Origin of the sequence: Neobacillus jeddahensis, assembly GCF_000612625.1 — a bacterium.
Classification (GTDB): domain Bacteria; phylum Bacillota; class Bacilli; order Bacillales; family Cytobacillaceae; genus Neobacillus; species Neobacillus jeddahensis.
In genome coordinates this window covers 1-113472 of record NZ_CCAS010000010.1, presented here as the reverse complement: position 1 = coordinate 113472, position 113472 = coordinate 1, and the positions used below count along the sequence as shown (strand labels likewise).

General features: G+C 39.1%; 103 protein-coding genes, 8 tRNA genes, 1 riboswitch and 2 other annotated features. Of the genes, 81 read left to right on the top strand and 30 right to left on the bottom strand.

Annotation, left to right across the window (positions count from 1 at the left end; genetic code table 11):
• The first annotated feature begins 1 nt into the window (after position 1).
• The 13 genes from TY15_RS07180 to TY15_RS07120 all read left to right on the top strand — a co-directional run bounded on the left by TY15_RS07180 (position 2) and on the right by TY15_RS07120 (position 9362).
• A tRNA-Asp gene (locus TY15_RS07180) sits at positions 2 to 78 on the top strand.
• A 164-nt stretch (positions 79 to 242) separates the two neighbouring features.
• Positions 243 to 318, top strand: a tRNA-Phe gene (locus TY15_RS07175).
• A 28-nt stretch (positions 319 to 346) separates the two neighbouring features.
• Positions 347 to 422, top strand: a tRNA-His gene (locus TY15_RS07170).
• A gap of 13 nt (positions 423 to 435) precedes the next feature.
• Positions 436 to 509 (top strand) — tRNA-Gly (locus TY15_RS07165).
• A 6-nt stretch (positions 510 to 515) separates the two neighbouring features.
• Positions 516 to 592: transfer RNA gene (locus tag TY15_RS07160), tRNA-Ile, on the top strand.
• 10 nt (positions 593 to 602) lie between these two features.
• Positions 603 to 677: transfer RNA gene (locus tag TY15_RS07155), tRNA-Asn, on the top strand.
• 5 nt (positions 678 to 682) lie between these two features.
• Positions 683 to 773 (top strand) — tRNA-Ser (locus tag TY15_RS07150).
• A 9-nt stretch (positions 774 to 782) separates the two neighbouring features.
• Positions 783 to 854, top strand: a tRNA-Glu gene (locus TY15_RS07145).
• 532 nt (positions 855 to 1386) lie between these two features.
• Complete coding sequence (gene glgB / locus TY15_RS07140; protein WP_040207525.1) at positions 1387 to 3330, top strand: 1,4-alpha-glucan branching protein GlgB; 1944 nt, start codon at positions 1387 to 1389, stop codon at positions 3328 to 3330.
• Entirely contained in the window at positions 3278 to 4435 is a 1158-nt protein-coding gene (locus TY15_RS07135; RefSeq protein WP_040207526.1) for a glucose-1-phosphate adenylyltransferase, read from the top strand. The genes glgB and TY15_RS07135 overlap by 53 nt, the downstream gene beginning before the upstream one ends.
• Before the next feature lie 61 nt (positions 4436 to 4496).
• Entirely contained in the window at positions 4497 to 5528 is a 1032-nt protein-coding gene (locus tag TY15_RS07130; protein ID WP_040207527.1) for a GlgC family sugar phosphate nucleotidyltransferase, read from the top strand.
• Positions 5525 to 6976: a glycogen synthase GlgA gene (glgA, locus tag TY15_RS07125; RefSeq protein ID WP_040207528.1), complete on the top strand. Its 1452-nt coding sequence runs from the start codon at positions 5525 to 5527 to the stop codon at positions 6974 to 6976. The genes TY15_RS07130 and glgA overlap by 4 nt, the downstream gene beginning before the upstream one ends.
• On the top strand, positions 6966 to 9362 hold the full coding sequence (locus TY15_RS07120) for a glycogen/starch/alpha-glucan phosphorylase (RefSeq protein ID WP_040207529.1): 2397 nt from the start codon (positions 6966 to 6968) through the stop codon (positions 9360 to 9362). The genes glgA and TY15_RS07120 overlap by 11 nt, the downstream gene beginning before the upstream one ends.
• 59 nt (positions 9363 to 9421) lie before the next feature.
• Here TY15_RS07120 and TY15_RS07115 read toward each other — a convergent pair whose 3' ends face one another.
• On the bottom strand, positions 9422 to 10357 hold the full coding sequence (locus TY15_RS07115; RefSeq protein WP_040207530.1) for a 1,4-dihydroxy-2-naphthoate polyprenyltransferase: 936 nt from the start codon (positions 10355 to 10357) through the stop codon (positions 9422 to 9424).
• A gap of 346 nt (positions 10358 to 10703) precedes the next feature.
• On the opposite strand from TY15_RS07115, the gene TY15_RS07110 reads away from it, so the two are divergent.
• From TY15_RS07110 to menC, 6 genes are all read left to right on the top strand, one after another.
• On the top strand, positions 10704 to 12104 hold the full coding sequence (locus TY15_RS07110; RefSeq protein ID WP_040207531.1) for an isochorismate synthase: 1401 nt from the start codon (positions 10704 to 10706) through the stop codon (positions 12102 to 12104).
• Position 12105: 1 nt separating this feature from the next.
• The gene (menD, locus tag TY15_RS07105; RefSeq protein ID WP_040207532.1) at positions 12106 to 13857 is read left to right on the top strand and encodes a 2-succinyl-5-enolpyruvyl-6-hydroxy-3-cyclohexene-1-carboxylic-acid synthase; all 1752 of its coding nucleotides are present in this window, start codon (positions 12106 to 12108) and stop codon (positions 13855 to 13857) included.
• Entirely contained in the window at positions 13857 to 14666 is an 810-nt protein-coding gene (gene menH, locus TY15_RS07100) for a 2-succinyl-6-hydroxy-2,4-cyclohexadiene-1-carboxylate synthase (protein ID WP_040207533.1), read from the top strand. Before menD ends, menH begins: the two co-directional genes overlap by 1 nt.
• Positions 14667 to 14681: 15 nt before the next feature.
• Complete coding sequence (gene menB, locus TY15_RS07095; RefSeq protein WP_040207534.1) at positions 14682 to 15500, top strand: 1,4-dihydroxy-2-naphthoyl-CoA synthase; 819 nt, start codon at positions 14682 to 14684, stop codon at positions 15498 to 15500.
• A 135-nt stretch (positions 15501 to 15635) separates the two neighbouring features.
• On the top strand, positions 15636 to 17138 hold the full coding sequence (locus tag TY15_RS07090) for an o-succinylbenzoate--CoA ligase (RefSeq protein ID WP_040207535.1): 1503 nt from the start codon (positions 15636 to 15638) through the stop codon (positions 17136 to 17138).
• Positions 17119 to 18228 carry an o-succinylbenzoate synthase gene (gene menC / locus TY15_RS07085; protein WP_040207536.1) on the top strand — a complete coding sequence of 370 codons (1110 nt, stop codon included), beginning with the start codon at positions 17119 to 17121 and terminating at the stop codon, positions 18226 to 18228. Before TY15_RS07090 ends, menC begins: the two co-directional genes overlap by 20 nt.
• Before the next feature lie 46 nt (positions 18229 to 18274).
• Here the strand turns inward: menC and TY15_RS23505 are convergent, their stop codons facing one another.
• Positions 18275 to 18436, bottom strand: coding sequence for a DUF1540 domain-containing protein (locus TY15_RS23505; protein WP_074432783.1), 162 nt, complete (start codon positions 18434 to 18436; stop codon positions 18275 to 18277).
• Positions 18437 to 18779: 343 nt separating this feature from the next.
• Between TY15_RS23505 and TY15_RS07080 the strand changes: the two genes are divergently transcribed.
• On the top strand, positions 18780 to 19352 hold the full coding sequence (locus TY15_RS07080; protein WP_040207537.1) for a beta-class carbonic anhydrase: 573 nt from the start codon (positions 18780 to 18782) through the stop codon (positions 19350 to 19352).
• On the opposite strand, the gene yidD is transcribed toward TY15_RS07080, so the two are convergent.
• The gene (gene yidD / locus TY15_RS07075; protein WP_040207538.1) at positions 19349 to 19576 is read right to left on the bottom strand and encodes a membrane protein insertion efficiency factor YidD; all 228 of its coding nucleotides are present in this window, start codon (positions 19574 to 19576) and stop codon (positions 19349 to 19351) included. The two genes, TY15_RS07080 and yidD, sit on opposite strands and share 4 nt — an antisense overlap.
• 128 nt (positions 19577 to 19704) lie before the next feature.
• On the opposite strand from yidD, the gene TY15_RS07070 reads away from it, so the two are divergent.
• Complete coding sequence (locus TY15_RS07070; protein WP_040207539.1) at positions 19705 to 20178, top strand: S-ribosylhomocysteine lyase; 474 nt, start codon at positions 19705 to 19707, stop codon at positions 20176 to 20178.
• Positions 20179 to 20217: 39 nt separating this feature from the next.
• On the opposite strand, the gene ytzI is transcribed toward TY15_RS07070, so the two are convergent.
• Both ytzI and TY15_RS07065 read right to left on the bottom strand, forming a co-directional pair.
• Complete coding sequence (ytzI, locus tag TY15_RS23500) at positions 20218 to 20394, bottom strand: YtzI protein (protein WP_074432782.1); 177 nt, start codon at positions 20392 to 20394, stop codon at positions 20218 to 20220.
• A 171-nt stretch (positions 20395 to 20565) separates the two neighbouring features.
• Positions 20566 to 20823: a DUF6154 family protein gene (locus tag TY15_RS07065; RefSeq protein WP_040207541.1), complete on the bottom strand. Its 258-nt coding sequence runs from the start codon at positions 20821 to 20823 to the stop codon at positions 20566 to 20568.
• Positions 20824 to 21079: 256 nt separating this feature from the next.
• Here TY15_RS07065 and TY15_RS07060 point away from each other — a divergent pair, with 256 nt between their 5' ends.
• Positions 21080 to 21403, top strand: a complete 324-nt coding sequence (locus TY15_RS07060) for a hypothetical protein (RefSeq protein ID WP_040207542.1) — start codon at positions 21080 to 21082, stop codon at positions 21401 to 21403.
• 86 nt (positions 21404 to 21489) lie between these two features.
• Positions 21490 to 21963 (top strand): RNA deprotection pyrophosphohydrolase, encoded by a 474-nt coding sequence (gene ytkD / locus TY15_RS07055; protein ID WP_040207543.1) that lies wholly within the window; start codon positions 21490 to 21492, stop codon positions 21961 to 21963.
• Between the two features lie 20 nt (positions 21964 to 21983).
• Here ytkD and TY15_RS07050 read toward each other — a convergent pair whose 3' ends face one another.
• Genes TY15_RS07050 through TY15_RS07040 form a run of 3 tightly spaced genes read right to left on the bottom strand, consistent with a single transcriptional unit; the run spans position 21984 to position 24585 of the window.
• Positions 21984 to 22790 (bottom strand): ABC transporter permease, encoded by an 807-nt coding sequence (locus TY15_RS07050; protein ID WP_040207544.1) that lies wholly within the window; start codon positions 22788 to 22790, stop codon positions 21984 to 21986.
• Complete coding sequence (locus TY15_RS07045; RefSeq protein ID WP_040207545.1) at positions 22771 to 23547, bottom strand: ABC transporter ATP-binding protein; 777 nt, start codon at positions 23545 to 23547, stop codon at positions 22771 to 22773. The genes TY15_RS07050 and TY15_RS07045 overlap by 20 nt, the downstream gene beginning before the upstream one ends.
• A 21-nt stretch (positions 23548 to 23568) precedes the next feature.
• Positions 23569 to 24585 (bottom strand): ABC transporter substrate-binding protein, encoded by a 1017-nt coding sequence (locus TY15_RS07040; RefSeq protein ID WP_040207547.1) that lies wholly within the window; start codon positions 24583 to 24585, stop codon positions 23569 to 23571.
• Positions 24586 to 24705: 120 nt separating this feature from the next.
• On the opposite strand from TY15_RS07040, the gene TY15_RS07035 reads away from it, so the two are divergent.
• Positions 24706 to 25494, top strand: a complete 789-nt coding sequence (locus tag TY15_RS07035; protein WP_040207548.1) for an alpha/beta hydrolase family protein — start codon at positions 24706 to 24708, stop codon at positions 25492 to 25494.
• 40 nt (positions 25495 to 25534) lie between these two features.
• A complete protein-coding gene (locus TY15_RS07030; protein ID WP_040207549.1) occupies positions 25535 to 25777 on the top strand; it encodes a DUF2584 domain-containing protein in 243 nt (80 codons plus the stop codon).
• Between the two features lie 76 nt (positions 25778 to 25853).
• Here the strand turns inward: TY15_RS07030 and pckA are convergent, their stop codons facing one another.
• A complete protein-coding gene (pckA, locus tag TY15_RS07025; protein WP_040207550.1) occupies positions 25854 to 27440 on the bottom strand; it encodes a phosphoenolpyruvate carboxykinase (ATP) in 1587 nt (528 codons plus the stop codon).
• Positions 27441 to 27670: 230 nt separating this feature from the next.
• Positions 27671 to 27821, top strand: a riboswitch (SAM riboswitch).
• A gap of 315 nt (positions 27822 to 28136) precedes the next feature.
• Between pckA and metK the strand changes: the two genes are divergently transcribed.
• Together metK and asnB are read left to right on the top strand one after the other, a co-directional pair.
• Entirely contained in the window at positions 28137 to 29336 is a 1200-nt protein-coding gene (gene metK / locus TY15_RS07020) for a methionine adenosyltransferase (protein WP_040207551.1), read from the top strand.
• A gap of 254 nt (positions 29337 to 29590) precedes the next feature.
• Complete coding sequence (gene asnB, locus TY15_RS07015) at positions 29591 to 31495, top strand: asparagine synthase (glutamine-hydrolyzing) (RefSeq protein ID WP_040207552.1); 1905 nt, start codon at positions 29591 to 29593, stop codon at positions 31493 to 31495.
• A 46-nt stretch (positions 31496 to 31541) separates the two neighbouring features.
• Here asnB and TY15_RS07010 read toward each other — a convergent pair whose 3' ends face one another.
• Positions 31542 to 32054 (bottom strand): gamma carbonic anhydrase, encoded by a 513-nt coding sequence (locus TY15_RS07010; RefSeq protein ID WP_040207554.1) that lies wholly within the window; start codon positions 32052 to 32054, stop codon positions 31542 to 31544.
• A 159-nt stretch (positions 32055 to 32213) separates the two neighbouring features.
• On the opposite strand from TY15_RS07010, the gene TY15_RS07005 reads away from it, so the two are divergent.
• Both TY15_RS07005 and TY15_RS07000 read left to right on the top strand, forming a co-directional pair.
• The gene (locus TY15_RS07005; protein WP_040207556.1) at positions 32214 to 33017 is read left to right on the top strand and encodes an alpha/beta hydrolase; all 804 of its coding nucleotides are present in this window, start codon (positions 32214 to 32216) and stop codon (positions 33015 to 33017) included.
• A 16-nt stretch (positions 33018 to 33033) separates the two neighbouring features.
• Positions 33034 to 34116 (top strand): tetraprenyl-beta-curcumene synthase family protein, encoded by a 1083-nt coding sequence (locus TY15_RS07000; protein WP_040207557.1) that lies wholly within the window; start codon positions 33034 to 33036, stop codon positions 34114 to 34116.
• Positions 34117 to 34144: 28 nt separating this feature from the next.
• Here the strand turns inward: TY15_RS07000 and mnmM are convergent, their stop codons facing one another.
• Together mnmM and mnmL are read right to left on the bottom strand one after the other, a co-directional pair.
• Positions 34145 to 34717 (bottom strand): tRNA 5-(aminomethyl)-2-thiouridylate-methyltransferase MnmM, encoded by a 573-nt coding sequence (gene mnmM / locus TY15_RS06995; protein ID WP_040207558.1) that lies wholly within the window; start codon positions 34715 to 34717, stop codon positions 34145 to 34147.
• Positions 34718 to 34721: 4 nt separating this feature from the next.
• On the bottom strand, positions 34722 to 35681 hold the full coding sequence (gene mnmL / locus TY15_RS06990; RefSeq protein ID WP_040207559.1) for a tRNA modification radical SAM protein MnmL/YtqA: 960 nt from the start codon (positions 35679 to 35681) through the stop codon (positions 34722 to 34724).
• Between the two features lie 211 nt (positions 35682 to 35892).
• On the opposite strand from mnmL, the gene TY15_RS06985 reads away from it, so the two are divergent.
• The 9 genes from TY15_RS06985 to cstA all read left to right on the top strand — a co-directional run bounded on the left by TY15_RS06985 (position 35893) and on the right by cstA (position 45740).
• A complete protein-coding gene (locus TY15_RS06985; RefSeq protein ID WP_040207561.1) occupies positions 35893 to 36156 on the top strand; it encodes a YtzC family protein in 264 nt (87 codons plus the stop codon).
• Between the two features lie 15 nt (positions 36157 to 36171).
• Positions 36172 to 36351 carry a hypothetical protein gene (locus TY15_RS06980; RefSeq protein WP_040207562.1) on the top strand — a complete coding sequence of 60 codons (180 nt, stop codon included), beginning with the start codon at positions 36172 to 36174 and terminating at the stop codon, positions 36349 to 36351.
• A gap of 375 nt (positions 36352 to 36726) precedes the next feature.
• Entirely contained in the window at positions 36727 to 37533 is an 807-nt protein-coding gene (locus TY15_RS06975; protein WP_040207563.1) for a hypothetical protein, read from the top strand.
• Positions 37534 to 37625: 92 nt separating this feature from the next.
• On the top strand, positions 37626 to 38138 hold the full coding sequence (locus TY15_RS06970) for a NapC/NirT family cytochrome c (RefSeq protein ID WP_040207564.1): 513 nt from the start codon (positions 37626 to 37628) through the stop codon (positions 38136 to 38138).
• A 2-nt stretch (positions 38139 to 38140) separates the two neighbouring features.
• Positions 38141 to 39592 carry an ammonia-forming cytochrome c nitrite reductase subunit c552 gene (locus tag TY15_RS06965; RefSeq protein ID WP_040207566.1) on the top strand — a complete coding sequence of 484 codons (1452 nt, stop codon included), beginning with the start codon at positions 38141 to 38143 and terminating at the stop codon, positions 39590 to 39592.
• Positions 39593 to 39912: 320 nt separating this feature from the next.
• Positions 39913 to 41100 (top strand): MDR family MFS transporter, encoded by a 1188-nt coding sequence (locus TY15_RS06960; protein ID WP_040207567.1) that lies wholly within the window; start codon positions 39913 to 39915, stop codon positions 41098 to 41100.
• A gap of 207 nt (positions 41101 to 41307) precedes the next feature.
• The gene (locus TY15_RS06955) at positions 41308 to 43086 is read left to right on the top strand and encodes a sensor histidine kinase (protein ID WP_040207568.1); all 1779 of its coding nucleotides are present in this window, start codon (positions 41308 to 41310) and stop codon (positions 43084 to 43086) included.
• Positions 43061 to 43807, top strand: a complete 747-nt coding sequence (locus TY15_RS06950; RefSeq protein WP_040207569.1) for a LytR/AlgR family response regulator transcription factor — start codon at positions 43061 to 43063, stop codon at positions 43805 to 43807. Before TY15_RS06955 ends, TY15_RS06950 begins: the two co-directional genes overlap by 26 nt.
• 139 nt (positions 43808 to 43946) lie before the next feature.
• Complete coding sequence (cstA, locus tag TY15_RS06945; RefSeq protein ID WP_040207570.1) at positions 43947 to 45740, top strand: carbon starvation protein CstA; 1794 nt, start codon at positions 43947 to 43949, stop codon at positions 45738 to 45740.
• A gap of 61 nt (positions 45741 to 45801) precedes the next feature.
• Here cstA and TY15_RS06940 read toward each other — a convergent pair whose 3' ends face one another.
• Positions 45802 to 46929, bottom strand: coding sequence for a sensor domain-containing diguanylate cyclase (locus TY15_RS06940; protein ID WP_052353722.1), 1128 nt, complete (start codon positions 46927 to 46929; stop codon positions 45802 to 45804).
• Positions 46930 to 47238: 309 nt separating this feature from the next.
• Positions 47239 to 47462 (top strand) — a binding site (T-box leader).
• A 40-nt stretch (positions 47463 to 47502) separates the two neighbouring features.
• On the opposite strand from TY15_RS06940, the gene leuS reads away from it, so the two are divergent.
• From leuS to TY15_RS06925, 3 genes are all read left to right on the top strand, one after another.
• The gene (gene leuS, locus TY15_RS06935; protein WP_040207571.1) at positions 47503 to 49920 is read left to right on the top strand and encodes a leucine--tRNA ligase; all 2418 of its coding nucleotides are present in this window, start codon (positions 47503 to 47505) and stop codon (positions 49918 to 49920) included.
• 58 nt (positions 49921 to 49978) lie between these two features.
• Positions 49979 to 50293 (top strand): rhodanese-like domain-containing protein, encoded by a 315-nt coding sequence (locus TY15_RS06930; protein WP_040207573.1) that lies wholly within the window; start codon positions 49979 to 49981, stop codon positions 50291 to 50293.
• Positions 50294 to 50419: 126 nt separating this feature from the next.
• The gene (locus tag TY15_RS06925; protein WP_040207574.1) at positions 50420 to 50605 is read left to right on the top strand and encodes a sporulation protein Cse60; all 186 of its coding nucleotides are present in this window, start codon (positions 50420 to 50422) and stop codon (positions 50603 to 50605) included.
• An 8-nt stretch (positions 50606 to 50613) separates the two neighbouring features.
• Here TY15_RS06925 and TY15_RS06920 read toward each other — a convergent pair whose 3' ends face one another.
• On the bottom strand, positions 50614 to 51888 hold the full coding sequence (locus TY15_RS06920; RefSeq protein ID WP_040207642.1) for a BaiN/RdsA family NAD(P)/FAD-dependent oxidoreductase: 1275 nt from the start codon (positions 51886 to 51888) through the stop codon (positions 50614 to 50616).
• 236 nt (positions 51889 to 52124) lie between these two features.
• Between TY15_RS06920 and TY15_RS06915 the strand changes: the two genes are divergently transcribed.
• Positions 52125 to 53750, top strand: a complete 1626-nt coding sequence (locus TY15_RS06915; RefSeq protein WP_040207575.1) for a putative polysaccharide biosynthesis protein — start codon at positions 52125 to 52127, stop codon at positions 53748 to 53750.
• On the top strand, positions 53740 to 54459 hold the full coding sequence (locus tag TY15_RS06910; protein WP_040207577.1) for a pseudouridine synthase: 720 nt from the start codon (positions 53740 to 53742) through the stop codon (positions 54457 to 54459). The genes TY15_RS06915 and TY15_RS06910 overlap by 11 nt, the downstream gene beginning before the upstream one ends.
• A gap of 58 nt (positions 54460 to 54517) precedes the next feature.
• Here the strand turns inward: TY15_RS06910 and TY15_RS23125 are convergent, their stop codons facing one another.
• Positions 54518 to 55795, bottom strand: a complete 1278-nt coding sequence (locus TY15_RS23125) for a polysaccharide deacetylase family protein (RefSeq protein ID WP_052353721.1) — start codon at positions 55793 to 55795, stop codon at positions 54518 to 54520.
• Positions 55796 to 55921: 126 nt separating this feature from the next.
• A complete protein-coding gene (locus tag TY15_RS06900; protein ID WP_040207578.1) occupies positions 55922 to 56356 on the bottom strand; it encodes a Dps family protein in 435 nt (144 codons plus the stop codon).
• A gap of 206 nt (positions 56357 to 56562) precedes the next feature.
• Here TY15_RS06900 and speD point away from each other — a divergent pair, with 206 nt between their 5' ends.
• The 3 genes from speD (at position 56563) to TY15_RS06885 (ending at position 58334) form a co-directional block, all read left to right on the top strand.
• Complete coding sequence (speD, locus tag TY15_RS06895; RefSeq protein WP_040207579.1) at positions 56563 to 57372, top strand: adenosylmethionine decarboxylase; 810 nt, start codon at positions 56563 to 56565, stop codon at positions 57370 to 57372.
• A gap of 162 nt (positions 57373 to 57534) precedes the next feature.
• On the top strand, positions 57535 to 57960 hold the full coding sequence (locus TY15_RS06890) for an SRPBCC family protein (protein WP_040207580.1): 426 nt from the start codon (positions 57535 to 57537) through the stop codon (positions 57958 to 57960).
• Positions 57960 to 58334: an ArsR/SmtB family transcription factor gene (locus tag TY15_RS06885; protein WP_040207581.1), complete on the top strand. Its 375-nt coding sequence runs from the start codon at positions 57960 to 57962 to the stop codon at positions 58332 to 58334. Before TY15_RS06890 ends, TY15_RS06885 begins: the two co-directional genes overlap by 1 nt.
• A 35-nt stretch (positions 58335 to 58369) precedes the next feature.
• On the opposite strand, the gene TY15_RS06880 is transcribed toward TY15_RS06885, so the two are convergent.
• Complete coding sequence (locus TY15_RS06880; RefSeq protein ID WP_040207582.1) at positions 58370 to 60364, bottom strand: YhgE/Pip domain-containing protein; 1995 nt, start codon at positions 60362 to 60364, stop codon at positions 58370 to 58372.
• Between the two features lie 129 nt (positions 60365 to 60493).
• Between TY15_RS06880 and TY15_RS06875 the strand changes: the two genes are divergently transcribed.
• Positions 60494 to 61381: a LysR family transcriptional regulator gene (locus TY15_RS06875; RefSeq protein WP_040207583.1), complete on the top strand. Its 888-nt coding sequence runs from the start codon at positions 60494 to 60496 to the stop codon at positions 61379 to 61381.
• Positions 61382 to 61478: 97 nt separating this feature from the next.
• Here the strand turns inward: TY15_RS06875 and TY15_RS06870 are convergent, their stop codons facing one another.
• Together TY15_RS06870 and TY15_RS23495 are read right to left on the bottom strand one after the other, a co-directional pair.
• Positions 61479 to 62822: an amino acid permease gene (locus TY15_RS06870; RefSeq protein WP_040207585.1), complete on the bottom strand. Its 1344-nt coding sequence runs from the start codon at positions 62820 to 62822 to the stop codon at positions 61479 to 61481.
• Positions 62823 to 63046: 224 nt separating this feature from the next.
• Positions 63047 to 63268 (bottom strand): DeoR family transcriptional regulator, encoded by a 222-nt coding sequence (locus TY15_RS23495; RefSeq protein WP_007086548.1) that lies wholly within the window; start codon positions 63266 to 63268, stop codon positions 63047 to 63049.
• A gap of 487 nt (positions 63269 to 63755) precedes the next feature.
• Here TY15_RS23495 and dat point away from each other — a divergent pair, with 487 nt between their 5' ends.
• Positions 63756 to 64628 carry a D-amino-acid transaminase gene (gene dat / locus TY15_RS06865; RefSeq protein ID WP_040207586.1) on the top strand — a complete coding sequence of 291 codons (873 nt, stop codon included), beginning with the start codon at positions 63756 to 63758 and terminating at the stop codon, positions 64626 to 64628.
• A gap of 70 nt (positions 64629 to 64698) precedes the next feature.
• On the opposite strand, the gene cysK is transcribed toward dat, so the two are convergent.
• Positions 64699 to 65625: a cysteine synthase A gene (cysK, locus tag TY15_RS06860; RefSeq protein ID WP_040207587.1), complete on the bottom strand. Its 927-nt coding sequence runs from the start codon at positions 65623 to 65625 to the stop codon at positions 64699 to 64701.
• Between the two features lie 154 nt (positions 65626 to 65779).
• Between cysK and thpR the strand changes: the two genes are divergently transcribed.
• The 4 genes from thpR (at position 65780) to TY15_RS06840 (ending at position 70461) form a co-directional block, all read left to right on the top strand.
• Positions 65780 to 66349, top strand: a complete 570-nt coding sequence (thpR, locus tag TY15_RS06855; protein WP_040207588.1) for an RNA 2',3'-cyclic phosphodiesterase — start codon at positions 65780 to 65782, stop codon at positions 66347 to 66349.
• The gene (locus TY15_RS06850; RefSeq protein ID WP_316244799.1) at positions 66315 to 67358 is read left to right on the top strand and encodes a diacylglycerol/lipid kinase family protein; all 1044 of its coding nucleotides are present in this window, start codon (positions 66315 to 66317) and stop codon (positions 67356 to 67358) included. The genes thpR and TY15_RS06850 overlap by 35 nt, the downstream gene beginning before the upstream one ends.
• Positions 67345 to 69480 (top strand): type I pullulanase, encoded by a 2136-nt coding sequence (gene pulA / locus TY15_RS06845; RefSeq protein WP_040207590.1) that lies wholly within the window; start codon positions 67345 to 67347, stop codon positions 69478 to 69480. The genes TY15_RS06850 and pulA overlap by 14 nt, the downstream gene beginning before the upstream one ends.
• Before the next feature lie 207 nt (positions 69481 to 69687).
• A complete protein-coding gene (locus tag TY15_RS06840) occupies positions 69688 to 70461 on the top strand; it encodes a phosphotransferase family protein (RefSeq protein WP_040207591.1) in 774 nt (257 codons plus the stop codon).
• Here the strand turns inward: TY15_RS06840 and TY15_RS06835 are convergent, their stop codons facing one another.
• Positions 70462 to 70740, bottom strand: coding sequence for a YtzH-like family protein (locus TY15_RS06835; protein ID WP_040207592.1), 279 nt, complete (start codon positions 70738 to 70740; stop codon positions 70462 to 70464).
• 176 nt (positions 70741 to 70916) lie between these two features.
• Between TY15_RS06835 and trmB the strand changes: the two genes are divergently transcribed.
• Together trmB and TY15_RS06825 are read left to right on the top strand one after the other, a co-directional pair.
• Positions 70917 to 71558, top strand: a complete 642-nt coding sequence (gene trmB / locus TY15_RS06830; protein WP_040207593.1) for a tRNA (guanosine(46)-N7)-methyltransferase TrmB — start codon at positions 70917 to 70919, stop codon at positions 71556 to 71558.
• Between the two features lie 775 nt (positions 71559 to 72333).
• Positions 72334 to 73176: a YtnP family quorum-quenching lactonase gene (locus TY15_RS06825; RefSeq protein ID WP_040207595.1), complete on the top strand. Its 843-nt coding sequence runs from the start codon at positions 72334 to 72336 to the stop codon at positions 73174 to 73176.
• A 44-nt stretch (positions 73177 to 73220) separates the two neighbouring features.
• Here TY15_RS06825 and TY15_RS06820 read toward each other — a convergent pair whose 3' ends face one another.
• Complete coding sequence (locus tag TY15_RS06820) at positions 73221 to 73544, bottom strand: PepSY domain-containing protein (protein WP_040207596.1); 324 nt, start codon at positions 73542 to 73544, stop codon at positions 73221 to 73223.
• Between the two features lie 177 nt (positions 73545 to 73721).
• On the opposite strand from TY15_RS06820, the gene TY15_RS06815 reads away from it, so the two are divergent.
• The 7 genes from TY15_RS06815 (at position 73722) to murC (ending at position 81523) form a co-directional block, all read left to right on the top strand.
• Positions 73722 to 74795: a M42 family metallopeptidase gene (locus tag TY15_RS06815; protein WP_040207597.1), complete on the top strand. Its 1074-nt coding sequence runs from the start codon at positions 73722 to 73724 to the stop codon at positions 74793 to 74795.
• Between the two features lie 59 nt (positions 74796 to 74854).
• On the top strand, positions 74855 to 75364 hold the full coding sequence (locus TY15_RS06810; RefSeq protein WP_040207598.1) for a DUF84 family protein: 510 nt from the start codon (positions 74855 to 74857) through the stop codon (positions 75362 to 75364).
• A 210-nt stretch (positions 75365 to 75574) separates the two neighbouring features.
• Complete coding sequence (locus tag TY15_RS06805) at positions 75575 to 75991, top strand: hypothetical protein (RefSeq protein WP_142305390.1); 417 nt, start codon at positions 75575 to 75577, stop codon at positions 75989 to 75991.
• Positions 75992 to 76140: 149 nt separating this feature from the next.
• Complete coding sequence (locus TY15_RS06800; protein WP_040207644.1) at positions 76141 to 76455, top strand: thioredoxin family protein; 315 nt, start codon at positions 76141 to 76143, stop codon at positions 76453 to 76455.
• A gap of 94 nt (positions 76456 to 76549) precedes the next feature.
• Positions 76550 to 77338, top strand: a complete 789-nt coding sequence (locus tag TY15_RS06795; protein WP_040207645.1) for a DUF1444 domain-containing protein — start codon at positions 76550 to 76552, stop codon at positions 77336 to 77338.
• A gap of 161 nt (positions 77339 to 77499) precedes the next feature.
• A complete protein-coding gene (locus TY15_RS06790) occupies positions 77500 to 79947 on the top strand; it encodes a DNA translocase FtsK (RefSeq protein WP_040207600.1) in 2448 nt (815 codons plus the stop codon).
• A gap of 277 nt (positions 79948 to 80224) precedes the next feature.
• Positions 80225 to 81523: a UDP-N-acetylmuramate--L-alanine ligase gene (gene murC, locus TY15_RS06785; RefSeq protein ID WP_040207601.1), complete on the top strand. Its 1299-nt coding sequence runs from the start codon at positions 80225 to 80227 to the stop codon at positions 81521 to 81523.
• A gap of 97 nt (positions 81524 to 81620) precedes the next feature.
• On the opposite strand, the gene TY15_RS06780 is transcribed toward murC, so the two are convergent.
• Positions 81621 to 82736 carry an aminopeptidase gene (locus tag TY15_RS06780; protein WP_040207603.1) on the bottom strand — a complete coding sequence of 372 codons (1116 nt, stop codon included), beginning with the start codon at positions 82734 to 82736 and terminating at the stop codon, positions 81621 to 81623.
• Between the two features lie 214 nt (positions 82737 to 82950).
• On the opposite strand from TY15_RS06780, the gene TY15_RS06775 reads away from it, so the two are divergent.
• The 5 genes from TY15_RS06775 (at position 82951) to ccpA (ending at position 87022) form a co-directional block, all read left to right on the top strand.
• The gene (locus TY15_RS06775) at positions 82951 to 83412 is read left to right on the top strand and encodes a DUF948 domain-containing protein (protein WP_040207605.1); all 462 of its coding nucleotides are present in this window, start codon (positions 82951 to 82953) and stop codon (positions 83410 to 83412) included.
• Positions 83413 to 83430: 18 nt separating this feature from the next.
• Positions 83431 to 83907, top strand: a complete 477-nt coding sequence (locus tag TY15_RS06770) for a YtxH domain-containing protein (RefSeq protein ID WP_042374229.1) — start codon at positions 83431 to 83433, stop codon at positions 83905 to 83907.
• Positions 83908 to 84033: 126 nt separating this feature from the next.
• Positions 84034 to 84366 carry a bacillithiol system redox-active protein YtxJ gene (ytxJ, locus tag TY15_RS06765; RefSeq protein ID WP_040207606.1) on the top strand — a complete coding sequence of 111 codons (333 nt, stop codon included), beginning with the start codon at positions 84034 to 84036 and terminating at the stop codon, positions 84364 to 84366.
• 316 nt (positions 84367 to 84682) lie between these two features.
• Positions 84683 to 85759, top strand: a complete 1077-nt coding sequence (locus TY15_RS06760; protein WP_040207607.1) for a bifunctional 3-deoxy-7-phosphoheptulonate synthase/chorismate mutase — start codon at positions 84683 to 84685, stop codon at positions 85757 to 85759.
• A gap of 264 nt (positions 85760 to 86023) precedes the next feature.
• Entirely contained in the window at positions 86024 to 87022 is a 999-nt protein-coding gene (ccpA, locus tag TY15_RS06755; RefSeq protein ID WP_040207609.1) for a catabolite control protein A, read from the top strand.
• 36 nt (positions 87023 to 87058) lie between these two features.
• Here ccpA and TY15_RS06750 read toward each other — a convergent pair whose 3' ends face one another.
• Genes TY15_RS06750 through TY15_RS06740 form a run of 3 tightly spaced genes read right to left on the bottom strand, consistent with a single transcriptional unit; the run spans position 87059 to position 89550 of the window.
• Positions 87059 to 88231: an acetoin utilization protein AcuC gene (locus TY15_RS06750; RefSeq protein WP_040207611.1), complete on the bottom strand. Its 1173-nt coding sequence runs from the start codon at positions 88229 to 88231 to the stop codon at positions 87059 to 87061.
• A complete protein-coding gene (locus TY15_RS06745) occupies positions 88228 to 88875 on the bottom strand; it encodes an acetoin utilization AcuB family protein (RefSeq protein WP_040207612.1) in 648 nt (215 codons plus the stop codon). The genes TY15_RS06750 and TY15_RS06745 overlap by 4 nt, the downstream gene beginning before the upstream one ends.
• 42 nt (positions 88876 to 88917) lie before the next feature.
• Positions 88918 to 89550: a GNAT family N-acetyltransferase gene (locus tag TY15_RS06740; RefSeq protein WP_040207613.1), complete on the bottom strand. Its 633-nt coding sequence runs from the start codon at positions 89548 to 89550 to the stop codon at positions 88918 to 88920.
• A 207-nt stretch (positions 89551 to 89757) separates the two neighbouring features.
• Between TY15_RS06740 and acsA the strand changes: the two genes are divergently transcribed.
• Positions 89758 to 91476 (top strand): acetate--CoA ligase, encoded by a 1719-nt coding sequence (acsA, locus tag TY15_RS06735; protein ID WP_040207614.1) that lies wholly within the window; start codon positions 89758 to 89760, stop codon positions 91474 to 91476.
• A 46-nt stretch (positions 91477 to 91522) separates the two neighbouring features.
• Here acsA and TY15_RS06730 read toward each other — a convergent pair whose 3' ends face one another.
• Positions 91523 to 94276: a transglycosylase domain-containing protein gene (locus TY15_RS06730; RefSeq protein WP_040207615.1), complete on the bottom strand. Its 2754-nt coding sequence runs from the start codon at positions 94274 to 94276 to the stop codon at positions 91523 to 91525.
• Positions 94277 to 94424: 148 nt separating this feature from the next.
• Positions 94425 to 94647, top strand: a binding site (T-box leader).
• A gap of 42 nt (positions 94648 to 94689) precedes the next feature.
• Here TY15_RS06730 and tyrS point away from each other — a divergent pair.
• A complete protein-coding gene (gene tyrS / locus TY15_RS06725; RefSeq protein WP_040207616.1) occupies positions 94690 to 95946 on the top strand; it encodes a tyrosine--tRNA ligase in 1257 nt (418 codons plus the stop codon).
• A 142-nt stretch (positions 95947 to 96088) separates the two neighbouring features.
• On the opposite strand, the gene rpsD is transcribed toward tyrS, so the two are convergent.
• Positions 96089 to 96691: a 30S ribosomal protein S4 gene (gene rpsD, locus TY15_RS06720; protein WP_040207618.1), complete on the bottom strand. Its 603-nt coding sequence runs from the start codon at positions 96689 to 96691 to the stop codon at positions 96089 to 96091.
• A gap of 377 nt (positions 96692 to 97068) precedes the next feature.
• Between rpsD and TY15_RS06715 the strand changes: the two genes are divergently transcribed.
• On the top strand, positions 97069 to 98505 hold the full coding sequence (locus tag TY15_RS06715) for a sensor domain-containing diguanylate cyclase (protein WP_040207619.1): 1437 nt from the start codon (positions 97069 to 97071) through the stop codon (positions 98503 to 98505).
• Between the two features lie 101 nt (positions 98506 to 98606).
• Here the strand turns inward: TY15_RS06715 and TY15_RS06710 are convergent, their stop codons facing one another.
• Positions 98607 to 99089, bottom strand: coding sequence for a GAF domain-containing protein (locus TY15_RS06710; RefSeq protein ID WP_040207620.1), 483 nt, complete (start codon positions 99087 to 99089; stop codon positions 98607 to 98609).
• A 146-nt stretch (positions 99090 to 99235) separates the two neighbouring features.
• Between TY15_RS06710 and refZ the strand changes: the two genes are divergently transcribed.
• The 7 genes from refZ to rarD all read left to right on the top strand — a co-directional run bounded on the left by refZ (position 99236) and on the right by rarD (position 107737).
• The gene (refZ, locus tag TY15_RS06705) at positions 99236 to 99868 is read left to right on the top strand and encodes a forespore capture DNA-binding protein RefZ (RefSeq protein WP_040207621.1); all 633 of its coding nucleotides are present in this window, start codon (positions 99236 to 99238) and stop codon (positions 99866 to 99868) included.
• 280 nt (positions 99869 to 100148) lie between these two features.
• The gene (gene ezrA / locus TY15_RS06700) at positions 100149 to 101837 is read left to right on the top strand and encodes a septation ring formation regulator EzrA (protein WP_040207622.1); all 1689 of its coding nucleotides are present in this window, start codon (positions 100149 to 100151) and stop codon (positions 101835 to 101837) included.
• 116 nt (positions 101838 to 101953) lie between these two features.
• Positions 101954 to 103096: a cysteine desulfurase family protein gene (locus tag TY15_RS06695; protein WP_040207624.1), complete on the top strand. Its 1143-nt coding sequence runs from the start codon at positions 101954 to 101956 to the stop codon at positions 103094 to 103096.
• The gene (gene thiI, locus TY15_RS06690; RefSeq protein ID WP_040207626.1) at positions 103097 to 104302 is read left to right on the top strand and encodes a tRNA uracil 4-sulfurtransferase ThiI; all 1206 of its coding nucleotides are present in this window, start codon (positions 103097 to 103099) and stop codon (positions 104300 to 104302) included.
• A gap of 98 nt (positions 104303 to 104400) precedes the next feature.
• Complete coding sequence (locus TY15_RS06685; RefSeq protein WP_040207627.1) at positions 104401 to 104604, top strand: alpha/beta-type small acid-soluble spore protein; 204 nt, start codon at positions 104401 to 104403, stop codon at positions 104602 to 104604.
• Positions 104605 to 104757: 153 nt separating this feature from the next.
• Entirely contained in the window at positions 104758 to 106341 is a 1584-nt protein-coding gene (gene mbcS, locus TY15_RS06680; RefSeq protein WP_040207628.1) for an acyl-CoA synthetase MbcS, read from the top strand.
• A gap of 463 nt (positions 106342 to 106804) precedes the next feature.
• Complete coding sequence (gene rarD, locus TY15_RS06670; RefSeq protein WP_040207631.1) at positions 106805 to 107737, top strand: EamA family transporter RarD; 933 nt, start codon at positions 106805 to 106807, stop codon at positions 107735 to 107737.
• A gap of 80 nt (positions 107738 to 107817) precedes the next feature.
• On the opposite strand, the gene TY15_RS06665 is transcribed toward rarD, so the two are convergent.
• A complete protein-coding gene (locus tag TY15_RS06665) occupies positions 107818 to 108621 on the bottom strand; it encodes an NAD kinase (protein WP_040207634.1) in 804 nt (267 codons plus the stop codon).
• Positions 108622 to 108886: 265 nt separating this feature from the next.
• Here TY15_RS06665 and TY15_RS06660 point away from each other — a divergent pair, with 265 nt between their 5' ends.
• The 5 genes from TY15_RS06660 to TY15_RS06640 all read left to right on the top strand — a co-directional run bounded on the left by TY15_RS06660 (position 108887) and on the right by TY15_RS06640 (position 113289).
• Positions 108887 to 109546, top strand: a complete 660-nt coding sequence (locus TY15_RS06660; protein ID WP_244440893.1) for a DUF2953 domain-containing protein — start codon at positions 108887 to 108889, stop codon at positions 109544 to 109546.
• Positions 109547 to 109563: 17 nt separating this feature from the next.
• Complete coding sequence (ytfJ, locus tag TY15_RS06655) at positions 109564 to 110040, top strand: GerW family sporulation protein (RefSeq protein ID WP_040207636.1); 477 nt, start codon at positions 109564 to 109566, stop codon at positions 110038 to 110040.
• Positions 110041 to 110260: 220 nt separating this feature from the next.
• Positions 110261 to 110761: a thiol peroxidase gene (tpx, locus tag TY15_RS06650; protein WP_040207637.1), complete on the top strand. Its 501-nt coding sequence runs from the start codon at positions 110261 to 110263 to the stop codon at positions 110759 to 110761.
• 114 nt (positions 110762 to 110875) lie between these two features.
• Complete coding sequence (locus TY15_RS06645; RefSeq protein ID WP_040207638.1) at positions 110876 to 111859, top strand: class I SAM-dependent methyltransferase; 984 nt, start codon at positions 110876 to 110878, stop codon at positions 111857 to 111859.
• A gap of 239 nt (positions 111860 to 112098) precedes the next feature.
• On the top strand, positions 112099 to 113289 hold the full coding sequence (locus TY15_RS06640) for an acetate kinase (RefSeq protein ID WP_040207639.1): 1191 nt from the start codon (positions 112099 to 112101) through the stop codon (positions 113287 to 113289).
• Positions 113290 to 113472 lie beyond the last annotated feature (183 nt).

The window sequence follows — 113472 nt, the reverse complement described above, 5'->3', positions numbered from 1 at the left end:
CGGTCTGGTAGTTCAGTTGGTTAGAATGCCTGCCTGTCACGCAGGAGGTCGCGGGTTCGAGTCCCGTCCAGACCGCCATTTTAATTTGGCGCAACAGTATTATTTGGCTCAGTAGCTCAGTCGGTAGAGCAGATTGCTCACATCACTGAATAAGCTACTAAGGCAATCTGCGAGAAAGAACGAAAGTTGTTTTGAGCAAAGGACTTACTACAATTAATTTGTAGGGTGCAATTTTATTATTTGGCTCAGTAGCTCAGTCGGTAGAGCAAAGGACTGAAAATCCTTGTGTCGGCGGTTCGATTCCGTCCTGAGCCACCATTTTAATTAAATAGAATTTTTTATTGTGGCGATTGTGGCGAAGTGGTTAACGCACCTGATTGTGGTTCAGGCATTCGTGGGTTCGATTCCCATCAGTCGCCCCATAATTAATTATATGCGGGTGTAGTTTAGTGGTAAAACCTCAGCCTTCCAAGCTGATGATGAGAGTTCGATTCTCTTCACCCGCTCCAATTTATGGGCCTATAGCTCAGCTGGTTAGAGCGCACGCCTGATAAGCGTGAGGTCGATGGTTCGAGTCCATTTAGGCCCACCATATAGATTATTCCGCAGTAGCTCAGTGGTAGAGCTATCGGCTGTTAACCGATCGGTCGTAGGTTCGAGTCCTACCTGCGGAGCCAACTATGGGGAAGTACTCAAGTGGCTGAAGAGGCGCCCCTGCTAAGGGTGTAGGTCGGGTGACCGGCGCGAGGGTTCAAATCCCTCCTTCTCCGCCATAGATATTTGGCCCCTTGGTCAAGCGGTTAAGACACCTCCCTTTCACGGAGGTAACACGGGTTCGAGTCCCGTAGGGGTCATACAAAAAACTGATAACAAATTGTTATCAGTTTTTTTGTTGTCATTTAATAACTATGATCAAAGAAATTACCTCATCTTATCTTCACTCCCAAAAGAAATTGTATATATCCTAAATAATCCCACATTGAAGATTGGAAACTAGCTCCATAGATACAGCTGCAATTACTATCCACAAAGGTAAATAACATTATATTGAAAAAATATTATTTCAATAGTTCAATTCTCTGAAAATGTTGTTACCGCTTACATTCATGGGGTTTTATTCGAAAACTATCCCACCCTTTTTATTAGTGATTAAATAATTTTTTTAACTGAAAAAAATAATATTTTTCAAAAAAACTTTATAAGTTTCTGTCTTTTGCTGGCGGATATCTTGACGAATGATGATGAATATTGCCGAATAAAGTCTTTTTATGACATAGTGTATCGCTTGTTGTCAGAAAAGATAAAAAAGTTTTTCGGGGATTATGATTCATTTGCAATTATAATTGGTCAAAGAAATACATATTTTCATTGAGGATGAGGAGAGCCATGACAGTGAATACGTTGTTCCCCACTGAATATCAGCTGCATTTATTTCATGAAGGCAGCTTTTTCCAAAGTCATCAGCTTTTTGGCGCTCATATCTTTAAGAATTCCGATAAAGTTTATACACGATTTTGCGTATGGGCCCCTAATGCCTCTCTGGTTAGGCTCACGGGTGATTTTAATAACTGGAATGGTGAAGGATATGATCTACAGAAGGTCAACGACGAGGGAGTATGGGTTATTGTTGTAAATCAAAACTTAGAAGGCTGCATTTATAAGTATGAGATATTCTCAAATTTAGGTGAAAAGCTCCTTAAGGCAGACCCGTTTGCCTTTCATTCGGAATTGAGGCCCCACACTGCTTCGATTGTCTACTCCCTAAACAACTATGAATGGCAGGATAAACACTGGATGAACCGTAGAGAAAAAAAGAATATTTTATCAGAGCCAGCCATCATTTATGAGGTCCACCTTGGTTCATGGAGGAAAAAAGCGAATGGCAGCCAATTAACCTATAAGGAATTGGCTACCGAACTTATTCCTTACGTATTGGATCATGGCTTTACCCATATTGAATTATTGCCTGTTGTCGAGCATCCGCTCGACGCCTCATGGGGATATCAAGGTACCGGTTATTTTTCTGTAACCTCTAGATTTGGGACCCCTGATGATTTTAGATACTTTGTAGATCAATGTCATCAGCAGGGTATTGGCGTCATTCTTGACTGGGTTCCAGGACACTTTTGTAAGGATGCTCATGGACTATATCGGTTTGATGGGACCCATATCTATTCATATGCCAATGCTAGTGACAGAGAGAATGCAGTATGGGGCACTGCCAACTTTGATTTAGGTAAAGGTGAGGTCCAAAGCTTTCTCATTTCAAACGCATTCTATTGGATCGACCAATTTCATATTGACGGCTTTCGGATGGATGCCGTTGCCAACATCATTTATTGGCCTAATGCAACCCAAGGTAAACGCGAAAATCCTTTTGGAATTAACTTTTTGAAAAATTTAAATAAAGAAGTTCATGAATATGATCCCTATTTTTTAATGATTGGGGAGGATTCTACCGAATTTCCACATGTGACCACACCTGTTCGCTACGGTGGCTTAGGCTTTGATTATAAGTGGAATATGGGTTGGATGAATGACATGCTTGAATATATGGAAACCCCGCCTTATTCACGCACACAGGCCCATTCTAAAGTCACTTTCTCACTTTTATATGCTTTTTCAGAAAATTTTATGTTGCCATTTTCCCACGATGAAGTTGTCCATGGCAAAAAGTCGCTCCTAGATAAAATGCCAGGGGATTATTGGGAAAAGTTTGCCCAATTAAGGCTATTACTGGGCTATATGTTTGCCCATCCTGGAAAAAAACTATTATTTATGGGTTTTGAAATTGGCCAGTTTGCTGAGTGGAAGGATAAGGAACAATTAGACTGGCATTTATTGGAATATGATATGCATCATAAATTGAACTCTTTTGTAAAAGTATTATCAAAACTGTACAAACGGACAAAGGCACTATATGAATTGGATCATATGCAGGATGGATTCGAATGGATTGATGCCAATAACAACAGTCAATCAATATTTTCCTTTATCAGAAGAGGGAAAAAAGAAGAGGATCAGGTAATCATAATCTGCAACTTTACGGGCTTAAGCTATCCAGTCTATAAAATTGGGGTCCCTAAGAATGGTGAGTACCGAGAAATTTTTACTAGTGATCATCAAGAATACGGTGGCGCTGGTTTGACGAATAAAAAGGTAATAACAGCGTTAGAGGAGCCTTTCCATGGTCAACCATTTTCAATTGAGGTGACAATTCCCGCGTTCGGTTTTCAAATGATAAGAGCAGTTAAAAAGCGAAAGGAGAGAAAAGGAAATGGGAAAGAAAAAGTGCGTGGCCATGCTATTAGCAGGAGGAAAAGGGAGTAGACTTAATTCGCTGACAAAGGATTTGGCGAAACCAGCTGTACCCTTCGGAGGGAAATATAGAATTATAGATTTTACCTTGAGCAATTGTGCAAATTCGGGTATCGATACAGTTGGAGTTTTAACACAGTATCAGCCACTATTGTTAAATTCTTATATTGGAATAGGAAGTGCGTGGGACCTTGATCGTAAGGATGGTGGAGTAACCGTTCTTCCCCCATATAGTGAGTCTTCAGAAGTTAAATGGTACACGGGCACTGCGAGTGCAATCTATCAAAACTTAAACTATCTAAAGCAATATCAACCGGAATATGTCTTAATTCTCTCAGGCGACCATGTTTATAAAATGAATTATGAGAGCATGCTTGAATATCATATTGAAAAAAGGGCCGATGTCACGATTTCATTGATCGAGGTTCCGTGGGTTGAAGCCAATCGCTTTGGCATCATGAATACGAACGAAGATATGAGAATAGTGGAGTTTGAAGAAAAACCTAGTCAACCGAAAAATAATCTAGCATCCATGGGCATTTATATTTTCAGTTGGAATATACTGAAAGAATATTTAGAAATGGATGATCGAGATCCTAATTCTAGCCATGACTTTGGTAAAGATGTTATCCCCATGCTTTTAGAGGAGAATAAGAAATTATTTGCGTATCCGTTCAAAGGATATTGGAAGGATGTTGGAACGGTACAAAGCCTTTGGGAGGCCAACATGGATTTGTTAGGTGAAGAATGTGAGCTTGATTTATTTGATTATGACTGGAGAATTTATTCGGTAAATCCAAATCAGCCTCCACAATATATTTCTTCTGAAGCAGTGGTTAGAGAGTCACTGATAAATGAGGGTTGCACGATTGAAGGAGAAATTGATAAATCAGTTCTATTTCAAGGTGTAACGGTTGGGAAAGGTACTATTATTAAGGAGTCTGTCATCATGACAGATGCCAACATCGGGCATAATTGTTTGATTGAAAAAGCGATAATCCCTTGTGATGTCAAGGTCCCAGATGGTACCGTCATTCGTTCATTTGACGATGAAATCATTTTGGTAACGGAAGAAGTATTAGCTGGTTTAAATCCAACTTATGAATCTAATTGTTAAGAAATTATAACTGTAACAGCAAATCAAGCTATCTGAGTAGAAAATCAGGAGGGATTTTGGAGTGAAAAGAAAGCTATTAGGAGTAATAGATGCCACAACCTATCATGAAGACTTAGAAGATTTATTAACACATCGTGCACTAGCAGCTTTGCCGTTTGCTGGAAGATACCGCATCATTGATTTTGTATTATCAAACATGGTGAATTCAGGTATTCGAAGTGTGGCGATTTTTCCAAAAATGCAGTATCGCTCGCTAATGGATCACCTTGGTTCAGGGAAAAACTGGGATTTAAATCGAAAGCGAGACGGTCTTTTCTTCTTTCCTTCTCCAATAGTTGATAATGATGGTAATAAAATTGGTTCATTTGAACATTTTGCTGCAAATATAGATTACTTTTATCGTAGTACGCAAGAATATGCTATTATTGCCAATTGTTATACGATTTTTAATATGGAGTTTGGACCGATATTAAAATGGCACAGACAGTCTAATTGCGATATTACGGAGCTCATGCGTCAAGATGGAAGCCCGATGGAAATGTATTTAGTTAAAACCTCCCTCCTAATTAAGCTAATTGAAACGAGACATGAAACAGGATACACATGTATGAAGGATGTCGTAACAGATATTCAGAGCATGTATTCCATCTGTCACTATCATTATAATGGCTATGCCGTGATGATCGATTCAATAGAAAACTATTTTTCTACAAGTATGAAGTTGCTTGAAATGGATGTATGGAAACAATTATTTGTAAAAGAACAACCCATTATTACAAAAGTAAAGGATGAGCCGCCGACCAAGTATGTGCAAGACTCTGTTGTGAAGAATGCCATGATTGCTAATGGTTGTATAATCAGCGGAAGTGTTGAAAATAGTATTATCTCACGCGGAGTTAAAATAGGTAAAGGAACAGTCATTAAGAACTGTATCATCATGCAAAAGTGTCAAATAGAAGAAAATTGCTATTTAGACTCAGTGATATTAGATAAGGATGTAAAAGTCGAAGCTGGAGCCCGATTATTAGGGACAGCTTGTGACCCGTACGTCATCCGCAAAGGGACGAAACAAGGAGAGTTGATGAACTCGTGAAAATATTATTTGCTGTTTCAGAATGTGTCCCCTTTGCAAAATCGGGGGGACTTGCTGATGTTGCTGGGTCTTTGCCAAAAGAACTGAAGAGCCAGGGCACAGATATTAGAGTGATTCTTCCTAAATATGGGACGATATCAGAGGAATACAAACAAAAGATGGTAAAAGTGAAAGAATTTACGGTCCCTGTTGGTTGGAGAAATCAATATTGTGGTATTGAGGAACTTACTCATCAGGGGATTACTTATTATTTCATTGATAACGAATATTATTTTAAACGGCAAAATCTTTATGGATATTTTGATGATGGAGAAAGATTTGCCTATTTTAATCGAGCTGTCCTTGAAACATTAGCACAGTTAAACTTTTTTCCGGATGTCTTGCACTGCCATGATTGGCATACTGCGATGATTCCATTTCTGTTACGAACAGAATACTATAAGAGATCGGGCTACGGTCTTATCCGAACGGTATTTACCATCCATAACCTGCAATTTCAAGGAATATTTCCAAAAGAGGTTCTCGGCGATCTGTTGGGATTGGATTATCAATCCTTTGATGCCGGTCATGTAGAGTTTTTTGGGAATATTAATTTTATGAAGGGTGCGTTAGTGGCTGCTGATAAAATAACTACAGTGAGCCCAACCTATATGGAAGAAATCCAAACGCCTGTTTATGGTGAAAAACTAGATGGCCTCTTACGTCAAAGAAAAGAGGACCTGGTTGGAATAGTAAATGGAATTGATGAAGATTTTTATAATCCGGCCATTGATCCATTGATCTATCAAACATATAAACCAGAAACATATGAACAAAAGACAATCAACAAGAAAGAGATTCAAAAACGTTTTGGATTACCGCAAAGTACTGGGACTCCTTTACTTGTCATGATTTCAAGACTGACAAGGCAAAAGGGACTGGATTTAGTAAAATGTGTCCTTCGAGAAATTCTGCAAGAGGATATCCAGGTCATCATTCTAGGAACTGGTGATTATGAGTACGAGGAACAATTAAGGCAGGCTGCCAGAATTTATCCTGAAAAATTAAAGGTTCATACCGGTTTTAATGAGGAACTTGCACATAAGCTCTACGCAGCAGCAGATATGTTCTTAATGCCATCACAATTCGAACCATGCGGTCTTGGACAGTTGATCGCTATGAAATATGGGGCTATCCCCATTGTTCGTGAAACAGGTGGCTTAAACGATACAGTAAGTCCCTGGAATGAATTCACAAGGAAAGGGAATGGCTTTTCGTTCGAGCACTTTAATGCACATGACATGCTCTATACAATCCAGCGAGCGATTAGATTTTACCATGATAAAGAGATTTGGAAATTGATCGTAAAGCAGGCAATGAGCAAGGATTATAGTTGGGCTCAATCAGCATTTAGCTATAATCAACTATATTTAGCGCTCGTCTCAAGGAGTGAAACACATGTTTTCTAGTCCAGCTGAGTTTAAGAAGACTTTTCTTAAAAGGCTTGAGATGTTATGTGGGAAGAGCTTTTCCGAAAGCACTTCCCGTGACCAATATCAAACACTTGGCAGCATGATTCGTGAGTTTGTCAGTAATAATTGGATTGCAACGAATGAACGATATCATGCGGCACAGGGCAAGCAGGTTTATTATCTCTCGATTGAATATTTATTAGGGAAATTATTAAGGCAAAATTTAATTAATTTAGGGGTAGAAGAAACAGTCCAGACAGGTCTTAAGGAATTAGGAATAGACTTGGATGGATTAGAGGAATTAGAAGCGGATGCAGGCTTAGGAAACGGCGGATTAGGAAGATTGGCCGCCTGTTTTCTAGATTCATTGGCATCGCTAAATTTACCGGGTCATGGTCATGGCATACGTTACAAACACGGTTTATTTGAACAAAAAATTGTCGATGGCTTTCAAGTGGAGCTACCTGAGCAGTGGCTGAGGAGCGGCAACGTTTGGGAAATTCGAAAACTGGACAGTGCCGTTAAGATTCCTTTTTGGGGAAAGGTAGAAGCAAGGCTTGAAAACGACCGTCTAGTCTTTCATCATCTGAACGCAGAAACAGTGACAGCTGTCCCACATGATATGCCAGTTATCGGGTTTCAATCCAAAACGGTCAATACGCTAAGACTATGGAATGCTGAACCATCTCAATTTCCTTTTCATGCGGATATTTTAAAATATAAGCGTGAGACAGAATCGATTTCTGAGTTTTTATATCCTGATGATACCCATGATGAGGGGAAAATATTAAGGTTAAAGCAGCAGTACTTTTTAGTGTCCGCGAGTATCCAATCAATTTTGAGAACTTATCGAAAGCAACATACTAGTTTAGAACACCTTCATGAACATATTTGTATTCACATTAATGATACACATCCAGTTCTAGCTATTCCCGAGCTCATGCGGATTTTAATCGACGATGAAGGTTATGAATGGGAACAGGCATGGCATATTACCACCCATACTATTTCCTATACCAATCATACAACTTTATCAGAAGCATTAGAAAAATGGCCCATTCATATTTTTCAACCATTATTACCGAGAATTTATATGATTGTGGAAGAAGTCAATGAACGGTTCTGTCGGGAATTATGGGAACAAACTCCGGGAGATTGGCAGAGGATTTCAAGCCTTGCTATCCTGGCCGATCACAATGTGAAAATGGCTCATTTAGCGATTGTCGGAAGCTTTAGTGTGAATGGGGTAGCCAAGCTACATACCGAAATATTAAAGAAGCGGGAGATGAATCAATTTTATCAACTGTTTCCAGAGAAATTTAATAATAAAACGAATGGTATTGCTTACCGCCGCTGGCTCTTGAAAGCAAATCCAAAGCTATCTTCACTGATCACCGAGTCAATCGGACCTTCGTGGACCCATTCAGCCACAGATCTCTCTCAATTGCTTAAATATCAAAATGATCCTGCCTTTTTAGAGCAACTGTTAAAGATAAAAAATGAAAATAAGCGGCGGCTTGCTACTATTATTTTGGATAAAACCGGGGTGGCTGTTGATACGGAGGCAATCTTTGATGTACAGGTGAAACGGCTTCATGCGTATAAACGCCAGCTGTTAAATGTTTTACACATTATGCATCTGTATAACAGGATTAAAGAAGATGCCAGCTTTTCCATCGTACCGAGGGTATTTATTTTCGGTGCAAAAGCATCACCCGGGTATTATTATGCTAAAAAAATCATCAAATTAATTAATACTGTTGCAGAAAAGGTTAATCATGATCCAATCATTGCAGATAGAATTAAAGTTATCTTTCTAGAAAATTACCGTGTATCCTTAGCTGAAAAAATTTTTCCTGCCTCAGATGTAAGTGAACAAATTTCCACAGCAAGTAAAGAAGCATCAGGTACTGGAAATATGAAATTTATGATCAACGGAGCGTTAACAGTTGGAACCTTAGATGGGGCAAATATTGAAATTCGAGAATTAGTCGGGGATGCAAATATTTTTACGTTCGGATTAACGGCGGAGGAAGTCCTTCATTATTACCAACATGGTGGTTATCAGTCACTGGAGTATTACCATCATGACTATCGAATCAGACAGGCAATCGATCAGCTTGTAAACGGCTTTTTCCCAGGTGTCTATAATGAATTTGAGCCGATCTTTGATTCGTTATTAGAGGAAAATGACCAATATTTCGTTTTAAAGGATTTTGCCTCTTATGTTGATATTCAACACTCGATTGGCGAGGCATTTACAAATAAAACGCACTGGCAAAAAATGAGTTTAGCAAATATTGCTCAGGCTGGCTATTTTTCAAGTGACCGAACCATCCAAGAATACGCAGATGGGATATGGAACATTAAATCTGTGAAATAAAGAAAACTCGCCGATTGGCTAAAAAAGCTTCTGCCCTATGGCAGAAGCTTTTGTGTTTGTTAAATAAAATGTCCGATGAATATGCCGATTGCTAGTAAGAATCCAAAAATCGTATTTGTTTGTGCTGTTGCAATCATCGCAGGTGCCATTTTAATGGGCACATTATTCTCGATAAATCCTTTCGTTGCCTTTATAGCTTTAGGAGCACTTAGAATGACGATAGCCGTCCAATAAGGAGCAATCCCACTAATAATAAGGCCTAAAACCCATAAATAAGAAAAAGTAAACATACCGGCTAATAAATAAATGGCTTTCTTTTTTCCTAAAAGGATGGCAACGGTTTTACGGCCATTCTCCTTATCCCCATCAAGATCGCGGATGTTATTGGACAACATAATCATTCCGACCAACACCATACTTGGCACAGAAACCAAAATGCTGGTGCTATCGACTGTTCCAGCTTGAATAAAAAATGAAATTAAAATAATTAACATTCCCATAAAGAAACCAGAGAAAATTTCACCTAGTGGCGTATAAGCAATAGGAAGTGGTCCACCAGTATAGAAATAGCCAACTGCCATACAGATTAAACCCACGACGGCTAGCCACCAGTTGCTATTGGCACAAATATAAACGCCTAATAATAAGGCAATTCCATAAAAACCAAAAGCAAGGTTAATCACTGTTTTTGGTTGGATTCCATCACGGACAATCGTGCCGCCAATTCCAACAGAATGCTCCGTGTCAAGACCTCGTTTATAATCAAAGTACTCATTAAACATATTCGTTGCGGCTTGAATTAACATGCTGGCAACAAGCATCGCAATAAAAAGGCCTATATGAAGTTTTCCATGTTTTAAGGATAAGGCCGTACCTAGTAATACTGGTACAAAGGATGCCGTCAGGGTATGAGGACGGGTCATTTTCCACCATACTTGAAAGCCACGATTCGATTCAACGGTAGGTTTCGAATTATGCTGAACATTTGGCTGCATATTCTTCTCTCCCCTTTTAATAATTTCTCTATTTAACGCCTAAATTAGTTCTTTTTAGATGCTATGCCCACCCATAAGTGTATGGAATTCCATGCATAGTGTCAATTAAATTTTGCTTTCAGAATTAGAAGATAATACCTGCTCGTTTAATATTGAGCATTAGTGGGAAAATGATAATAACAACAAACCGTTTTCAACCTTGAAGTGAAGTTTTGATATATAATAAGGAAGAAGCAGGATAGGTAGTGACAACTATTATTGACTTATTTACAATGGGAGTAGTATCTTAAATTTAGCTTTTAAATGAATGGATAACAGTCATTTCGGCTGTTTTGGAGGGATTTGTTTGGTTACCATTCAAGAAACGGATATAAAGGAAAGGGCTCTTTTGGCTGTAAATCGTGCCAAGGAACTGAGGCGGCCTATATTAATTAGTGAAGTTCATAAAATGGACATGATTAATCCTTTATCCTTTTTTTATGTAGGAAAAGATCGGTATTATGGGGAACGTTTTTTCTGGAAGGACCCAGCAAACGAGATTGTGCTTATTGGGCTTGGAATTTCAAAACAAATTCAGTCGGATCAGGCTACTGACCGCTTTTTTCATGTTGAAAGAGAGTGGAAGAGCTTTCTTGAAGACAGCTTAATTCTTAATCCCTATACAGTAATGGGCGTTGGTCCTCTTATGTTCGGAGGATTTTCCTTTGATCCATATAAAGAAAAAACGGATCTTTGGTCCAAATTTGCTGATTCTTTGTTTCACATACCAAAATATTTATTAAGTATCATTGACGGGGATGCATATTTAACAACTAATATCGTCTTTACCCCGAATGATGACCTGACGTTATTTAGTAAGGCAATGGAAGAAAGAAATCAAATTCTAGCTGAACTTTCGCATCATAAGGAATCGAAGTCTGCTACATTACTAAGGACAAATGAGATTTCACCTGAAAGGTGGAAAAAATCTGTTGATGTGGTTGTGAAGGAATTAACAGATGGTCCATTAAAGAAAGTCGTGCTTGCCCGTGAGCTCAGGCTTGTTTTTAACGATCAGGTAGAAGCTGAGGCAGTTCTTGGGAATTTATATTCACAACAGCCCGCTAGTTTTATTTTTGCCTTTGAATCAAATGGAGACTGTTTTATTGGCGCGTCACCAGAGAGACTCGTGAAAAAGAATGGGACAGAGGTTTATTCAACTTGTCTGGCAGGCTCTATTTCCCGTGGACAGACGGAGGAGGAGGACCGGCATTTAGGTCATACTTTGTTAAATGATCAGAAAAACCTTATTGAACATGGGTTTGTCGTCGAAATGATTAAGCAGGCATTAGAGGAATCATGTGAAGAAATCCTGCTTCCTGACAAACCCGAACTTATGAAAATGCGGGATATTCAGCATCTTTATACACCTGTCATCGGAAAATGCACTCAAGATACTTCGTTGCTATTACTAGTCGATAAACTTCATCCAACCCCTGCCCTTGGAGGCTTGCCAAAGAATAAGGCAGTTGAAAAGATTAGAGAAGTAGAGGAGCTTGACCGTGGCTTTTATGCAGCACCACTTGGTTGGGTTGATTATTTACAAAATGGGGAATTTGCTGTTTCAATCCGTTCGGGACTTGTTCAAGGCGATGAGGTATCCCTGTTTGCTGGATGTGGTGTTGTCGCAGATTCGAATTCGGAGAGTGAATATTTGGAAACGAGTTTGAAGTTTAGACCTATGCTTCGAGCTCTTGGGGGAAATTAATATGAATCATCAGGAATCTTTAACAGCATATATTGCAGCCTTTGTATCTGAACTTGTTTTTAGCGGGGTTAATGATGTTGTCGTTAGCCCAGGTTCAAGGTCAACTCCGATGGCAATGGTAATGGCAGAACATCCAGAGCTACATGTTCATATACATGTCGATGAGCGTTCTGCAGCGTTCTTTGCTTTAGGTATGGCAAAGGCAACAAACAAACCCGTTGCGATTCTGTGTACCTCAGGTACTGCGGCGGCTAATTATTTTCCGGCAATTGTCGAGGCACGCTATTCAAGGGTACCATTAATGGTCCTCACTGCAGATCGGCCACATGAGCTAAGAGAAGTTGGGGCTCCGCAGGCGATTGACCAGATTCATTTATATGGACAACATGTTAAGTGGTTTGCCGATATGGCCTTGCCCGAGAATAATGAAGAAATCATTCGCTATGCTCGTACCTTTTGTGCTCGTGCGGCAGCCGTCGCAACCCAAGCCCCTTCAGGTCCTGTTCATTTGAACTTTCCATTTCGAGAGCCGCTCATTCCGAAACTAAATGATGAGCATCTTTTTCAGCAAATGGAGCGACCAAATGGATATGTTAAGGTCCATAATGGGGAATTGTCAGTAAGTAATGAGCTCGTCAAGGAAATGGCCGAAAAATTAAATGGGATAGAGAAGGGAATTATTGTTTGTGGCACTATGGCTGATAAGCAATTTGCCGAAGCGATTACTCGTCTTTCAAATGCGTTGAACTATCCAATTATTGCTGATCCATTATCACAATTAAGAAGTGGCTCACATGAAATGGAGAATATTATCGACGCATATGATACGTTTTTACGAAATGGAGATGCAAAGACCTATCTTAAGCCAGATGTTGTCCTGCGCTTTGGGACAATGCCAGTTTCTAAAGCCCTTACGATTTTCTTAAAGGAAAATCATTCTGCTGATCAATTTGTTATCGATGGTGGTGGGGGCTGGCGGGATCCAGCAGCCTTATCGACCAATATGATTTTTTGCAATGAAACTCTTTTTTGCGAAAAATTGATTTCAGTTCTAGAGGCGTCATCTTCAGCAGCCTATTTACAGGATTGGAAAAAAATAAATAGACTCTCAAAAGAACAAATGTCCTCCATTCACGATATAACAGAATTAAGTGAAGGGAAGTTGTTTTATCAATTAGGGGACCTACTCCCAGAGAATGCCACCCTTTTTGTTGGTAATAGTATGCCGATTCGGGATTTGGATAGCTTTTTCTTTATCAATAAGAATGACATTCGAGTCATGGCTAACAGAGGAGCAAATGGTATTGATGGGACGGTTTCAACGGCATTAGGGGCAGCTATGTACTCCAAGACCTTGTATCTTGTTTTGGGGGATTTAACCTTTTTCCATGACTTGAATGGTCTTATTGCAGCAAAACTTTACAATTTAACGATTCATATTATTCTTGTAAACAATAATGGCGGAGGAATTTTTTCATTTCTTCCACAAAATGAACACCCTAAACATTTTGAACTTCTATTTGGTACACCTTTAAATATAGAATTTGAGCATGCTGTCAGGATGTTTAATGGCAACTTCATTAAAATAAAGGATTGGGATCATTTATCATTGGAAATGCGGGAAAACCGTGATCAGCCTGGTATTCATGTCTATGAAGTAGAAACACAAAGAGACAGAAATCGAGATGAACATCGCGAATTTTGGCGTTCCGTTTCCCAGGAAATATCAAATTTTGTCAATGGTGAGCAATAATGGATGTGGTGGTTGACGGAATTCGCTATCATGTCGAAGTTTCTGGTGAGGGGTTTCCGCTTCTTTTGTTACATGGATTTACGGGTGATACGTCTACATGGTCTTCTTTTTCCAATGTCTGGGGCAAACACTCCATGTTGATCGCCCCAGACATCCTTGGACATGGTAAAACGGAGTCACCCGAGGAGCTCCATCATTATCGAATCGAATCGGTTGCACATGATCTAAATGTAATTTTGGATGAACTAGGGGCTAATCAAGTAGACCTATTAGGCTATTCCATGGGGGGGAGACTAGCCCTTACCTTCGCACTCCTTTTTCCAAACAGAGTTCGAAAGGTGATCCTAGAAAGCACATCTCCTGGACTCATCACAGTAGAAGAACAAGAACAACGCCGCTTAAAGGATGCGGAGCTTGCCTCGTTTCTTATCAAACAAGGAGTTACTTCGTTTGTTGATTACTGGGAGGAGCTTCCTTTATTTGAAACAATGAAAAAGCTTCCTGTTTCGATCCAGATGAAAATAAGGGAGCAGCGTTTAAGAAATGACCCTATTGGACTTGCAAATAGTTTGCTTGGAATGGGAACGGGTTCTCAGCCATCGTGGTGGGGTCAATTAGATCAACTGGCAAGTGCGATATTGCTTCTAAGTGGTGAAAAAGATGTAAAGTTTTATACGATTGCTGAAAAAATGAGTAAGAAGCTAAAAAAAGTCCAATGGACGACTTTTGAAAACAGTGGCCATGCAATTCATGTGGAAGAAGCTGAAAAGTTTGGTACAATAGTAAGTGACTTTTTACAACAGAATTAAAAGGAGGAGTTTAATTTGACAGTAGAATGGGTTGCAGGACGTAAATATGAAGAAATTTTATATGAAACGTACAATGGAATTGCTAAAATCACGATTAATCGCCCACATGTACATAATGCTTTTACACCGAGAACAGTTTCGGAATTGATTGATGCTTTTGCCATTGCACGTGATGATTCAAATGTCGGGGTTATTGTCTTAACAGGTGCAGGAGATAAAGCATTTTGTTCAGGTGGTGACCAAAAAGTACGTGGACATGGAGGATATGTTGGTGAAGACCAAATTCCGCGGTTAAACGTTCTCGATCTGCAACGCTTAATTCGTGTTATTCCAAAGCCAGTTATCGCGATGGTAAAAGGGTATGCTATTGGCGGTGGTCATGTTCTCCATATTGTTTGTGATTTAACCATTGCGGCTGATAATGCTGTTTTTGGACAAACTGGACCGAACGTTGGTAGCTTTGATGCTGGTTATGGCTCAGGTTATCTTGCGAGAATTGTGGGACATAAGAAGGCTCGAGAAATCTGGTTCTTATGTCGTCAATACAATGCACAAGAAGCACTTGATATGGGCTTAGTCAATACGGTTGTCCCACTTGAAAAAGTGGAAGAAGAAACCATTCAGTGGTGTAAAGAAATTTTAGAGAAAAGTCCAACAGCGCTTCGTTTCTTGAAAGCTGCAATGAACGCTGACACTGACGGTTTAGCTGGTCTTCAACAATTTGCTGGCGATGCTACGCTTCTTTACTATACAACAGATGAAGCGAAAGAAGGCCGTGACTCCTTTAAAGAAAAGCGTAAACCGGATTTCGGTCAATTCCCACGTTTTCCTTGATTAAAAGCTTTTACAGCAGCTTGATGGTATCCATCAGGCTGTTTTTTATAGCGTATTTAACTGGAATACTTCTACCTATCAAGGAAATGAGTGAAGAATACTAACTGCAATAGTCAGTGAACGGAGGTGCAGATAATGGAAGCAGAAAGAATGCCCAATTTTTTAATGAAGCGTGCTTTTCTAACTCCCGAGCGCACGGCGATTTATTTTCAGGACAAAGCCCTAACATTTAAAGAAATGTATCAACAATGTCTTGAAGTAGGGGGACAGCTACAAGCCTTAGGGGTACATAAAGACCAGTTTGTGGGGGTGCTACTGAAGAATCACCTCGATACAGTTGTCATTTTGTTTGCACTACAGCTACTAGGCGTAAAGGCGGTCATTTTGAATAACCGTTTAACAACGTCTGAATTAATCTGGCAATTGAATGATGCAAAGGTTAAATTGCTTATTCTAGAAGATTCTTTTACGGAAAAGGAATCGGAAATCAAACAACACTTGCAATCGTTGGATACGATTACAAAAACTCATTTATTTCAAATGAAACCAGTGCCAGTAGTTATCCAAGAGGAAATAGGCTTATCTGATATCTGTACAATTATGTATACCTCTGGGACAACAGGGAACCCCAAAGGTGTCATGCAAACATTCGGAAACCATTGGTGGAGTTCAGTAGGTTCGGCGTTAAATCTGGGAACCGTGGAAAGCGACTGTTGGCTTTGTGCTGTTCCCCTCTTCCATATTAGTGGTTTTTCCATTCTTATGCGCAGTCTTATTTATGGGATGCCCATCGTGCTTCTTGAAAACTTTGAGGTGGAAAGAGCCATAATGGAAATAACGGATAAAAAGGTTACGGTCATGTCAGTAGTCGGAACGATGCTGACGCAAATGGTTGATACACTACTGGAAAGAAGACTTCCAAACTACTTCCGGTGTATGCTTTTAGGGGGTGGTCCAGCACCATTACCATTATTACAAGCGTGTGTGGAAAAGGAAATTCCTGTTTTTCAAACATACGGGATGACGGAGTCCTCCTCGCAAATCGTTACACTCGTACCAGAAGATAGCCTAACAAAGCTTGGTTCTGCTGGGAAGCCGCTGTTTCCTGCTCAGCTTAAAATTGTCCTTGAAAAGGGTGAACAAGCTGCACCAGGGGTGGCGGGAGAAATCATCGTAAAAGGTCCAAATGTTACACCTGGATATTTATTTCGCCCAGATGCCACAAAGGAAAAGATCATCGATGGCTGGTTTTATACCGGAGACATTGGCTACCTCGATGAGGATGGATTTTTGTATATCATGGATAGGCGCTCCGACTTGATTATTTCTGGTGGAGAAAACGTATATCCTGCAGAAATAGAAGCAGTTTTGCTTGCACATCCTAGTGTTCTGGAAGCAGGTGTCACAAGCAGAGAGGATGCCAAATGGGGTCAGGTGCCAATCGCGTTTATTGTCATAAAACCAGGCCAAGAAAGCTCCAAGGAAGACCTCCAACAATTTTGTCTATCTAGACTTGCGAAATATAAAGTACCAAGATCCATTTATTTTATCGAGAAACTTCCAAGAAATGCGGCCAAAAAATTACTGCGGAGGAAACTGCGCGAGTGGGTGATCGAGGATGAAAATCAAAACGATTGAACTTTTTGTAATACAAATGGCATTAAAATCACCGTTTCTAACCCATTTAGGAAACGTGAAAGATCGTGAAGGGATAATTGTAAAAGTCACCAATGCAGATGGGGTTTCAGGTTTTGGCGAGGGTGTTGCCTTTTCAACGCCCTGGTATACAGAAGAAACGGTCACAACCTGTTTACATATGTTAACCGATATTTTGATACCCTTACTGCAAAAAAATCCGATCAAACATCCCGATGAGACATTCTCCCTCTTTAAATCCATTAGAAGGAACAATATGGCAAAGGCAGCCTTAGAAACGGCATTATGGGATTTATATGCTAAGGATCATGCTGCTTCCTTATCTACAATGCTTGAAGGAACACGATCGGTGATTGCTTCAGGCGTGGTCGTGGCTACGGATTCGACGGCAAAAGCAATCCAGCAAATTGAACAGTATATAGAGGATGGTTACCAGCGAATCAAGGTGAAAATTAATCCAAAGCAGGATGTTGATTTTCTTTCAGAAATTCGTAGATTTTTTCCGGACTTACCGATTATGGCAGATGCCAATTCCGCCTATTCGTTACATGATCTTGAGAGGCTAAAGGCACTAGATGAATTTAACTTGATGATGATTGAGCAGCCACTTGCACCCAATGATATCATTGAACATGCTGTATTGCAAAAGCAAATCAGCACCCCGATTTGTTTAGATGAGAGCATTGTCAGTTTTGAGGATGCTAAACTGGCTGTCGAGCTCGGCAGCTGTAAGGTCATCAATATTAAAGTGGGACGTGTGGGCGGCCTGAACGAGGCAAAAAGAATACATGATTATTGCTATGAAAAGGGTATTCCTGTCTGGTGTGGTGGCATGATTGAATTTGGAATTTCCCGTGCGCATAATATTGCACTTGCTTCCCTTCCTGGGTTTACGATTCCAGGAGATATATCAGCCTCCAGTCGTTTTTGGGACGAGGATATTATTTCACCAGAAGTGATCGTTAAGAACGGTGTCATTGATGTACCTGTTACACCAGGGATTGGTTTTTCCATTAATGAAAAAAGGCTTCAAGAGACGCAGTTATGCAAAAAAAGTTTTGCCTTTTCATAAAAACAAAACCCAAGCAAATATTTTTGCCTGGGTTTTGTTTTTTGGTTTATGAAAGGCCCTCGGGTTCAAATGTTTTACAATCGGTTTCTCGCTGCGATTCAGCTGTATCACCAGTGTGGCTGACAACGTAAATTTTATCGGCGCTGCATTTATTTCCATGCGCCCAATACGTACAGTTATTTACTTCACATAAAACGTCTTGTGCCATTCTGATCACTCCTCATCGTATGGGTAATACACTAATAGGGTTTGCAGTATTGTCTGTAGCATCCGTGAAAGTGGCAGGAAACAAAGACGAGAAATGGACACAAAACCAAAATTTTTCTTGGTTAATGATTTAATGCAGTCTTTACTATTTCTAAGTTCATTTTTATTAAAGTAATGATTAATTACAATATATTTATTGAAAAATCTCTAAAATGCTACAATGATATAATACAGAGTGATTTTGACTTACTTTAGTATCTGACAAAAAAATTGCTAAAATCAAGTATAATATTTGTTTCAAACAAGGCATATTATGTATGCTTATATAGAAGGGTGGGTTTAACATGAATGAATCATCATTACTAACCGATATTTTGGATTACAACCATAGCTTTGTTGAAAATCGGGAATACGAGAAATACGAAACAACCAAGTTCCCCAATAAAAGAATGGTCATTCTTACTTGCATGGATACTCGTTTGTTAGAACTATTGCCTAAGGCTCTGAACTTGGGAAATGGGGATGCAAAGATTATTAAAGACGCAGGAGCACTTGTTTCCCATCCATTTGGGAGTGTGATGAGAAGCATTTTAATTGCCCTCTATCAATTACAGGCACAAGAGGTCTTAGTTATTGCACACCATGACTGTGGGATGAGCGGACTAAAAGCTGAACCAGTCATTAAGACAATGCAACAAAGGGGAATATCCGAAGAAACGATCAACACGCTTACATATTCGGGAATTGATATTAAACAGTGGCTTCATGGATTCGATAATGTTAAAGAGAGTGTTGAACATAGTGTCAGCATTATTAAAAATCATCCGTTAATACCGAAGGACGTTCCTGTCCATGGCTTGGTTATCGACCCTAAAACGGGAAAACTTGATCTAATTGTAAATGGATATCAAGACTAATGCTGATGTTCCTTTTCAGGAACAGGATCCAGGCCACCTGGATGAAACGGATGACATTTCAAAATCCGTTTGAGGGTAAGCCACCCGCCTTTCAGTGCGCCAAACCGTTGAATGGCTTCTAAACCATAATTTGAGCAGGTAGGATAGAATCGACAGGTTGGCGGCTTAATAGGTGAAATAACAACTTGATAAAAACGAATAATGGAAATAAAGATTTTTTTCAACCTGGAGTCATCTCCTTTTATTAATAAGATACCATAAGATCGTCTAAATTGTTAAATATAACTAAGTAGATGAAAAAAGTAGGGATTTATTGTATGATTAGAGTGAGATTAGAAAAGGAGTGATTTTGATGCCTTCAGTTGAAAGCTTTGATTTAGATCATAATGCCGTTAAAGCCCCCTATGTGAGACATTGTGGTGTCCATAAGGTAGGGAGTGACGGAGTTGTTAATAAATATGATATCCGTTTTTGCCAGCCAAATAAACAGGCGATGAAGCCTGATGCCATTCATACACTTGAGCACTTGTTAGCTTTTAATATTCGCAAGCACTCCGAGAAGTACGATCATTTTGATATTATTGATATTTCTCCAATGGGTTGCCAAACTGGTTATTATCTCGTTGTAAGTGGAGAGCCAACCGTCGAGGAAATCATTGATCTCCTAGAGAACACAATGAAAGATGCAGTTGAGATTATTGATATTCCAGCTGCCAATGAACGTCAATGTGGTCAAGCGAAACTTCATGATTTAGAAGGTGCAAAACGTTTAATGCGTTTTTGGCTTGAACATAGTAAAGAAGAGCTTAAACAGGTTTTTGCTTAATATAATGAAAAATTCCTATTCAATCGAATAGGAATTTTTTTACTCATTATTTTGTTGTTGAGAGGACTCAGCTACGGGTGGTTCTTGGTCTGTATATGGGTCATTTTCCAATGGGTCAACGGTATGTTTATAATTATAGGCTTTGGAGGTGGTTCCAACAGCTAATACCAAAATAACGATAACAATAATAATACTAACCACTAGTACGGTATACAATTTTCTTCCCCCCTTTGCCTAACATTGTAACACGAATATAGCTGTCGGTATGAAAAAACACAAGAAAAACAGGGCATGCTTTCTTTATGTTAAATACGAGAAGTTACTTATCTTCCCTGTATGAGAAAAGGGAGCTTTTCAGCTCCCAGTTTTTCTTGTTGGTATGTAATTTCAATGAATGTTTCTTGGATAAAAACTATGTGCACGATGTTGTCCGTATTCTTCCTGAGCAAATTTACCCTTTAAGCTTTCGATGAGGTAGAGGCCCATTAAATCGTACAATTCTTGTTTATCCATTTCCTGAATTAAGGCAAGAAGATCTTCATGGGACATTTCTTCTAAAAAGGCAAATGTTAACATGTCAATGTCCTCTTCATCCCCAGTTAACTTGTTGCGATACATTTCATATAATTCATCTACTAATTTCATTTTGACACCCCCTTTTTAAATATATATATCCAGTAGTGTGAGAAGTCAAATTCCCATGAAGGTTTTCCTTCTATTTATTGAATTCCCCTAAAAAGAAAAATCATCCCTCCCATTCCGTCGTTTAATTTACTGAAAAATCTGTTTTCTTGATTGTATGATTATTATATCGCATTCCTTTCAAAAAAATGAATCGAATTTTGAAAAAGAATAAAAATTATCTATTTGCACATTACTAACAGTAAAAGGGGATGAAGTGATGAACGATCAGAAAAAAACCTACTATATTGACGTTGGAACCGGTCATATATCAAGTAATGCGACCAGCTCGACGTGGAGCTATAAAATTCATGCGGATGATGCTGAAATCACGCAGTTGCGTGATTTATTTAATCAAAACTATTCAACCGAATGGAAAAACTTTTTTAGAGCTCATGTACCATTTGTTCAGTACCATTATGACCGAGAAAATGATGCCTACGATAGTACCATACAGCAGGTGTATGGCATGCTTCATAAACTTGGTGACGAAGAAGCGAAAACCCATATCGAAAGCATGAATATATTACCTAATGAATCCTAATAAAGTTTTGAGAAGTCCTAAAGGTTTAGGATTTCTCTTTTTTTTTATATAATTATATCATTAATGAAAAATTGGGGCGGTTCTTAATGATACAATTTTTAGATTATAAAGGAAATAAGGTTGAACTAGCATTTACGCTTGAGGCCTTTGAAGAAGAAATTAAGCATGTATTAGTTATTTGCCAATATAATCATGACTGGTATTTAACCAAACATAAGCAAAGAGGTCTTGAATTTCCTGGAGGAAAAGTGGAAGTAGGGGAGACATTAGAACAGGCAGCACGTCGTGAGACATATGAGGAGACGGGTGCTATCCTTGGAGAACTTAGCTTTATTCTCGCCTACAAGGTTTCAGATCATGTCGGCTCATTTGTTAAGGCCGTATTTTTTGGCAAGGTTGAAAGGGTAGAGGAGACGAACAGTTACTTTGAAACAAAAGGACCTGTGGTCTTTAAAGGCAATCTATTGCAGGAGCGTTTTAAAGATGAATATAGTTTTATTATGAAGGATCAAGTGATCGAAGAATGTATGAAATACCTGAAGGACAATAAAAAAGAATAGCGGAGTCCATGAACTTCCCGCTATTCTTTTATTAGTTTCTTTTCTAAGAGCTCAACCAACTGATACATAATTGTTGCAATAACTGCGATCACTAACAATGATAAAAAAACAAGTGTAAAATTAAAAACCTGGAAACCATAAATAATCATATACCCAAGTCCCCTGGAGGACACCAGGAACTCCCCAACGATAACACCAACCCATGATAGACCAACATTAACCTTTAGGGTTGAAATGATCGTCGGAAAACTAGCAGGCAGAATTGCTTCTTTAAAGCATTGGAGGCGGGTTGCTCCAAACGTTTGGAGCACTTTTAAATAATTGGGATCAACCTCTTTAAAGGAGGTATAGACAACAATGGTTGTGATAATGACCGAAATGATTGCCCCCATAGCAATAATAGATGGATATCCAGGAGACAGAGCTACGATTAAAATCGGACCAAGTGCAACTTTAGGCATCGCATTTAAAACGACGAGATAGGGGTCAAGTATTTTTGAAATGAATGGGGATAACCAAAGAATCGTCGCTAATATGGTACCGAGCAAGGTTCCCAGTATGAAGCCAAAAACTGTTTCTGTTAAGGTAACGCCTAAATTAGTTAACAATGACCCATCATGGAGTTTATCTAAAAATAGCTGCCAAATTTTAGAAGGTGAGCTAAAGATTAACGGATCAATCCATTGCTTTTGACTAGCTAGTTCCCAGCTGGAGAAAAACACAATAAAAATAACCGCTTGATAAAAGCGAACCCAGCGCATTTCAATTTTTAAGGAATGAAGGTAGGTTTGATGGAGTTGTTTTAACTTATTCTTTTTCAGACTCAAGCGACTCCAACTCCTTCCATATCGTTTGAAAGATGCTTTGAAATAGTTCGTGATTTCTTGCTTCAAAAGGGGATGCCTTTCTTAATTCCTCGGGCATGGTAAAAGTTTTATAAATTCTTCCCGGACTTGGTGACAGTAAGAAGACGCGATCGCTCATGGCAATAGCTTCACCAATATCGTGGGTAACAAGTATGGCGGTTTTCCCAAAATCAGTTAATATCTTTGATACTAAATCCTCTAATTTTAGCTTTGTTTGATAATCAAGAGCAGAAAAGGGTTCGTCAAGCATCAACAGTTTTGGTTCAGTTGCCAATGTTCGTACGAGGGCAACGCGCTGTCTCATACCACCTGATAGCTGTCTTGGAAGTTGTTTTTCTACCTCTGATAAGCCAATCTGATTTAGAAGATTTAAGGTGGCAGCTTTTGTTTTAGGGGTGAGTTGCCTAGATAATTTGAGACCAATGAGGATATTCTCTTCGATTGTTTTCCATGGAAACAGATAATCTTGTTGGAGCATATAGCCAATTTGATTTTTCGCGGTGGTTACCGGTTTATTTTCTAAAAGAACCGTTCCTTCTGTTGGTTTAAGCAAACTAGAGATGATGGAAAGTAGTGTTGTCTTACCACAGCCACTTGGTCCGAGCAGGGAGACAAACTCTCCCTCTTCAACCGTAAGTGAAATATCGGAGAGGGCCGTGGTGGCAGAGGCTTTCGTGAAATAAGTATGATGTATATTTTGAACCTGTAAAAAGCTCATGTGAAAACGGCCTCCCTTTCCTTATTTTTTAATGACTTTTTCAGCAATTTCAGTGTTTACAAGTGTTTTATGGTCGACTTCCTTTGGAAGCTCTCCAGCTTCCTTCATGATATTTTGAAGATTGTTCCATTCTTCTTCGTCAAGAACAGGGTTTGTCGCAAATGAGCCTTGACCCTTATAGCGATCAACCACAGTGGTCATTATATCTAAATCGGTATCTGGAAAATAGGGTTCGACGGCCTTCGCAATTTCCTCGGCACTGTGCGAGTCGACCCATTGCTGTGCTTCATAAATGGCCTTTGTAAATTTCTCAATGGTTTCCTTATTATTCTTCATATATCCTTCTTTCGCCATAAAGGTGGTATAGGGAACGTGGCCAGATTCTTTACCGAAAGAAGCAACAATATGACCTTTTCCTTCTTTTTCAAAAATACTTGCAGTTGGCTCGAATAATTGAACGAACTCGCCTGTGCCTGAAGCAAAAGCATTTGCAACATTAGCAAAATCAATGTTTTGAATTAAGTTCAGGTCATTATGGGGATCAATGCCGTGCTGCTTTAAGACAAATTCACCGACCATTTGGGGCATGCCGCCTTTGCGTTGTCCTAGGAAGGTTTTTCCTTTTAATGATTCCCAAGTGAAATCATCCATTTTTTCTCTTGCGACTAAGAAAGTTCCGTCAGTTTGCGTTAGTTGGGCAAAGTTGATGACAGGATCATTTGCTCCTTGTGCATACACATAAATGGATGTTTCCGATCCAACAAGGGCAATATCGGCCCCACCTGAAATGAGTGCGGTCATCGTCTTATCCCCGCCAGGTGTAGTCGCTAGTGAAACGTCAAGACCTTCGTCTTTAAAAAATCCTTTTGCCAGAGCCACATATTGAGGAGCATAAAAAATGGAACGAGTCACTTCAGCAATTCGTACTTTTTCCAATTTTTTTGTTTCAGTTGTGGAATCCTTCGTACAGGCGACTAAAGAAAACATGAGAACAGAAATGAGGAGAAAGGATAAACTGAATTTTAAAGATTTTTTCATAATTAACCTCCTTATACTAAAAAAATCTGGGCTAATAGCCTACGATATCGTATGAAATGAAGAAAAATGTGTGAAGCCTGCTGCAATAAAAATTTTTTTCACCGAAAGGAAAGTCCGTCGATGCACATAGCTAATGGGAGTATTCTTGAAATGAATCGTTTTCCTTCGCCCAATCCAAACGTTGAACTAAAGGTGATTACGTACCTCTCCAATGGATTGAAAGTGAAAGGAATGTTGGCAGAGCCCCTGAATAAGGACACAATGGATGGCTTCCTTTATTTGCGCGGAGGGATAAAAAATGTTGGGAAGGTACGCCCTGCTAGGATTGCTCAGTTTGCTGCTGAGGGATTTATTGTGTTTGCCCCCTATTATCGTGGTAATCAAGGTGGAGAGGGGAATGAGGATTTTGCAGGCGAGGATCGTGAGGATGCATTTTCCGCTTTTAGGTTGTTAAAATCGCTGCCAAGAGTTCGTGATATTCATATATTTGGTTTTTCACGAGGTGGTGTGATGGCTTTGATGACAGGGCTTCGATTTCCGGAAGCGGCGTCTGTGGTTACTTGGGGCGGGGTAAGTGACATGACCTTAACGTATAAGGAGCGGAAAGATTTACGAAGAATGATGAAAAGAGTCATTGGTGGGACCCCTGAAAAATATCCCGATCGTTATCAATGGAGAACCCCACTCAATCAGCTAGGAGACTTGGCTGCCCCGGTTCTTATTATTCATGGTGTAACCGATCAAAATGTTTCTGTCGAGCATGCATATCAACTCGAAAACAAGCTGAAAAGCTTAGCAAAACCAGTTGAATGTTGGTATTTTCATGAGTTTACGCACTATTTCCCACCTGCAGTAAATCGAAATATTGTGGTTGAATTATCAAAGTGGATGAAAAAGCAGGGCAAATGATGGTAATATATAGTTAATACAAGCAGAGGAGCGAATTTTTATGGGTATGCCTCTTGAACTGAATACGATGATCGTAACAAAAGGAAACGAGAAGAGGATTGAGGAAAATCTTTTTGTTTTAGAAAAGGAAGGCTACAGACTTTATCCGATTGAAATCCCGATCGAGGTAAGGAAAACAATTGAAAGTGATACAAGTGGCACGGCTTTAATTAAGAAAGTGGAGTGGCAACATAACAGGACAACGTTAACTTACCAATTAGTTTCACTAAATTCAACGAACTGAGCAGCCAATGACTCTTGCGTTTTTCTTGATCGTTATACAAGAAAGCCCATATCCGATCGATATGGGCTGTTGATATTTATGAGATGGGACCGCCTTTTTCAACAATTTCTGTTGGGATGTCAGTGAATTTTTTGAAGTTTTCCCGGAATTTCTTTGCTAATTCCTTTGCCTTTTCTTCATATGCTTGATGATCAGACCATGTTTTCTTTGGTTGAAGTACATCATCTGGCACCCCTGCAATATGAAGCGGAATGTGTAAACCAAAGATTTCGTCTTTGACTGTCTCAACATGGTTTAATTCACCTTCCAGGGCTGCTTGAACCATCGCTCTTGTAAATGATAACTTCATTCGGCTGCCGACTCCGTATTCTCCACCGGTCCAACCTGTATTGACTAAAAAGACATTGGCATTATGCTCAAGTATCTTGTCACCTAGCATTTCCGCGTAACGTGCTGCGGGTAACGGGAGAAAAGGCGCACCAAAGCAGGTGGAGAAGGTTGCTTGTGGTGAAGTAATCCCGCGTTCAGTACCGGCAAGCTTCGAGGTATAACCGCTTAGGAAGTGATACATCGCTTGTTCCTTCGTCAATTTAGCAATGGGAGGTAAAACCCCGAAGGCATCCGCTGTTAAAAAGACAATCGTATTCGGGTGTCCCGCAATACTTGGCTGAATAATATTATCAATCGCTTCGATTGGATAGGCCGCCCTCGTATTCTCGGTCAGAGATCCATCATCATAATCAGGGATTCTCGATTCTGAATTAACGACTACATTTTCTAGGACTGTACCAAAACGAATCGCATCAAAGATTTGCGGTTCTTTTTCACGTGAAAGATTGATACATTTGGCATAGCAGCCACCCTCAATATTAAAGACACCATTGGAGGACCAGCCGTGCTCGTCATCACCAATAAGCCGGCGATTAGCATCGGCGGAAAGGGTAGTTTTGCCTGTCCCAGATAATCCAAAGAATAGGGCCACATCGCCTTCCTGACCTACATTTGCGGAACAATGCATCGAAAAAATATGGTTTTCAGGTAACAAATAATTCATAACTGAAAAAATGGATTTCTTCATTTCGCCTGCATATTCAGTTCCGCCAATTAATACGATTCTCCGTTCAAAAGAAATAATAATGAAGGTTTCGGAGTTTGTACCGTCCACTGTCGGATCTGCCTTAAAGTTGGGGGCGGATATAACTGTAAAACCAGCATCATGTGTAAGTAATTCCTCTTCTGTAGGGCGAATAAAAAGCTGTTGGGCAAAGAGATTATGCCAGGCATATTCATTTACTACCTGTATCGGCAAGCGGGATTTTTGATCTGCTCCAGCAAACCCTTTAAACACAAAAATTTCTTCTTGTTGTGTTAAATATTCTAGAACCTTTTGATATAAATTGGTGAAAACTTCCTCAGAAATAGATTGATTGGTCGAGCCCCATTCAATTTTGTCCTTTGTAGACTCTTCCATCACAATATATTTATCCTGTGGGGAGCGTCCGGTATACTTGCCAGTGGAGACACTGACAGCACCTGTTGCCGTTAAAATACCTTCTTTCCGGCTTAATACTCGTTCGACTAATTGCGGTACGGATAATTGTACCAATGCATGATTTTCTTGTAACAGCTTTTTTAAATCATTAGGGATATGAACAGAATTCATTGACTGAAACCTACCTTTATCCATGTTTTTAAGAGTGATTATATTAAAAAGTATAACACATTAATTAAAATATTCTATACTATTAAATGAAAATTCATTATATTTGGTTCTTTGGAATTAGGCGATTGAAAGAGTCATCAATGACTCAATTTACAAATTAAGAAAACTTTTTAAAAAGACATTGACATTAATTAATCGGCTAGGTTATGATTTACCCTTGAACGGATACTCTCTTATCCCGAGCTGGTGGAGGGACAGGCCCAATGAAACCCAGCAACCTGCAAACGAAAATTGAATTGATGGATGGAGGACCATTTATCAAGGATTTTTTCGGGCAAAGGTGCTAAACCTGAAGCAAGGCTTGACCTTGAACGATAAGAGTGAAAGGCACGCAAAACTTTTGCTATCAACCTTTCCTCTAAATGGAAGGGTTTTTTATTTGTTCAGCAAAGATGTTTTCGTGCTACATAATCGCTACTTTTTATTCCATCGTAAGAATTTTTATGGGGTTTGTTTTTAATATGTCAAGGTGAGGTTCCAGGAATAGGGACATTCACTTTCTATTAATAATAATCTCGTGTTTATTTCATACTACTAAGGGAATGAGTTCCGTATCAACCGAGGTTAAACGGCAAGGTCATTACCAACCCCATACAGATAACCTCACTTTATTTCAAAAATATAGGAGGAATTCAGATGTCAAGAAACGCCCGTTTGTTTACTTCTGAATCAGTTACTGAAGGTCATCCTGACAAGATTTGTGACCAAATTTCTGATTCTATTTTAGACGCTATTTTAGCAAAAGATGCTAATGCCCGTGTTGCTGCTGAAACATCAGTAACAACAGGTTTAGTTCTAGTTGCTGGAGAAATCACAACTTCTACTTATGTAGATATTCCCAAAATTGTTCGTGAAACGATTAAGGGAATTGGTTATAATCGTGCTAAATATGGCTTTGACTCCGAAACTTGTGCTGTATTAACCTCCATTGATGAACAGTCCCCGGACATCGCAATGGGCGTTGATCAAGCTCTTGAAGCGCGTGAAGGTCAAATGTCTGACGAACAAATCGAAGCGATTGGTGCTGGAGACCAAGGCCTAATGTTTGGTTTTGCTTGTAATGAAACAAAAGAGCTTATGCCTCTTCCAATTTCACTTGCCCACAAGCTTGCTCGTCGTTTAACAGAAGTTCGGAAAGAGGAGCTTCTTCCATACCTTCGTCCAGATGGTAAAACACAAGTAACAGTTGAATATGATGAAAATGATAAACCTGTTCGCATTGACACAATTGTTATTTCAACACAACATCATCCAGAAATTACCTTAGAACAAATTCAGCGTAATTTGAAAGAATACGTCATCAACCCAGTTGTACCACAGGAATTGATTGATGAGAACACAAAATATTTCATTAATCCTACTGGTCGTTTCGTAATCGGTGGCCCACAAGGGGATGCTGGTTTAACTGGTCGCAAAATCATTGTTGATACGTACGGTGGTTATGCACGCCACGGTGGCGGTGCCTTCTCTGGTAAGGATCCAACAAAAGTTGACCGTTCTGCAGCCTATGCGGCTCGTTATGTAGCTAAAAATATCGTTGCAGCAGGCCTTGCAGAAAAAGTGGAAGTACAACTTGCCTACGCAATTGGGGTGGCTAGACCCGTATCAATCGCTGTTGATACGTTTGGCACAGGAAAAGTGAGTGAAGATGTCTTAGTTGACCTTGTGAGCGAAAACTTTGACCTTCGCCCAGCGGGGATCATTAATATGTTGAATCTTCGTCGCCCAATCTACAAGCAAACAGCTGCATATGGCCATTTTGGACGTACAGATGTTGACCTTCCTTGGGAGCGTACAGATAAAGCAGATACATTACGTCAACAAGCAAATGTATAAGCAGAATTGCAAAAGCGCCTAGGCGTTGGAGTAGAAAAATTAAAAAAGGGAGTTGCATGTTAAATGTAACTCTCTTTTCTATTTTTCGTCTGTTATATTAACGGACCTGGGACTATAGAAGTGAAAACTAAAGATACCCTAAATTTCCTATTGTTCACAGTGCCATTTTTGTATGAATAGTGGTAGTATTATAAGGTATGTTTTTTAGTAAAATCCTTATAAGGATATTTAAAATGGAGTAGGTGAGGTACATAATGTGTGGTTTTATCGGTTGTGTACACAACAAAACACAAAACTATAGTGATGACCAAAGACAACAATTTAAAAATATGAACGATATTATAACTCATCGTGGACCTGATGATGATGGATTTTATTATGACGACCATATTCAGTTTGGGTTCCGTCGTTTGAGTATTATTGATATTGAAAGCGGCCACCAACCGCTTACGTATGAAAATGAGCGTTATTGGATTATCTTCAATGGTGAAATTTATAACTATGTCGAGCTTCGTGAAGAACTGCTCAAAGAAGGACTTACGTTTGCGACAAGTTCTGATACAGAGGTTATTATTGCCCTGTTCAGCCATTTGAAGGAAAAGGCGGTCGAAAAACTGCGCGGAATGTTTGCCTTCGTTATCTGGGATAAGCAGGAACAAACCCTTTATGGGGCACGTGACCCATTTGGCATTAAACCATTCTTTTATTTAGAAGATGGAGAAAAGACATTCTTTGCTTCGGAGAAAAAGAGTATTCTTCTTACTCTTGAAAATGATGTGCTTAACTACGATGCCCTGCAGCACTATTTAACCTATCAATTTGTTCCAGAACCTAATACCTTATCAGAGGGTATAAAAAAGTTAGAGCCAGGCCATTATTTTACCAAAAAAATCGGCGCAAAAATGGAAATCAAGAAGTATTGGAAAGCGCACTTTCAACCAGTTCATAAATCAGAAGCTGACTTTACAAAAGAGATAAGAGATGTCTTATTCGATTCAGTGGAAAAGCATATGCGCAGTGATGTTCCAGTTGGTTCTTTCCTTTCCGGTGGCATTGATTCCTCGATCATTGCTTCCATTGCTAAGCAGTTTCATCCGGCAATTAAGACTTTTTCTGTTGGCTTTGAGCATAATGGGTTCAGTGAGATTGATGTAGCAAAGGAAACAGCTGAAAAACTCGGTGTTGAAAATATTAGCTATGTAATTACACCGGAAGAATATATGAATGAAATTCCGAAAATTATCTGGCATATGGACGATCCATTGGCAGACCCTGCCTGTGTTCCGCTTTATTTTGTTGCACGGGAAGCACGTAAACACGTTACGGTTGTCCTATCAGGTGAGGGTGCAGATGAATTATTTGGTGGATATAATATTTATCGTGAGCCGCAATCATTAGAAGTGTTTAATAAAATCCCGAGAATAGGAAAAGTTCTCTTAAAAGGGATTGCCGCTATGATGCCTGAAGGGATGAAAGGCAAGAGTTTTATTGAGCGTGGTGTGACACCAATGGAGGAACGGTACATTGGTAACGCCAAAATGTTTACGGAAGAAGAAAAGCGCGAGTTATTAAGTGTGTATCGTGAAGGATTGGATTATACAGACATTACGAAGCCGCTTTATCAAGAATCGCGTGGGTATGATCCAGTCGATCGGATGCAGTATATTGATATCCATACTTGGATGCGCGGGGATATCTTACTAAAGGCTGATAAAATGACGATGGCACATTCTTTAGAGCTTAGGGTACCATTCCTTGATAAAGCTGTGTTTGAGGTAGCATCAAAGATTCCTACGAGTCTAAAAACGGCTAATGGTACGACGAAATACATCTTACGCAAAGCAGCGGAAGGAGTCGTTCCAGAGCATGTGCTCAACCGTAAGAAGCTAGGGTTCCCAGTCCCAATTCGTCATTGGTTAAAGAATGAAATGAATGATTGGGCGAAAAAAATTATTCGTGAAAGTAACACGGATCATTTAATCGATAAATTATATGTTTTGAGCTTGCTTGAAGATCATTGTCAAGGGAAAGCTGATAATAGTAGAAAAATATGGACGGTTCTTATGTTTATGGTTTGGCATCAAGTCTATGTGGAAGATGTATATTCCTTTCAGCATGATTTTGCCCACCAAAAAAAATTACAGACATTGAAGCATTAATAAAAAGGGCACCCATTTTTGCCATGGGTGCTTTTTCTATCAATTATTATGATTGTAAGGACTTATAATACTGGGCCTTCTCCGCATATTCTGTATAAATACGTTCCATATCTTTTTTGTCTTCTGGGGTTAATTCTCTAATAACTTTGGCTGGTCTGCCAAATGCTAACGTATTAGGGGGGATTTTTTTCCCTTGTGGGACTAGACTGCCAGCACCAATAAAGGCACCTTCTCCAATTTCGGCATTATCAAGAATTATCGATCCCATGCCAACTAGGGCTCTTTTTCTGATGATACAACTGTGTAGGATTACTTGATGGCCGATCGTCACTTCATCTTCTAAAATTAGCGGGTTATTAGGACTTTGATGTAAGATAGAGTTGTCTTGTATATTAACTTTATTGCCAATCTTTGTTGGCGCAACATCACCTCTGATGACTGAATTAAACCAGACACTTGATTGTTCACCAATTTCAACGTCACCTGTTATCGTTACATAATCGGCAATAAACGCGGTTTCCGCGATTAACGGATATTTATCATTATAAGGGTAGATCATCTGTCTCGCTCCTTTTGGAATAATAACTCTATTTTACCGAAAGTTTGAATGATATTTCAAAAAATTCATCTTTTTCTTTACATAAGGTGCTTTAATAGTTTTTTTGTAAATAAAATAGTTCAACAATGGCAATTAACTTTTTTAGGGGGAAGAAATTATATGTGGAAGTGGGAAGCAGAAGGGGAAGCAAAAGCGGTGATCGTGATTGTGCATGGAGCAATGGAACACCATGGCAGATACGGTTGGTTAATCGAAATGTGGCGTTTATCCGGCTTTCATGTCATAATGGCTGACCTTCCCGGGCAAGGCATGACAACTAGAGCCCGTCGTGGTCATATAGATTCCTTCGATGAATATATTATTGAGGTGAAGGATTGGGTCCAAGCAGCCTATCGTTATGAGTTGCCCGTATTTTTATTAGGCCATAGTATGGGTGGGTTGATCGCCATTCGTTTATTACAAGAAGAAAGATTAAATATCGCTGGGGTTATTCTTTCTTCGCCATGTTTGGGACTGGTCCATACGCCATCAAAATTTTTAGATGCCATCTCACATCTCCTAAATGTGATTTATCCTTCTTTAAGGTTGAATTCAGGTTTATCCGTTCAAATGGCGACACGGAACGAAGATGTAAGGGAAGCAGATTCCAATGATACCCTTTATGTGACAAAAATCTCAGTTAGGTGGTATCGTGAACTTACAGCGGCGATTAAAGAAGCATTTGAACATCTGGAAGAAATCCAAGATGTCCCTATGCTTGTCATGCAGGGTGGCGATGACAAGATCGTCAGTAAAGTGACCGTTAAGGAATGGTTCAATCATGTTCCATTATCGGAGAAACGCTTTAAAGAATGGCCTAAGTGTTATCATGAAATCTTTAACGAGCCTGAGCGTGAAGAGGTTTTTGAATACGCCAAAGATTTTGTCCATAGTCAATTAAAAGCAATTGGGTATATTGTTTAGAAAGGTTGTTGTTTCCATGAAGCCATTCACGTTAATGTCTAGGGTCTATCGGACGATACTACCGGCTGTCCATCAAGAATTGGCTTACTGGAGAAGCCGGGCAGAAAAAATTCCGAATCTAGAGTTACGCAATCAAGCTCTTGCCAGTATCGAGAATAAAACCTTTCATTGTGAAGGGGGAGCGATTCTTGCCTTAACGGCAAAAGAGGATGTCAAAAAGGCTGTGAAATTTATTGTCGCCTATCAAACCATCAGTGATTATTTAGATAATCTTTGTGATCGCAGCACCTCGCTTGATCCCGATGATTTTGCGTCCTTGCATGAATCTATGTCAGATGCCCTTACGTTACAGGCAGAAGGGAAAAATTATTACCGGCTCCGTACAGATCAAGATGACGGTGATTATTTAAATGAGTTATCTGAGACCTGTCGTGCTGTCCTAAGAGAAATAGGTCATTATGATATCATCAAGGATTATCTCCACGAACTTTGCCAATATTATTGCGATTTGCAGATAAATAAGCATGTTGTCAAGGAGGAGCGGGTGCCACGTCTAGAAAAGTGGTTTCACCATTATCAAGATCATTTGCCTGATATGGAATGGTATGAGTTCTCAGCCTGCTCAGGTTCTACATTGGGTATCTTTTGCTTGGTTTCTTATGCGATGCGTGAGGATTTTAAGACAAGTGATGCTGTTAACATTCGAAAAGGGTACTTTCCCTATATTCAGGGGCTACATATTTTGTTAGATTATTTTATTGATCAAGAAGAAGACATTGCGGGTGGGGATTTGAATTTCTGTGCCTATTATAAAAGTGAAGAAAAACTTTTTAATCGCCTTCAGCATTTTGTAAAAGAAGCGGACCGTCACACAGAATACCTTCCACATAAACGATTCCATCAGTTGATTAACCGCGGCTTGTTGGGAATTTATTTATCAGATGCCAAAGTTCGAAAGCAGAAAAATGTTCGTAAACTGGCGAAAGGGATTATCAAATCTGGTGGTTGGATCAGTTATTTCTTTTATTTTAATGGACTAGCCTATCGCTCCCTGCAAAAAAGCATACCTGCCTTTGTAACACGAATAATGGCGAAATAAAAACCAGGCCCTTGTTGGGGTCTGGTTTTTAGCGTCTTTCAATCGCTACGATAAACGGTGGGTTGTTTTGTTGATTAATAAATTGATATTGCAGGACATGGGCTCTTTTTTGATCTAATTGCTGACAGTATTCTAGAAGTGAATCTCGTTCAACAGCACCCTGTTCGTGACCATGATAAATAACAAGGACGATTATTCCCTCGGGTGCCATCCATTCCAAAAGCTGCTCAATGGCTGCAATTGTTGTTTCAGGTCGAGTAAAAATCGTTTTGTCACTACCAGGCAAATAACCAAGATTGAAAATAGCGCCTGTAATTTTTCCCTGCCATTCAGAGGGAATCATCAAGGAAAGTTGTTCATGACCTGCATGAAAAAGAGTCACCCGCTCCGTCAGCTTGTTTTGCTGTAATCGTTCTTCGCTTGATCGAATGGCCTCCATTTGAACATCAAATCCAAAAACTTTCCCTGTTTCTCCAACCAATTCAGCTAAAAATACGGTATCATGGCCATTACCTAGCGTCGCATCTACTGCGATATCTCCCGGTTGAACCGCTTTTTTTAGTATGCTTTTGGCAAACGGAAGAATACGTTCCATTTTCATGAGATCAGTTCCCCACTGTTCCTTCAAAAAATTTTCCTTGCCAGCTATTTCTTCGTTTCAATTCCGCATCAATAGCATTTAGTACTTCCCACTTATTGACACTCCACATCGGTCCAACCATCAAATCAATCGGTCCGTCACCTGTAATACGATGAACAATCATTTCCGGTGGTAAAATTTCTAATTGGTCACATACTAAATTTACATAGTCCTCTTGAGAAAGAAATTCTAGCATCCCTTTTTCATATTGTTTAACCATCGGTGTGCCTTTTAACAAATGAAGTAGGTGGATTTTTATCCCCTGCACATCTAATTTGGCGACTTCTCGAGCAGTTTTCATCATCATGTCATATGATTCAAGTGGCAAACCATTAATGATATGGGAGCAAACTCGAATTCCATGCTTGCGTAACTTTTGGACGCCCTCTATATAACATTGAAAATCGTGAGCGCGATTGATGAGGAGTGCCGTACGTTCGTGAACGGTCTGGAGTCCCAGCTCAACCCATAAATAAGTACGTTCATTTAACTCCGCTAAATATTCAACAACATCATCAGGCAGGCAATCTGGACGGGTAGCAATCGATAAACCCACAACGCCTTCTTGTTTCAGTACCGTTTCGTATTTTTCACGAAGGACCTCTACAGGTGCATGAGTATTTGTGAACGCTTGGAAGTAGGCCATATATTTGCCATCTTTCCATTTTGTGTGCATCTTTTCTTTAATTTCGTTGAATTGGATTTCGAGTGTCTCCACCCTGTTTCCAGCAAAATCACCAGATCCAGCAGCACTACAAAATGTACAGCCGCCATGTGCTACTGTACCATCACGGTTTGGACAGTCAAAACCACCGTCCAATGCTACTTTAAACACCTTATGGCCAAATTGCTGGCGTAGGTGGTAATTCCATGTATGGTATCGTTTATCATCTGATGCATATAGAAAAGGTTTTGTCTGAAGCATTCAGAAAACCTCCTTTGTTAAAATAAAGAAACATAAATTTAATTTTATCATGAAGTATCAGGCATATCCAAATGTAATTGTTTCAAGTGTATTTGGTAAAAATTATCCAACAGGTTATGTAATAGGAAAATGATTGGGGAACACAATAAGAAATGAAGCAGTACGTGCTTCAAAATGAGGTATTGTGCAACAGGATGAAGGAGGTTCTTAGATGGCTACTCGCGATTCAATGGACAATTTAATGCAGCAGGTTGAGGATTCAATTCGCTACGCTGAGGAACAGTTTAAACAAAGCAGCCTTCAAGAGCATTATAATGACGATGATTATACAAAAGCATTACAACAGCTTGAGGAGACCTATCAAGATATTGCGAAAATGGCTCAAAGTGCCAATTCGCAGCAACGAGAACAGCTTCATCGAATGAGACTGCAGTTACAGCAGCTTCAGAATACCTTGATTCTAGAAGGGCAATAAGAGGAGGAAGACCTTTTGAAAAAGCGCTCAAAACAGCAAAATCCAGAACAAAAAACCCGAAATGGACAAAATAATCATGATCTTGAACTTGGGCAGGATGTAGATCTGGTAAAACAAGCAAAAAAGAAATATGAGCAATCAGGCGGTCAGCCAGTTAAATCAAAAATGCACCAAGAACAAGACCAATCATCCTAATCATTAGTAATGACCTCTCATCGATTTTCGGTGAGAGGTCATTTTTTTCTCTATGAATTTTTTTTGTTTTATCCCATTCTTCCATCATAAATGCATCCAAGATCATGCTAAATATCAATTTTATAAAGAAAACATTGTGAAAATAGAAGAAAAAAGCTGTTCACAGTTTGGAAACAACTCAAGTTTCATTTGTGATGCACGTCACAGAATGGGTTGTTTTTTAATGGTTTAAATAAAGTATTGAATATAAATAGTGCATTCCAATCCCTCCACTTTCTTCTAGAGGAATCCTTAATTGTTCACCGAACTAAAGTCCAATTGTGCCTAGGATTTTCCCATCATATAGCCTAGGCAATTTTTGAAAGGAAGTTATCAATGAAAAAGTACTTACTACTCGTGGTTCTGATTGGGGTTATGTTGTTTCCTTCCATTAGCTACGCAGAAAATGAAAGCATTTTAAGTATGGAAGAGTTATCAATTCAGATCATGCCAGAGTACACCTACCATCCAAATGATAAAAAGAAGGATCATCCTCCGCTCTTAATTGGCTATCAAGGAACAATGGTCAACAACTCGGATGAACCGCAAAAGGGCCAGATTGAAATAGCGCTTCCAATGAATCATAAAAATTTTCGGATTGGCTATGTGGCCGATTATTCAGCCAATTTACAAAAGGCCTATGAAATTGAATATAGCATTGATCGTGAAAAAGGAACGATTTCTTGGACAACCAGTGAAGAAATTAAGGCGAAAGACCGCTATAAGTTCGTGATTGAATTTTATACCGATGATATAAAGGTTAATGGTAAAAAGAAGTCCTTAACTTATGACTTTACAAGCTTTGCTGATATAGCATTAGTCAATGTGTCCTTTATACAACCATTCAAGGCAAAGAACATGGAGCTCACACCTGCACCAGTTGAGGAGCAAAACCATTCTGAAGGGAATAAGACAGTTAGTTATTTGTTCCAAGGCGTTAAAGTAGGTGAAACAAAAAGCTTTACACTGAACTATCTCCGCAGCGAATCAAAGCCAACGGTAGAAGTAGAACAAGCTTCAACTACAAAGAAGAAAGAAAATCAACAATCCCCATACCTTACAATTGGAGTAGTTAGCGGGATTAGTGTCTTAGCTTTCGGAACATTCCTATTGGTTAGAAGAAATAGAAAGAAACAGCAGTAGCGATTCACGCCAAATAGGGCTTGATTAATTGGGATTAAGGTACCCTTTGGGGCTTTAATATAGATAGAGAAGACATAATGGGAGGTGAAAGAATGTTCAAAAAGTTTTTAAAGATGAACAAAAAGTTTTTGCTTGTGGTGGCTTTACTTGTCGGTGTCCTGATTTCATTAACAACAGTTAAAACCATGGCCTATTTGGATTCCCCTGGTTTTTGTCAAAACTGTCATACGATGAAAAATGTGTATACTTCCTTCATGGACTCTACACATTCAGATTTGCAATGTAATGACTGTCATTTACCACACAAGAGTGAGGTAGGAAAATTATTCTTCAAAGGACGTGCCGGGATGACTCATGTCTATTTCAATTCACTGGGGACAGATGATATCCCTAATGTCATTGAGGCATCGGACCGAACGATGAAGGTAATTAATGAAAACTGTAAATCCTGCCACAAGAGTACGATTACAAATGTTTCGCATGACGCGAAAGAAAGTTGTGTCTCCTGTCACAAAACAGTTCCACACGGGAAAGGCTTTAAGGATGACCACTATAATAAGCCACCTCAATCAGGAGAATTATTAGAAAATAAGGGAGGATTTTAAGAATGGGAAGGTTCGGATATGGGGCATATCTTCTTCTGCTTGCATGTGTGTTAATCATCACCGGCTGTAGCAAGGATTCTAGTGAGAAAACAGCTTCAGCAGCAGGTGCGAAGACGACAGGCCTATCAGCAGACGAAATAAGCAATGAAGCGTTTAAGGATTTATTTCCGCTTCAATATAACAGCTATAAGAAAAATGAGAAGATGGAAGATACCACAAACGGTGGCTCTGTGAAACGCAGTAAGTTTGAAGCAGACAAGGAACCGTTGTTACCAATTCTGTTTAACGGATATGCATTTGCAACGGAATATAATGAAGAACGCGGGCATACTTACGCGTTAGAGGATATTCGAAATGTGAAACGGATCACTGATAAATCAGTTGGTTCTTGTTATACCTGTAAATCCACGGCCGTACCACAAATGATTGAAGAAATGGGCGACGATTATTGGGGGGCAAATTTTAATACTGAAATTTGGCCTAAAGGGGAAGAAATGGGTCATTCTCCGATTGGCTGTTCCGATTGCCATGATCCGAAAACGATGGATTTACGTGTTACTCGTCCAAGCTTTTATAAAGCATTAGAAACAAAGGGAGTAGATACGTCTAACCCAACCAAAAATGATATGCGCAGCTATGTTTGTGGTCAATGTCACGTGGAATATTATTTTGCTGCTGACAACAGTGAAGTCACATTCCCATGGACAAAAGGTTTTAAACCGGAAGAAATGTATGAATATTATAAAACGATTGCTAAAGAAAAGGGCTTTGAAAAGGATTGGGTTAGTAATATTTCAGGTACTCCGATGTTAAAAGCGCAACATCCTGAATATGAAACCCATTCATCTGGTACACATGGTAAAGCCAATGTCTCGTGTGCTGATTGCCATATGCCATATGAACGTGTCGATGGAAAAAGAAAAATCACCTCCCACTGGTGGACTTCACCGCTTAAAACAATGCAAACTTCTTGTGGTCAGTGTCATGGTGATCGTGATTTAGACAAATTAAAAGATCGTGTCCTTGAAATTCAAGAAGCAAATGTTAGCGCACTGCACGAGGCACAAGATGTTTCGACTTCATCTCATTACTATGTGAATAAAATGATTACCTCTGGTGTGAACGAGGAGAAAATCAAGCAAGCACAGGAATTTGTCCGTCAAGGCCAATGGTTCTGGGATATTGTCGCAGCTGAAAACTCTGCTGGATTCCATAATCCACAAGGCTCGATGGATTCACTAAGGATTTCGAGTGAGGCGTCAAATAAAGCAATCCGTCTTGCCACAGAAGAGTTAGTGAAAAAAGGTGTCAATATGGATGAGCTAGATCAAGAGATTGAAAAGGTGAAAAAGGCTGTCTTAGATGAAAAGGATAATGAGAAGAAAAAAGATAAGGCTGTCAACAGTTATTTCCCTGCTCAAGCACCGGTAGTACCAACTGTTCTAAAAAAATAGACCCTTTCCATTGTATTCTTATTCGTCCCGCCAAGAAGGAATAAGAAGGAAAGAGTCGGCAAATACGTTCAAGAAAACACTGTTTCTTATTGGAGAACAGTGTTTTCTTATTTGTATTGTGACAAAATAGTGGTTGAGTGTCAATTTTTGAAAATCATTATGCCTTTTGGCGGAATAGTTGCTAGAGTTGGCGGAATTAATCCAGAAATTTGCGGAATTACTCCCTGCACATGCTGGAAAAAAGGATTGCACCCAGCCTGAAAAAGGAATAAAATAAAATTTTGGAAATCGAAATAATGAAATACAAAGGAGCGGTTTTCATGCCACGTGCCTTATGGCTATTAATCATTGGGATGGCGGTGAATGTAATAGGCTCTTCTTTTTTATGGCCTTTAAATACTATCTATATTCACGATCATTTAGGAAAGTCTTTATCTGTTGCTGGTATCGTTCTTATGCTCAACTCCGGGGCGAATGTAATCGGGAATCTTTATGGCGGTCATTTATTTGATAAAATGGGCGGTTATAAATCAATCCTATTAGGAATTGGTATTTCCCTTATAGCACTTGTGGGGTTATCAATCTGGCATGACTGGCCAGAATACATTGTTTTTTTAACGATTGTTGGATTTGGAACAGGAATTATTTTTCCATCCATGTATGCGATGGCTGGATCAGTTTGGAAAGAAGGTGGGCGCAAGTCCTTTAATGCCCTCTATGTGGCTCAAAACCTTGGGGTTGCGATTGGTGCGTCACTTGGCGGAATTGTAGCTGACTATTCCTTCCAATTGATCTTCCTTGCGAATACCATTATGTATGTCATTTTTCTATTCATTGCCATATTTGGCTATAAAGGGATCACGGTCGAGCAGGCAACCCACATCCATGATGAAATAGGAGTAAATATGGGGAAAAGTAAAGTAAATTTGCAAGCGTTGCTTATTCTTTGCGGCGGCTATTTGCTATGTTGGGTTGCCTACAGTCAGTGGACCACAACGATTGCCTCCTATACACAAGAAATCAATATTTCATTAACGCAATATAGTTTATTATGGACGATTAACGGTGCTATTATTGTCTTGGGGCAGCCGCTATTAAATGGATTGTTGAAGCAGTTTTCAGCCTCCCTTAAGCTGCAAATTCTGATTGGAATCGGTATTTTTATCATTTCGTTTATCGTAGCTGGAAAAGCGAGTGCATTTTCAGGATTTCTTGTTGCAATGATTATCCTAACTATGGGTGAAATGTTCATCTGGCCTGCAGTTCCGACCATCGCATTTGATTTAGCGCCAGAAGGTCGTGCAGGATTTTATCAAGGTATCGTCAACAGCACAGCCACTGGCGGTAGAATGGTTGGTCCGTTACTTGGTGGAATGTTGGTAGATTTATATAGTATGAGGGCCTTATTTACAGTATTAATTGGCTTATTCCTTATCGCTGTTGTAACGACAGTCTTCTACGATCGCCATTTGAAATCGGTTAAGAAAGTCACTGTAAAAGCATGCTAGAATTATGATAAAACATTTATTTCCACAACCCGCTGTCAAATAGATGGTGGGATTTTTTTCGTACATAAATGAATCGCAAAGAAAGGTGACCATGTTAATAATTCAGGCGAACAGTCGTCTTATTTTTTGGTATAGTAACTATAGACAGAATTATCGTTTCATTTATAGAAATGAGATTCGAGATGGAAAAGGAAAGAAGGAGAGGCCATGCTTGCTTTACTACCTCTTATGCTTGAGCGTGTTGGGATCCTCATCATCGTAGCATTCATTCTCTCGAGGATGAAATCCTTTCGTCAGGTTATTCATAATGAACGAGGAATTCTTGCTAAAGTAACCATCATTGCAATTTTTGGAGCCTTCGGGGTGATCAGTAATTATACAGGGGTAGAGATCGGGCATGGAACGATCACGTCTCAGGATTGGCTAACAAACGTAGATAGCTCTGGTGCTATTGCGAATACAAGAATCATGGGGGTAGCTATTGGCGGTCTGCTGGGCGGTCCCATGATTGGAATTGGCGTGGGTCTTATTGCTGGGCTACACAGATTATCACTTGGGGGATTTACAGCTGTAGCTTGTGCGGTGTCGACTATTTTTGCTGGTGTTGTCACAGGTCTTCTAAGTAAGCGTTTTAAAATTCGTGAGAAAAGCTCGCCATCAAAGGCTGTTATGATGGGGATCTTGATGGAATGTGTACAAATGGGGATTATCCTTCTCTTGGCAAAGCCCTTTAATGAAGCACTTCATCTAGTAGAACTAATTGCGTTCCCTATGATCGCCATCAATGGCTTTGGCACACTATTATTTTTATTAATCATTCAGGATATTTTCCACGAGCAGGAAAGAACAAAGGCGCTGCAAACACATAAGGCGTTGTATATCGCCAATCAGACGCTGCCATTTTTTCGACTAGGCTTGAATATCGGTTCGTGTACAAAGGCAGCAGAAATCATATTAAAATGGACGAATGCAGATGCTATCGCCATCACAAATCAATACCAAGTATTAGCCCACGTTGGGGCCGGTGCCGATCATCATCTTCCATCCGGATCCATGGCAACGGAGTTAACGAAAAAGGTATTGGAGCAAGGCCATATTATTATTGCAAAGTCAGCTAAGGAAATTCAATGTTTTGATCCGCACTGTCCGTTAGAGGCGGCCATTGTCTTACCACTCAAGGTCCATGAGAAGACTCTTGGAACATTAAAATTATATTTTACAAGTTCTAGTAAACTAGATCGCGTTGAGCAAGAGCTTGCTGAAGGCTTGGGGAAACTGTTCTCTGGTCAGCTGGAAATGGCAGAATTGGAGATGCAAAGAAAATTATTAAAGGATGCGGAGATAAAGGCACTTCAGGCCCAAGTACATCCACATTTTTTATTTAATGCGATCAATACCATTTCAACTCTTGTGCGAACAGATGCGGATCAAGCAAGAAAGTTGCTCATTCAGTTAAGTATCTTCTTTCGCAGTAATCTTCAGGGGGCGCGGCAAATGGTAATTCCACTTGAGAAAGAGCTGGAGCATGTCGAAGCCTATCTGACAATTGAACAGGCACGATTTCCTAACAGGTATGAAGTAGAATTGGAGATCGATCCATCGTTAGAAAAAGTATTAATTCCACCATTTACCTTGCAGCCGCTTGTGGAAAATGCGATTCGCTATGCTTTTCCAAAAGTGCAAACGGGAATGGTTAAAGTCCGTGCCTTTGAAGAAGAAGGGCAAATGATCCTGCTAACAGAGGATAATGGAAAAGGGATCTCATCTGATTTGCTTCGAACACTTGGAAACGAAACCGTCGAATCAGCGGAAGGAACAGGAACAGCCTTATGGAATATAAAAAAGCGGATTGAAGAAATTTATGGGCAGCAGGCAACTTTTCAAATTGATAGTAAACTAGATCATGGGACAAAAGTGTTCATTAAACTACCAAAAACATCGCAAAAGTGGGGTGAAGAAAGTGTTGAAAGCCTTTATCGTGGATGATGAACCACTTGCAAGGGATGAGCTTTCCTATTTGCTCAAACGCAGCAAACAGGTGGAAATAACAGGAGAAGCCCATTGTGTCGAAACGGCCATGGAAAAACTAGAGTATCTTGAGATTGATGTCATTTTTTTAGATATCCAGTTAGCGGACGAGAATGGAATAGAAATTGCCAGTAAACTAAATCAACTTGAATATCCACCGTTGATTGTGTTTGCGACTGCTTTTGATGAATATGCGCTAAAGGCATTTGAGTTAAACGCAGTGGACTATATTTTAAAACCGTTTGATGAAAAAAGGGTCCAACAAACCATTGAAAAGCTGTATAAGCGTGTCAGTAATAAAGAACAAAACATAGCGCTACCTACAAGGCAGCAATCAATTCCTGGTGAACGAGCAGAAAAATTAGCTGTTTCGGTCGATGACAAAATCGTGTTAATGAACATAAATGAAATCCTTTATGTTGCAGCACAAGAAGGGAAAACACTCATATCCACCGAGAAACAAAGGTTTTGGGTGAGTGATCCTTTGGTCATATTTGAACGGAAACTTCATCGTACCCCCATTATGCGTGTCCACCGAGCCTTTTTAGTAAACATTGATGCCATCTTAGAGATTGAACCATGGTTTAATTCTACCTACAATTTGATTTTAAAGACGGGTGAAAAGGTGCCAGTAAGTAGAACCTACACTAAAGTTTTAAAACAGTTACTAGGTTTTTAAATAGCTATTTTTGTATTTCAATTGATTATTGATGTTTTTCACCCTCTGATTCTTGCGTTTTAGGCTGAAAACCACATGTTATCGCTTTCATTTATTATGATAGGGATAAAGGACAAAGAGTTGGGGAGGTTGAAATATTATGAATGCGGTTTCAGTTGTCATTGGCTCTATTTGTATTTTAATGATTGCCTACCGTTTATATGGAACATTCATGGCAGCAAAAGTCTTAAAATTAGACGATTCAAAGCCAACACCGGCACACGAATTGAATGATGGAAAGGATTATGTCCCAACAAATAAGTGGGTAACATTTGGTCACCACTTTGCTGCGATTGCCGCTGCTGGTCCATTGGTAGGTCCCATACTGGCAGCTCAATTTGGATATTTACCAGGGTTACTCTGGTTATTGATTGGTGCGGTAATTGGGGGTGCTGTTCATGATGCAGTGGTTCTATATGCATCGATGCGAAAAAAGGGGAAATCCTTATCTGAAGTGGCAAAAGATGAATTGGGCCCTGTAGCCGGTTTCTGTACGGGACTTGCCATGTTATTCATTATTACCATTACGATGGCAGGACTTTCAATGGTAGTTCTTCATGCACTGGAAAATAATCCATGGGGTACGTTCTCAGTAGGTATTACGATTCCAATTGCGATGGGGGTAGGGATATTTTATAAAAAGACAGGTAATCTGAAATTAACTTCAACGATCGGCTTTATTCTTGTCATGGTTGGCGTGTTTGTGGGTCCATCTATACAAGAGACCATCTTGGGTGATTGGCTCACTTTAGATACAAAAACGTTGGCTATTATTCTACCAATTTATGCTTTCTTTGCAGCTGCTTTGCCAGTATGGCTCTTGCTTGCTCCACGTGATTACTTAAGTAGCTTTATGAAAATTGGGGTATTTATCGCCCTTATCATTGGGGTATTCATTATCAATCCATCGATTCAAATGCCAGCCTTTACAAAATTCACCCATGGTGGAGGCCCTGTTATCGGTGGTCCTGTATGGCCGTTTATCTCGATTACAATTGCCTGTGGTGCCATTTCTGGTTTCCATGCCTTTGTCGGATCGGGGACCACGCCTAAAATGCTCGATCGCTGGTCAGATATTAAGGTAGTAGGCTTTGGCGCAATGTTAGTAGAATGTGTCGTTGGGATTATGGCCTTAATTGCGGCGACAGCACTGCATCCTGCCGATTACTTTGCGATTAACTCGACGCCAGAAGTTTTCAAAACGTTAGGGATGCATGTCGATCAATTACCAAAGCTTGCCCAAGAAATTGGCATTGACCTTGAGGGTCGAACTGGCGGGGCAGTGACATTAGCGGTTGGGATGACCTATGTTTTCACTGAAATTCCTTGGTTTGCGAAATTATCGTCTTATTTCTTCCAATTTGTGATCATGTTCGAAGCGGTGTTTATTTTAACAGCGATTGATTCTGGAACACGTGTGGCCCGTTATTTAATTCAAGATTTTTTCGGTGAGTTTTATAAACCTTTGAAAAAGACAGATTGGCTGCCAGGCTCCATTTTTGCAAGTGCTCTCGCCTGTTTTATGTGGGGATACTTACTATTCTCAGGAGATATCGGTTCTGTTTGGGCATTATTTGGAGTTTCCAATCAACTAATGGCCTCGATCGGTCTCATCATTGGGGCAACAGTTATATTGAAAGTGGCCGACAAACGTTGGTATATGTTAACCTGTTTAGTACCACTTGCATACTTGTTTGTAACCGTTAATTATGCTGGCTATTGGATGGTGAAAAATGTTTATCTCAATCAAGCAGCAGCAGGCTATAGCGTCTTGAATGGGGTATTATCGATCATCATGTTAGTACTTGGTCTGATCATTATGGTGACCGCTATTAAGAAATGGACGACAATGTGGAATTCACCTCGTTTCCAATTTGGCTCAAGAGTTGCATAAATTTTAAAAGGCAGAGGATTAATGAAGACGTCTTCATTGATCCTCTGCCTTTTATTATCCCTTATGATTGCTCCCTATCCACATCCTTAATCAGTTCCAGTTTTTTTTGTCGCTTCATTTGATACATATTTTTATCTGCCACAGTAAATAACTTATCTACATGATTAATGGATTCCGGGCTGTACGCAAATCCAATAGACATGTTAATGGTTTGCGCGATCGATTCAATTTTATATGAATTAACCTTTTTATCAATCGAATCAACCATTCTCTCTACTTCTTCTAGGGAAGAGTCGACAATGAGGAGGGCAAATTCATCGCCGCCTAATCTTGCGGTTATGACTTTCTCTGAGGAAAACTTTTTTAAGATGGCTGCAGTTGTTTGGATTAAAAGATCGCCCGCTTTATGTCCGTAACGATCATTTACATACTTCAGCTCATCCAAATCACAAATCACGATAGCAATTTCTGAATTCATTTCCTGCATGTATTTTTCGAGCTTTTTTTCAAAATATCCACGATTATATAAACCTGTTAAATCATCTGTAAAAGACATTAAATAAATTTTTTCATAAAGTCTAGCAGTTTCAATGGAGGTCAGGACTTGTGCGCCAATAATTTGTAATAATTCTTCATGTTCTTTCCGGTAGGCGAATTCTTTAAAACTTTGGGCGGAGATGACTCCTTTAACCTGATCATCGAAAATGATGGGGACATAGATATGAGACTTCGTCTCATTTGATCCGACAATGTACCTTTTTCCTTTATCATCACTTTCGACTTTGTGATGAATAATTTGCCTGGATTGAATGGCAATTGAGGCATTATTTTCGCCAAATTCGATTGTGAAGGGGGGGAAATATACTCCTTCATCGACCATTAGAAGTATTTTAATTTGGTCTTCTCCCTCAGTATAGGAGGCCAAGTAAAATGAATCAGCCGCCATGACCTCTGCAACCATTTCATATGTTTTTTTTAGCAGGATCTCTTCATTTAATGTCTTGCTGCAAATTTGAGCAAAATTATGAAGGATTTTATAATGTTGATTTAACCACATCATGTTTTCAACAGAATCCTGAAGTTCAGAAAGTGCTTCCGCTTTTCCTTTATCTACTCCCAAAGACTTTAAGTGGGATTTTACCTTAAGTAGGAATCGCCTTTTTAATTTATTCATAATCCTATTCATCATTAAATGCACTTCCACGTCATAATCTATTCATAAAAAAATGAATCCATTGATTATTGATAAGAATGTATAAATGTTGAGAATTGCCCAGCTTCATTATGTTATTAAAATCATACAACAATGGTGGTCAATGGACAAGAGTGAATAATAAAAATGAGAAGTGCCACCTGTGTATAGCCGGCCAATGGTTTCGATCTTATTAAATCAGTACAGATGTTTAATCTAAATAAATTTGGTCCATCCTTAATTTAGGCGTTTGATTGCTTGCAACCCGTGCAAAAATTTAATACAATAACCGTAATACTTTATATTGAAAAAACAGTGATCAGGAGTAGTAGTGGTGCCTAACCGAAACAAAAGAGAGTTGACGGCTGGTGAAAGTCAACCGGGTAGGTCATGAACTCGCCTATGAGTTGCAGGTATGAAGGATAGTAATGCCTGCCGTATTCCGCGTTAAGGATGAATGAAGCGAGTGCAGTTAAGCACTAATGTGGGTGGTACCGCGGGAAGATACATACAATCCTCTCGTCCCTTTTATGGGATGAGGGGTTTTTTTATTTTAAGGAGGAAACAAATATGAGTTTCGATCATCAAAAGATTGAGAAAAAGTGGCAAAAGAAATGGGAAGAAGAAAAAACATTCAAAACGAGCGAAGAATATGATAAGCGGAAATTTTATGCTTTAGATATGTTTCCATACCCATCGGGAGCTGGACTCCATGTCGGACACCCAGAAGGGTATACGGCGACCGATATCCTCTCCCGTCTAAAAAGGATGCAGGGATATAATGTCCTTCACCCAATGGGCTGGGATGCCTTTGGATTACCAGCAGAACAATATGCATTGGATACAGGGAACGATCCAGCTGAATTTACAGCGAAAAATATTGATACATTCCGTCGACAAATTAAGTCACTTGGATTCTCGTATGATTGGGATCGAGAGGTTAACACAACGGATCCTGAATACTATAAGTGGACACAATGGATTTTCTTAAAGTTATGGGAAAAAGGGCTTGCTTACATTGATGAAGTTGCCGTGAACTGGTGTCCGGCATTGGGAACCGTTCTGGCTAACGAAGAAGTAATCGATGGGAAAAGTGAACGCGGTGGACATCCGGTTGAGCGCCGCCCAATGAAGCAATGGATGTTAAAGATTACGGCCTATGGCGATCGTTTACTTGAAGACCTTGAAGAGCTTGATTGGCCAGAAAGTTTAAAAGAAATGCAGCGTAATTGGATTGGCCGTTCTGAAGGAGCAGAAGTCACTTTTCAAATCGAAGGACACGAAGAAACATTTACAGTTTTCACCACCCGTCCAGACACATTATTCGGTGCAACGTATGCCGTATTGGCTCCTGAGCACGCCTTTGTTGAAAAGATTACAACTGAAGAGCAGCGTACTGCTGTTAAGGCATACTTAGATAAGGTTAAATTGAAGAGCGACTTAGAGCGTACAGACTTAGCTAAAGAGAAAACAGGCGTATTTACCGGTGCCTTTGCGATTAACCCAGCCAATGGTGAAAAAATGCCAATCTGGATCGCCGATTATGTACTCGTCAGTTATGGAACGGGTGCAATCATGGCAGTACCAGCTCACGATGAACGTGACTACGAATTTGCCAAGGAATTCAATTTACCAATTAAGCCAGTTGTGGCCGGTGGGGATGTTGAGAAGGAAGCCTATACAGGTGACGGAGAACACATTAACTCTGAATTCTTAAATGGGTTGAATAAAGAAGTGGCTATTTCCCAAATGATTTCTTGGTTAGAAGGGAAGGGAATTGGAAGCAAAAAGGTAACCTTCCGCTTACGCGATTGGTTATTTAGCCGTCAACGTTATTGGGGTGAGCCGATTCCGATTATCCATTGGGAAGATGGCACATCAACAGCCGTTCCGGAAGATCAGCTTCCATTGACATTACCAAAGACAACCGATATTAAACCATCAGGAACTGGAGAATCACCACTTGCTAATATTGCTGATTGGGTAAATGTCGTCGATCCTGAAACGGGGAAAAAAGGACGTCGCGAAACCAATACCATGCCACAATGGGCAGGTAGCTGTTGGTATTATTTACGTTATATTGATCCAAAAAATGATCAGGCCCTTGCCTCACAGGAAAAATTAAACCATTGGTTACCTGTTGATATTTACATTGGTGGTGCGGAGCATGCTGTTCTCCACTTGCTATACGCTCGCTTCTGGCATAAGTTCTTGTATGATATTGGTGTTGTGCCAACAAAAGAGCCATTCCAAAAGCTTTTCAACCAAGGAATGATTTTAGGCGAAGGTAATGAAAAGATGAGTAAATCTAAAGGAAATGTTGTCAATCCTGATGATATTGTCGATAGCCATGGCGCCGATACATTACGCTTATATGAAATGTTCATGGGACCACTCGATGCTTCGATTGCTTGGTCGACAAATGGTTTGGATGGTTCGCGTCGGTTCTTAGACCGGATTTGGCGTCTATTAGTGGAAGAGAACGGGTCATTAAGTCCGAAAATCAAAGTTGTAGACAATGGTTCTAGCTTGGAGAAAATTTATCACCAAACGGTGAAAAAGGTGACGGAAGATTATGAAGGTCTCCGTTTTAACACAGCGATTTCTCAAATGATGGTGTTTATTAATGAAGCTTATAAAGCAACCGAACTTTCGCTGGATTACATGGAAGGTTTCGTCAAAATGCTTGCCCCTGTTTGTCCGCATTTCGCAGAAGAGTTATGGGAAAAGTTAGGGCATAGGGGAACCATTTCTTATGAAGCGTGGCCAGCATATGATGAAGCAAAACTTGTCGATGAGGAAGTTGAAATTGTGATTCAAGTGAACGGAAAGGTAAAGACAAAGCTGATGGTTCCAACTGATGCTACGAAAGAAGCATTAGAAGGGATTGCTATGGAAGATGATCACATCAAAGAGCAAATTGAAGGAAAAACAGTTCGCAAAGTTATTACTGTTCCGGGTAAACTAGTCAATATTGTTGCAAATTAATGAGGTCATAAAGCTCCCCCTATGCGGGGGGATGCTTTTCTAAAAGGGGATGGATTGAATGGAAGAAATCAACACAATTACACCAGAAGAATTGGAAAGGAAGCTTGAGGCAGGAGAGAAGCTGGAGCTTGTCGACGTGAGGGAAGATGATGAGGTCGTCTATGGAATGATCCCAGGCGCAAAGCATATTCGGATGGGCGACATTCCAAACAGTCTGGACTATTTTGACAAAGAAAAAGAGTATATTTTTATCTGCCGTTCCAGCCACCGCAGTGGAAATGTTTGTCATTACTTGCATGAGCAAGGATACAAGGTTCGCAATATGGTGGGCGGCATGCTAGCATGGACAGGAGAAACCGAATACGTTGAATAACCGATTCCACTTTGGAATCGGTTTTTTTGTACAAAAAACAGTAAAAATCCTAATTTTAAAAGGAATTAATTTTTAAAATTCAGATAAATAGTCAATAATGATAAATAAAATGAAAGGGAGAGTATCGTGATACAGGTTAAGTTGTTTGATCGTGAGCATGAAAAGGATTTAGAAAAGGAAATGAACCGTTTTTTACGCGGGATAGAAGAAAAGAGTCTGCTAGATATTAAGTACAATGTGGCAGCCATGGCAGAGGAAGAAGAGGAAGAGCAAATATATTGTTTTACAGCGATGATAATTTATAAGGCTTGACAAAGTTGTCAAGCCCTATTTTTTTTTGCTGCTATAGCAGCATTTGTACCAGCAAGTCTTCCCGTTATCAGAGCGGATGTAATATTATAGCCGCCTGTATAGCCATGTATATCAAGGATTTCACCACAGAAGAAAAGACCATTCATTAATTTAGAGGCCATTGTTTGTGGTTCAATTTCTTTGACAGATACACCGCCGCCGGTGACAAAGGCCTTTTCGAGTGGCAGGGTGCCATTTACATTGATGATGAATTGCTTACAGCTTTTTGCAAAACTGCGAACCTTCTCATTTGAGATGGTCCCACCCTGTTCAGTTGGTTCTATTCCGTTATTTTCTAAGAGAAAAAGAAGATATCTTTCAGGTATAAACCCTTTTAACGTATTCTTTATACTTTTTTTAGGTTCGCTTTTGACAAGCTTAACGATTTCTTGAAAAACTTGCTCTTCTGTTTGATCTGGCAGTGCATCTAGGCTCATCATTACTTCTGATAATTTCCACTTCTTCATTGCCTTGACGACAAACTGACTGCAACGAAGGACAGCAGGACCACTGAGGCCAAAATGGGTAAACAGCATATCCATTCGATGCGTGATGATGGCCTTTCCCTTTGGACTGAGCACACTTACATTAATGTCTCTAAGAGCTAGGCCTTGGAGAGACTTGTGCCTAATAAATGGTTCATTTGATGTAACAGGGACTTCGGTTGGAAATAATTCCGTAATCGTGTGTCCAGCCTTTTCCGCCCATGCATATCCATCACCGGTAGAACCTGTGTGGGGGACGGATTTTCCACCAACTGCAATAATTACTGCGGATGTGCTGATTGGTTGGCCATCCTTCAATAATACCCCCGAAACATGACCATTTTCATAAATTACATTTTTAACTGGACTATTTTTATAGACTTTAACATGCAATTTTTCTAATTGTGTTAGGAGTGCATCTACTACGGATTGAGACTTATTGGAAACAGGGAACATTCGTCCATGGTCTTCTTCCTTTAAAGCAATTCCGAGCTTTTCAAAGAATTTGATGATATCTTCATTACTAAAAATAGAAAATGCACTATATAAAAACTTGCCGTTACCTGGCAAGTGCTTGATGATTTCCTGGACTGGCAAGCGGTTCGTAACATTGCAACGTCCACCGCCGGAAATAGCAAGCTTTCGTCCCAACTTATCTCCTTTATCAATTAATAATACTTTTGCGCCTTTCTCACCAGCGGCGATGGCAGCCATCAACCCTGAAGGGCCTCCGCCAATGACAATTACGTCGTAGTCCATATTTGCACCAACTTTTTTCATTCTATGGGTATGCTAGTAATATTTATTACAATTACACCATTATAACCATATCCGTAATAACTGAAAACAAAATAAATAGTCAACAATTTTTAATAATTTTTCTATGGTTGTTAGTAGCATCATAGGAAAAAGAGTTGTAAACTACAATAGTATGCAAAAAACGTCGAATTTTACTTGATAAGGCGCTTGCGCTTTTGGAAATAGGAAGGGATTCTATGCAGTCTAAACTATTAAGAGGAACTTTTATATTAACATTAGGAACTATCCTTTCAAAGGTAATCGGTTTAATTTATGTTATTCCATTCTTTCAAATTGTCGGCAGGGAAGGAACAACGCTTTATCAATTCTCTTATGTTCCTTATACCATTTTTATAAGTATCGCGACGGCGGGTGTTCCGCTCGCTGTATCAAAGTTTATTTCAAAATATAATGCACTTGAGGAGTATGCAGTTGGCAGGAAGCTGTTTAAGTCGGGATTAGTTATCATGCTGGCTACCGGGGTTATGGCTTTTTTGGTGATGTATCTCGCAGCGCCTACATTAGCAGAAATGAGTGTTGGCGATAAAAAGGCTAATTTAGAAAATGTCACCACCGTCATGCGTGCGGTTAGTTTTGCGCTAATTGTTGTTCCATTTATGAGTCTCATCAGAGGATTCTTTCAAGGGCACCAATCGATGGGCCCGTCAGCTCTCTCACAAGTCGTGGAACAAATTGTCAGGATTGCGTTTACCCTTTTAGGGGCGTTTGCAGTCTTACATATGTTTAATGGAAAAATGGTTACCGCCGTAAGTGTCGCCACGTTTGCAGCCTTTATTGGCGCCATTGGCGGTTTGATCGTTTTATTTTGGTATTGGTATAAACGAAAACCGTATTTAGATGAACTGCTTACGCATGATAAGGGCACAATAAATATTTCATTAAAGGACATTTATAAGGAAATTCTTATCTATGCCTTTCCGTTTGTGTTAGTCGGGATTGCCAACCCATTATTTCAAGCGATTGATCAATTCACCTTTAGCCAGGCAATGGCGGAAATCGGGAAAAAGAAGTTTGCGGAATCCTTCTTCTCTATTTTAAATTTTGAATCACATAAGATTGTTATTATCCCTGTATCACTGGCAACGGGCTTTTCATTAACGCTCGTACCAAGTATAACGAAGGCCTTTATTGATGGTGAAGGTGCAAGTTTAAATCGCCAATTAAATCAGACATTTCAAGTACTGCTATTTTTAACGTTACCTGCAGCCATTGGTCTTTCCTTATTGGCAGAACCCGTTTATACGGCATTTTATCAGCATGATGTCATTGGTACGGAAGTATTAAGGGCATATGCACCAGTTGCCATTCTCTTTTCTCTCTATTCTGTTACCGCGGCCATATTACAAGGGATTAATGAACAGCGGTTTACGGTATTAAGTTTACTAGTGGGATTATTAATAAAATTATCCCTCAATATACCGTTAATCAAAATGATGGAAACAAGAGGGGCGGTATTAGCAACTACTCTTGGATATGTTGCAGCTATTCTCATCAATTTGATTGTGATTAAGGTATATGCGCGTTATCCTTACCGTCTTGTTTGGAGAAGAAGTTTATTAATAGTCATCTTTGCTGGATGTATGTGGGTGGGCACAGAATTAATGTACAAACTATTATCATTATTCCTATCGCCTGCGTTAAAGTTTCAATCTGTATTAATGATCGTCATTTGCGCTGCAGTGGGAGCTGGAATTTATTTTTATCTTGGCTTAAAATCAGGACTTGCCAGCCGTTTATTTGGAGATAAACTTGATCGGTTAATGACAAAATTACCAGGGAGGAGAAAACGCGTTGAGAATTGACAAAATGCTAGCGAACCTTGGCTATGGCAGCCGTAAGGAAGTGAAACAGCTCCTAAAAAGTGGTGCCGTTAAAGTGGATGACGTACTCATTAAAGATGCAAAGCAGCATGTGGATACGGCGGAGCAAACCATCACCCTTAATGGGGAAATCATTGAATATAAAGAATACATTTATCTTATGATGAATAAGCCTCCAGGAGTCCTATCAGCAACGGAGGATAACTCTTGTGAAACAGTCATTGATTTATTGGAGATGGAGGATCAGGTGTATGAACCATTCCCTGTCGGAAGATTGGACAAGGATACAGAGGGACTGCTCCTCATTACCAATGATGGTCAATTGGCTCATCGCTTACTTTCACCAAAAAAGCATGTGCCGAAGATGTACTTTGCCAGCATCGACGGGGAAGTAACGGAAAAAGATGTTGAAGCCTTTGCACAAGGGGTAACCTTGGATGATGGTTACGAAACGAAGCCTGGCTTTTTAAAGATCTTGAAAGCAGGGATTCGTTCGGAGATTGAGTTAACCATCACCGAAGGAAAATTTCATCAAGTGAAACGGATGTTTGAAGCTGTTGGAAAAAAAGTTGTCTATCTTAAACGGATGACGATGGGACCACTCGGATTGGATGAAACCCTCGAATTAGGCGAATATCGTGAACTGACTGATGAAGAATTGACATTATTGAGAGAATATCAAGTGAAATAGAGGATTTTATCGAAAAAGCAGCTAATCGTATAGCTGCTTTTTCATGTGTTTTGCTAAATTATTGATACGCTTTTATATTTAGTAATTCGTCTAACCCGACTATAGCAAAATCCCTTTTTTGTAATTCCTCAATTAATTGCGGGAGAGCTTTTTTAGTCTCACTCTTATCAGTATCAGAGTGCATTAAGATGATATCTCCGTTTCGGACATTGTCTAATACATTGTTAAGGATATTCTGGGATTCCTTTTGTGACCAATCTAATGTATCGATCGACCACAGCACAATCGAATAGCCAGCTTGCTTCGCCTCCACTGCAACATGAGTGTCTGTATCACCATATGGGGTCCGAACGATAGCAGGCTCTTTACCGGTTATGGAGCTGATTGCTTCGCCCGCTTTTTCAAGTTCATTTCGAATAGACTCGTTTGATAATTTTGTTAATTCCACATGATTGTAGCTATGACTAAGAACAAGGTTACCATGGTCAAAGGCATTCTTGACGACATCTGGGTGTTCCTTTACCTTACTTCCAATAAAGAAGAAATTTCCTTTTACATGGTAGCGGGCAAGAATATTGATAATGTCTGGGGTGATGTCCATATCAGGGCCATCATCAAAGGTGAGGGCAACCTTCTGTTGATTGGGACCATTAATGTAGACGTTTTCCTGACTTCTTGAAAAAGAGATGATTTGGTTCCGCCAGGCTTGCATGGACTCCCAGGCATTTTTCGTTAATTGATTGGATACACCCTTTATTTCAAGAATGTAATCGTTCTTTGTTGCGACAATACCTCTTTTAGTGCTAAAAACATTAATATGATCAATAGTAGTTTCACTTTTAGGAATAATGATTTTTAGTTGTATTTCAGGAGTTGGCTGATAAACATAAATAGAATCACCATCAACTTCGGAAAAATGGTTTGGTGGTCCCAATGTCTTCATCATTTGATCATAAGTCAGCTTGTGAAGTTCAATCGCAAATGAACGGACATCGAAAATTTCTCCAGCCTCGTTGTAACCAAAAACGATATGTTTACTTGAATAGGTTGCATAGTACCCCAATCCTGCTTGATCAACTTGGTCAGGCTCACCCCATTCAGTTTTCACTTGATTAATTGTGCTATCTAGTGCGGTAAATGGGCAATTCTTCACCATACCCTTTTGAGCTTGGGCAAAGAGGTCCTCAAGTATTTGTTGAGAATGCTCCATTTCCGGTTTTTGCACGCTATTTTGCTGTGGCTTATCATCCTTGTCAGAGGGGATAGAATGTTCACAAGCTGAGAGGATGGTTGCAGTTGATAAAATGAGGAGCAGTAAAATCTTCTGTATTTTCATCGAATTATGATCACCCCGCGACTTTAAACTATGTTCATTTAATCATAACAAATTTGGCTTATGAATGATAATGTATGACATTCTAACAAAAAAAAGGACAAAGCATGAAGCCTTGTCCTCTGAAAGTTATGCATTTAGAAAAGATTGTAACATCCAATTATGTTTCGAAAGTTTACCAACTAGGGCAAGAAACATATCGCTTGTCACATCGTCATTGTTTTGTTCTGCTACTTCCATACCGGTTTTTAACTCATCAATGATCAAAGAAAAGTCTTTTACCACTACTTGAACCATTTCTTCCGCCGTTAATTTTTCACTAGCTTCTTCAATCGTTGCAAGTTGAAGGGACTCTTTTAAAGTTGAAATGGGGTTGCCGCCAATCGATAGTAATTGTTCTGCAAATTCATCTATTGTCGCTGCTGCTTCCCCATATAATTCCTCAAATTTTGCATGTAAGGTAAAGAAGTGAGGTCCTTTCACATACCAATGAAAATGATGTAATTTCATGTATAATACATTCCAGTTTGCGATTTGTTGATTGAGAACTTGTTCAATTGTCATGTAGCATTCCTCCTAAATTTCTTATCTGTTTTTATTATAACACATATTAATTAAAAGTAAATATCAAATTATAATAATTATAAATAAGAAAAATAGTTTTACTTATCCTCAAGAACTGAGTGAAATATAACTTTTTGAAAAAATAACTAATGAGGTTGCACTATGGGTAGTATATAGAAAAAGACGATATGAAAGGGGAACTAGTCTTGAAACTGACTCACGAGCAGGCGATTGAACTGCACGGCTTTAATAATTTAACTAAATCCTTAAGCTTCAATATGTATGATATTTGTTTTACGAGGACGAAGGACGAGCGGGAAGCCTATTTAAACTATATTGATGAGCAATACAGTGCAGATAGACTGCAAAAGATTTTAACCCATGTATCGGATATTATTGGGGCGCATGTCTTAAATGTCGCAAGTCAAGATTTTGAGCCAGCGGGGGCAAGTGTGACCTTGTTGGTTTCAGAGGGGCCTGTTGCCAATGCGCCATCTGAATCTTTCGAGGAATCGCCGGGACCGCTGCCAGAATCGGTGGTTATGCAGCTAGATAAGAGTCATATTACTGTCCATACATATCCGGAATTTCATCCTGATGAAGGAATCAGCACATTTAGAGCGGATATTGATGTCTCAACCTGTGGAGAAATTTCGCCTCTTAAGGCCCTTCATTATTTAATCCGCTCGTTTGAGACTGACGTGATGACGATTGATTATCGGGTCCGCGGCTTTACAAGGGATAAAACGGGGCATAAGCTTTTTATTGATCATGAAATTAACTCCATACAAAATTATATTCCTGAAGATGTGGGCGAGTTGTTTGATATGATTGATGTGAATGTCTATCAGGAACATATTTTTCACACAAAATGTAAACTAAGGGAATTTGATTTAAATAACTACTTGTTTGGTTATACAAAGGAGAAATTAACTCCAGATGAACATATTGAAATAACGGAGAGATTAAAGCTAGAAATGGATGAAATTTTTTATGGAAAAAATATAGTTCAATAAAAGAGCGCAGGGATTGCGCTCTTTTTGCAACTGAAAATACTGCCAAATGGGTGAAGAACTAAGGAAACACTTGACGTGAAACCAAATGGTGTTATATATTGTTTATATGAAACCAAATGGTTTCGTAATGAAGCGAAAAATTGATTATCAGGAGGTATTTCAATGGGAAACGAGACACAAGTAACATTAGAAGATATAAAATATACGGTGGTATATAATGCGCCAATTGCGAAAGTATGGGATGCAGTAGCGACAGCAGAAGGACTTAGCGCATGGTTTATGCCGAATGATCTAGAACCTGTAGAAGGTCATGAATTTCATCTAAATGCAGGCCAATTTGGCATGTCACCTTGTAAGGTAACAGAGGTTGATCGACCTAACCGTCTTTCATTTAATTGGGGGAAAGATTGGACGTTAACTTTTGAATTAAAAGAACTGGAAGGAAAAACAGAAGTAACATTAATCCATGGTGGTTGGGATGCAAATAAAGTGACAGAATTTGGTGCACCACATACACCAATTCGTGACAATATGAACCAGGGCTGGGCAGGACTTGTACAAAAATTACAAGCATATGTCGAGGCATAATGGCTGCCGCTTCAGCAAAGCATGATGTCTTCCAAGCCATTGCTGACCCAACCCGGAGAAGGCTATTAAAACTCCTTAGCAATCAAGAAATGCCTGTTACAGCGATCAGTGAGCATTTTCCCATTAGTCGTACAGCTGTTTCTAAACATTTGAAGGTATTATCTGAAGCAGGCTTGGTAAAGGAGCGTAAAGTTGGTCGAGAAACACGCTACAAGCTTGAACCGGACCCACTAGTTGAATTAAAGGATTGGCTCCAATATTTCGAATTATTTTGGGAAAATAAACTTAATGCGCTTAAGCGTTTTGTTGAATCGGACGAGTCAGAAGTTGATCTATCCATAAACCTTAGTGGAGAAGATAAGCAAAGAAAGTGATATCCAGTATGCGGATATCACTTTCTTTATTTAATTTATACTTCAACAGATGTTTTGGCATGTTGAAGATGACTTGTAATCCAGCCAATTGCACCAGCAATTAGTAGATAGAAGAGTAAGATATAGATTTGATCTTGTAGCATTGACAAGTCTCCTAATGAAATAACATCCTGGAATCCTTGTAGGGAATGAGCCATTGGCAGCAGTTGCCCAATCTTCGCAAGGATTGGGTTACTTAATTCTCCTGGGAAGGTTCCGCCACATGTGGCTAATTGAAGGACTAATAGCGTGACCGCCATAAACTTGCCTGCAAGACCAAATAAGGTAACGAGCATCAGGATAAAAGTCATAAAAGTAAAGGAAATAATCACGCTAGATAAGATAAACAGTGGAACGCTGGCAACGTGAACTTTAAATCCTAATAGGACGATTAAATCAACAAAAAGGACCTGAACTAAGGCAATCATATATTTAAGCCCAAGTTTATTGATAAAATGTTCTGTCCCATTCACTTTCATGTTTTGTCTTCTGCTAAGTGGAAGGATATTTGCTGCCATAATTCCACCAACGTATAAGGCTAGAGATAGAAAATAAGGCGTAATTCCTGTACCATAGTTTGGAACATCAGATAAATCTGTTTCTACCAATTTCACCGGTTCAGCGAACATCGTCGTAAGTTGATCATTGTTATGGATACTGGATGTTTTGTCCGCTGCATCGTTTAATTTAGTCGCAAGCTCATTAGAGCCCACTGTCAGTTGACCTAAGCCCTCGGCTAATTGAGTGCCTCCAGTTTGCAGCTGTTTCTCACCATCAGCTAACTCATTAATGCCATTGTTGAGAGAGGAAAATCCTGTTTGCCATTGGGTGAATCCGTTGGAAACTTGAACTGTTCCTTCAGACAATTGTTGGGCACCTGCGGTAGCTTCAGTCAATTTTGTCCCAAATTGCTTCATGCCAGCTAGAACTTGGCTCTGACCCTGAATTAATTGGTTTGTGCCTTGAACTAACTTTGCTTGCCCGCTACTCAATGAGTCAGCAGACTTCGCTAAACCAGCTGACAGTGTAACGATTTCCTTGAGGGAATCATCAGCTTGCATTTCAGGATGACTTTGTATGAATTGCTCAATGGATTCCGTTAGTTTATCCGCACCATTTTTCAAGCTAGCTTGACCTTGAGCCAACGTTTCATTGCTCGTAGCCAATGCTTTCATGCCTTCTGTTACCTGGACCATACCTGCTTCAAGACTTCCGTGTCCTTCTGATAATTTTGCCATCCCGTTATAGAGCGACAGGGATCCATCCTGAAGGGTGTTAATCCCAGTAGTTAAAGCTTGTTGACCACTTGAAAGCTGATGACTTCCATCCTGGAGCTTACCAGTCCCATCATTTAAGCGATTGATTCCATCAGCTAACTGAAGTACTCCAGTTTTAGCGTCATTTGTTCCTTGGTTTAGTTGCGTCGCACCATCACTAGCATCATGTAATCCAGTGGCTAACTCCTGGAACTTAGAAAATACGCCCTCTGCATATGACTTTGTAATGCTAGCAGAGATTTTTGTTTTCATCTTTTCAATGGCTGTCGTGCTAATCTGCGAAGCTACGTAGTTTTTACCAGGATTGATTTTATAACTTAGCATTGCAGGTACCGGATGTGCATCCATTAAGGTGCTGACCTTCTGCGAGAAATCCTTTGGAATCGTAAGAACCATGTAATAGTCCCCATCCTTAAGTCCTTGTTCAGCCTTCTTTTCGGAGGTGAAATGGAAGTTAAGATCTTTTGTCTCTTTCAGGTTTTTAACAAATTCTTGACCTGCATCAATCTCCTTATCTTCCATCATCGAGCCTTGATCTAAATTAACAATCGCAACAGGGAGCTTGTCCAAGCGCCCATATGGATTCCAATATCCCGCTAGGAAAAAGCTCGAATAAATTAATGGCACAATCAAAAGAAAGATTAAAGCAATTCTCCCATGTTTATGTAGCCACATCGCTTTTAAATCACTGAAAACTAATTGAATTCCTTTCATAAACTACCCCTTTGTTTAATGAATTTTTAACATAAACACTATAATAAATACTTTTGGATATAATGTATAATATATAATTAGTTATCAATTAATAGCTTCTAATCTATTTATAAAGAAGGGAGGGGTACAATGGAATTATTACAACTGCAGTATTTTCAAACGGTTGCCAGACTTGAGCATATGACCAAGGCGGCTGCTGAACTTCAAATAGCCCAACCATCGTTAAGTAAAACGATCACAAGATTAGAAGAAGACCTCGGTGTGCCATTGTTTGATAGAAAAAACAGGCAACTGCAGCTAAATGAATTTGGAAAGCTGTTTTTACAGAGGGTTAACAGGATCATTTTAGAATTAAATGAGGGGAAAAGAGAACTGGTTGAACTGGCTGATCAGGGGCAAACGCAAATTACATTAGCAGTAAGTATCCCAAGAGTTCTTCCAGAATTATTAAGTTCCTTTTTAAGGCAGTTTCCAGATATTAAATTTCAACAAGTTCTTGAATCGACTTCATCGATGCGGAATTTGCTTGAAAAGGCGAAGATTGATTTTTGTATCTCATCAGTGCCACTAGAGGGTGATGATATTATCTGGGAACCGCTTGTTACCGAAGAAATTTACCTAGTGGTACCTCCAGGACATCGTTTAGCTGGTAGAGAAAAAATTAGGCTTGAGGAAGTTAAGGATGAATCATTTATTAGTATGAATACGGGCTTCGGGTTTAGAAATGTGACAGATGAATTTTGCCGTAAGGCTGGATTTGTTCCGAACATTGCCTTTGAAGGAGATGAACCCGGAGTGATTGGTGATTTAGTGAGGCAAGGATTAGGAGTAGCCTTTATTCCGGAAATCTCTTGGATGAATAAAGAAAATCCGTTTCCCAATAAACTGCATATCATGGAACCAAACTGTCAACGGACAATTGGATTAGGGTGGTCCAAACGGCGGTTCTTATCTAATCCCTCGCAACAATTTCGTAAGTATGTTCTCGATTATTTTTCGAAGATTGCTATTCATTAAGGGAAGAGCTGCTAAAGGGGATACTTAATCAAGTATGTATTGTTCATTTTATAAAAATAAGCCAGCAGAAATTTGCTGGCTTGTCCTCTTATTATCTTTATTTGAACCCTTTTTTTCTCGCATTAAAAGAAAGCATAATGAGAAGGGCAATGATCACAATGGAAACAGTTGAACCGATTAAATTATTTACGTTAAGCAGAAATCCAACAAAGATAACCGTTAATAACGTAATGGCAAAAATGGTTGTATATGGAAAGTATTTCACCTGAAACGCTGGTTGTTTTTTATAAAGTGGCCTTAATTTTAATTGGGCGGCACAAATACTAATCCAGATGATCATGACGGTAAATCCAGGGATGGTCATGAGATAGCCGATGACTTGACTTGGTGTTAGGTAGGCCAAGTAAACACCTACTAAAATACAAACACTTGTAATCAGGATACCAATGATAGGAATTCCATTTTTTGATAGTTTTCCAAGCCTTGTAGGTGCTACCCCACTTTGTGACATCGAAAACAGTGTTCTAGACGTAGCATAAATTCCAGAATTGGCTGCCGATAAAACGGCTGTTAATAGAACAAAGTTCATGATGTGAGCTGCTCCAGGTAAACCAGTTATACTGAAAACTTGAACGAATGGACTATCTGCACCCGTGACTTTATCCCAAGGCATCATTCCACAAATAATGAGAATGGGTAATACATAAAAGATAATGACACGCCAGACGGCACCTTTAATAATTTTTGGTAATACTCGTTCTGCATCCTTCGTTTCCGTTACGGCCACTCCAATTAATTCAGCACCACCATAAGAAAACATGACAACTAAAAAGGCACTGAAGGTTCCACTGATACCGTGTGGGAAAAATCCGCCATGTGCAGTATAATTTGAAAACGGGTCATTGATACTACTTGGAATTAGACCAAAAAGGAGTAAGAAGCCTAAGAGTATAAATGCTATTAAAGCAATAATTTTAATTCCAGCAAACCAAAACTCCAGTTCCCCATAATATTTCACTTGAAATAGATTAATTGCTACGATCACCACTGCACATAAAAAGCTTAGCAGCCATAATGGTATAGCCGGAAACCAAAATTGTAAGAAACTACCTGCCGCTAATAATTCTACCACCGTTACTATAATCCAATTGATCCAGTAAAGCCAGCCAACCAAATAAGATATTTGAAACCCAAATGCTTTGTTAACTAAATGCTGAACATTTAAGTTTGGAAAAGCAAGCGCCATTTCTCCTAATGCAGCCATAATAATAAAGAGCAGCAGACCTCCAATGAGATAGGCGATGATCACACTTGGCCCTGCAATACTTAATGTATCGGAGCTCCCCTTAAAAATGCCTGTCCCAATCATACCAGCCAAGGCAATAAATTGGACATGTCTCGGCAAAAGTCCCTTTTGTAAATCTTGTTGATTTTTCTCCATGCTGTCCCAACTCACTTCTCTGTTTTGCTTAGACGCTTTTAAGCACTAAAGTATTTTTATACTAATATATCATATTTATGAAAACTGTCAAATATACTTGAAGATTTACGAGTGCGGTTTCTCACTTCAAGAAATGCTAATCAAGTTCTCGGGTAAGTAAAAAGCATGCGCTAAAATACTCGCATGCTTTTATATGCTTATCATTCAATGTTTTAATTTGGTTGTTAAGATGACATCTTCACTTTCTTCTGTGTAGTCGTCCATTTTCCGCGGCTTGGGCTTATAACCAAGTCATTATAGGCTAAGACATTTAAATCTCGTTGTATGGTGCGAGGAGTGATACCAAATTCCTCTACAAGTTCTTGCGTAGTGACAGTGCCGTTATTGCGAATAAACATGTAGATACATTTGATGCGGTTTAACATCCGGTTAGTTGAAGGTTTCAAAGAACCACTCCCTATCCTAATTTCAAACCTATGGCTTAATCCCTCTACCGACGCCTGTTTGAAGATTACTCTTCAAGAATATGTAGTTTCTTTTCCGCGCAGACAACTCCTTTTTATGGAATGTTACTGTGGATACCTAGATGTCATACATCTAACCTTATTGTACCCATAAAATCTGAAAATTTCCACCAATATACGAAATTTTTACAAAATAAACATATAAAATAAGGATAAAATGTACGGGGATTTGCCGCCTTCATTCTCCTCATACTATAGGTTATGGGCGATTACGCCTGGATTATGACTAATTAATTGAATTTTTAGTTAAATTATTTTATGCTAAGTTTATCTTAAAACGTTCTGCCTCTTTTCTACAAAAAATATCGTCCTTTTTAGCTAAAGTGTGAACTTATTTGCAATAATGATATTGTTAATGAAGAATATAATTCTTTTATATGGGAGTAAGTAAACCAGAGGGAGTGGAATAATGGAATTTGCAATCTTAAATGGCTCAATTATTAATCGTTCAGAAGCTAAGGTAGATATTGAGGATCGAGGTTACCAATTTGGCGATGGGGTGTATGAAGTAATCCGTGTCTACAATGGTAAACTCTTCACTGAAAACGAACATTTAGCTCGATTTGGTAAAAGCTCGGAGAGTATCGATATTTCGCTCCCTTATTCTGTTACAGAATTAGCTAATTTACTAGAAGAGCTCGTCTTGAAAAATGATCTTCAAATGGGGATTGTTTATATGCAAATGACAAGAGGGGCCGCTCCACGTAATCATGCCTACCCCGCCAAAGGAATTACGCCTACCCTTGTCGCCTATACAAAGGAATTTCCTAGACCAGTAGATAGTTTGCAAACGGGTGTTAAAACTATTTTGTTAGACGATATTCGTTGGCTGAGATGTGATATAAAAAGCTTAAATTTACTTGGGAACTTATTGGCAAAACAAAAAGCTGCTGAGCAAGCTTGTTATGAAGCTATCCAGCACCGGTCGGAAACCGTCACAGAAGGAAGTTCATCCAATATCTTTATCGTAAAGAATGGCGTGGTAATAACCCATCCTTCAGATCCGTTTATATTAAAAGGGATAACAAAAGATGTTATTATACAACAGTGCTTGGCAAGTACTATTCAAGTTGAGGAAAGGCCGTTTAGTATTGAGGAGCTTCAACAGGCTGATGAGGTATTCTTATCTAGTACAACGTCAGAGGTTATGCCGATTGTTGAAATTGATAGGAATCGAGTGAAGAATGGAACTCCTGGTCCAATCACGAGGAAGTTACAAGCACTATTTGAAAAGGAAATTGAAAAACAGTGCGGTGCCTTACCTGACAAAGTGATCGTTTAAGAAAAAGACGTGGATACAGATCATCTGTAGCACGTCTTTTTGAATGGTCTAGCTGTTGCACTTACTCATTTTACTGAAATAAATCGCTCGATAAATATCTTTCACCTGTATCACAGGCAATACAAACAATCACCTCGTTTGGAGAAAATTGTTTAGCAACCTGTAATGCTGCGTAACAGGCGGCACCAGAAGAGGGACCTACGAGTATTCCTTCCTCTTTCGCCAATCTTCTAGTTATATCATAAGCATCTTCATCTGAGATTTGCTGGATTTTATTGTAAACTGCCTGGTTTAAGATTTCCGGGATAAAGCCCGGACTTGTTCCAACGAGTTTGTGTTTGCCTGGTTTTCCACCCGATAAAACAGGTGACCCCTTTGGTTCCACAACATGGATCAATAAGTTTGAAAAATGCTCTTTCAAGACTTCTCCTGTTCCTGTTATCGTTCCCCCGGTCCCAGCTGTTGCTACAAAAGCGGCAAGCGGTTTTCCGATTTCCTTGACTGCTTCGATGATCTCAACAGCCGTTGAATAACGGTGTGCATCAGGGTTTGCTTGATTTTCAAATTGCATTGGTAAAAAACTATTGGGAATTTCCGCTGCTAATTGCTGCGCTTTTTTTATCGCACCGGGCATCTTTTCATTGCCCGGAGTTAGCACGACCTTTGCTCCATAGGCTCGTAAAATATTTATCCGTTCTTGTGTCATCGTGTCAGGCATCACGATAATGGATTTATAGCCACGTGCAGCCGCATTCATGGCAATGCCAATTCCGGTATTACCACTTGTCGGTTCAATAATCGTGGAGCCCTCTGTCAATTTTCCAGCCTTTTCAGCCGCCAAGATCATATTAAAGGCGGCACGATCTTTTACACTTTTGCTAGGATTGTAATATTCTAGCTTTAAATAGACCGTGGCCCCATCTTTGGGTGCAACACGATTTAATTTTACCAATGGTGTTTCGCCAATTAATTCTGCTATATTATTAACAACTTTCAATAGGAACCACCCTTTCTACCTGCCACTAACAGTACTAGTTTAATCATAATGAAAATAAGACTGTTTGTAAAAAATATCGCTTATAGATATGGTTGATGGTAGATACAAATGGGGGAAAATAGACTAAAATGATAAAAAAGGACGGATGAGGACAATGGAACAGCAGCCGCATTTTTTCTTTGCGCTTAGACTACCCGAAGAAACAAAGTTGGTTTTGAAAAAACATATTGAAAGAATGAAGGAAACCATCCCTTTTAGACGTTGGGTTCACCATCAAGACTTACACATTACCTTAGTATTTTTAGGAGCTGTTCCTCCTGAAAAATTGGCGGCATTATTGCGTCATGTAAAAGAGGTCTTACTTGATACGAAGGCATTTTCATTAAAAATAAATGCGCTCGGCTTTTTTGGTCACGAAGACTCACCACGTGTATTTTGGGCTGATACCGAGGAAAGCCCACCATTACAGGCGATCAGAGGAAAAGTGTTTACGACATGCGAGAGGGCGGGGTTTCAACTTGAAAAAAGACCATTTCGACCCCATATTACGCTTGCACGAAAGTGGAAAGGTGAAGATCATTTTCAAAAAGAAGAACTTGGCGTTTGGACGAAACTCCAGCCTGAACCACTATCGTTTCAAGCGAATGAGGTTGTGTTATATCAAACCCATTTGACTAAGACACCTAAATATGAGGCAATCGCTGTCTTTCCGTTACACAATTAGAAATTTATCGTCAAAGGTTGGTTATATGAATCATATTTATTTTATTGTTAACCCCAAAGCAAGAAATGGATACTGTATGAAAACGTGGAAAAAAATAGAGGACCATTTGAAGGGTGAAAATCTTACCTATCTTGCCTTCTTTACTGATTATCCTGGACACGCGCAGGTCCTCTCAAGCCAAATTGCCGCGAAGTCACAGGAAAACACGCTAATTATTGCTGTTGGCGGAGATGGAACGATGCATGAAGTGATGAATGGAGTCGTCCATGATAAACATATTACGCTCGGATTTATTCCTGGTGGTTCGGGAAACGACTTTTCAAGAGGGTATCATATTCCTGCTGATCCTGTGGAAGCATTAAGCTGTATTCTGCGCTTAATGAAGCAGAAGGCATCGGCGATTGATATTGGAAAAATCACTCTTCAGGATGCTTCTAAGCACTATTTTATTAATAATATGGGTGCAGGCTTTGATGCTATTATCTCCTATGAAGTCAATCAATCAAAGATGAAGGCACTTTTCAATAAATTATCACTTGGTAGGCTCGTTTATGTTTATTTTTTAATAAAAAAGTTGTTTACCTATAAAACATCAACAATTGATATATCAATTGACGGGAAAAAGCATATATTTGATAAAACATGGTTTGTTACCGTTTCCAACCAACCATATTATGGAGGGGGAATGAAAATTGCCCCTGCCGCCGAACCAGATGATGGTCTTTTTGATATTACGGTGGTTCATCAGTTATCACGGTTGAAATTACTCCTTGTTTTTATCAGCGTATTTTGGGGGAAACATATCCATTTTAAAGAAGTAAAAAGCTTTAAGGGAAGAGTTGTGTCAGTTCACTCTCCAACAAGCTTACATGTCCACGCTGATGGAGAACAGATCGGATATACTCCCCTCAACATTGACCTTCAAGCAAAAAATTTGAAGGTGTTAACAAGAAGACGAAAGACGGAAGAAGTGGAGCTAAAGGAGAGGGATTCGAATGATTTCTACTGACAGGAAATTTTTTGCCTACTTAGATGAAATGAATATCATTACGATTCTGCTTCCCCTTTCATATCATCATGGCAGGTCATCAACATTCAATTTGACTACAGATACAGTGATGACTCCGCTCCACATCTTAAAGGAGACGGAGATTGAAGATAATCATAAATATGTCTGTCAGTTTGAAGGGGATCTTTTATTTGGAAAGCAATATTGGATTCTCGATGAGCATGGTGGAAAAACTGATTTACAAATAGGTGCTGTGATTCGAACGGATGCCTTTGATGAGAAATTTTATTATGGTGGGCTGGACTTGGGCGTGACTGTTGATGGCAGCCACACCCTTTTTAAGCTATGGGCCCCGACAGCAACAGGGGTGAAAGTAAAGATACGTCCGCCAAACATTGAGTATGCTGAAATCATCAAGATGAGGCGAGAGGAACGAGGAGTCTGGTCTGTAGGTGTAGCTCGTGATTTGGAATTCTTTCACTATAGCTTTCTTGTCCTTGTTAATCAAGAATGGCGAGAAGCAGTGGATCCGTATGCAAAGGCCTTAACAACAGGTGGAGAGAAAGGCGTGGTCGTCAAGCTAGAGAAAACTTTTCGGCCTAGACAGGACTTACCATTATTGGATAACCCCGTGGATGCGATTATTTACGAAACACATATAAGAGATTTTACCATTCATAAGGATAGTGGTTGCAAGGAAAAGGGTCTGTATCTAGGTGCAGGAGAGCTAAACACAAAAGGGAAAGATGGGGAGTTAACAGGATTATCGTATGTGAAAGATTTAGGAGTAACCCATATTGAATTTCTCCCCATACATGATTTTGCTGGCGTCGATGAATTAAATCCAACTAAAGACTATAACTGGGGGTATAATCCTCTCCATTTTAATGCACCAGAGGGAAGTTATGCGACGGACCCCACGAATCCTTATTCGCGAATTATTGAATTAAAGAAACTAATCGATCAGGTTCACAGTGTCGGTCTTAGGGTGATCCTAGATGTGGTTTATAATCATGTGTATATTCGCGAAGACTCCTCTTTTGAAAAAGTTGTCCCAGGCTACTATTTTCGACATAACGAAATGGGGCTGCCTTCGAATGGCACCGGAGTAGGGAATGATCTTGCATCGGAACGAAAAATGGTTAGGAAATTTATTATTGATTCCATTCGCTATTGGATGGAGGAGTATCATGTCGATGGATTCCGGTTTGATTTAATGGGGATTTTAGATATAGAAACGATGCTTGAGGTAAGAAAAACATGTGACAGCATTTCAAAGGGGACCCTCATCATTGGTGAAGGATGGAACCTAAATACCCCGCTGCCACTGGAACAAAAAGCGATTATTCTTAATCAAGCAAAACTCCCAGAAATTGCCCAGTTTAATGACAAATTCCGAGACGTCATTAAGGGTAATACATTTAATTTATTTGATAAAGGCTACGCATTAGGGAATGCCCATTTCTTGGCTGATGCTCTTGAGGTGATGGCGGGAAGTATCGGCCTGTCAAAAAAAGGTGCCAGTCTTTTTAATCAACCTAGTCAATCTGTTAATTATGTTGAATGCCATGATAACCATACCCTTTGGGATAAGCTGCAAGCCTGTTTCCCAGATGCTGATGACATAACGCGAAGGAAGTACCACCGCCTTGCTACCAGTATGGTGCTGCTGTCACAGGGAATTCCATTTCTTCATAGCGGACAGGAGTTCTTCCGTACAAAGCAGGGAGACGGTAATAGTTACCGCTCTCCAGACGCTATTAACCAGCTTGATTGGGAAAGGAAAAGTCTGTTTCAAGAAAATGTCGACTTAATCAAGGGGCTTATTCACATTCGAAAAGAATTTTCCTGTTTTCGAATGAAAACCGCAGAGGAAATTCGCAACCAGGTTCACCCATTGGCCTATGCTGCTCCGATTTTAGCTTACAGCATTAAAGCGCCGAAAGAGGAGGTCATCATCTTGATTAACCCATCTTCAAAGGGAGAAATGATTACCCTTCCAACGGGACGATGGTTGCTTTTGGCTGACCATGAGTATGCAGGGATATCCTCAAAAAAGGACGTGAAAATAGGACCATTATTGATCGAACCTATTTCACTAAATGTTTTGCTGAAAAAATAGTTTTCCAAGATTACTTGACGAAAAAAGGCAAATGGAGATAAAATTTATTAAGATGGCTATTGTGTGCTATGGTTTCAATAGCTTTTTTTTTTATTCAAAAAAAGCTATCGATATAATTATGGGTTTTAAAACCTTCCGGCAGCACAGGTGTTACCTCTATTAGAGGAATAAGCGCATTAGAACGGCATAAATTGAAGGTGAGCAATTTTGGAACATTTACTAGGACAAGAGTGGGAAATAACCCCTGCTGGAGGCAAAACAGGAGAAGCCTTTTATGCAAAATATAAAGATCAAAGGCTTTTTTTAAAGCGGAATTCCTCTCCATTCCTTGCAGTATTATCAGCTGAAGGGATTGTCCCAAAGCTTGTTTGGACAAAACGATTGGAAAATGGAGATGTGATCACAGCGCAACAATGGCTTCCTGGCCGAGAGTTAAAGCCATCTGAAATGAACCAAGAGGATGTTGCAAGATTGCTTAAGAAAATTCACTGTTCAGAGCCAATGCTTGGAATGTTGAGTCGGATAGAGAATTCGCCCTTAAATCCAGAGACAAGATTGCAATTAGTGATAAGCGAATTAGATGAACAGGTACTTGCACTGCCTGAAACGCAAAAATCATTGCGTTTTCTTAAGCAGGAAGCCCTAAATGTCTATTGTGATGAAAAAGTAGTTTGTCATGGTGATGTTAATCATAACAACTGGCTGCTTGCAGAAGACAACCAGTTGTACTTAATCGATTGGGATGGTGCAATGATCGCTGACCCTGCCATTGACCTAGGATTACTTCTTTATTGGTACATACCCGAAGAAAACTGGCAAGACTGGTTGGGCATGTACGGTAAAGAGTTAACTGTGCATCTGAAATTAAGAATGAAATGGTATGTGACGATTCAAACCCTTTCTTCCATTCAATGGTATAAAAATAAAAACCGATTGGAAGAAATGAATAAATGGATTCCGTTTTTAAATGAAATCCTTTAATTAAGAGAATTGTCCAATATCACTTACCCATTGGGATAAGTTTTCTTGGTTAGATGAAATATGCTGATCTAAATCAGCCGTTTGCGAACCGTACTGGCTGTATTGATAAACTTCTTGTAAGATGTTTTTAACATTCTGATCGATTTCTGTGTTGACCATCAGCGATTTCACTAGGCGTTCTAGTTGCTCACATTCTGATACGGATCCACAACAATCTGTTTGATGATTGTTTAAGATATCTTTGAGTAATGTTACTTGGTCACCGTGACTTAATGGCATAGAAGATCACCCTTTCTGAGTGGAAATGTAAAAAAGAATTCACCTTAGGTTGTGAATTCTTTTTCTGTTTATGCGCGAACCTTTTTTCCAACTCATATTTTTCCATTTTGTTTTACTTGCAAGTAAAAAGGCAACATGTTATGTTTTGAACTATATTTGTTAATAGGAGTGTCACAATGAGACTTAGAAATAAGCCTTGGGCAAAAGAAAGAATAGAGCAGCATCCACAATATATTGTCGCAAACCCTGAACAACACAAAGGAAATTGGGCAGAGGTTTTTGATAATAATCACCCCATTCATATTGAAGTTGGGACGGGAAAAGGTCAATTCATTACCGAAATGGCAAAGGCCAATCCTGACATTAATTATATGGGAATTGAAATTTATGACAGTGTTATTGTCGCAGCATTAGATCGCTTAATTGAAGCGGATTTACCTAATTTGCGGCTATTGAATGTTAATGCAGCGGATTTAGCGAAGTACTTTACGAAAAATGACATTGACCGAGTTTATTTGAATTTTTCAGACCCATGGCCAAAGACCCGTCATGAAAAAAGAAGATTAACGTATAAAGATTTTTTAAAGTTATATGAAGACATCTTGGTAGATGGCGGCGAAATTCATTTTAAAACAGATAATCAAGGTTTATTCGAATATTCTTTGATGAGCTTTTCCGCTTATGGGCTATTGTTGAAATATGTAAGTCTTGATTTTCATAAAAGTGATTATGAAGGAAATATCATGACAGAGTATGAACAGAAATTCTCAGAAATGGGAAATCGTATTTATCGTTGTGAAGTGAAGTATCAAAATTAATAGGAAGAACAGTTCTTAAAAAAGCTGTGGTCAGACTTTCAAAAAAGGTATCGAGAGTACACTCTTGGTGCCTTTTGTCATTATTTATGGATGGTATGAGAAAAGGTTGATTTCCGCTCCAGGCGCTTGCTTTCCGGGGGGCGTTCGCCGAGCCTCCTCGTCGCAAGCTCCTGTGGGGTCTCGCCTGAAACGCTAATCCCCCAGGAGTCAAGCGCCTTCCGCTCCAATCAACAAGTATACTTTATTATACGATTCTAAAGACTGTTCATTAAGCTTTTTGAGTCCTCCCCAAGCAGCTTACCATGACCAAGTTTCCAGATGGAAGCAAACGTAATCATTGACTTTTCATACAATTTTTTCTATATCTAGTAAGATTGTCCGTCTCGTTCAACACTTTTCCATCATATTGGATACTCTAAGCTAGATACTAAATGATCTTTAGGAACTAATGATCTATCGTTAGTATTTCTATTTTTTCGTGTTCATCAAATTGATTTTTCATCATCACATGTCATCTCGAAGTGTTTAAATTCTAAGATAATAGAATAATTTTTAATTGATTGGAGCGGAGGGTGGCGACTCCTGCGGGAAAAGCGGGAAAGTCGAGACCCTGGACTGAGCGTAGCGAGGGAAGCGGCTCGGCCCCGCCCGCGGAAAGCGTCCACCCGGAGCGCAAATCTAACCAGACTGTTCTTAATGTAAGCTGTTCTTTTTTGTTCTCCAAATGTTCAGATAATGATACTATTAAGAAAAGGTGTCAAGGAGGAGAGGGCAGATGGAATCGTTAAAAATAGGAAATGTTAAGCTAACCTGGTTATCAGGGGGCGTCACAAATTTAGACGGAGGAGCAATGTTTGGCGTGGTTCCAAAAGGGCTATGGTCAAAAAAGTATCCGGCCAATGAAAAAAATCAAATTGAATTACCAACAGATCCTATGTTAATCCAAATGGATGGTAAGAACTTTCTAGTGGAAGCTGGACTTGGTAAAGGAAAATTATCTGAAAAACAACTGAGAAATTATGGGGTCACAACGGAATCAGAGCTGGAGGAATCCTTGGAACGATTAGGGATCCAAGCGGAGGATATCGACTATGTTCTGATGACACATTTGCATTTCGACCATGTTGGCGGGTTGACGAAACTTGTAGACGGTAAGTTCGTATCTACCTTCCCGAAGGCGAAAATCATCACCTCACAAGTGGAATGGGATGAAATGCGTCATCCTAATATTCGCTCGAAAAATACATACTGGAAAGAAAATTGGGAAGCGATTGAAAGTCAGGTAGTTCCTTTTGAGGAAAAATGGAGTTTAAAAGCCATCACGATGATTCATACAGGAGGGCATAGTGATGGTCATTCGATTCTCATTATTGAGGATGGTGGTGAAATGTCTATCCATATGGCTGACTTGATGGCCACGCATGCACATCAAAATGTATTATGGGTAATGGCATATGACGACTATCCAATGACATCGATTGCGGCAAAGGAAAAATGGCTGCCTTATGGGTTAGAAAATAATGCATGGTTCACATTTTATCATGATGCCTACTATCGAGCCATAAAATGGGATAGTGACGGAAAACAAATAGTGGAAAGCATTAAAAGGAAAAGATAAGCAAAAAATAGCCGTATCACGAGCTAAGATGCGGCTATTTTTGCTTAAACAGCGTCGCTCGATAAGGTAATATCTATTAATGTTCCTGTATGGGCATCGGCAATAAACTCAAATTGTTCATGTGTCCCATTATTATTCTTGGAGATACCCCCCTTATATACATTGTAGGTAATATCCTGTTTTTCGTAAGGCTCTGCCACCATATGTATCCATGAGCCGCTGATCGGACCGCTCTGTTTAAATTTCTTTTTTACATTTTCTAAAACCCTTTCAGGTGAAACATTTGTGTTTTGGGCAAGGATTTCCTTTGTGACATATCCACCAACAAGACCAACTGCTGCACCAATGAAAAAAGATTTCCAGTTCATCTTTTCACCTCCAAATTTAGAAAAATCACTATAAATATTCTCTCTCTCAGTATATCGTATTTGAGGGAGGGAAGGTATTATTACAAATATTGAATTGAATTGTTGGTAACCGCAATTGAGTTTCTGTACAATAAGCAATATACATAATATATGAAAAATTATAAAAGGAGTATTAACATGAATGAACAAACATTAACGCTTTTTCAAACATTGACGGAACTTCCAGGGGCCCCAGGTAATGAACATTTAGTAAGAAATTTCATGAGAGAACAATTGTCATTATATTCAGATGAGATTGTTCAAGATAAATTAGGTAGTATTTTTGGGGTGAAAAAAGGAACGGGACAGGGTCCAACTATCATGGTCGCTGGTCATATGGATGAAGTTGGTTTCATGGTTACATCCATTACTGATAATGGAATGCTGCGGTTTCAAACGCTTGGGGGCTGGTGGAGCCAAGTTCTCCTTGCTCAACGTGTCCAAGTGATGACTAAGAATGGCCCAGTTATTGGGGTCGTAGGATCGATTCCACCACATCTTTTAGATGATGCAAAGAAAAACAAGCCGATGGAAATAAAAAACATGTTAATTGATATCGGAGCAGATGACCGTGAGGATGCAGAACGTATTGGCATTAAACCAGGTCAGGCCATCTTGCCAATTTGCCCCTTTACCCCCATGGCCAATGACAAGAAGATTTTAGCAAAGGCATGGGATAATCGTTATGGCTGTGGATTGGCAATCGAGCTCTTGCAGGAAGTGAAAGATGAGACTTTACCAAATATCCTTTATTCTGGGGCAACAGTCCAAGAGGAGGTTGGCTTACGTGGCGCACAAACCGCTGCAAATATGATCAATCCTGATATCTTTTTTGCCCTTGATGCAAGTCCAGCCAATGATATGACTGGGGATAAACAAGAGTTTGGCCAATTAGGGAAAGGGACATTACTTCGTATCCTTGATCGCTCCATGGTGACGCATCGAGGAATGCGGGAATTTATCCTCGATACCGCAGAAACCCATAAAATTCCATACCAATATTTCGTCTCACAGGGTGGAACGGATGCTGGTCGTGTTCATTTATCCAATGAAGGGGTACCTAGTGCTGTAATAGGTATTTGCTCACGGTATATTCATACCCATGCTTCAATTATTCACATTGATGATTATGCAGCCGCGAAAGAATTATTAGTTAAATTAGTTAAAACCTGTGACCAAACCACAGTGGATACCATCAAAGCAAACAGCTAATCATTCAGGAGGCATCCAGCATGCCTCCTTTTTGCTGTAGAGAAGGAGATATATGTAAAATGAGAATTGTTATTGGATCTAAAAATCCTGCTAAAATTGCGGCAGTAAAAAATAGTTTTGATCAAGATGAACTAGAATTTATTCCTCTCGATGTCCCAAGCGGTGTCAATGATCAGCCGTTTTCTGATGATGAAACAATCAGGGGTGCAATCAATCGCGCTAAAGAGGCTTTGAGGATGGGGAATGGGGATATTGGGATTGGTCTTGAGGGCGGCGTTCAGGAAACCAGTTATGGATTGTTGCTTTGTAACTGGGGGGCACTAGCTACACCCACTGTGGAGCCTTTCATTGCCGGTGGGGCAAGGTTCCTCCTGCCCGCCGAAGTAGCAGCCAGACTTAGGGCAGGTGAAGAACTAGGACCTGTGATGGATGAGTATGCAAAAATGAAAAATGTAAGAAAACATGAGGGAGCAGTTGGAATCTTTACGAATGGAATGATTAATCGAGTAGATATGTTTACGCATGTTACAAAGCTGTTAGTCGGGCAATATGACTATTTTACTAAATAGGTAAGAAAATAACTCACTTTTCGACACGATTATCGGACAAATGTCTTGTCATCCAAATATTTTGGAAGGTATGATAGGAATAGGACTTTACTCACAGAAAAGGAGGAGAGCAATCTGGATTTTTTCAAAACCATTATGGTGTTCTTACTTTCCATTTTTATATTAACAGCGTGTAACAGTTCATCGCTGAAAGAAGAAAGTACCGCAATAATGAAAACGGTTGATACTACCTTCCATGAAAAAGAGAAAAAAACAAATGAAAAGAGTGGTAAGGTTGAATTCTTCTTACCAAAGGGGTATGAAGTAAAAGAGGAATCTCCTACGAATATTATTTTAAAAGGTGGTTCCAATACTTATATACTTTTTATAAATCCACAAGAAGAACCGTCCAGTGATGTCGTGTATAAAGCGACGATTGATCAATACAAAAACCTAGATATAAACAAAACCTATAAGCAAGATCATAAATTTGGATTTTTGACGATTAAACAATTGGATAATGATAAGAATGAAATGACCATTGGTGTGGGCGGAGCAAAAATCACGACCCAAGTCAAAACAAGTAAATTGGTAGAGGAATCTAAAGTCATGATGCAGATGGTGAATTCAGTAAACTATAACCAATAAAATACGGTTTCCTCTGGCTTCTATCTGTGTCCTATGGGCATGATAAAAAGGTCAAGTTGGGTTAAATGAGCAATGCATATCAGTGGATGGTAAAATGCAATCCTGTTATGATTCGAGATGAAGATTTATTTCAAACGGAGGGGTTTTATTTGAAAAACTTAGAATCAATCGAGCAATTTGAACAACTTCGCGATCAGGGAAAAACAATTTTCATGTTTTCAGCGAATTGGTGCGGAGATTGTCGCTTCATCGAACCTGTGTTACCGGAAATAGAAGCAAAATTTAATGAATATACATTTATTCATATTGACCGCGATCAATTTATTGATTTATGCCAACAGGTGGATGTTTACGGAATTCCAAGCTTTATCGCCTATGGAAATGGAAAAGAGCTTGGTCGATTTGTCAGTAAAGATCGAAAAACGCAAGAAGAAATCGAAGCTTTCATTTCTGGATTAAATTAAATTTCCGCTGCCCCCTCTCTCTTCTTTGAGATGGGGGTTTTTTTCATGTACAATAGAATACAAAGCTTCGTGAAATGGTGGGTTTAACATGAAAATGGATAGTAAAAAAATGCGGCGTGAATTAGAAGCCCGCTTGACTGGAAAAGACAAACTGATTACTTATGATCGGGAAAAGGATCAACTTCGGATCGAAAGCACATTGCTAGGCAAAGGGATTACGGTATCTATCCCAGGAGTCATTGCAAAATGGCAGATTGAGCAGGAGAAGGCGATAGATGAGATTGTTTATTATGTTGAAGAAGGTCTTCGGGCTATGACAGATCCTGTACAGTTAAAAGATCATGAAAAAAAGATTTTTCCTGTCATTCGTTCTGGGTCATTCCCGACTGAAGCGGCAGAGGGGAACCCATTCTTAATTGATGAACATACCGCTGAAACCAAGATTTATTATGCGTATGATATGGGTAACACCTACCGGCTTATTGACAAACAAATCATGGAAAAAGAGGGATGGGAAGCAAGCAGGATTAAGGAGATTGCCTTATTTAATGCACGATCGCTTTCTACTCCATTAAAGGAAGACCAGGTGGCCGGGAATATCTTTTATTTTTTGAACACGAATGATGGATATGATGCGAGTAGAATAGTAAATAAGGGGTTCCTAAATGAGATCGAGAAGCGCATTACGGGGACAATGGTGCTTGCTGTTCCACATCAAGATGTGTTAATTATTGCTGATATTCGTAACGACAAGGGCTATGACGTTCTTGCTCAGATGGCCATGAGCTTTTTTGCGAACGGAAGGGTGCCAATCACGGCTTTGTCATTTTTATATGAAGCAGGGGAATTGGAACCAATTTTTATCTTAGGGAAAAATAAATAACACTAGAAAAGATGATCACATGAAAAAGTGGTCTTTTTTCGTGATATCCTTCCTTATGTATCCAATTGAAACATATTTCGACTCATTCTAAAGAATTATGTCGATAAAATATTAATTACTGATAAAATAGAATGATAGATGAAGAAGAAAGAGTGATAGTTTTGAGCTGGATCCAAAACTTTTTTCAAAAGTTAAAAAAAGAAGAGGAAGGAGATGTTAATGACTACCCCTTTCAAAGTCAACAGCAGGATAAACTCGCGCCTCTAAATCAATATGAAAGCTTAAAGGATTTAGATGCGAGAATTTCTTATCAATATCCAAAGGGTAGTAATCCTTCGTCTCGTCCCCAAAAGAGCATTCAAAAGTCAATTCAGGAAGAATTAGGACGACCTAAAAGATCTGAGAAACTTCTAGAAAAACGGACAATATCAACAAGACAAGCAAAACCTGAAGTAAAAAAAGAAGTACCTAAGATCAAAGCGGAAACATCCTCACGACCACGTGGACCGTTTCAACCAACTGAAATTCCTTCACCTGTTTATGGTTTTAACAGACCAAGAAGGTCTGATACAATCGTGGAACATGAATTAAGTCATTTCTTATCGGAGGAATTAGATCAGAAGTTAAATGAATCTATTTCCATTGAAAAAACGCTAACACGTTCAACAGCCGAAGTTCCAACTGATAATGAAAACTTGGTGTTGAATGCTGAAGGTAATACCACCGTAATTGGGTCAGAGGATATTGATCTAGAAGTGAGCCTAGCCACTCAAGCGTTGGAAACCATTTTGGAAACCGCCACATCGATGGCGGTAGAAGAAATTCAAGTGGAACCACTCTCCTTAGAAATAGTGGGAGAGAATGAATCTGAAATTCAATTTGAGTTGGAAGTAGAAGAGATAGAGGAACAAGAGCAAGAAGAAACACTGATGTCTGAATCAAGCTTAGAACCAGACCGAGAAATAGAATCTGTCCCAGTTCAGGAAACGGAGCAACCTGTACCAACACGGTCACGCTTACCTTTCAATGTGATGATGTTAAAGCAGGATAAACAAAAGTGGGAAGAAAAAAAGCGGAAAAGTGAGTTTGGACAGCAATTAGGTTTACAGGCCGAGAATAAACAGGAAGAAATCATGAAAGTGAATGTCGCTTTAGAACAGAACCCCATTGTGGAAGAAGTTGAAGTTGAAGTTGAAGGAACCTATATCCTCCCTAAATCCAATTTGCTAAGTCCTCCCGTAACAGAAATTCTCGACACTGAATGGATAGATGGGCAAAAAGAGCTATTAAATGTGACCCTGCAAAACTTTAATGTCGGCGCAAGTGTTGTCAATGTGACACAAGGCCCATCGGTAACTAGATTCGAAGTGCAGCCAGAACCAGGAGTGAAAGTTAATAAAATCACGAATTTAAGTGATGATATAAAGTTAAGTCTTGCGGCACGAGATATAAGGATTGAAGCACCTATCCCTGGCAAGCATACAATTGGAATTGAGGTACCAAATCAAAAATCAAGGCCCGTTCTAATCAATGAAATTATAGGGAGTCCTATATTTACAGAATCTGAGTCCCCGTTAACAGCGGTGCTCGGTCTTGATATTGCAGGCAAACCAATTGTTACGGACCTGAAAAAAATGCCACATGGCTTAATTGCAGGTGCGACAGGATCAGGAAAGAGTGTATGTATTAACTCCATTTTGATTAGTTTGTTATATAAGGCTCGTCCAGAAGATTTAAAATTATTGCTGATTGATCCTAAAATGGTGGAACTGGCACCTTATAATCGAATTCCACATTTAGTCAGCCCAGTCATCACTGATGTAAAAGCGGCTACTGCTGCATTAAAATGGGCCGTGGATGAAATGGAACGACGCTATGAGCTGTTTGCGCATGCAGGCGTTCGTGATATTAATCGCTTTAATGATTTAGCGATGCAGCATAAGCGTTACTCAGATAAACTACCGTTTATTGTCATCATCATTGATGAGTTAGCTGATTTGATGATGATGTCGCCTGCAGATGTCGAAGAGGCAATCTGTCGTATTGCTCAAAAAGCAAGGGCTTGTGGTATTCATCTCATTGTCGCGACACAACGGCCATCCGTAGACGTGATTACAGGGTTAATTAAGGCAAATATCCCAACAAGGGTAGCCTTTTCTGTTTCATCACAAGTGGATTCACGAACCATCATCGATATAAGTGGAGCCGAAAAATTACTAGGGCGCGGTGATATGCTATTTTTAGAAAATGGCTCATCGAAACCAGTTCGTCTTCAAGGGACATTTGTGTCTGATGAAGAAATTGATCTAGTTGTAGACCATGTCAGACAACAGAGAGAACCTGAATATTTATTTGAACAAGAAGAGTTGTTGAAAAAAGCACAGGTTATTGAAGATGAGGATGAACTCTTTTATGAGGCTTGTGAATTTATCATTGACCACGGTGGTGCCTCAACTTCCAGTCTGCAGCGCCGCTTCAAAATTGGCTATAATCGGGCAGCGAGATTGATGGATATGTTAGAGCAAAACGGTTATATTTCAAGTGCAAATGGAAGCAAACCAAGGGAAGTATTAATTACCGAAGCGGATTTACAATCCATTCAAGACTAGCAATATGACATGAACTATTGTATTCTTTGTAGACGTGGACAAATACTAAGTTGTATACTGACCAAGATAAATGTAATTATACAAATCGCAAATAGTTTTTATAAACAAACAGTGATATAATTATGAAATGATTTTCTAAGATATTTATTAAACAACGTGTTTTCTTATGACTGTCCAAAAACAGCGTCCGGACAAGGCGCTCTTGCTTTTCTTATTAGCAAATACAGTCAGATGTCATATACTGTTTAACAGTATTACGTTGGTTGGAGGTTCTTCTATGACTATTTACCATTTTGTAGGTATAAAGGGGTCTGGAATGAGTGCACTCGCACAAGTGCTACACGATATGAAATTTCAAGTGCAAGGCTCCGATGTCGAAAAGCGCTTTTTTACTCAACTAGCCCTAGAACAATCTGGGATTAAAATTCTTCCTTTTCAAAAGGAAAACATCAAGCCGGGTATGACGATTATTGCAGGAAATGCCTTTCCTGATACTCATGAGGAAATTCAAGAAGCTATGAAGCTTGGTCTTCCTATTATTCGGTACCATCGCTTTTTAGGCGACTTTATGCAAAACTTTACAAGCATCGCTATTACAGGTGCGCACGGGAAAACATCCACTACAGGATTGCTTGCACATGTAATTGCTGGGGCAAAACCAACATCCTTTCTAATTGGCGACGGAACAGGCAAGGGTGAGGAGGGTGCTGAGTATTTTGTATTTGAAGCTTGTGAATACAGAAGGCACTTCTTATCGTATTTTCCTGACTATGCCATCATGACAAATATTGATTTTGATCATCCTGATTATTTTGCTAATATTGATGATGTTTTTTCTGCCTTTCAAGAAATGGCGGTACAGGTGAAGAAGGGAATATTTGCCTATGGTGATGATGAGCAATTGCAAAAAATCCAAGCAAAGGTTCCAGTATTGTTTTATGGATTTGGTGAGGAAAACGACTATCAGGCTAAAAACCTTGTGAAAACAACAAGTGGAACGAGCTTCGATGTATTTATTCGAAATACATTCTTTGATACCTTTTCTATCCCGACTTTTGGCGATCACAGTGTGTTAAATGCACTATCTGTCATTGGCGTATGCCACTATGAAGAAATTAATGTTGATGTGGTTAAGGAACTTTTACAAACGTTCCAGGGCGTAAAAAGGCGGTTCTCTGAAAAAAGCATCGGCTCTCAAATATTAATTGATGATTATGCCCATCATCCAACTGAAATAAAAGCAACAATTGAGGCAGCCAAACAGAAATATCCTGACAGAGAGATTATTGCTGTCTTCCAACCACATACCTTTACTAGAACTCAAGCTTTTTTAGAGGATTTTGCTGCAAGCCTGCGCGAAGCAGATAAAGCCTTTTTATGTGAAATTTTTGGTTCTGCAAGGGAGAATCACGGGAAACTAACGATTAAGGATTTACAGGATAAAATTGCAGGGTCTGAAATTCTTTCAGAAGAAAATACGTCCGTATTAAATGCGTATGATAATAGTGTCATTATTTTTATGGGCGCTGGAGATATTCAAAAGTTTCAAGAATCCTATGAAAAGCAATTAATATAAGCAGGTCAAATGAGACTAGGGTCTGACCTTTATCCTCTCATATTATGAAGTCTGTGAAACATAAAAGGATGCCAGCGATTGCTGGCATCCTTTTGTATTATTTCAATTGGTCAGGGTTTAACCCTTCTAATTCAGGGACAACGAAAAGGCCGTCTTTACGAATTAGGACTTCATCAAAGTATATTTCCCCGCCACCGTACTCAGGACGCTGGATATTGACCATATCCCAATGAATATTGGAATGGTTTCCATTAAAAGCGTCGTCGTAACATTGGCCAGGAGTGAAGTGGAAGCTGCCAGCAATTTTTTCATCAAACAAGATATCCTGCATCGGATGGAGGATAAATGGATTTACTCCAATCGCAAACTCCCCAACATAACGTGCCCCTTCATCGGTATCAAAGATTTTATTAATTCGGCTTGTATCATTAGAGACTGCCTCAACAATTTTTCCTTCCTTGAAGGTTAGTTTAACATTTTCAAATGTAAAGCCTTGATAGGGGGATGGAGTATTATAGGTAATAACCCCGTTAACCGAATCTCTAACAGGTGCCGTGTAAACTTCTCCATCTGGGATATTTAAGTGACCGGCACACTTGATAGCCGGAATATCTTTAATAGAGAAGGTTAAGTCTGTTCCCGGACCAGTGAGGCGGACTTTATCTGTCCGATCCATTAAATCTTTGAGACTATCCATCGCCTTATCCATCTTTCCGTAATCTAGATTACAGACATCAAAATAGAAGTCTTCGAATGCTTCCGTACTCATTTTTGCTAATTGAGCCATGGAGGAGGTAGGATAGCGTAGAACGACCCATTTTGTATGGGGAACTCGAATGTCTCGATGAACTTTTTTCCCAATTGTTTTGCCATGGATTTTCATTTTTTCATCGGGGACATCGGCTTGTTCACTAATGTTATTACCAGAACGTAGCCCTATGTATGCATCCATATTTTTCATAACATTTGCTTCAAATTCGGCCATCATGGAATACTGTTCTTCCTGTGCACCTAAGAGAAGAGAGCGATCGACCTGATGGTCTTTAAGAAGCACGAAGGGGTATCCACCTGCAGCATAAGCTTCTTTGACAAGTGCAGTCACAAGTTCCTTTTGCAGACCAAAGTTTTCAATTAATACTTTTTCACCCTTTTGAAGCTGCACTGAATAGTTAATTAAATTTGCAGCCAATTTCTCGATACGAAGATCCTTCACACAAACGCCTCCAAAATAAAATTATATACTATCTTATTGTACCCGAATCCTGCAGGAATGTTGAAATTCCAACATTCGCTCTGGGGGAATTTTCTTTTAAAGGCAGGAAAACAAGACAAATTTATGGAAGTAGTATAAGATTATTTACAAGGTTTATATATAGTTTGGATAGGAAATACAATACATATGGATAGGATGAAGGCGGAGGTGCACGATGCAAATTATTTTATATTTAAGTGTAGCATTAATAGCGATCGCGTTTTTAGTATTAGTTATTTATTTATCAAAAACGCTCAAATCACTTCAAGTTACATTGACCAGCGTTTCTAAAACATTAGATGGATTAGAAAAACAATTAGACGGCGTTACATCCGAGACAACATTGCTTTTACAAAAGACGAATGCGCTTGCAGTAGACATTCAGCAGAAATCAGAAGGGTTAAATAGTGTTGTCGATGCTGTCAAAGATGTGGGGACAACGGTTGTTAAATTTAATGGAACACTGCAGAAAATAACAAATTCAGTAGATTTGCAAGTAGAGGAAAGTAAAGAAAAAATCTCACAAATCGTTCAATGGGGAAATATTCTTCTTGAATTAAAAGATAAGTGGCAGGCTAGAAAGCAAATAAAAGATGAAGTGAGCACAAAAGAGAGACAAGGGATAAGATCACACTAAGAAAGGAGAAGTTAAAAAATGTCTAGTAGAGAATATGAATCAAGAGAATCGAATCAAGCTCGTACGGAGGATTCCTCCGGTACCTTTATTCTTGGTGCATTAATCGGTGGGGTCGTTGGCGCCGCGGCTGCTCTTCTTTTAGCTCCTAAATCAGGTAAGGAACTGCGTATAACATTAAGTAATCAAGCGGGTCAGTTACGGGAAAGTAGTTTAAATAAAAGCGGTGGTTTCATCGCTAAAACGTCCTCACTATCACAGGACTTGGTTCAGCAATCCTCACAAATATTAAATAAAGTTAAAAGAAAAGCCGGAAATCAACATGAAGTCGTAGAAGAATCAGATATAACCTATATTCCAATTGATCAACCTAAGAAGGAAAATCAACCTTCCAAAAAAACAGTTGAAATTAAATCCTTAGATAGTACGGAGATAAGAAAGAAGTTAGAGGAAGCGGAAAAGGCTTTTGACGAAGAAGAAAGCAAGGTTAAGTTTTAACAGTAGTTTTAATTATTTGTGATAAAAACGGTGAAGTGTTAAAATTACTTCACCGTTTATTTATTGATGTCTAGCTTTAGCGCAACATCAGATGCGCTATGCTTTTCAAATTGGAGGAATGTAAAAATGGTTGAAAAAATTGAATCCATTGAACAATTTGATCATTTAATCAAAAATGAGGACAGCTTTTATCTTCTAAAGCATAGTTTGACATGTCCAATTAGCCATGCTGCTTACAAGGAATATGAGAAATTTTCTAGTGAAAACCAAGTGATTCCTACCTACTATCTAGCTGTTCAGGATTCACGACCGTTGTCTACGGAGATTGCTGAAAGGTTTCAAATCAAGCATGAGTCTCCACAGGCGCTCCTTTTTCATAATGGAAAACCGATGTGGAATGCCTCTCATTGGAAAATTACAAATCGTTCACTCGTAAGTGCAAGTAGTGAAAATCTATAGTTAGCTATGAGAGAAAGAGGGTGAATTGGTTCATCCTCTTCCTTTATAAGGAAAATTTTTTTTATGAACAATACACATTGTGAGATGGAAAACATATATTACTCTAATAAAATAACAAATACTTTAGTGCTTAAAAGCGTTTAATTAATAAAGAGAAAATAGGTGACAATCGAATTTATTTCAGCTATAATAAAGCCTAATTATTGAAAATTAAAAACTTAGCATTTAATACTTGTGAATTTTTTACTTATCTCAAACAATACACTTGTAGACTTTGAAAAGTAAATGATTGGCAAAAGGAAGGACGGGAACGACAATGGTCAATAATGAATTAGATCAGTTGAGAACACGTGTTGATGAGCTTAACTTGGAATTGTTGAAGCTAATTAATGAAAGGGCACAGCTTGTTCAAGAGATTGGACGAGTTAAAGGAAATCAAGGTGTATACCGCTACGATCCAGTTCGTGAAAGAAAAATGCTTGAAGTGATTAAAGAACATAATGACGGACCATTTGAGAGTTCCACGATTGATCATATTTTTAAGGAAATTTTTAAAGCAGGTTTGGACTTGCAAAAGGATGATCATGAAAAAGCATTATTAGTGTCCAGAAAGAAGAAGCCTGAGGATACAATTGTTTCGCTTAAAGGTGAGAATATTGGGGATGGTAAGCAGCATTTTGTCTTTGGACCATGTGCAGTTGAATCATATGAGCAGGTAGCGACGGTGGCAAAAGCTATGAAAGAAAAAGGCCTGAAACTCCTTCGTGGCGGGGCTTACAAACCACGTACATCTCCATATGATTTCCAAGGTCTTGGGGTAGAAGGATTAAAAATTCTAAAACGAGTGGCAGACGAATTCGATATGGCGGTCATTAGCGAAATCGTAAATCCTGCTGATATTGAAATGGCTGTTGATTATATTGATGTCATTCAAATCGGTGCTCGAAATATGCAGAATTTCGAATTGTTAAAAGCAGCTGGAGCTGTCAATAAGCCTGTTCTATTAAAGCGAGGGATTTCAGCTACAATCGAAGAATTTATTAATGCAGCTGAATACATTATGGCACAAGGGAATGGACAAATCATTCTCTGTGAACGCGGTATTAGAACGTATGAACGGGCAACACGAAATACACTTGATATCTCAGCGGTTCCAATATTAAAACAAGAAACACATTTACCAGTAATGGTAGACGTTACTCACTCAACAGGTAGAAGAGATTTATTACTCCCTTGTGCGAAAGCTGCACTTGCTATCGGTGCTGATGGGGTTATGGCTGAAGTTCATCCGGATCCTGCTGTTGCTCTTTCAGATGCTCAACAGCAAATGGATCTTAATCAGTTTGATAAATTCTTTAGTGATTTACTTGCATCAAACTTTGTTCGTATTTAATTATCAAAAAAATGGTAATTTAAATGCCTTCTGCATATCTTGCAGAAGGTTTTTGAATGGAAATAGAAATTTTATAAAGAATATTGACAAATGCAATTGCGGCTTTAATATTCTTATCGTATCATTAAATACATACAAAGATTGTTTATTATCTCACAATCAGAAAAGTGGAAGTTTCGGTTTGGAATACAATAAACATGACTAGTTTTTTCATAACAGATGTAAAATAAAGAAAACAACGTACGTTTTAGGAGAGTGTTAAACGTGAATATCACAATTTATGATGTCGCAAGGGAAGCTAATGTTTCAATGGCGACTGTTTCCCGCGTAGTCAATGGGAATCCCAATGTAAAACCGGTTACCAGGAAAAAGGTTTTAGAAGTTATTGAAAGATTAGGGTACCGTCCAAATGCTGTCGCACGAGGATTGGCAAGTAAGAAAACGACAACAGTTGGAGTGATTATCCCGGATATTTCCAATATCTTTTTTGCTGAATTAGCACGAGGAATTGAAGATATTGCGACAATGTATAAATACAATATTATTTTAAGTAATTCCGACCAAAATAAGGATAAGGAATTACATTTGCTTAATACGATGTTAGGTAAACAAGTGGATGGACTTGTGTTCATGGGAGGTAATATCACGGCTGATCATGTAGAGGAATTCAGCAAATCCCCTGTCCCAATTGTCCTTGCGGGGTCAATTGAAGAGTCAAACCAAATACCTTCTGTAAATATTGATTATGAAGCAGCGGTTTATGATTCTGTTAAGGAATTTATTGATAAAGGTCATAAAAAAATTGCTTTTGTTGTTGGTCCACTTCATGAGCCAAAAAATGCTCAGAAGAAACTTAAGGGTTACCAAAGAGCCCTTCAAGATGGAGGTCTTCCTTATAATGAAGAGCTGATCGTTGAAGGTGATTATACGTATGACTCCGGAATTGAAGCATTTGAAAAGCTTTTAGAAGGAGGGGAACGACCAACTGCAATCATAGTTGGTGCAGATGAAATGGCATTAGGCGTAGTTCATGGAGCTGAGGATAAAGGTTTTAAAATACCGGAGGATTTTGAGGTTATTACTTCAGATAATACGAGACTTTCTCTCATGGTTCGTCCGCAGCTAACAACCATTGTACAACCTTTATATGATATTGGTGCAGTTGCCATGCGACTATTAACTAAATTGATGAATAAAGAAAAAACTGATGAAAATATTGTTGTATTGCCACATCGAATTGAATACCGACAATCGACAAAATAAAAAAAGCAGGTTGGCCGTCAAGCCAATCTGTTTTTTTTACCACATTTTACTATTTTGCTGATTCAGAATGGGATAGAGGGCCTTTTCAAGCGTAAGTGAATTTTTCTCAGTAATCTCTGCTTTTCTTGGGATTGGGGTATATAAATGATCGGGATCATCCCATTCATGTGGCAGGGTAACAGGGGATTCCTTCTGCCACTGTATTAGCCACTCATTTGGTAAATTACCGTAACAATTAGAGTTTTCTGTCATTTCTAGCCAAATAAGGGCCCATGCCCTTGGAACTACTCTCCAGATGTCATAGCCACCGCCACCGACTGCAATCCACTTTCCATTACAATATTGATGGGCAATCTCATGAGCAAGTTTTGGTATTTCTCGATAGATCTTCATAGTGGCTGATAAATGCGTTAATGGGTCATAATAATGCGAGTCTGCTCCATTTTGGGTTAAGATGACGTCTGGTTTAAAAAACTTCGCAACAGCTTTTAATGATTGTCTGTAGGCATCCAGCCATGATTCATCCTCTGTAAAGGCATCGATTGGGATATTAAAAGAATAACCATAGCCTGCACCTTGACCACGCTCATTAATATTTCCTGTCCCTGGGAACAGATAACGTCCTGTTTCATGAATGGAAAGAGTACACACATTTGGATCATCATAGAATGACCATTGGACGCCGTCCCCATGATGTGCATCTGTATCAACGTATAAGACCCGCGCATTGTATTTTTCTTGCAGATATTTAATGGCGACTGAGCTATCATTATAAATGCAAAAGCCAGACGCTTTCCCACGAAAACCATGATGTAATCCACCCCCAAGGTGGAGCGCGTGAAGAGCCTTGCCAGTCATGACTTGATCGACAGCAGTTAATGTACCACCTACCAATAAAGAACTGGCCTCGTGCATATTTGGGAAGACAGGTGTATCCTCTGTACCTAAGCCGTAGTTTTCTGCTATTTCTTTTGGAAGCTGGCCTTGTCCTGCTTTTTTAACGGCTTCTATGTAACTTCGATCGTGTATAAGGGCTAATTCGTCTTCTGAAGCCATTTTTGGCGGAATTACCTGCTTATAATCTAATGCGTTGAGTTTATATAAGAGGTCTACGGTTAGTTTAAGTCGGAATTGGTCAAAGGGATGGTTATGACCGAATTTATATTTCAACAATTCTTCTGAAAAAACAAAGGAGCACAAATCACTCATATAGACATCCCCGGAAGATTAGGCCATAGTACTTGATGTCCTGCTTCTTTTAAATCTTGAATAAGTGCAGTGGGGTTCATGGTTTGTAACCTAATGACAAGTATTTTATAATGTTCATCCATTTTATCAGAATAAACAAGAACACTGAGGATGTTTGCTTTGCGCTTCTTTATTACTTCTGTAATATCACTAAGCTTTCCGGCGAGGTTGGGCACCTTTATTTCAATTTGTGAACCTGGCTGATGCGCGCCAGTTAATTCCACCATTGTGCGCAGTAAATCTGTTTCGGTTACAATTCCTACTAGTTTCCGATCATGAATGATTGGCAGACAACTAATCTTATGTTCATAGAAAAGACCGGCTACTTCTTCAACAAAATCGAGTGGATGTCCAGTGATAACATTTTTCTCCATAATAGTTTCAAGGTGTTTTTTTAAATCTTCAGGATGCTCATTTGCGTGAAAAATGGATGGAGTGGCTTCCCGTATTTTTGCAACGGTCACTAGACCAACTAAAAGTCCTTCCTGATCCACAATGGGGATATGGCGGATTTTTCTTGATTCCATTAAATTTATTGCATCTGAGATCGTATTGGTCGGTAATAGTGTGGCAACATCTGTTTGCATAATTTCTTCTACAATCATTCCTAAATCACCCTCTATCTTTAGCAAATAACAGGATAAATGTTAATACATAAATCGATTCATAAATCGTAAACGGTCAAACTTCTGAATGGATTCAACATCTACTCGCTTTCCCATCCGTGCCATCAAACAGTTTGCAGGGTGAGAACAAATCTCCGGGTCGTCTGTAGCATACCACTCAAGCCCACCAGCATTCATCATTTTCTCCATGACCTTCCGATAATCCCATACATTTAATTTTGTCCCTTTTAAATCCCAATGCCAATAATATTCAGTCGTAATGGTGATATAATCCTCCATCGCATCATCCATCATCGAAACAATGAGGAGGCTTTTACCGACTGAACATCCTCTAAATTGTGGAATCACTTCAATTGCACCAAGCTCGATTAAATTATCCATTTTACCTTCAGACCATCGCTCAAGGGGATCGGGGTAAAGATAGGTAACATATCCCACAATCGTCTGCTGATTTCTTGCAATAATGATTCTTCCTTCTGGGAGTTCAGCTATTCCAATTAATGCCTTATGCTGCTGCTCAGGTGGTCGGAATGCGACTAGGTGTTCATGAAATTCATAGCTAGCTAGTTGCTCAGCTGAAATAGGGCCTTCAATAATTAGACTCCCCTGGGGTGTCTTTAATTGTTTTGCATTATATGTCTTTTTATGTTCCATACGGTCACCTACCTGAGAGATCGTTGTGTATCAATTCTATTATACATAATATCTATCAATTAAAAGTGATTTTACGAAATTTTCTGTATTGTAAAGTCAAAAGTTCCGATCCGTGGATAAGATTTCATGAATAGTATTTTTAAAATTGTGAATAGTCCCTATTTGTACTATAATAATCTCATAATAACGAAGAGGGGGAGATTAATAATGAAAGTGGAAGCGCTGCCAGTGGTCCAAGGGGATCATAATATGGGGAATTATGAGGAGAGATACCAACACTTTGACTGGAAAGAAACTGAAAAGACATTCTCTTGGAGTGAAACAGGGCTTGTTAATATGGCCTATGAAGCAATTGACCGCCATGTGGAAGGCTTCCGAAAAAATAAAATTGCTCTATACTATCGTGATGGTTCGAGAAATGAAAAATATACATTTAAAGAAATGAAGGAATTGTCTAATAAGGCAGGGAATGTGTTAAAAAATTATGGAGATGTAGAAAAAGGGGACCGCGTCTTTATTTTTATGCCGCGCTCTCCAGAACTTTATTTTACGGTTCTAGGTGCCATTAAACTAGGTGCTATTGTCGGGCCACTTTTCGAAGCATTTATGGAAGGGGCTGTACGAGATCGCCTTCAAGACAGTGAAGCGAAGGTTTTAGTTACAACTCCAGAGTTATTAGACAGAGTACCAGTTCAGGATCTACCTGCATTGAAGCATATATTCCTAGTTGGTGGCAACGTCGAGGAACAAGGGCCATATATTAACTTTCTGAAAAAGTTTGATTCAGCTAGTAAACAACTTAAGATTGAATGGGTGGATCGAAAAGATGGCCTAATTCTCCATTATACATCTGGTTCAACAGGTAAACCTAAAGGGGTATTGCATGTACATAATGCGATGATTCAGCATTATCAAACGGCAAAATGGGTTCTCGACTTAAAAGAAGAAGATGTATACTGGTGCACAGCCGACCCAGGTTGGGTGACAGGGACATCCTATGGTATTTTTGGACCATGGCTAACGGGATCATCAAACGTCATTATTGGTGGCCGTTTTAGTCCTGAATCTTGGTATCAAATGATTGAAGATTTTGGTGTGACCGTTTGGTATAGTGCTCCTACTGCCTTCCGGATGTTAATGGGTGCAGGAGATGAGCTTGTGAAGAAATTCGATCTAAGCAGTCTTCGCCACGTCCTAAGTGTTGGGGAACCCTTAAACCCAGAAGTCGTGAAATGGGGGGCAAAGGTATTCAATAAACGAATCCATGATAACTGGTGGATGACGGAAACAGGTGCACAGCTTATCAGTAACTATCCTTGTATGATGATTAAGCCTGGATCGATGGGGAAACCAATACCAGGAGTGGAAGCAGCGATTGTCGATCATCAAGGGAATGAGCTGCCGCCATACCGTATGGGCAATCTGGCGATTAAAAAGGGCTGGCCGTCGATGATGAATACAATCTGGAATAATCCTGAAAAATTTGAATCCTACTTTATGCCCGGCGGTTGGTATGTTTCAGGGGATTCTGCCTACATGGATGAGGATGGTTATTTCTGGTTCCAAGGCAGAGTTGATGATGTCATTATGACTTCGGGTGAGCGTGTTGGACCATTTGAAGTGGAAAGTAAACTTGTCGAGCATCCAGCAGTCGCAGAAGCAGGGGTTATTGGAAAACCAGACCCTATCCGCGGAGAGATTATTAAGGCCTTTGTAGCCCTTCGAGATGGTTATGAAGCTACTGACGAATTGAAAGAAGAGATTAGACAATTTGTGAAACAAGGGTTAGCAGCCCATGCGGCACCACGTGAAATTGATTTCCGCGATAAATTACCAAAAACAAGAAGCGGTAAGATAATGAGACGAGTGTTAAAGGCCTGGGAACTTAACTTACCAACCGGTGACCTTTCAACAATGGAAGACTAAAATTAGAAACAAAAAATCGCACCGAATTCGGTGCGATTTTTATTTCTTAAGGAGCAGGTGTTTCAGATGAACCTAGGGTCACTATATTAGATGGTGCCGATTCATTTCCAGCGATATCGACTGCCGTTACATAATAATCTCCATTGTTGGCAGTAAAGGAAAGATCAGAATCACTTTTTATGCTTGCTACTTTCGATGAAAGTAAGCCAGCTTGGTAGACACGGTATCCAACGACATCATTATCAGGTGAGGCGGACCATGCTAATTTATTGCCTGATCCAGATAAGCTTACACTATCAGGCTTCTTCCCGTTATCGACCATTTTAGCATCTGGAACAAGGATTTTTCCCCAACGGTCTTTCTTAGGAATTAACTGACTAGTATTTTTAAAGTTCTTTCCTACCATTCGAGTGATAAAGTCTGGGTTTAGGATAAGACCAAACTGGGCAAACTCTTCTGGTGTAGAATCTAAGGCCAAATATTTTTTAGAACCTACTGTGACAAATTTGCTTTCAAGCAAACTATCATCTACTTTTGTTGGAACATTATTGATATTAAAGTAATCACTTTCAATTAATCCTGCTTTTGAACAGGCTTCAGAAGGTAACATACCTGAAACGGCGCAATAAGAACGTTTTACAATTCCATCAGGCATTTCAAATGTTTCTTTTGGATCAACTAAATCTGGTTTAATACTATAGGCTGCATTTATTAATTCAGCCCAAAGATTATTTGTCCGTTGGCTATAGGACATGCCAGAGGTATTGAGAGATTTTGGCGTATCGTACCCTGTCCAAATTCCAAAGGTAACGCTTGGATTTGTAGCGACAAACCAAGAATCAATATATTCATTCCCTGTCCCTGTTTTCCCAGCCCAATCCGCATTAAATTTCAATTTGCTTTTCACACCTGATGCCGTCCCCATTTTGACCACATCACGCATCATATCTAGTGTTAAATAGGCTGTTTGTGGTTTAAAGACATCAACCGGTTTCACCTCGTGTTGATAAATAATCTTGCCATTTTTATCGACAATTTTATCAATCAAATAGGCGTCAATAAATTTCCCACCATTTGCAAATGTGCTGAATGCATTTGTATTTTCTTCTATTGTCACGCCTGTCTCCATGGAGCCGATGGCTGTAGAAAGATTGGTATAGTCAGGTTTTTTTAAAGAAGTAAATCCCATTTTTTCAAGATACTTAGCTGGACTTTGATCAACAATGTCTTTATATAATTTAACGGCAGGGACGTTATACGATTTTGCCAGTGCATAACGGGCAGAAACCAATCCGCTGTATCTTAAATCATAGTTGCGCGGCCACGGAGTACTTCGACCGAAAGCGAGACTCAGTGCTACATCTGGTAATGGTGTTCCGGGAGACACTTTTCCTAACTCAATTGCCGGACCATAGACAAGAAGCGGCTTCATCGTGGAGCCATTTTGTCTAATGGCACTCGTTGCGTGATTGAGCTGTTGGTTGTCATAATTTCTTCCAGCGACAAAACTGATGATCTTTCCTGTCTTATTCTCAATTAATTCTGCTCCCACTTCAACGGGTTCAGTCACAGTAATTGTTTCACCAGTTTCTGGATCCTTCTTTTCCTGCGGTTTATCAGGTCCATAATTTTTATAATTGTCTTTTACCACTTGCATGGCATCGTAAATGCCCTTGTCAATCGTGGTATGAATTTTATAGCCATTTTGATGTAAATCATGGTCTGCTAATGTTTTGTATTTGTAATAAAGATTGTCATCATTTTTTAAATCTTTATCAGTATAGCCGTCTTTTTGGGCTAGTACCGTAGTCAGAACTTCGATTGAACGCTTTTCAATCTCAAACGTAAGCCATGGATATTTTTCAAGCGGGTTACTAACTGGAGTAATAAAGTCCTTTGTAATGTCGTACCCGGAAGCTTCAGCATATTGTTGCTGGTTAATATATCCACCATCAAACATTCTTTTTAGAACTGTTTTCATCCGGGTGAGACCTGGTTCAAGATTGTTTTTAACAGTACCTTCCCGTGTAAAGGGGGTATATCCAAACGGACTTTGCGGCAGTCCCGCAATAAACGCTGCTTGAGGTAAAGTTAGTTCACTTGCCTCTTTCCCAAAAATACCTTTGGCAGCCGCTTGAACACCTGCAATGTTTTGTCCTGAAGAATTTCTTCCGAAGGTTGAAACGTTAAGATAGGCTTCAAGAATTTCTTTTTTATCAAAGAATTTCTCTAATCTCAGTGCAAGTAATATCTCATTTGCTTTCCGTTGGAAGGAAACTTCGTTTGTTAAGATTTGATTTTTTATCAATTGTTGGGTTAAGGTACTTCCACCCGACTGCACAGAAGAATTGGTTACCTCCTGGAAGACTGCACGGAAAACCGCTTTCGGGACGACCCCTTTATGCTGATAAAAGTACTCATCTTCGGTGGCAACAACAGCATTGACTAAATCCTTGGAGACATTTTCAACCTTGACCTCATCTCGCACAAGGTCAGATCTTAGCCTGCCAAGATAGACATCATCGGCAAAATATAAATCCGATGTTTCTGTGTAATTATAAATATCCTTTTTCATACTTTCGTAAGAGCGGACGGGTTCATCCTTTACAAGGGAGGCGAAATAACCTGCACCAACACCTGTAGCAAACGATCCTCCGATTATAAGCACTGTTACTACAAGAAGAAAGAGGTTCCAAACGACTTGATAGGTAATTCGAGCACTTTTTACCGTTTTCTTATGGGTAAATAAGTTTAGTATGGATTTTCCTTTTTCCATCCATGCCTGGATTTTTTCATTCATTCAGAGCATCACCTCAATATAAAATCCCTTACATTATAGCATATAGTAAGGATAAAAACTGACAAGCTTCTACATTTTCTGAAATTTCCAGTTGAGGTTTGACATGTGAAACGAAATATGGTAAAAAGAGCTATAGAAAATTTTATATTGATAAGCTGTGAAGGGAACCAACTGTAGTTCTTCTATCCCTGTTTGTAGAGAGCCAGCGGTGCTGAAAGCTGGTACATATAGAAGAATGAAATACATCCTGGAGCTTTTTCTGTGAAAACTTGTCGGCTAGTAGCGGGAAACGGTCTAAACCGTTAATTTTTTTGAGTTGGAGGAAGCTTTCCTCAAGCTGGGTGGTACCGCGTATAATTTACGTCCCTGCATTTTTGCAGGGGCGTTTTTATTTTGATTTTGGAGGGATAAATATGGATTTATTACAGGATTTAACTTGGCGGGGGATTATCTATCAACAAACGGATGAAGAGGGGTTAAAGGATCTATTAAGCAAGGAAAGTATCTCCTTATATTGTGGGGCAGACCCAACGGCAGATAGCTTGCATATTGGTCATTTAGTACCATTTTTAACACTCAGGAGATTTCAACAACATGGTCACCGTCCCATCGTTTTAGTTGGCGGAGCGACAGGACTCATTGGCGATCCAAGTGGAAAAAGTGAAGAACGTAAACTTTTGACATTAGAAACCGTTCAAGAAAATGTCGCGGGTATCAAGAAACAACTAGAATCTATTTTTGAATTTGATGGGGATAATGGTGCAATTATGGTGAATAACTATGATTGGGCCGGTTCAATGGATATTGTTACCTTTTTAAGGGACATTGGTAAACATATTGGGGTTAATTACATGCTTGCTAAGGATACGATTGCTTCCCGTCTCGAAACAGGCATTTCTTTTACTGAATTTACCTATACCATTTTGCAGGCGTTAGACTTTAATCACCTGTATGACCATCATAATTGTAAATTGCAGATTGGTGGGAGTGACCAGTGGGGGAACATTACCTCTGGATTGGAGTTAATTCGCAAAATGCATGCGGACGAAGAGTCAAAAGCGTACGGCCTGACAATTCCTCTTGTTACCAAAGCGGATGGTACAAAGTTTGGTAAATCAGAGGGTGGATCTGTTTGGTTGGATCCGGAAAAAACAACTCCATATGAATTCTACCAGTTCTGGATTAACACTGCAGATGCGGATGTTTTGAAATATTTGAAGTATTTTACCTTCCTCACTCGTGAAGAAATTGAGCAATTAGAGCAGAGTGTTCAAGATGAACCGCATCTTCGCAAAGCCCAAAAGGCACTGGCAGAAGAGCTGACTCGTCTTATCCATGGAGAAGAGTCACTGCAGCAAGCTATCAAGATTTCTCAGGCTTTATTTAGTGGAGATGTAAGTAGTCTTTCAGCTGAGGAAATTAAGCAGGGCTTTAAAGATGTACCAGCTTATACTTCGCAAAATGAGGAGAATTTGGTTGATCTTTTGGTGGCTGCGAAAATATCCCCATCAAAACGGCAAGCGCGTGAAGATATTGCTAACGGTGCTGTGAGCGTTAATGGTGATAAAATCATGGACACTGCTTATGCCCTAACAGAAAATGATCGAATCGATGGACAGTTTACCATTATTAGACGTGGAAAAAAGAAATATACGTTAATAAAATATTAAACAAAAAGGCAAGTGAAGAAAGACAGCTCGTTTTTCTCCACTTGCTTTTTGTGTTAATTAGAGCGGAAATCAACGGGCATTATTTATATAGAATAAAAAAAGAAAACCCCCGATACCAATAGGAATCGGAGGTTTAACCTTATTAACGTGAGTAGAACTCGACGATAAGAGTTTCGTTGATTTCAGCAGGTAATTCAGAACGCTCAGGTAAGCGAGTGAAAGTACCTTCTAATTTGTCAGCATCGAATGTTAAATAATCAGGAACGAAGTTATTTACTTCGATCGCTTCTTTCACAACATCAAGGTTACGAGATTTTTCACGAAGGCTGATTGTTTGACCAGCTTTTAAACGGTATGATGGGATATCTACACGAGCACCATCAACCATGATGTGGCCATGGTTTACTAATTGACGAGCAGCACGACGAGTACGAGCAAGACCTAAACGGTATACTACGTTATCAAGACGTGATTCAAGAAGAATCATGAAGTTTTCACCGTGAACGCCGCCTAATTTGCCAGCTTTATCAAAAAGATTACGGAATTGACGCTCAGTAACTCCATACATATGACGAAGTTTTTGCTTTTCTTGTAATTGCAATCCGTATTCAGAAAGCTTTTTGCGTTGGTTTGGACCATGTTGTCCAGGAGCGTAAGGACGCTTTTCTAATTCTTTACCTGTGCCGCTTAGAGAGATACCAAGACGACGAGAGATTTTCCAGCTAGAGCCAGTATAACGAGCCATGAATGACTCCTCCTTGTGTTTTTATTTTGGTAAAATAAAAACCGTTATGAGAATCCTTAATAGTCATTTTATTTTCATGCACCTTCGCCCTAGCAGCTAAGGGTTACAAGATACACCATCATTTAAAGGGAATATACCTTTATGAGGAATAAAATGAATCTAATAAAGTAACATAAGAGGCTGCAATATTTTACACAAAGAGTATTATATAATTTTTATTCCTATAAAGTCAAGTTAATTTTCGGAATAAAGCTGACTGCAAAAATAACTATAAAAAAATTAATAAATTATTAAAAAAACATTCCAAAAGTATCATAAAATTAACTATAATTAGGATACGATGTATTTATTTGGAATTATAAAACAGGTGAATATGAATGAATGCTATTGAAGGAGATCTATTATTGGATGTTGTGAAATATAAAAAATTATTTCAAATAGCTGAAAAACTCCATTCGTCGATGGATGTGGATTTTGTATTAGGGGAGATATTTGTGATCCTGAAAGAAGTGTACCCTAACTATTCCTATTACTTACTTCTTTCCTTGGATACCCATAGTCACAGTGATCTTCCGATTATTGACCTTGAATACGACGGAGAAAATATTATGGCCATAAATACCTATGTATCGGGGCAGGTTCATTTTGAAACATCATTTATTGATAAACATGCCGTTCTATATGTGCCATTAAAAGGAAAGCAGGGGGTGTATGGAGTATTACAGATAATCGCACCAGATTGTTCTGAAATTCCTACTAATGAAATAGAGTTTATTACGTTAATGTCAGCATGTGCGGGCGGGGCCTTGGAAAATGCTCAGCTTTTTCAGCAGACAAAAAGAACCATCTCTGAACTGCAATTAATTAACGATACATCGTACCAATTAAATTCAAATCAGCCTTTAGCTGAGACGCTGACATTCATGTCAGAACAAATCAAAGACTATTTTGAGGCACAGGAAGTGGGCTTTTTTCTGTTTTCAACAGATCATGCCAAGTCCGATGCCAAAGCACTTCCAGGCTCGACTCCTTACTTTTTCACCCAGAAATCACAAACTTATATTAACTACATAAAGGAAAAAATCCAGGAAGGTAACGAACCTCTATTTATAGGGGATCTTACGTTGCCAACCAATCAACAAATAGCAGCCTTTCACTCTATAATGGCTGTGCCACTGGTAGTGGAGAAGAAATTGACCGGCTTTTTTATTATCATGCATGAAAGTCCCTATTTTTTCTCTTTTGATACATTTAAACTACTACAAGCGCTTGTCCACCATTCATCATTAGCACTAACGAATTCCTTACTCCGGGAGGAATTAAAGAAAATGGTGATTATCGACCATTTGACAAATCTCTATTCACGAAAGTTTTTGGATGAAAAGATCCAGCAATCGATGAAGGAGGATGAAGAAGGTACATTTATTCTTGTTGATATTGATAATTTCAAAAAAATTAATGATACCTTTGGACATCAAATCGGAGACGAAGTGCTGATACAGGTAGCAGATCTTATTAGAGAAATTATGCGCGAGAGTGATATTGGTTCTCGATGGGGTGGAGAGGAGCTAGCGATTTATCTGCCAAGGACCTCATTACAATCGGGAGTAACAATTGCTGAAACTATCGTAAAAAGGGTTTCAGAGTCTAGCGATCCTCATGTGACAGTGTCATGTGGTGTTTCTTATTGGAGTATAAATAGACTCGATTCTTATCAATACTTATTTAAAAGGGCCGATGATGCCTTATACATTGCTAAAGAGACGGGTAAAAACATGGTTGTTGTTCAGGGCGGTAAGTTTGGTAATCGATAATTATAGAAAAAAGGGCACAAGGAAAATCTCCTGTGCCCTTTTTCTATAAATTGTGTTAAAGATTTCCGCTTCCATCGACTATGAGAATTGTTATAACCGTTCTATAAATGGTTTAGTAGGATGGCTACAATTTCTTCGAGCATTTGTTGATCAGTGTCATCAAAGCGATTTTTCTCCGGGGAATCAATATCTAATACCCCAATTAATTTCTCACCCTTTAGAAGCGGGATAACTATTTCGGATTGAGATGCCGCATCACAAGCGATATGGCCTGGGAATTGATGAACGTCATCCACAAGAATTGTTTCCTTTTTAAGGGCAGCAGTGCCACAGACTCCCTTCCCAATGGGAATGCGAACACATGCAGGTAGTCCTTGAAATGGACCAAGGACGAGTTCCCCATTAGTATCTACTAAATAAAATCCAACCCAATTAATCCGGTCAAGAAATTGGTTCAATAGGGCAGATGTATTACTGAGGTTAGCTATTTGATTAGGTTCATCAAGTAGGAGAGCTTTCAATTGTTTTTTTGCGAGTTCAAAATTTTCTTCACGGCTTCCCGTGTACATTTCGACGTTAAACATGCTATTTCACCTTTTTCTTCTAGGATTTAGTTTATATTTTATCAAAATTAGAAGAAAATGAGCATACTTTGTCGATATTTTCATAAAGGAATCAGGGATATGACAAAGAATCATTATGTATGGGGATTCCTGAAGGGGGAGAAGGAATGAAAAAAGATGCAAAGGAAGCAATTGTTAAGGCCGCAATATCGTTGTTTAATTCAAATGGGTATTCTGGTACGTCAATTAGGGATATTGCCAAGTTAGCAAAAGTTAATTCAGCAACTATTGCCTACCATTTCAATAATAAACCGGGTCTCTTAGAATATTGCTTTTTGCATTTTTTTGAACAGTACTTGAGTAGGATTGAAGAAGCATACACTTCCATTGATCAGGGAGCAAAGGCATGTTTAAAGCAGATTGTAGCGGATGTATTTCATTATCAATGTGAAAATAGTGAATTGACCAGTTTTGTGTATCGGGAAATGTCAATGGATTCACAAATCGTAAGGGAAATTATGTCAACCTATTCGCTTAAAGAAAAATATTATCTTCAGAAAATATTCGAAAGAGGTTTTGAATGGCAGGAATTTCGTCCGCATTCGATTCCATATCTCATTATTCAATTAAAAAGTTTATTAATGATGCCATTCATGAATAGTCAATATATGAGGGAAGTTTTATACATTTTTCCAAATGAGCGATTTTTTGAGCAAAAGTATTTAAAAGATATCTATTCATGGATTGATTTTACATTGTGTACTGATTTACCAATACAAAAGAGTGCGATTATTAAATAGCGGGAATCGCTATTTTTTTTTGCTGAAAAGGGTGGATGAAATGATAACCAGATTTATATCTGGTTTTGTCTCATGGATTCAACTTCGCCACTGTCTTCGTCCAAACGGACTCCCCATTAAAAGAGTTTTCGTTTATTTTACAAAAAAATTGAAAATTATAGTCAAAAAATGTCGTTTACATGGTATCATAAAAGCATTAATGGAACTTTACGTGAATCATTAACATAGATGTGTGTCTGAATTTATCGAATCAATGTTGTTTGAACTAGGGGGCTTACTTGTGAAATATTTCATTGGATTTTTCATCCTAATACTGGCTGTATTTGTATTGGGATATTTAATAAAGAAAAAATATTTTAAAGAAATGGATCGATTGGAAGCATGGAAAATCGATTTATTAAATAGACCAATACTGGATGAAATGTCAAAGGTTAAGCAGTTAAATATGACAGGCCAAACGGAAGAACTTTTTGAACGTTGGCGGAACCAATGGGATGATGTGGTAACAGTAAAGCTCCCTAATTTAGAAGATTTGCTTTTTGATGCGGAAGAGTACATCGATCGATATCGGTTCAAAAAAGCTAAAAATGTTCAACAAGAGATTGATATGAAACTGCAAGAAACTGAGGATCAGATAAAAAAAATATTAGAAGAATTACATGAACTTGTTGGAAGCGAAGAAAAAAATAGGGTTGAAGTAGAAGAGCAAAAAGAACTTTATCGAGAAGCTAAAAAAATGTTACTTGCCCATCGCTATAGTTTTGGAAATGCCGAAAGACATTTAGAAGAGCAATTAAAAGAGGTAGTGCAGAAATTTCAGGAATTTGATGAAAAGACAGACCTGGGTAATTATCTTGAAGCCCGTGAGATTGTTCTAATGATTGCCAAACAACTTGGAACAATAAAAAAACATATGGATGTTATTCCTCAACTATTAATTGAATGTCAATCATTACTGCCAAATCAATTTTCCGATTGTCTCGAAGGGCTTCGCGAAATGACGGAGCAAGAATATTATTTGGACCATATAAATGTGGTAGAAGAAATAAAGCGACTAGAAGAAAAACTTACGGAAAATCTCGTGTTAATCGAAGCTATTGAAATCGAAAAAGCCGAAGAGGGTATTAAGGAGGTTAAGGATCGAATTGATATCCTATTTGACCTCTTGGAAAAAGAAGTTCATGCAAAGCACTTTTTGATGAAAAATGAAAAAGTTGCATATGAACTCCTGGCTGCTGCTCAAAAAGAAAGTAAAAATCTTTCGAATGAAATCTTACAGGTCCAACAAAGTTACCAATTAACGGATAGTGATTTTGAAACACTAAGACATTTAGAAAAGGAACTTTCAACTGTTTACAAACATTATGAAATATTGGTAGAAAAATTAAAAATGAACGAAACGGCACAAACGGCATTATGTGAGGAATTAAGTGAATTGAAAGACCAGTTAGATATCATCCGTGAGGGTCAAGAATCTTTTACCCTTAAGCTGCAAGACCTCAGAAAGGATGAGTTTGAAGCAAGGGAAAAGGTCAAAGAACTGACGAAAAAAGTTGGGGAAACGGTTCGACTTGTCAAAAAGAATAATATTCCAGGAGTTCCTGCCGATTATCAATATTTATTCGAGGATACGAATGAGAGCATTCAAAATGTCCGCTACCAACTCGAAGAAAAACCACTAAATATTTCTGCGCTTAATGAATATCTTGAAATGGCTGTACTAACAGTTGAAAAACTAGTAAGTACTACGATTGAGTTAATTGAAAATGTTACGTTGGCAGAGAGAGCGATTCAATATGGCAATCGTTATCGTAGTCAAAATCCATCCGTTGCCAAAGGGTTAGCTGATGCAGAAGATTCCTTTAGACATTACGAGTATCAACAGGCATTAGAGCAGGTCGCAGCAACGCTTGAGAGATTTGACCCAGAAGCATTGAAAAAAATTAAAGCTACCATTGAAACAGAATAGATAGAAAAAACCGATTCAATCTATGGTTTGAATCGGTTTTTTCTATCCTTTTTCAAATGTAGCTATTTATGTTAAGATTTATCTTTGGTAACTGTCTTGGTACGGAGGAGATTAGAATGATTTATTTTGATAATAGTGCAACGACTAAACCTTATAATGAAGTATTAGATTCCTTTGTTACCGTTTCAAGTAAATATTTCGGTAATCCATCATCACTGCATAGCATGGGAGGGCAGGCCGAAAAGCTCTTGTCACAGGCACGGGAACAGGTAGCTAAGTTATTAAGTGTAAGACCATCAGAAATTTATTTCACGTCAGGCGGTACTGAAAGCAATAATATTGCCATTAAAGGTGCGGCTTTACTAAATCGAAGTAGAGGGCGTCATCTGATAACATCCAGTGTTGAGCATGCCTCAGTAATGGCTGCCATGGAACAATTGGAGCAGGTGGGGTTCGAGATCACCTATTTGCCTGTTGATGAATATGGAAGAGTCAGTGTGGATGATGTGAAGAATGCCATCCGACCAGATACGACGGTGATTTCCATTATGCAGGTGAATAACGAAGTTGGTACTATTCAACCTATTAAGGAAATTGGTGATCTGTTAAAAAAATATCCATCGATTTTATTCCATGTGGATACAGTCCAGGGTATTGGAAAAGTCCCTATGAATTTATATGAAAATAGAGTCGACCTTTGTTCATTGTCTGCCCATAAATTTCATGGGTTAAAAGGAACGGGAGCTCTCTTTATTCGTGAGGGGGCAAGGCTGGCTCCGTTATTTTCTGGTGGGAACCAAGAGCGGCAGATGCGAAGCGGAACCGAAAATGTCGCAGGTGCTGTTTCGATGGCGAAGGCATTAAGAATGACCATGGATAATAGCAAAGCGGGTATAAATAATATGAGAGAGATTCAAACCCTGCTTAGAGGTGAATTATCTTCATTTGAAGGTGTTCAGATCCATACACCTATAAATGGGTCAGCACCCCATATTTTCAATTTTTCACTTAATGGATTGAAAGCGGAAGTGTTTATCCATGCACTAGAACAGGATGGGATCTTTGTTTCAACAACCAGTGCCTGTTCGTCCAAAAAGAAAACATCAAGTAAAACCTTGCTAGCAATGGGCGTTCCTGAGACTATAGCTGATAGTGCTTTTAGGATCAGTTTGTCATTTGCTAATACAAAAGAAGAGGCTTTAATGGTAATCGCGGCGATGAAAAAAGCTGCAAACCAATTAAGAAAGGTAATGAATTAAATGAAATATGATCGAATCTTAATACGCTATGGAGAAATATCAACAAAAGGTAGAAATCGTAATAAATTTGTCGAAAAACTGAGGAAAAGTGTTAGAATCGCCCTTGCTCCCTTTCCGAATGTTAAGGTTGAGGCAAGCCGTGATCGGATGTATGTGTTATTAAATGGTGAAAATGGCAAAGATGTAATTGGAAAATTAAAGAATGTCTTTGGGATTCAGTCTTTTAGTCCTGCGATAAAGGTGGACAGGGACGTTGAGGTGTTAAAACAAACCTCGCTTGAATTAGTTACCAGCCTATACAATGAAGGGGAAACTTTCAAGATTACTCCAAAACGATCGGATAAAGCCTTTGAATTGAATACAGATGGAATCAATCACGCCATTGGTGGTCATCTACTCCAGAATATTCCAGGACTCAAAGTGGATGTAAAAAATCCTGATATTAATTTACGGATTGAGGTCCGAAAAGAAGCCATATATTTATCGTGTGAGATCATACAGGGGGCTGGTGGTCTTCCAGTTGGCTCGAGTGGCAAGGCTATGCTCATGCTTTCCGGTGGTATTGATAGTCCAGTGGCAGGTTATATGGCCATGAAAAGGGGATTAGAAATTGAAGCTGTCCACTTTTTCAGTCCTCCTTTTACAAGTGAACGATCAAAGGAAAAGGTCGTTGATTTGTCAAGAAAACTAGCGGGGATATATGGATCAATTAAACTTCATATTGTGCCTTTTACAAATATTCAACAGGCGATTCGCGAGCAAATTCCGGAGAATTATTCGATGACGACAACTAGAAGAATGATGCTTCGCATTACTGATGAAATACGGAAAAAACAGGATGGCTTAGCTATTGTTACCGGAGAAAGTCTTGGTCAGGTAGCTAGTCAGACATTAGAAAGTATGTATGCCATAAATGAAGTGACGAACACTCCTATTTTACGACCTTTGATTACGATGGATAAAACGGATATAATCAAAATTGCTCAAGAAATCGATACACTTGAAATTTCGAATCGACCATTTGAGGATTGCTGCACAATCTTTGTCCCATCCTCACCAAAAACAAAGCCAAAAAGAGAAAAAGTCAACCGCTATGAAAGTTATTTTGATTTTGAACCAATGATCCAAGAAGCGGTTGAAAAGGTTGAAACCCTTGTTATTAAACAAGTTGATGAACAGCATTCAGAATTTGAATCCTTATTTTAACGACAAGATTTGAATTTTTTGTGAACAATTACCAATTGGATTATAGAATGAACCTTATGGATTCTACACATTCTATACTCACAAGGAGGTGATATCACATGGCAAGCAACAATTCAAATCAATTATTAGTTCCTGGTGTTGAACAAGCTCTAGATCAAATGAAATACGAAATTGCTCAAGAATTTGGCGTAAACCTTGGTGCAGATACTACTTCACGTGCTAACGGGTCAGTTGGTGGTGAAATCACTAAGCGTTTAGTTTCAATGGCCGAACAACAATTAGGCGGCGGATTCTCTCGTTAATAAAAAAATATGATGGCTACAGAGAGTGGAGGTTTTCCTTCACTCTCTTTCTTATGCTTGAAAAATAGGATTAATTGAATAATAATTTAAAATCTTTCAATAATTATGTATAATGATTTTGAGGATATTTAGTAAATAATGAGGGGGAGAAAGATGAAACGGGAAGATTTAATCGCGCCAGAAAAGTATAATCTTATTTCTGAAATGGAGCGTTTTGCGGAGGATTCATCAAAAATTGCCTTGAAATGGGAAAGTGAGGCAGGAGAGACAAAGCAAGTTACATATGAGCAATTATTAAAGCTAGTAAACCAAGCAGGAAATGTCCTTATGGAAAATGGATTAACAAAGGGTGATGTTGTTCTCGTCATTGTACCTCGTCTTATTGAAGCATATGTTATTTACTTGGCAGCATTAAAAGCCGGCATGGTGGTTATACCAAGTTCAGAAATGTTAAAGGAGAAAGATTTGCAGTATCGTATTTCTCATGGTGATGTCAAAGCTGTGGTTAGTTATTATCCTTATGTTGATCAGTTTAAACATATTACTGAGACACAGCCGTTGGTTAAATTTGCAATTGGTGGAGCAGAAGCAGGTTGGATTCATCTTGATGCCGCTATGCAAAAAGCGAGTGAAGAAATGGCAATTGCTGAAACACTAAGAGATGATATGGCTTTTTTATCTTATACATCAGGAACGACGGGCAATCCAAAAGGTGTGGTACACACCCATGGCTGGGCTTTTGCTCATTTAAAAACAGCAGCCCCTAAATGGCTTTGTATTGAAGACGGCGATACTGTCTGGGCTACGGCTGGACCAGGTTGGCAGAAATGGATCTGGAGCCCCTTTTTATCTGTGCTTGGCTCCGGCGGAACAGGACTTGTTTACAACGGAAAATTTGATCCAAAGAAATATTTGAGTCTTTTACAAAAATATGATGTCAATGTCCTCTGTTGCACACCGACTGAATATCGCTTAATGGCGAAGGTGGACAATTTGGCGGACTACCAATTGCCAAATCTTCATAGTGCTGTTTCAGCCGGGGAACCCTTAAATAGAGAAGTAATTGATACGTTTAGAAAATATTTTACTATTGATGTCCGTGATGGCTACGGGCAGACAGAAAACACCTTGCTTGTAGGAGTAACAAAGGGAATGGAATTGAAGCCAGGTTCAATGGGCAAGCCAACACCTGGAAATAGGGTTGATATCATTAATGATGACGGTCAAGTTTGCCGTGTGGGTGAGGTAGGCGATATTGCTGTCCATATTGAAACACCAGCCTTATTTAAAAACTACTATAAAGATCCTGAAAGAACAGCCATGCAGTTCCGCGGTGATTACTATGTGACCGGTGATAAAGCTAAAATGGATGAAGAAGGCTATTTCTGGTTTGAGGGCCGTGGTGATGATATTATCATTAGTTCAGGTTATACAATTGGACCGTTTGAAGTAGAAGATGCTCTCGTCAAACATCCGTCTGTTAAAGAGTGTGCAGTCGTGGCAAGCCCAGATGAGATTCGTGGCTTCATTGTGAAAGCCTTTGTTGTCTTAAAAGAGGATGTTGATCCAGCAGATCCAGACCTGACACAAAACTTGCAGGAGCATGTTAAAGCGCTTACAGCACCGTATAAGTATCCAAGAAAAATTGAGTATTTATCCGAGCTTCCAAAAACAACTTCGGGGAAAATTCGTCGGATTGAGTTACGTCAAAAAGAAATGCAGTCAATCAAACAATAAAGAAGAATCAAAGGGCAGGCGGGCATTGACCGCCTGCTTGTTTAAAAGATAAGAAAGAAATTTTGACTTTGAGAATTGTCCAGCTCAAGAAGCCATCGGCTCGAGGTCACAAGCCAATCCGTCGAGAAGGTTAAAGAGAGCAACCTCCCCGCCGGCTCGTCTTGTGCTTGTCGCCGATAGGCGGGCGCCTTGCGCTTTTCTTGTATTACCAGAATTTATATGTTTCGACTTTGAGAATTGTCCAGCTCCAGGCGCCATCGGCTCGAGGTCACAAGCCAATCCGTCGAGAAGGTTAAAGAACAACCTTCCCGCCGGCTCGTCTTGTGCTTGTCGCCGATAGGCGGGCGCCTTGCGCTTTTCTTGCTTTCAGGATTTTTGAGCAAAAAAGGCTTCTCTTTTTTCCGTTTCGCGTTATAATGAAGATTATTTCGAAAACTGAAAGAAAAGGGGCTTGGGAAACAATATGGGGAAGACAGAAACACAAACGGGGGCCATTCAGGCAGGCTTTTCCTATTTAATTTGGGGGCTATTGCCAATTTATTGGAAATTATTAGATCGTGTGAACGCAATGGAGATACTTGGAAACCGCGTATTTTGGTCATTTGTTTTTATGGTAGTAGTTCTTTTCTTCACGAAAAAATGGGGATTATTTATTCAAACCATTAAGGGCTTTGCCAAAAATAAAAAGCAAATGGTGGCACTTGCGATTGCCTCTGTCCTAATAAGTGGAAATTGGTTTATTTATATTTGGGCGGTTAACAACGGTCATATGATTGAAGCAAGCCTAGGTTATTATATAAACCCACTGATTAGCATTGTACTCGGGATGCTTGTATTAAAGGAAAAGTTAAACATATACCAATATATTTCATTTCTATTAGCAGCAATTGGAGTATTAATTGTCACCGTTTCTCATGGGGCATTTCCTTGGATTGCCGTTTCCTTAGCCTTAACCTTTGGTCTTTATGGGTTAGCTAAAAAACTAATAAATGTCGATTCTGCGGTTGGCTTAACATTGGAAACGTTAGTAGTTGCGCCGATCGCTGCCATCTATATGATTTTCTTATTTTTTACAGGTTCGAATTCTTTTTTATCAGTAAATACGGGAACGGATTTGCTATTAATCGGAGCAGGTGTCGTAACGGCAGTACCGCTGTTGTATTTTGCAAAGGGGGCGCAAAAGATTCCCCTCTCCTTACTCGGATTTTTGCAGTATATTGCCCCGACATTGACGTTAATGTTAGGCGTTTTTGTCTATCAGGAGCATTTTTCAAAAATCCAACTCCTATCCTTTATATTTATCTGGTTAGGACTAACGATTTATTCCCTTTCCAAAACGAAACTGTTGGCACCAAAAGGCATAAAAATTCAAAAGGGAAAAAAAGTAACTCTATAAGAAAAAAACCTTATCCAATCGCGGATAAGGTTTTTTTAGTCTCTATTAACTTTGCTGCTGATTTTCGTTCTAGGTGTTTTTTAGAGGAATGTTCTCTTTACTTTATTCCAGAAGGAGTTGTCTTTTAATTTTAACGTTTTTATTTTTTTATCGCTTATGGTAACTAGTATTTTATCGACATGGCGGATACTTAAGGCCTCATTGTCCATGCCCATGGTCGGATGGTCATTACCTTCTGATCTTACCTTGAGCGTGAGTGTTCGCTCACTCCCGACAATAAAGGAAGCGCCAAGTGTACGGTACCGATTTGTATTTACCGAGGCGACCTCACTTACCTGCATGCAGGAGAGGAGTGGGTCCACAATAGAACCATTTACCGATTTATTATAAGCAGTACTGCCTGTTGGAGTAGCAACAATAAGCCCATCCCCGCGGAAGGTTTCTAGATGAAGTTGGTCAATAAATACATCAATGACGAGTGTTTTAATAATGGCAGAGCGAATACTGAATTCATTTAAGCATGAAAATGTTCCTTTCCCATCAACATTCACTTCGATAGTAGGGTAGCGACGAACTTTAATATGTTCATTGGTGGTCATGGCTTCGATCATTTTAGAGGTATCGTCGATACGGAAGTCGCAATACATACTTAAACTATTTTTTGTGGAAATCCCCATATAAAGGCAATCATCACGAAACCCGGTTTTTCGGACAGCTTGGAGAAAGGTTCCATCGTCTCCCACACTGGCAATGATGTTAGCCTTCCGATAATCATCAATAACGGAGAACCCGTAACGATCGGCCAATTCTAGGAGGGGTGCAGTAATCGAAAGCATATCAGCATCACGTTTGTGATAAAAATAAATATTACGTCTCATTTCCATATAAATCCCCCTAAAAGATGATGAAAATTTGGTATATGTAATGCTCTAGAAAAATAAATCTTTGCGGAAATTACGTTATTCTGAATTTAGTTTAGCATTTTTATTGCAAAATATAAAACAAGGAAGAAATTTATGTCGAATGAAAGAATGAATATGACGTGTCAGCTTTAAGTTGAAAGGTTTATTTTTTCTATAAAAGCGAATAATAATGTGCTGAAAGGTTGTGAACAAATTGTTTTGGCTGATTCTCTCCTTGGTGCTCATAGTGTTCTTATTCATAGTTATTATTTTTACTAAATTAACGATTCTCCTAAATTATTATCATCATAATGATAATGACGATTTAAAAGTAGAGTTTAGGATATGGTTTGGATTAATCAAATACAAGATAACTGTTCCATTAATTAAAATTGATGATAATTCTCCTAGTATGGTGGTCCAAAGTCATGCTCATTTTGGGGAGAAACAAGAGGACAACCAAGAACCTACTGTTAGTCAGATTACCCACAATGATTTACTAACTAAATTACAAAATGGCAGAGAAGTCCTGCAAAAGGTAGTTCATATGCATGTGATAGTTAGAAAGTTTTTTCAAAAGATCTCTGTAAAAAAATTGGAGTGGCATTCATTAATGGGGGTTGGCGATGCAGCACATACCGGAATGTTGGCAGGGGCTTTATGGGCCGTGAAGGGTGGTATTGTTGGATGGCTCAGTCATTATTTTCGTCTGAAAGAGATGCCGCATCTAAGCGTTACTCCCCATTTTCAAGCAACTGTAATTCAGACAAGGATCACATGTATGTTTCAATTTCGAATCGGGCATGCTATTCTCGCAGGATTAAAACTGATTAAATTCTGGAAGGGCGGGAAACCACGCCCAAAAAGCAAAGCAGAATTTCCAGGTGATAAAACTAAATCCGTTTGAAAGAGGAGGAAATAACCATGTCTGATCACCCTATTCAAGGTTTGATGACGACTGCAATGGAAAGCTTGAAAGAAATGATTGATGTTAATACCATCATTGGTGATCCGGTTGAAACCCCTGACGGGAGTGTCATTTTAACTGTATCAAAGGTGGGCTTTGGATTTGCTGCAGGTGGTAGCGAGTTTAAAATGGATAGCTCTCAATCACAAGGGCAAAGTCAAGGTCAAGGTCAGAGCCAGGGAAAAGCACAGCTTCCATTTGGTGGAGGGAGCGGTGGTGGCGTCTCCATTACCCCGATTGCATTTTTAATCGTTAACTCGCATGGGGTCAAAATGTTGCATTTAGATGAAAGTACACATCTATACGAGAAGATTTTGGAGCTTGCGCCACAGGCGGTTGATAAAATACAGCAAATGTTTTCAAAGAAAGACGATAGTAAACAGCAACAAGGCCAAGATTCACAGCACCAATCAAAAGTTGATCTCGAATTATAACGGCAAAGGTTAATCTTCCCCTACTATGGAAGGTTAACTTTTTTTTAGAGATAATGTATACATTTGACTTTGAGAATTGTCCTGCTCAAGTGTCTTACGCTTCTTTTGATTCAAATAATTGCAAAAAATGTTGTGAAAAGATATAGTTACACTGTACATATTTAAGGTAAATCCTGCATTTTTGCTGATTTACGTTAAGAAGACAAAGGAGGATGTTAGAATGGCAAATGTTACTTTTAAAGGAAATGCAGTAACTTTACTAGGAAATGAAGTAAAAGTGGGAGAAAAGGCCCCAAATTTCACCGTTCTTGCAAATGATTTATCAGCGGTAACGTTAAACGATACGAAGGGGCAAGTTCGTTTAATTACTTCTGTTCCATCCCTAGATACAGGCGTATGTGATGCAGAAACTCGCCGTTTCAACGAAGAAGCGAACAGCTTAGGGAACGTCAAAATTTTAACTGTAAGTGTTGACTTGCCATTTGCGCAAAAGCGTTGGTGTGCTGCGAGTGGAATTGAAAATGTTCAAACATTATCGGATCACCGCGATCTTTCATTTGGAGAAGCATTTGGGGTTGCGATCCAGGAATTAAGACTATTAGCTCGTGCCGTATTTGTAGTCGATTCAAGTGACACTGTTGTTTACGTAGAATATGTAAGTGAAGCAACTAACCACCCTAACTATGAAGCAGCACTAGAAGCAGCTAGAAACGCAAAATAATATAAAATAAGTAAGAAATAGAGGGCCTCTGCTGTTTAGCGGGGCCTTTATACTTGTTTAAAAAATACATACTCGTATAAAATGAATAAGGAAATTTATAAATGGAGGGGAACAATGAAAATTTCTCCAGTTGAACAGCTATTTACATTATTTAATGAAACAGCACTTATGTTACAAGAGGAATTAGCTTGTAGTTATTTAGAGGCACTTGCTGAAACAGGTGAAAATTTATTTCAGGGAGCAATCCTTCAGAAAGAGTTAAGTGAGTTAACAGTCAAAAGGTTGAAGAAGCAATATGAAGAAATTCATTTAGACAACTTTTCGAATGAAGACATCCGTAAATCCTTCCAACTTGTGATATTAAAAGGCATGAAGGATAATGTTCAGCCTAATCACCAAATGACTCCGGACTCTGTGGGGATGCTCTTTGGCTATTTAGTTGAAAAATTTATGACCCAACCTTCCTTCCGTCTTCTCGATCCTGCGGTTGGAACAGGAAATTTATTAACCACTGTATTAAATCATTCACAGAAAAAAGTGACATCTGTTGGAGTAGAGATTGATGATATCCTCATTAAGCTTGCTTATGTCAATGCAAATTTACAAGGACATCCGATACAGTTTTTTAATCAAGATAGTTTAGAGTCATTATTTATTGAGCCAGTTGACACGGTTATTGCTGATTTACCTATCGGGTACTATCCAAATGATACTAGAGCAGCGGATTATCAATTAGTGGCTGCAGAAGGCCATTCCTATTCCCATCACTTGTTTATCGAGCAAAGTGTTCGACACACACTACCTGGCGGGTATTTATTCTTCCTTGTTCCTAACGGTCTCTTTGAAAGCGAGCAAGCACCACAATTACATGAATTTATCAAGGAGCATCTGTTTATTCAAGGTCTTCTGCAATTACCAACAAGCATGTTTAAAAGTAAGAATTCAGGCAAGAGTATTTTGATCTTACAAAAAAAAGGTGAGGGTGTTCAGCCACCTAAACAGGCTTTACTAGTGAATTTACCGAGCCTATCCAATGCCGTGGAAATGGATAAAATTCTCACGAAGATGGAAAATTGGTTTCAAGAAAATAAAGGATAAAACTGGATTATTACCGGTTTTATCCTTTATTTTTTATTGAAATAAATGTGTGAAATATGTGAATATATGAACATTTTCCTTGTAATCGCTACCATGTTAAATATTCCTTGAATTGTGTTTTGTTCAATGATTAAATGAAAAATTGAGGGAAATAAACGAGGTCGATTTGCACAACATAAGGTGTACTAAACAAAATGCATAAACAATCGATGTTGTTATATAAAAGGAGCGGTAGCAAAATGGCAAAAATTATTGCAATTAATGCAGGAAGTTCATCCTTGAAGTTTCAATTATTTGAAATGCCGAGTGAAGATGTTATCACAAAAGGACTGATTGAAAGAATAGGCCTAAAGGATTCCATTTTCAATATTTCAGTTAATGGGGAAAAAGTTCAAGAAATCACCGATATTCCAGATCATGAAGTCGCTGTAAAAATGCTTTTAGATAAATTAACTACTTTGGGAATCATTAAATCATTAGATGAGATTGAGGGAATCGGTCATCGTGTCGTACACGGAGGAGAAGCCTTTAATGATTCAGTCTTAATTACTGAAGAGGTTTTAAATAAAATAGATGAATTATCTGAATTAGCTCCGTTGCATAACCCAGCCAATCTTACAGGTATTAAGGCGTTTATGGGAGTGCTTCCAAATGTGCCAGCGATTGCAGTGTTTGATACTGCCTTCCACCAAACGATGCCTGAAAGTTCATTTTTATATAGTTTGCCATATGAATACTACAAAGAATATGGCATTCGGAAATATGGGTTCCATGGGACAAGCCATAAATATGTTTCACAACGTGCAGCTGAATTATTGGGGCGTCCTGTTGAACAACTGCGCTTAATCTCTTGTCATTTAGGCAATGGAGCTAGTATCGCGGCAATTGAAGGCGGAATGTCCATTGATACATCCATGGGCTTTACTCCACTTGCTGGGGTAACAATGGGTACTCGTTCAGGAAATATTGACCCTGCACTTATTCCATATATCATGGAGAAAACGGGTAAAACAGCTGATGAAGTTTTAGATGTACTTAATAAAAAGAGTGGTATGCTAGCTGTTTCTGGATTCTCAAGTGACTTAAGAGATATCGAGATTGAAGCTAATAAGGGAAATGACCGTGCACGTCTTGCGTTGGATGTATTTGCGAACCGTATTCATAAATATATTGGTTCATACGCATCCCGTATGAACGGTGTGGATGCCATTATTTTCACTGCGGGTATTGGTGAAAATAGTGATACGATTAGAGAAAATGTCTTAAAAGGCCTTGAATTTATGGGAGTGTATTGGGATCCTGCTCTTAATAAGGTTAAAGGTGAAGAAGCATTTATCAATTATCCGCACTCACCAGTGAAAGTCTTAATCATCCCTACAAACGAAGAAGTTATGATTGCCCGCGACGTTGTTCGTTTAGCAGGTAAATAGTAAGACAAAAATTAAATTCATTCAAAGGCAAAAGCTAACCTAATGGCTTTTGCCTTTTTATCGGCCGATAGGAAAGTATAGCTTTCCTATCAGGCATAAGTGCAACTACGCCTCTGTCTTCGCCCTTTGGGCTCGCCAGTCGGCGAGTTTTCTTTATAATATAAGAATTTATAAGTTTTGATC

What these genes read in the sequence shown, in the direction of transcription:
- TY15_RS06880 (WP_040207582.1), bottom strand. Translation starts at nt 60,364, where the DNA reads ATGAAAGGAATTCAATTAGTTTTCAGTGATTTAAAAGCGATGTGGCTA.
- TY15_RS06960 (WP_040207567.1), top strand. Translation starts at nt 39,913, where the DNA reads ATGCCACGTGCCTTATGGCTATTAATCATTGGGATGGCGGTGAATGTA.
- leuS (WP_040207571.1), top strand. Translation starts at nt 47,503, where the DNA reads ATGAGTTTCGATCATCAAAAGATTGAGAAAAAGTGGCAAAAGAAATGG.
- TY15_RS07065 (WP_040207541.1), bottom strand. Translation starts at nt 20,823, where the DNA reads ATGAAATTAGTAGATGAATTATATGAAATGTATCGCAACAAGTTAACT.
- ytfJ (WP_040207636.1), top strand. Translation starts at nt 109,564, where the DNA reads ATGTCTGATCACCCTATTCAAGGTTTGATGACGACTGCAATGGAAAGC.
- ytxJ (WP_040207606.1), top strand. Translation starts at nt 84,034, where the DNA reads ATGGTTGAAAAAATTGAATCCATTGAACAATTTGATCATTTAATCAAA.
- TY15_RS06645 (WP_040207638.1), top strand. Translation starts at nt 110,876, where the DNA reads ATGAAAATTTCTCCAGTTGAACAGCTATTTACATTATTTAATGAAACA.
- trmB (WP_040207593.1), top strand. Translation starts at nt 70,917, where the DNA reads ATGAGACTTAGAAATAAGCCTTGGGCAAAAGAAAGAATAGAGCAGCAT.
- TY15_RS23505 (WP_074432783.1), bottom strand. Translation starts at nt 18,436, where the DNA reads ATGGCACAAGACGTTTTATGTGAAGTAAATAACTGTACGTATTGGGCG.
- TY15_RS06715 (WP_040207619.1), top strand. Translation starts at nt 97,069, where the DNA reads ATGAATGCTATTGAAGGAGATCTATTATTGGATGTTGTGAAATATAAA.
- TY15_RS06920 (WP_040207642.1), bottom strand. Translation starts at nt 51,888, where the DNA reads ATGGACTACGACGTAATTGTCATTGGCGGAGGCCCTTCAGGGTTGATG.
- TY15_RS06740 (WP_040207613.1), bottom strand. Translation starts at nt 89,550, where the DNA reads ATGGAACATAAAAAGACATATAATGCAAAACAATTAAAGACACCCCAG.
- TY15_RS06915 (WP_040207575.1), top strand. Translation starts at nt 52,125, where the DNA reads ATGCAGTCTAAACTATTAAGAGGAACTTTTATATTAACATTAGGAACT.
- TY15_RS06955 (WP_040207568.1), top strand. Translation starts at nt 41,308, where the DNA reads ATGCTTGCTTTACTACCTCTTATGCTTGAGCGTGTTGGGATCCTCATC.
- TY15_RS07115 (WP_040207530.1), bottom strand. Translation starts at nt 10,357, where the DNA reads ATGCAGCCAAATGTTCAGCATAATTCGAAACCTACCGTTGAATCGAAT.
- TY15_RS07045 (WP_040207545.1), bottom strand. Translation starts at nt 23,547, where the DNA reads ATGAGCTTTTTACAGGTTCAAAATATACATCATACTTATTTCACGAAA.
- TY15_RS07070 (WP_040207539.1), top strand. Translation starts at nt 19,705, where the DNA reads ATGCCTTCAGTTGAAAGCTTTGATTTAGATCATAATGCCGTTAAAGCC.
- thiI (WP_040207626.1), top strand. Translation starts at nt 103,097, where the DNA reads ATGAAATATGATCGAATCTTAATACGCTATGGAGAAATATCAACAAAA.
- TY15_RS06770 (WP_042374229.1), top strand. Translation starts at nt 83,431, where the DNA reads ATGTCTAGTAGAGAATATGAATCAAGAGAATCGAATCAAGCTCGTACG.
- TY15_RS23125 (WP_052353721.1), bottom strand. Translation starts at nt 55,795, where the DNA reads ATGAAAATACAGAAGATTTTACTGCTCCTCATTTTATCAACTGCAACC.
- TY15_RS06810 (WP_040207598.1), top strand. Translation starts at nt 74,855, where the DNA reads ATGAGAATTGTTATTGGATCTAAAAATCCTGCTAAAATTGCGGCAGTA.
- TY15_RS06820 (WP_040207596.1), bottom strand. Translation starts at nt 73,544, where the DNA reads ATGAACTGGAAATCTTTTTTCATTGGTGCAGCAGTTGGTCTTGTTGGT.
- TY15_RS06640 (WP_040207639.1), top strand. Translation starts at nt 112,099, where the DNA reads ATGGCAAAAATTATTGCAATTAATGCAGGAAGTTCATCCTTGAAGTTT.
- asnB (WP_040207552.1), top strand. Translation starts at nt 29,591, where the DNA reads ATGTGTGGTTTTATCGGTTGTGTACACAACAAAACACAAAACTATAGT.
- mbcS (WP_040207628.1), top strand. Translation starts at nt 104,758, where the DNA reads ATGAAACGGGAAGATTTAATCGCGCCAGAAAAGTATAATCTTATTTCT.
- murC (WP_040207601.1), top strand. Translation starts at nt 80,225, where the DNA reads ATGACTATTTACCATTTTGTAGGTATAAAGGGGTCTGGAATGAGTGCA.
- TY15_RS06965 (WP_040207566.1), top strand. Translation starts at nt 38,141, where the DNA reads ATGGGAAGGTTCGGATATGGGGCATATCTTCTTCTGCTTGCATGTGTG.
- TY15_RS07035 (WP_040207548.1), top strand. Translation starts at nt 24,706, where the DNA reads ATGCACATAGCTAATGGGAGTATTCTTGAAATGAATCGTTTTCCTTCG.
- ytkD (WP_040207543.1), top strand. Translation starts at nt 21,490, where the DNA reads ATGATACAATTTTTAGATTATAAAGGAAATAAGGTTGAACTAGCATTT.
- TY15_RS06730 (WP_040207615.1), bottom strand. Translation starts at nt 94,276, where the DNA reads ATGAATGAAAAAATCCAGGCATGGATGGAAAAAGGAAAATCCATACTA.
- TY15_RS06940 (WP_052353722.1), bottom strand. Translation starts at nt 46,929, where the DNA reads ATGATGAATAGGATTATGAATAAATTAAAAAGGCGATTCCTACTTAAG.
- dat (WP_040207586.1), top strand. Translation starts at nt 63,756, where the DNA reads ATGGAATTTGCAATCTTAAATGGCTCAATTATTAATCGTTCAGAAGCT.
- TY15_RS07040 (WP_040207547.1), bottom strand. Translation starts at nt 24,585, where the DNA reads ATGAAAAAATCTTTAAAATTCAGTTTATCCTTTCTCCTCATTTCTGTT.
- TY15_RS06795 (WP_040207645.1), top strand. Translation starts at nt 76,550, where the DNA reads ATGGATAGTAAAAAAATGCGGCGTGAATTAGAAGCCCGCTTGACTGGA.
- pulA (WP_040207590.1), top strand. Translation starts at nt 67,345, where the DNA reads ATGATTTCTACTGACAGGAAATTTTTTGCCTACTTAGATGAAATGAAT.
- TY15_RS07010 (WP_040207554.1), bottom strand. Translation starts at nt 32,054, where the DNA reads ATGATCTACCCTTATAATGATAAATATCCGTTAATCGCGGAAACCGCG.
- TY15_RS06805 (WP_142305390.1), top strand. Translation starts at nt 75,575, where the DNA reads ATGAAAACGGTTGATACTACCTTCCATGAAAAAGAGAAAAAAACAAAT.
- tpx (WP_040207637.1), top strand. Translation starts at nt 110,261, where the DNA reads ATGGCAAATGTTACTTTTAAAGGAAATGCAGTAACTTTACTAGGAAAT.
- TY15_RS06775 (WP_040207605.1), top strand. Translation starts at nt 82,951, where the DNA reads ATGCAAATTATTTTATATTTAAGTGTAGCATTAATAGCGATCGCGTTT.
- TY15_RS06850 (WP_316244799.1), top strand. Translation starts at nt 66,315, where the DNA reads ATGAGGCAATCGCTGTCTTTCCGTTACACAATTAGAAATTTATCGTCA.
- mnmM (WP_040207558.1), bottom strand. Translation starts at nt 34,717, where the DNA reads ATGAAAATGGAACGTATTCTTCCGTTTGCCAAAAGCATACTAAAAAAA.
- TY15_RS07000 (WP_040207557.1), top strand. Translation starts at nt 33,034, where the DNA reads ATGAAGCCATTCACGTTAATGTCTAGGGTCTATCGGACGATACTACCG.
- TY15_RS07005 (WP_040207556.1), top strand. Translation starts at nt 32,214, where the DNA reads ATGTGGAAGTGGGAAGCAGAAGGGGAAGCAAAAGCGGTGATCGTGATT.
- TY15_RS06875 (WP_040207583.1), top strand. Translation starts at nt 60,494, where the DNA reads ATGGAATTATTACAACTGCAGTATTTTCAAACGGTTGCCAGACTTGAG.
- TY15_RS06890 (WP_040207580.1), top strand. Translation starts at nt 57,535, where the DNA reads ATGGGAAACGAGACACAAGTAACATTAGAAGATATAAAATATACGGTG.
- TY15_RS06835 (WP_040207592.1), bottom strand. Translation starts at nt 70,740, where the DNA reads ATGCCATTAAGTCACGGTGACCAAGTAACATTACTCAAAGATATCTTA.
- TY15_RS06970 (WP_040207564.1), top strand. Translation starts at nt 37,626, where the DNA reads ATGTTCAAAAAGTTTTTAAAGATGAACAAAAAGTTTTTGCTTGTGGTG.
- TY15_RS06685 (WP_040207627.1), top strand. Translation starts at nt 104,401, where the DNA reads ATGGCAAGCAACAATTCAAATCAATTATTAGTTCCTGGTGTTGAACAA.
- TY15_RS06760 (WP_040207607.1), top strand. Translation starts at nt 84,683, where the DNA reads ATGGTCAATAATGAATTAGATCAGTTGAGAACACGTGTTGATGAGCTT.
- pckA (WP_040207550.1), bottom strand. Translation starts at nt 27,440, where the DNA reads ATGAATTCTGTTCATATCCCTAATGATTTAAAAAAGCTGTTACAAGAA.
- mnmL (WP_040207559.1), bottom strand. Translation starts at nt 35,681, where the DNA reads ATGCTTCAGACAAAACCTTTTCTATATGCATCAGATGATAAACGATAC.
- TY15_RS07135 (WP_040207526.1), top strand. Translation starts at nt 3,278, where the DNA reads ATGGGAAAGAAAAAGTGCGTGGCCATGCTATTAGCAGGAGGAAAAGGG.
- TY15_RS06870 (WP_040207585.1), bottom strand. Translation starts at nt 62,822, where the DNA reads ATGGAGAAAAATCAACAAGATTTACAAAAGGGACTTTTGCCGAGACAT.
- thpR (WP_040207588.1), top strand. Translation starts at nt 65,780, where the DNA reads ATGGAACAGCAGCCGCATTTTTTCTTTGCGCTTAGACTACCCGAAGAA.
- TY15_RS07090 (WP_040207535.1), top strand. Translation starts at nt 15,636, where the DNA reads ATGGAAGCAGAAAGAATGCCCAATTTTTTAATGAAGCGTGCTTTTCTA.
- TY15_RS07120 (WP_040207529.1), top strand. Translation starts at nt 6,966, where the DNA reads ATGTTTTCTAGTCCAGCTGAGTTTAAGAAGACTTTTCTTAAAAGGCTT.
- TY15_RS06745 (WP_040207612.1), bottom strand. Translation starts at nt 88,875, where the DNA reads ATGATTGTAGAAGAAATTATGCAAACAGATGTTGCCACACTATTACCG.
- TY15_RS07030 (WP_040207549.1), top strand. Translation starts at nt 25,535, where the DNA reads ATGGGTATGCCTCTTGAACTGAATACGATGATCGTAACAAAAGGAAAC.
- TY15_RS07060 (WP_040207542.1), top strand. Translation starts at nt 21,080, where the DNA reads ATGAACGATCAGAAAAAAACCTACTATATTGACGTTGGAACCGGTCAT.
- cstA (WP_040207570.1), top strand. Translation starts at nt 43,947, where the DNA reads ATGAATGCGGTTTCAGTTGTCATTGGCTCTATTTGTATTTTAATGATT.
- glgB (WP_040207525.1), top strand. Translation starts at nt 1,387, where the DNA reads ATGACAGTGAATACGTTGTTCCCCACTGAATATCAGCTGCATTTATTT.
- rpsD (WP_040207618.1), bottom strand. Translation starts at nt 96,691, where the DNA reads ATGGCTCGTTATACTGGCTCTAGCTGGAAAATCTCTCGTCGTCTTGGT.
- TY15_RS06885 (WP_040207581.1), top strand. Translation starts at nt 57,960, where the DNA reads ATGGCTGCCGCTTCAGCAAAGCATGATGTCTTCCAAGCCATTGCTGAC.
- acsA (WP_040207614.1), top strand. Translation starts at nt 89,758, where the DNA reads ATGAAAGTGGAAGCGCTGCCAGTGGTCCAAGGGGATCATAATATGGGG.
- TY15_RS06900 (WP_040207578.1), bottom strand. Translation starts at nt 56,356, where the DNA reads ATGACAATTGAACAAGTTCTCAATCAACAAATCGCAAACTGGAATGTA.
- TY15_RS06665 (WP_040207634.1), bottom strand. Translation starts at nt 108,621, where the DNA reads ATGGAAATGAGACGTAATATTTATTTTTATCACAAACGTGATGCTGAT.
- menC (WP_040207536.1), top strand. Translation starts at nt 17,119, where the DNA reads ATGAAAATCAAAACGATTGAACTTTTTGTAATACAAATGGCATTAAAA.
- rarD (WP_040207631.1), top strand. Translation starts at nt 106,805, where the DNA reads ATGGGGAAGACAGAAACACAAACGGGGGCCATTCAGGCAGGCTTTTCC.
- TY15_RS06695 (WP_040207624.1), top strand. Translation starts at nt 101,954, where the DNA reads ATGATTTATTTTGATAATAGTGCAACGACTAAACCTTATAATGAAGTA.
- TY15_RS07080 (WP_040207537.1), top strand. Translation starts at nt 18,780, where the DNA reads ATGAATGAATCATCATTACTAACCGATATTTTGGATTACAACCATAGC.
- refZ (WP_040207621.1), top strand. Translation starts at nt 99,236, where the DNA reads ATGAAAAAAGATGCAAAGGAAGCAATTGTTAAGGCCGCAATATCGTTG.
- TY15_RS06750 (WP_040207611.1), bottom strand. Translation starts at nt 88,231, where the DNA reads ATGAGTGATTTGTGCTCCTTTGTTTTTTCAGAAGAATTGTTGAAATAT.
- tyrS (WP_040207616.1), top strand. Translation starts at nt 94,690, where the DNA reads ATGGATTTATTACAGGATTTAACTTGGCGGGGGATTATCTATCAACAA.
- TY15_RS06825 (WP_040207595.1), top strand. Translation starts at nt 72,334, where the DNA reads ATGGAATCGTTAAAAATAGGAAATGTTAAGCTAACCTGGTTATCAGGG.
- TY15_RS06710 (WP_040207620.1), bottom strand. Translation starts at nt 99,089, where the DNA reads ATGTTTAACGTCGAAATGTACACGGGAAGCCGTGAAGAAAATTTTGAA.
- TY15_RS06930 (WP_040207573.1), top strand. Translation starts at nt 49,979, where the DNA reads ATGGAAGAAATCAACACAATTACACCAGAAGAATTGGAAAGGAAGCTT.
- TY15_RS06815 (WP_040207597.1), top strand. Translation starts at nt 73,722, where the DNA reads ATGAATGAACAAACATTAACGCTTTTTCAAACATTGACGGAACTTCCA.
- menD (WP_040207532.1), top strand. Translation starts at nt 12,106, where the DNA reads ATGAATCATCAGGAATCTTTAACAGCATATATTGCAGCCTTTGTATCT.
- TY15_RS06985 (WP_040207561.1), top strand. Translation starts at nt 35,893, where the DNA reads ATGGCTACTCGCGATTCAATGGACAATTTAATGCAGCAGGTTGAGGAT.
- metK (WP_040207551.1), top strand. Translation starts at nt 28,137, where the DNA reads ATGTCAAGAAACGCCCGTTTGTTTACTTCTGAATCAGTTACTGAAGGT.
- TY15_RS06975 (WP_040207563.1), top strand. Translation starts at nt 36,727, where the DNA reads ATGAAAAAGTACTTACTACTCGTGGTTCTGATTGGGGTTATGTTGTTT.
- menH (WP_040207533.1), top strand. Translation starts at nt 13,857, where the DNA reads ATGGATGTGGTGGTTGACGGAATTCGCTATCATGTCGAAGTTTCTGGT.